The sequence below is a fragment of the Armatimonadia bacterium genome (assembly GCA_039679385.1).
In the GTDB taxonomy this organism is placed as follows: domain Bacteria; phylum Armatimonadota; class Zipacnadia; order Zipacnadales; family JABUFB01; genus JAJFTQ01.
This window is the reverse complement of the sequence record JBDKVB010000017.1, coordinates 1-115,343: the sequence shown is the minus strand read 5'-3', so window position 1 is coordinate 115,343 and position 115,343 is coordinate 1. Positions and strand designations below refer to the sequence as shown.

At 65.0% G+C, this 115,343-nt stretch carries 92 protein-coding genes and 1 other annotated feature (1 of these 93 running past the window's edge); of the genes, 43 read left to right on the top strand and 49 right to left on the bottom strand.

Annotated elements, in window-relative coordinates; translation table 11 throughout:
• Positions 1-263, bottom strand: partial view of a GH116 family glycosyl-hydrolase gene (locus ABFE16_01980; protein ID MEN6344039.1) — the beginning only. Its footprint begins 2,833 nt before the window's first position; the window shows 263 of its 3,096 coding nt (coding positions 1-263); its start codon is at positions 261-263; the stop codon falls past the left edge of the window.
• 188 nt (positions 264-451) lie between these two features.
• On the opposite strand from ABFE16_01980, the gene ABFE16_01975 reads away from it, so the two are divergent.
• A complete protein-coding gene (locus ABFE16_01975; GenBank protein MEN6344038.1) occupies positions 452-1,363 on the top strand; it encodes a hypothetical protein in 912 nt (303 codons plus the stop codon).
• An 89-nt stretch (positions 1,364-1,452) separates the two neighbouring features.
• Here the strand turns inward: ABFE16_01975 and ABFE16_01970 are convergent, their stop codons facing one another.
• The 3 genes from ABFE16_01970 to ABFE16_01960 are packed head-to-tail and all read right to left on the bottom strand — an operon-like array spanning position 1,453 to position 3,454.
• On the bottom strand, positions 1,453-1,896 hold the full coding sequence (locus ABFE16_01970) for an SRPBCC family protein (protein MEN6344037.1): 444 nt from the start codon (positions 1,894-1,896) through the stop codon (positions 1,453-1,455).
• A 47-nt stretch (positions 1,897-1,943) separates the two neighbouring features.
• Positions 1,944-2,705, bottom strand: a complete 762-nt coding sequence (locus ABFE16_01965; GenBank protein ID MEN6344036.1) for an amidohydrolase family protein — start codon at positions 2,703-2,705, stop codon at positions 1,944-1,946.
• Positions 2,702-3,454: an amidohydrolase family protein gene (locus ABFE16_01960; GenBank protein ID MEN6344035.1), complete on the bottom strand. Its 753-nt coding sequence runs from the start codon at positions 3,452-3,454 to the stop codon at positions 2,702-2,704. The genes ABFE16_01965 and ABFE16_01960 overlap by 4 nt, the downstream gene beginning before the upstream one ends.
• A gap of 263 nt (positions 3,455-3,717) precedes the next feature.
• Between ABFE16_01960 and ABFE16_01955 the strand changes: the two genes are divergently transcribed.
• From ABFE16_01955 to ABFE16_01940, 4 genes are all read left to right on the top strand, one after another.
• Positions 3,718-4,017, top strand: coding sequence for a hypothetical protein (locus ABFE16_01955; protein MEN6344034.1), 300 nt, complete (start codon positions 3,718-3,720; stop codon positions 4,015-4,017).
• Between the two features lie 217 nt (positions 4,018-4,234).
• Positions 4,235-5,266 carry a uroporphyrinogen decarboxylase family protein gene (locus ABFE16_01950; protein MEN6344033.1) on the top strand — a complete coding sequence of 344 codons (1,032 nt, stop codon included), beginning with the start codon at positions 4,235-4,237 and terminating at the stop codon, positions 5,264-5,266.
• Positions 5,267-5,353: 87 nt separating this feature from the next.
• Positions 5,354-6,496: a uroporphyrinogen decarboxylase family protein gene (locus ABFE16_01945; protein ID MEN6344032.1), complete on the top strand. Its 1,143-nt coding sequence runs from the start codon at positions 5,354-5,356 to the stop codon at positions 6,494-6,496.
• Between the two features lie 72 nt (positions 6,497-6,568).
• Entirely contained in the window at positions 6,569-8,530 is a 1,962-nt protein-coding gene (locus ABFE16_01940) for a DUF6785 family protein (GenBank protein ID MEN6344031.1), read from the top strand.
• A 94-nt stretch (positions 8,531-8,624) separates the two neighbouring features.
• Here the strand turns inward: ABFE16_01940 and pdxS are convergent, their stop codons facing one another.
• Positions 8,625-9,521, bottom strand: a complete 897-nt coding sequence (gene pdxS / locus ABFE16_01935) for a pyridoxal 5'-phosphate synthase lyase subunit PdxS (protein ID MEN6344030.1) — start codon at positions 9,519-9,521, stop codon at positions 8,625-8,627.
• Positions 9,522-9,817: 296 nt separating this feature from the next.
• Positions 9,818-10,105 (bottom strand): Lrp/AsnC ligand binding domain-containing protein, encoded by a 288-nt coding sequence (locus tag ABFE16_01930; protein ID MEN6344029.1) that lies wholly within the window; start codon positions 10,103-10,105, stop codon positions 9,818-9,820.
• Between the two features lie 196 nt (positions 10,106-10,301).
• Between ABFE16_01930 and ABFE16_01925 the strand changes: the two genes are divergently transcribed.
• Entirely contained in the window at positions 10,302-12,677 is a 2,376-nt protein-coding gene (locus tag ABFE16_01925; protein MEN6344028.1) for a hypothetical protein, read from the top strand.
• Positions 12,678-12,681: 4 nt separating this feature from the next.
• Here the strand turns inward: ABFE16_01925 and ABFE16_01920 are convergent, their stop codons facing one another.
• From ABFE16_01920 to ABFE16_01900, 5 genes are all read right to left on the bottom strand, one after another.
• Positions 12,682-13,554, bottom strand: a complete 873-nt coding sequence (locus ABFE16_01920) for a restriction endonuclease (protein MEN6344027.1) — start codon at positions 13,552-13,554, stop codon at positions 12,682-12,684.
• Between the two features lie 117 nt (positions 13,555-13,671).
• Entirely contained in the window at positions 13,672-14,682 is a 1,011-nt protein-coding gene (locus tag ABFE16_01915; protein MEN6344026.1) for an alpha-ketoacid dehydrogenase subunit beta, read from the bottom strand.
• Position 14,683: 1 nt separating this feature from the next.
• Positions 14,684-15,691, bottom strand: coding sequence for a thiamine pyrophosphate-dependent enzyme (locus tag ABFE16_01910; protein ID MEN6344025.1), 1,008 nt, complete (start codon positions 15,689-15,691; stop codon positions 14,684-14,686).
• Between the two features lie 116 nt (positions 15,692-15,807).
• Positions 15,808-17,187 (bottom strand): hypothetical protein, encoded by a 1,380-nt coding sequence (locus tag ABFE16_01905; GenBank protein MEN6344024.1) that lies wholly within the window; start codon positions 17,185-17,187, stop codon positions 15,808-15,810.
• A 200-nt stretch (positions 17,188-17,387) separates the two neighbouring features.
• On the bottom strand, positions 17,388-18,812 hold the full coding sequence (locus ABFE16_01900) for a hypothetical protein (protein MEN6344023.1): 1,425 nt from the start codon (positions 18,810-18,812) through the stop codon (positions 17,388-17,390).
• A 380-nt stretch (positions 18,813-19,192) separates the two neighbouring features.
• On the opposite strand from ABFE16_01900, the gene ABFE16_01895 reads away from it, so the two are divergent.
• From ABFE16_01895 to ABFE16_01875, 5 genes are all read left to right on the top strand, one after another.
• Complete coding sequence (locus tag ABFE16_01895) at positions 19,193-21,259, top strand: hypothetical protein (protein MEN6344022.1); 2,067 nt, start codon at positions 19,193-19,195, stop codon at positions 21,257-21,259.
• Positions 21,260-21,269: 10 nt separating this feature from the next.
• Entirely contained in the window at positions 21,270-21,554 is a 285-nt protein-coding gene (locus ABFE16_01890; GenBank protein MEN6344021.1) for a MazG nucleotide pyrophosphohydrolase domain-containing protein, read from the top strand.
• Between the two features lie 102 nt (positions 21,555-21,656).
• The gene (gene larA / locus ABFE16_01885; GenBank protein ID MEN6344020.1) at positions 21,657-22,910 is read left to right on the top strand and encodes a nickel-dependent lactate racemase; all 1,254 of its coding nucleotides are present in this window, start codon (positions 21,657-21,659) and stop codon (positions 22,908-22,910) included.
• Positions 22,911-22,982: 72 nt separating this feature from the next.
• Positions 22,983-24,272, top strand: a complete 1,290-nt coding sequence (locus ABFE16_01880; GenBank protein MEN6344019.1) for a M28 family metallopeptidase — start codon at positions 22,983-22,985, stop codon at positions 24,270-24,272.
• A 147-nt stretch (positions 24,273-24,419) separates the two neighbouring features.
• Complete coding sequence (locus ABFE16_01875) at positions 24,420-25,379, top strand: C-terminal binding protein (GenBank protein MEN6344018.1); 960 nt, start codon at positions 24,420-24,422, stop codon at positions 25,377-25,379.
• A gap of 95 nt (positions 25,380-25,474) precedes the next feature.
• On the opposite strand, the gene ABFE16_01870 is transcribed toward ABFE16_01875, so the two are convergent.
• From ABFE16_01870 to ABFE16_01840, 7 genes are all read right to left on the bottom strand, one after another.
• Positions 25,475-26,656 carry a glycosyltransferase family 4 protein gene (locus ABFE16_01870; GenBank protein MEN6344017.1) on the bottom strand — a complete coding sequence of 394 codons (1,182 nt, stop codon included), beginning with the start codon at positions 26,654-26,656 and terminating at the stop codon, positions 25,475-25,477.
• A 39-nt stretch (positions 26,657-26,695) separates the two neighbouring features.
• Positions 26,696-27,436, bottom strand: coding sequence for a glycosyltransferase family 2 protein (locus tag ABFE16_01865; GenBank protein ID MEN6344016.1), 741 nt, complete (start codon positions 27,434-27,436; stop codon positions 26,696-26,698).
• 163 nt (positions 27,437-27,599) lie between these two features.
• On the bottom strand, positions 27,600-29,000 hold the full coding sequence (locus tag ABFE16_01860; protein ID MEN6344015.1) for an MFS transporter: 1,401 nt from the start codon (positions 28,998-29,000) through the stop codon (positions 27,600-27,602).
• A gap of 25 nt (positions 29,001-29,025) precedes the next feature.
• The gene (locus ABFE16_01855) at positions 29,026-29,958 is read right to left on the bottom strand and encodes a hypothetical protein (protein MEN6344014.1); all 933 of its coding nucleotides are present in this window, start codon (positions 29,956-29,958) and stop codon (positions 29,026-29,028) included.
• A 39-nt stretch (positions 29,959-29,997) separates the two neighbouring features.
• Positions 29,998-30,777, bottom strand: a complete 780-nt coding sequence (locus ABFE16_01850; protein ID MEN6344013.1) for a DUF72 domain-containing protein — start codon at positions 30,775-30,777, stop codon at positions 29,998-30,000.
• Positions 30,778-30,796: 19 nt separating this feature from the next.
• Positions 30,797-32,071 carry a M20/M25/M40 family metallo-hydrolase gene (locus ABFE16_01845; GenBank protein MEN6344012.1) on the bottom strand — a complete coding sequence of 425 codons (1,275 nt, stop codon included), beginning with the start codon at positions 32,069-32,071 and terminating at the stop codon, positions 30,797-30,799.
• Between the two features lie 53 nt (positions 32,072-32,124).
• Positions 32,125-32,622, bottom strand: a complete 498-nt coding sequence (locus ABFE16_01840) for an N-acetyltransferase family protein (protein MEN6344011.1) — start codon at positions 32,620-32,622, stop codon at positions 32,125-32,127.
• Positions 32,623-32,822: 200 nt separating this feature from the next.
• Here ABFE16_01840 and ABFE16_01835 point away from each other — a divergent pair, with 200 nt between their 5' ends.
• From ABFE16_01835 to ABFE16_01820, 4 genes are all read left to right on the top strand, one after another.
• Positions 32,823-33,752: a diguanylate cyclase gene (locus tag ABFE16_01835; protein ID MEN6344010.1), complete on the top strand. Its 930-nt coding sequence runs from the start codon at positions 32,823-32,825 to the stop codon at positions 33,750-33,752.
• Between the two features lie 167 nt (positions 33,753-33,919).
• Positions 33,920-34,354: a response regulator gene (locus ABFE16_01830; protein ID MEN6344009.1), complete on the top strand. Its 435-nt coding sequence runs from the start codon at positions 33,920-33,922 to the stop codon at positions 34,352-34,354.
• Positions 34,354-34,770, top strand: coding sequence for a response regulator (locus tag ABFE16_01825; GenBank protein MEN6344008.1), 417 nt, complete (start codon positions 34,354-34,356; stop codon positions 34,768-34,770). The genes ABFE16_01830 and ABFE16_01825 overlap by 1 nt, the downstream gene beginning before the upstream one ends.
• A gap of 117 nt (positions 34,771-34,887) precedes the next feature.
• Positions 34,888-37,233 (top strand): hypothetical protein, encoded by a 2,346-nt coding sequence (locus tag ABFE16_01820; GenBank protein ID MEN6344007.1) that lies wholly within the window; start codon positions 34,888-34,890, stop codon positions 37,231-37,233.
• A gap of 7 nt (positions 37,234-37,240) precedes the next feature.
• On the opposite strand, the gene ABFE16_01815 is transcribed toward ABFE16_01820, so the two are convergent.
• Positions 37,241-38,143, bottom strand: coding sequence for a DUF1848 domain-containing protein (locus ABFE16_01815; protein ID MEN6344006.1), 903 nt, complete (start codon positions 38,141-38,143; stop codon positions 37,241-37,243).
• A gap of 61 nt (positions 38,144-38,204) precedes the next feature.
• Positions 38,205-39,179: a Gfo/Idh/MocA family oxidoreductase gene (locus tag ABFE16_01810; protein MEN6344005.1), complete on the bottom strand. Its 975-nt coding sequence runs from the start codon at positions 39,177-39,179 to the stop codon at positions 38,205-38,207.
• A gap of 254 nt (positions 39,180-39,433) precedes the next feature.
• On the opposite strand from ABFE16_01810, the gene ABFE16_01805 reads away from it, so the two are divergent.
• Positions 39,434-43,558, top strand: a complete 4,125-nt coding sequence (locus tag ABFE16_01805) for a SpoIVB peptidase S55 domain-containing protein (GenBank protein MEN6344004.1) — start codon at positions 39,434-39,436, stop codon at positions 43,556-43,558.
• 123 nt (positions 43,559-43,681) lie between these two features.
• On the top strand, positions 43,682-44,134 hold the full coding sequence (locus tag ABFE16_01800; GenBank protein ID MEN6344003.1) for a CBS domain-containing protein: 453 nt from the start codon (positions 43,682-43,684) through the stop codon (positions 44,132-44,134).
• 110 nt (positions 44,135-44,244) lie between these two features.
• On the opposite strand, the gene ABFE16_01795 is transcribed toward ABFE16_01800, so the two are convergent.
• Positions 44,245-45,624, bottom strand: a complete 1,380-nt coding sequence (locus ABFE16_01795; GenBank protein ID MEN6344002.1) for an aspartate aminotransferase family protein — start codon at positions 45,622-45,624, stop codon at positions 44,245-44,247.
• A gap of 229 nt (positions 45,625-45,853) precedes the next feature.
• The gene (locus ABFE16_01790) at positions 45,854-46,384 is read right to left on the bottom strand and encodes a phosphatase PAP2 family protein (protein MEN6344001.1); all 531 of its coding nucleotides are present in this window, start codon (positions 46,382-46,384) and stop codon (positions 45,854-45,856) included.
• A 171-nt stretch (positions 46,385-46,555) separates the two neighbouring features.
• On the opposite strand from ABFE16_01790, the gene ABFE16_01785 reads away from it, so the two are divergent.
• The 3 genes from ABFE16_01785 to ABFE16_01775 all read left to right on the top strand — a co-directional run bounded on the left by ABFE16_01785 (position 46,556) and on the right by ABFE16_01775 (position 49,162).
• The gene (locus ABFE16_01785; protein MEN6344000.1) at positions 46,556-47,044 is read left to right on the top strand and encodes a DUF402 domain-containing protein; all 489 of its coding nucleotides are present in this window, start codon (positions 46,556-46,558) and stop codon (positions 47,042-47,044) included.
• Between the two features lie 80 nt (positions 47,045-47,124).
• Positions 47,125-47,820 carry a LysE family transporter gene (locus ABFE16_01780; protein ID MEN6343999.1) on the top strand — a complete coding sequence of 232 codons (696 nt, stop codon included), beginning with the start codon at positions 47,125-47,127 and terminating at the stop codon, positions 47,818-47,820.
• Between the two features lie 196 nt (positions 47,821-48,016).
• A complete protein-coding gene (locus tag ABFE16_01775) occupies positions 48,017-49,162 on the top strand; it encodes a PEP-CTERM sorting domain-containing protein (protein MEN6343998.1) in 1,146 nt (381 codons plus the stop codon).
• Between the two features lie 91 nt (positions 49,163-49,253).
• Here ABFE16_01775 and ABFE16_01770 read toward each other — a convergent pair whose 3' ends face one another.
• Positions 49,254-49,664 (bottom strand): sulfite exporter TauE/SafE family protein, encoded by a 411-nt coding sequence (locus ABFE16_01770; GenBank protein ID MEN6343997.1) that lies wholly within the window; start codon positions 49,662-49,664, stop codon positions 49,254-49,256.
• A gap of 174 nt (positions 49,665-49,838) precedes the next feature.
• Here ABFE16_01770 and ABFE16_01765 point away from each other — a divergent pair, with 174 nt between their 5' ends.
• The gene (locus ABFE16_01765; GenBank protein ID MEN6343996.1) at positions 49,839-51,071 is read left to right on the top strand and encodes a mannitol-1-phosphate 5-dehydrogenase; all 1,233 of its coding nucleotides are present in this window, start codon (positions 49,839-49,841) and stop codon (positions 51,069-51,071) included.
• Between the two features lie 29 nt (positions 51,072-51,100).
• Here ABFE16_01765 and ABFE16_01760 read toward each other — a convergent pair whose 3' ends face one another.
• From ABFE16_01760 to ABFE16_01750, 3 genes are read right to left on the bottom strand one after another with little or no spacing between them, the layout of a single operon-like run.
• Positions 51,101-51,565 (bottom strand): YraN family protein, encoded by a 465-nt coding sequence (locus tag ABFE16_01760; protein MEN6343995.1) that lies wholly within the window; start codon positions 51,563-51,565, stop codon positions 51,101-51,103.
• Positions 51,565-52,587, bottom strand: coding sequence for a hypothetical protein (locus tag ABFE16_01755; GenBank protein MEN6343994.1), 1,023 nt, complete (start codon positions 52,585-52,587; stop codon positions 51,565-51,567). The genes ABFE16_01760 and ABFE16_01755 overlap by 1 nt, the downstream gene beginning before the upstream one ends.
• Positions 52,580-53,734 carry a mechanosensitive ion channel family protein gene (locus ABFE16_01750; protein ID MEN6343993.1) on the bottom strand — a complete coding sequence of 385 codons (1,155 nt, stop codon included), beginning with the start codon at positions 53,732-53,734 and terminating at the stop codon, positions 52,580-52,582. The genes ABFE16_01755 and ABFE16_01750 overlap by 8 nt, the downstream gene beginning before the upstream one ends.
• A gap of 234 nt (positions 53,735-53,968) precedes the next feature.
• Between ABFE16_01750 and ABFE16_01745 the strand changes: the two genes are divergently transcribed.
• Positions 53,969-54,673 (top strand): response regulator transcription factor, encoded by a 705-nt coding sequence (locus ABFE16_01745; GenBank protein ID MEN6343992.1) that lies wholly within the window; start codon positions 53,969-53,971, stop codon positions 54,671-54,673.
• A 12-nt stretch (positions 54,674-54,685) separates the two neighbouring features.
• On the opposite strand, the gene ABFE16_01740 is transcribed toward ABFE16_01745, so the two are convergent.
• The 4 genes from ABFE16_01740 to ABFE16_01725 form a co-directional block, all read right to left on the bottom strand.
• Positions 54,686-56,803: a glycosyltransferase family 39 protein gene (locus ABFE16_01740; GenBank protein ID MEN6343991.1), complete on the bottom strand. Its 2,118-nt coding sequence runs from the start codon at positions 56,801-56,803 to the stop codon at positions 54,686-54,688.
• A 104-nt stretch (positions 56,804-56,907) separates the two neighbouring features.
• Positions 56,908-57,795: a hypothetical protein gene (locus ABFE16_01735; protein MEN6343990.1), complete on the bottom strand. Its 888-nt coding sequence runs from the start codon at positions 57,793-57,795 to the stop codon at positions 56,908-56,910.
• Between the two features lie 48 nt (positions 57,796-57,843).
• Positions 57,844-59,169 (bottom strand): neutral/alkaline non-lysosomal ceramidase N-terminal domain-containing protein, encoded by a 1,326-nt coding sequence (locus tag ABFE16_01730; protein MEN6343989.1) that lies wholly within the window; start codon positions 59,167-59,169, stop codon positions 57,844-57,846.
• A gap of 107 nt (positions 59,170-59,276) precedes the next feature.
• Positions 59,277-60,395 carry a M20/M25/M40 family metallo-hydrolase gene (locus ABFE16_01725; protein MEN6343988.1) on the bottom strand — a complete coding sequence of 373 codons (1,119 nt, stop codon included), beginning with the start codon at positions 60,393-60,395 and terminating at the stop codon, positions 59,277-59,279.
• A 312-nt stretch (positions 60,396-60,707) separates the two neighbouring features.
• Between ABFE16_01725 and ABFE16_01720 the strand changes: the two genes are divergently transcribed.
• Complete coding sequence (locus tag ABFE16_01720; protein ID MEN6343987.1) at positions 60,708-61,085, top strand: CBS domain-containing protein; 378 nt, start codon at positions 60,708-60,710, stop codon at positions 61,083-61,085.
• Positions 61,086-61,181: 96 nt separating this feature from the next.
• Here ABFE16_01720 and ilvC read toward each other — a convergent pair whose 3' ends face one another.
• The 7 genes from ilvC to ilvD form a co-directional block, all read right to left on the bottom strand.
• Complete coding sequence (gene ilvC / locus ABFE16_01715; GenBank protein MEN6343986.1) at positions 61,182-62,180, bottom strand: ketol-acid reductoisomerase; 999 nt, start codon at positions 62,178-62,180, stop codon at positions 61,182-61,184.
• A gap of 50 nt (positions 62,181-62,230) precedes the next feature.
• Entirely contained in the window at positions 62,231-62,584 is a 354-nt protein-coding gene (locus ABFE16_01710; protein ID MEN6343985.1) for a hypothetical protein, read from the bottom strand.
• A 26-nt stretch (positions 62,585-62,610) separates the two neighbouring features.
• Positions 62,611-63,357 carry a pentapeptide repeat-containing protein gene (locus tag ABFE16_01705; GenBank protein ID MEN6343984.1) on the bottom strand — a complete coding sequence of 249 codons (747 nt, stop codon included), beginning with the start codon at positions 63,355-63,357 and terminating at the stop codon, positions 62,611-62,613.
• A 25-nt stretch (positions 63,358-63,382) separates the two neighbouring features.
• Positions 63,383-63,868, bottom strand: a complete 486-nt coding sequence (gene ilvN / locus ABFE16_01700; protein ID MEN6343983.1) for an acetolactate synthase small subunit — start codon at positions 63,866-63,868, stop codon at positions 63,383-63,385.
• Positions 63,869-63,912: 44 nt separating this feature from the next.
• The gene (gene ilvB / locus ABFE16_01695; GenBank protein MEN6343982.1) at positions 63,913-65,622 is read right to left on the bottom strand and encodes a biosynthetic-type acetolactate synthase large subunit; all 1,710 of its coding nucleotides are present in this window, start codon (positions 65,620-65,622) and stop codon (positions 63,913-63,915) included.
• Positions 65,623-65,684: 62 nt separating this feature from the next.
• Positions 65,685-67,394, bottom strand: a complete 1,710-nt coding sequence (gene ilvB, locus ABFE16_01690; GenBank protein MEN6343981.1) for a biosynthetic-type acetolactate synthase large subunit — start codon at positions 67,392-67,394, stop codon at positions 65,685-65,687.
• A 134-nt stretch (positions 67,395-67,528) separates the two neighbouring features.
• A complete protein-coding gene (gene ilvD / locus ABFE16_01685) occupies positions 67,529-69,184 on the bottom strand; it encodes a dihydroxy-acid dehydratase (GenBank protein ID MEN6343980.1) in 1,656 nt (551 codons plus the stop codon).
• Positions 69,185-69,335: 151 nt separating this feature from the next.
• Positions 69,336-69,604 (bottom strand) — a binding site (T-box leader).
• Positions 69,605-69,774: 170 nt separating this feature from the next.
• Here ilvD and galK point away from each other — a divergent pair.
• The 5 genes from galK to ABFE16_01660 all read left to right on the top strand — a co-directional run bounded on the left by galK (position 69,775) and on the right by ABFE16_01660 (position 78,633).
• Entirely contained in the window at positions 69,775-70,956 is a 1,182-nt protein-coding gene (gene galK, locus ABFE16_01680; protein ID MEN6343979.1) for a galactokinase, read from the top strand.
• 176 nt (positions 70,957-71,132) lie between these two features.
• A complete protein-coding gene (smc, locus tag ABFE16_01675) occupies positions 71,133-74,762 on the top strand; it encodes a chromosome segregation protein SMC (GenBank protein MEN6343978.1) in 3,630 nt (1,209 codons plus the stop codon).
• Positions 74,763-74,837: 75 nt separating this feature from the next.
• Positions 74,838-75,719, top strand: a complete 882-nt coding sequence (ftsY, locus tag ABFE16_01670; GenBank protein MEN6343977.1) for a signal recognition particle-docking protein FtsY — start codon at positions 74,838-74,840, stop codon at positions 75,717-75,719.
• 87 nt (positions 75,720-75,806) lie between these two features.
• Complete coding sequence (locus ABFE16_01665) at positions 75,807-77,285, top strand: TldD/PmbA family protein (protein ID MEN6343976.1); 1,479 nt, start codon at positions 75,807-75,809, stop codon at positions 77,283-77,285.
• The gene (locus ABFE16_01660) at positions 77,278-78,633 is read left to right on the top strand and encodes a TldD/PmbA family protein (GenBank protein MEN6343975.1); all 1,356 of its coding nucleotides are present in this window, start codon (positions 77,278-77,280) and stop codon (positions 78,631-78,633) included. The genes ABFE16_01665 and ABFE16_01660 overlap by 8 nt, the downstream gene beginning before the upstream one ends.
• A 49-nt stretch (positions 78,634-78,682) precedes the next feature.
• On the opposite strand, the gene ABFE16_01655 is transcribed toward ABFE16_01660, so the two are convergent.
• From ABFE16_01655 to ABFE16_01635, 5 genes are all read right to left on the bottom strand, one after another.
• Positions 78,683-79,603, bottom strand: a complete 921-nt coding sequence (locus tag ABFE16_01655; GenBank protein ID MEN6343974.1) for a DUF58 domain-containing protein — start codon at positions 79,601-79,603, stop codon at positions 78,683-78,685.
• 22 nt (positions 79,604-79,625) lie between these two features.
• On the bottom strand, positions 79,626-80,117 hold the full coding sequence (locus ABFE16_01650) for a dual specificity protein phosphatase family protein (protein ID MEN6343973.1): 492 nt from the start codon (positions 80,115-80,117) through the stop codon (positions 79,626-79,628).
• Between the two features lie 36 nt (positions 80,118-80,153).
• Complete coding sequence (locus ABFE16_01645; protein ID MEN6343972.1) at positions 80,154-80,588, bottom strand: ribonuclease HI family protein; 435 nt, start codon at positions 80,586-80,588, stop codon at positions 80,154-80,156.
• Between the two features lie 83 nt (positions 80,589-80,671).
• Positions 80,672-81,706 carry a hypothetical protein gene (locus tag ABFE16_01640; protein MEN6343971.1) on the bottom strand — a complete coding sequence of 345 codons (1,035 nt, stop codon included), beginning with the start codon at positions 81,704-81,706 and terminating at the stop codon, positions 80,672-80,674.
• Positions 81,707-81,981: 275 nt separating this feature from the next.
• Positions 81,982-83,037, bottom strand: a complete 1,056-nt coding sequence (locus ABFE16_01635) for a sugar phosphate nucleotidyltransferase (protein ID MEN6343970.1) — start codon at positions 83,035-83,037, stop codon at positions 81,982-81,984.
• Positions 83,038-83,239: 202 nt separating this feature from the next.
• Between ABFE16_01635 and ABFE16_01630 the strand changes: the two genes are divergently transcribed.
• The 9 genes from ABFE16_01630 (at position 83,240) to ABFE16_01590 (ending at position 93,252) form a co-directional block, all read left to right on the top strand.
• The gene (locus tag ABFE16_01630) at positions 83,240-84,010 is read left to right on the top strand and encodes a 2-phosphosulfolactate phosphatase (GenBank protein ID MEN6343969.1); all 771 of its coding nucleotides are present in this window, start codon (positions 83,240-83,242) and stop codon (positions 84,008-84,010) included.
• A 141-nt stretch (positions 84,011-84,151) separates the two neighbouring features.
• Positions 84,152-85,939 carry a GDSL-type esterase/lipase family protein gene (locus ABFE16_01625; GenBank protein ID MEN6343968.1) on the top strand — a complete coding sequence of 596 codons (1,788 nt, stop codon included), beginning with the start codon at positions 84,152-84,154 and terminating at the stop codon, positions 85,937-85,939.
• Between the two features lie 84 nt (positions 85,940-86,023).
• A complete protein-coding gene (locus ABFE16_01620) occupies positions 86,024-87,511 on the top strand; it encodes a hypothetical protein (protein ID MEN6343967.1) in 1,488 nt (495 codons plus the stop codon).
• Positions 87,512-87,662: 151 nt separating this feature from the next.
• Positions 87,663-88,424 carry a class II aldolase/adducin family protein gene (locus ABFE16_01615; GenBank protein MEN6343966.1) on the top strand — a complete coding sequence of 254 codons (762 nt, stop codon included), beginning with the start codon at positions 87,663-87,665 and terminating at the stop codon, positions 88,422-88,424.
• Between the two features lie 63 nt (positions 88,425-88,487).
• Entirely contained in the window at positions 88,488-90,224 is a 1,737-nt protein-coding gene (locus ABFE16_01610) for an alcohol dehydrogenase catalytic domain-containing protein (GenBank protein ID MEN6343965.1), read from the top strand.
• Positions 90,225-90,323: 99 nt separating this feature from the next.
• Positions 90,324-91,148 carry a sorbitol-6-phosphate dehydrogenase gene (gene srlD, locus ABFE16_01605; protein ID MEN6343964.1) on the top strand — a complete coding sequence of 275 codons (825 nt, stop codon included), beginning with the start codon at positions 90,324-90,326 and terminating at the stop codon, positions 91,146-91,148.
• A 64-nt stretch (positions 91,149-91,212) separates the two neighbouring features.
• Complete coding sequence (locus tag ABFE16_01600; protein MEN6343963.1) at positions 91,213-91,509, top strand: hypothetical protein; 297 nt, start codon at positions 91,213-91,215, stop codon at positions 91,507-91,509.
• A gap of 15 nt (positions 91,510-91,524) precedes the next feature.
• A complete protein-coding gene (locus tag ABFE16_01595) occupies positions 91,525-92,031 on the top strand; it encodes a nitroreductase family protein (protein MEN6343962.1) in 507 nt (168 codons plus the stop codon).
• Positions 92,032-92,253: 222 nt separating this feature from the next.
• Positions 92,254-93,252 (top strand): TIM barrel protein, encoded by a 999-nt coding sequence (locus ABFE16_01590; GenBank protein MEN6343961.1) that lies wholly within the window; start codon positions 92,254-92,256, stop codon positions 93,250-93,252.
• A gap of 83 nt (positions 93,253-93,335) precedes the next feature.
• On the opposite strand, the gene ABFE16_01585 is transcribed toward ABFE16_01590, so the two are convergent.
• The 5 genes from ABFE16_01585 to ABFE16_01565 form a co-directional block, all read right to left on the bottom strand.
• A complete protein-coding gene (locus ABFE16_01585; protein ID MEN6343960.1) occupies positions 93,336-94,484 on the bottom strand; it encodes an iron-containing alcohol dehydrogenase in 1,149 nt (382 codons plus the stop codon).
• Between the two features lie 98 nt (positions 94,485-94,582).
• The gene (locus tag ABFE16_01580; protein MEN6343959.1) at positions 94,583-95,944 is read right to left on the bottom strand and encodes a hypothetical protein; all 1,362 of its coding nucleotides are present in this window, start codon (positions 95,942-95,944) and stop codon (positions 94,583-94,585) included.
• A 288-nt stretch (positions 95,945-96,232) separates the two neighbouring features.
• On the bottom strand, positions 96,233-100,480 hold the full coding sequence (locus ABFE16_01575) for a hypothetical protein (GenBank protein MEN6343958.1): 4,248 nt from the start codon (positions 100,478-100,480) through the stop codon (positions 96,233-96,235).
• A gap of 242 nt (positions 100,481-100,722) precedes the next feature.
• A complete protein-coding gene (locus ABFE16_01570) occupies positions 100,723-101,799 on the bottom strand; it encodes a hypothetical protein (GenBank protein ID MEN6343957.1) in 1,077 nt (358 codons plus the stop codon).
• Between the two features lie 254 nt (positions 101,800-102,053).
• Positions 102,054-103,361, bottom strand: coding sequence for a Glu/Leu/Phe/Val dehydrogenase (locus tag ABFE16_01565; protein MEN6343956.1), 1,308 nt, complete (start codon positions 103,359-103,361; stop codon positions 102,054-102,056).
• 272 nt (positions 103,362-103,633) lie between these two features.
• Here ABFE16_01565 and ABFE16_01560 point away from each other — a divergent pair, with 272 nt between their 5' ends.
• The 3 genes from ABFE16_01560 (at position 103,634) to ABFE16_01550 (ending at position 106,925) form a co-directional block, all read left to right on the top strand.
• The gene (locus ABFE16_01560; GenBank protein MEN6343955.1) at positions 103,634-104,491 is read left to right on the top strand and encodes an SDR family oxidoreductase; all 858 of its coding nucleotides are present in this window, start codon (positions 103,634-103,636) and stop codon (positions 104,489-104,491) included.
• 116 nt (positions 104,492-104,607) lie between these two features.
• A complete protein-coding gene (locus ABFE16_01555; GenBank protein MEN6343954.1) occupies positions 104,608-105,303 on the top strand; it encodes a cytidylate kinase-like family protein in 696 nt (231 codons plus the stop codon).
• On the top strand, positions 105,303-106,925 hold the full coding sequence (locus ABFE16_01550) for a D-aminoacylase (protein ID MEN6343953.1): 1,623 nt from the start codon (positions 105,303-105,305) through the stop codon (positions 106,923-106,925). The genes ABFE16_01555 and ABFE16_01550 overlap by 1 nt, the downstream gene beginning before the upstream one ends.
• Before the next feature lie 114 nt (positions 106,926-107,039).
• Here ABFE16_01550 and ABFE16_01545 read toward each other — a convergent pair whose 3' ends face one another.
• Positions 107,040-107,666 (bottom strand): hypothetical protein, encoded by a 627-nt coding sequence (locus tag ABFE16_01545; GenBank protein MEN6343952.1) that lies wholly within the window; start codon positions 107,664-107,666, stop codon positions 107,040-107,042.
• 159 nt (positions 107,667-107,825) lie between these two features.
• Complete coding sequence (locus ABFE16_01540; protein MEN6343951.1) at positions 107,826-110,735, bottom strand: malectin domain-containing carbohydrate-binding protein; 2,910 nt, start codon at positions 110,733-110,735, stop codon at positions 107,826-107,828.
• A gap of 239 nt (positions 110,736-110,974) precedes the next feature.
• Between ABFE16_01540 and ABFE16_01535 the strand changes: the two genes are divergently transcribed.
• From ABFE16_01535 to ABFE16_01525, 3 genes are all read left to right on the top strand, one after another.
• Positions 110,975-111,880, top strand: a complete 906-nt coding sequence (locus ABFE16_01535; protein MEN6343950.1) for a Gfo/Idh/MocA family oxidoreductase — start codon at positions 110,975-110,977, stop codon at positions 111,878-111,880.
• A gap of 102 nt (positions 111,881-111,982) precedes the next feature.
• A complete protein-coding gene (locus ABFE16_01530) occupies positions 111,983-113,041 on the top strand; it encodes a hypothetical protein (GenBank protein ID MEN6343949.1) in 1,059 nt (352 codons plus the stop codon).
• A gap of 95 nt (positions 113,042-113,136) precedes the next feature.
• Positions 113,137-115,098 (top strand): DUF6785 family protein, encoded by a 1,962-nt coding sequence (locus ABFE16_01525; GenBank protein ID MEN6343948.1) that lies wholly within the window; start codon positions 113,137-113,139, stop codon positions 115,096-115,098.
• Positions 115,099-115,343 lie beyond the last annotated feature (245 nt).

Genomic DNA, 115,343 nt, shown 5'->3' with positions numbered 1-115,343 from the left:
GGCGACCGCAGTTCACCGGTGGCCTGGTCGCTGGCTCCCTCGTAGGTGCCCAGGAACCATTTGCCCTGCTTGTCGAAGTTGCCCTGCCAGCGGTCGTTGTCGTTGGCAGAGGGCTGCTTGCCAAGGTTGCCCGAGACTACCCGCCAGCCCTGAAGGTCGCCGGTCTCGAAGTCCCAGTGCGCGAGTGGCGTCTGTGCGAGAGTCTGGCAAGTCGCCAGTACCAGCATCAGCAGCACGGCCATCACAAAAGTGCGCCTGCCCATCTGGCTCAACTCCTCTGCAGGGAATGCCGGAGAGTGACTCTTCCCTGTGCAGCCTCTCAGTCCCTGCGTCGGGAGTAGGAGTCGCGTCGCCGACCCCGAATCTGTTCTCAGGACAGCGGAGTCCCTGCGGGGACCTGAGGGAGACAAAGGGCTGGGTCTACTTCTCTTGTGGGGTGATGAGGATGGGGATGTACCGGGCGTTGCTTGTGGCGGTACTGACGATTGGTTTGCTGAGCCTGTCGTGGGCCGGTGACCTCAAAGGCCACGTGAGTCGTGCCGGTGTCGACGTTGTCGGCGCCCAGGTGACCGTGAACCCTGGCGCTCATGTTCGTCTCTCCGGGCCTGGTGGAGTTGTGGTGTTCCCTGGACTGGCAGCAGGCAACTACCGGGTGACGGCGGAGAAGACGATCCTGGCGCAGCTCAATGGGGCGGTCCTTGATGTGGTGGCTGTCCCTGCAGCAGGCGGGGTCTCTGTTGAGCTCAAGCTTACGCCCGCTGTGCATGTGAACGAGTACATGCCGCTGCGCCTCGGGAATATGTGGCAGTACCGCGAGGTGATCGAGACCCCGCCGAGAGTGGTCACAACGAGGACGCGCCGTGAGGACGTCGTGGGAACCACGCCGATCGGCGGGACGATGACCTCGGTGGTTCTCGTCACCTATCTTCCCGGCCCGGACACCTTCAGGATGTACATGCACTCCTCGGGCCTCGGGTTCGGGGTGTACGGCGAGACCCGAGACGCTGAGACTCTGACTTACGTCCCGCCTCTGCTCATCCCGAGTCTCTGCCCACAGGGGCACACCACGATCGTGAAGGGTGTGGTCAAGCACAGTGGCGGGGCCCCGGATGATCCGATGAAGATGCTGGCGACCTTCGGTGCCTTCGAGGACGTGACGGTCCCGGCAGGCGTCTTCACCAAGTGCATTCGCCTCGACCTCACCCTCGAGAGCGCAGCCGTGGTGAGCAAGCTCACGATGTGGATGGCGAAGGGAGTGGGGCAGGTGCGGGTCATGGAGTCGAAGCCCGGGAAGACCGTCCGGCGCAGCCTGGCGGCGTACCGGCTCGCGCCGATCGTCGTCCATCCCCTGCCCGCGCCGTAGTAGGCCGGGAGGTCTGTTCCGATGAAGAACGTGAAGGGGAGCCACTCGGCGTGGCTCCCCTTGGTTGCGTGCGCGGAGGACGTCGCGGGCTAGCTCTCCTCAGCCTTGTTCTTGATGGCCGCGAGCATGGAGTCCACGTTCGCCTGCATCTTCTTCTTCAGGATGCCCTGGATCAGGGCGCCGATGAGCGGCACGTTGTACTCGTAGGTGACCTCCAGCTTCGCGAGCGTTCCCTCTGCGGAGGGCTCGAAGACCCAGGTACCGGAGTACGCCGTGAAGTCGCCCTCGGTCATCTCCCAGCGGCAGCTTTTGTCGGCCTCGTCCCAGTAGTCCACCTCGGTCCACTTAATGGTCCGGTTGAACTCCTTGACGATGCTTCCCCAGTGGCTCACCTGACGCTCGGGGGTCTGCTCGAGGATCTTCACGCTCTCCACGTCTTCCATGAAGTCGGGGTAGCGCTCGATGTCCCTGGCGATCGCATAGACCTTGTCCACGGGCGCAGCGACGTTCATCTCAGTAGTTACGGTCGGCATATAGGTTGTCCCTCACATAGCTCCGGCAGGTGCGCCGGAGGGGTCAGCTACCGCTGTAGGATCTTGATGGCGTTGCCCCTGACGATCAGTTCGCGGTCTTCCTCACTCAGGTCGGCCTCGCGCATCTTGAGCAAGGCGCTCTCCGGAACCAGCAGAGGCGCATGGGTACCGAAGAGCACATGCCCGGCACCGAGCTTGTCGCTAAGGTCGCTCACGCCGCCAACGCCCTCGACGTGAGAGATGTCGCAGTACAGGTTGTCCGGGCAGGCGTCCTTGCAGGCTCCGAGGACTTCACCGGCGGCAGCGTTGAGGACGATCACCGGCAGGGGTGCGAAGTCCCGGGCTATCTGCACGATATCGGGCACGGGAACCGGCGCCACGCGAGCCAGGTGATGGTGGTGACGCTCATCCTGGACGCGGGCCACGATCTGCAGGAACCAGCCAAGTTCGGCACAGCGCTGGGCCAGTTGCAGGAAGTGGGCGTCCTGCAGACGGTAGCCGTGGTAACTCGGATACAGACGCAGCCCCGGCGCCTCGAGCTCGCGACACTCCTCGACATCATCCTCCCAGCCGGGGTAGGCGGGGTTGATGACGGGAAGCTGGATGAGGCGGTCGCGCAGTCCCAGGAGCTCCTCGGCCAGCCACTCATTGGCCTCCTGGGTCACGCTATAGAAGATGCCCTCGAAGGGCGACACCCACGCCTGGGCGATTCCGTTGGTGTCCATGAGGTGGGCGAAGTGCGTCGGTGTGCAGTTCCGCAGACGGCGGAAGGGCCATTGCCCAAGGGTAGCATTGCAGTCAAGGATCATAGCCCGATCCTCCTTGCGATGTTGCCGGCCAGGATCAGCGAACGGTCGGCGTCTGGAATGTCTGCGGCCACCACTTTGGCAAGCTGCGAGGCGAAGCTGCGCCCGGAGGCATCGGAGCCCCACACGACGCGCTCGGCGCCCAGGAGCTTAACGGCCATCTCCACCTGTCCCTGCTCCGGGTTGCCGCCGCAGACGTCCGCGGTGATGTTGGGCACGTGGCGGACGATGCGCAGGCCACGCTGCCAATCGCCGCCGCTGTGGGCCATGATGAACTGCGTCTGCGGGTGGCGCAGAGCCAGGTTCACCATGTGTTCAGGTCGCGACTCAGTCGGCATGTTCCCGGTGGCCTTGATCCAGGTGTGCTGCAGGATTGGCACGCCCAGTTCGGCCGCTCGTCGGGCGATTGGGTCACTGCCGGGGTCGTCGCAATGGCGGCAGACCCACATCTTCACGCCGCGCAGCGGACCCTTGGCGATGGTGCGATCCATCTCCTCGACCGAGGCTTCCGGATGGGCCGGGCTGCAGTAGCAGTAGCCCACGATGCGATCGGGACGGTAAGCTACAGCCGAGAGGATGTAGTCGTTGTCCTCCCGCAGTTCCTCGGCAGTAGGGGCCACGCGGAGCGTCGCCCCCAGGCACGCCACGAGTTTGTCGATCCCGTGCTTGTCGGCGAAATGCAGGAGACGATCGGTCCGCTCCTGCACCGACGCACCGGGGCCTTGCAGATGCACATGGGCATCGATGATCACAGCGCCTACCTCCCAGGTCAACGTAGGACAGGTCGTTGTTGCACTTCCAGCCGGCGCCGCAAGGGCGCCAGGGGCCAGACACAAGGCCTCCTTCGGCGTCGCGAAAGGGCGCCGAGAGGGGCGACCTCAGACCTTGGAGGTACCTTCGCCCAGGACCCTTGCGAGACCTCCGCCCTTGACAGGGCCGGAGTTAGTGTTTATGGTTATGCGCGTAAGTGCGGCAATTTCGTTGCCGCAGAGCCTGAAGGGAGGCAAATGCTCGCATGCGCAGAGGCTACGTAGTCTTTCTATCCGTGATCGCAGCCGTAACGTTCTCGTTGCTGCTGACAGGTTGCCCCAAGCCGCCGCCGCCAGCCAACGCACCAACTGGCGTAGAGCAGCCGTCTGCTGAGCCGTCTGCTGAGCCGGGCGCACCCGCCGCTGTGGAGAACGAAGTGCCGCCGATGGAGAACACCGAAGCACTCGCACCGTCCGCTGAGAAGCCGGCAGCCGAGGGTGCCAAGGCCCCGGCCAAGGGCGCGAAGGGCGAGGCCAAGATCCCGGCCAAGCCAGACAAGCCTTAGGTTGCCCGAGATTCATGGTGAGTGTAGTGTGATCGTTGTACCTATGGGCCGCCTTCGGGCGGCCCTTCTTCTTTGCGTGCCCGGAAGGGTTTCCGGCCTCTGTGGGGGAACTCGTTGAGTGTGGCGGAGGAGCGTTGCCGTCAGCTTCACGGTAGCGCTTCCCCCCAAGGGGTCCGGCGATTCCCCGGACCCGATACCTGCTGCGCAGGGGGTTGCGATGAACGGTCGCGAGGTCATCACCCGAGTGCTCGCCTGCGATGGACCCGAGCGCATCGGTCTCACCTACTCAGCCTACGACGGAACTGCTCGCATCCACGATACCGCCGGTGTGGGGCTGTCGCCCGATCCGAGCTTCGAACCCCTGCGCTTTGATGACGACCAGGGCGGCGAGTGCTACAACGACGAGTGGGGCTGCCTTTGGCGCCGCCTCAAGGGCAGGACCGTGGGCGGCGAAGTGATCGAGCCGCCGCTGAAGACCTGGGAGGATCTGGACACCTACAAGCTTCCGACCTTCGACGACCCGGCCCGGTATGAGAAGGCAGCCGAGGTGTGCGAGAAGACCACCGACCGCTACATCCTGGGGTCGATCTCGGGCTGCTGCTTCAACGCCGCTCGCTACCTGCGGCGCCTGGAGAACTACCTCCTCGACTGCGCAGCCGAGCCCGAGAACGTGCGCCGCCTGAACACCCTTGTCAGCGACCTCATTTTGCGCCAGGTTGACCTCTATGCCGACGCAGGCGTTCAGGGCGTGATGTTCTGCGAGGACTGGGGCACGCAGGAACGACTGCTCGTCAGCCCGCGAATGTGGGACGACCTGTTCCGCCCGACCTTCGAGCGCCTCATCGACCGTGCCCACCGCAGGGGCATCACGGTCTGGATGCACTCCTGCGGCTACATCCGAGACATCATCCCCATTCTGGTGGACCTGGGCATCGACGTGCTGCAGTTTGACCAGCCGGAGCTGCACGGTCTCGACTGGCTGGAGCAGTTCGCCGGGCGGGTCACCTTCTGGTGCCCCATCGACATCCAGACCACGCTGCAGTGCGGTGACGAGGCGATCCTCAAGGCGAAGGCCCGAGAAATGGTGCGCAAGCTCGGGTCACGTGGCGGCGGCTTCATCGCCAAGGACTATCCCGACAACCACTCGATCGGTGCCGACCCGATCTGGCAGCACTGGGGCTATGAGGAGTTCGTGCGAGTGGGGCGCTACGGTCCCGACGGTACCTGCCCCCTGGCCGCAGAAGACTGAACCACGGGGCACCCCTTGCCCTGATCGCGACCGGGACTGCCTCTGACCGCAAGCATCCCGCGTCGCAGGCTTCGTACGGAGGAGTCCATGACCCCCAAGGATCGAGTCGCCTGTGCCTTCGAGTTCCGCCCCTATGACCGCGTGCCCATCTACCAGGCCGGTTTCTCCTCGGCCGTTGCCTCGCAGATTCTGGGTCGTCCTGCCTATGTCGGCGGCGGCCATGCGCAGTACCTGGAGAGCGTGGCCCTGTGGGAAGGCGAGCAGGCCCACCAGGAGTACCTCGATCGCTCCTGGCAGGATGCGGTCGAGCTGAACCGCAAGCTCGAGCTGGACGTGGTGCGGACGGTCTACTGGCGGATGACACAGAAGCCCACGGAGCGCCTCGACGAGGTAACCTTCCGCTTCGGCGACGAGACCAACTGGCGGGTCATGCGCTACGACCCGGCGACGGAGCTGTACCAGATCGTCGACCAGACCCCGCAGCGGGAGCTGACCCTCGAAGACCTCGAGCGCACCGTCAACAACCTTGAGGCCTCGGTGGAGAGCTACCAGCCGGGACCCGCGATGTACGAGACCCTGACGCGAACGATCGACGAGTTCGGCGACCAGGGAGTGCCCTATGGTGGAGGCGGAGTGGGGCTCGTGGTTCCTCGTGACCGGGTGTGGCTCGAGGCTGTAGCCCTCCGGCCCGACCTGGTGCGCCGGTACCTCGACGCACAGGCGGAGAAGTCGGCCAGGAATGCGACTCTGGCCGGATCGCTCGGGCTGCGTTACCTGTATGGCGGCGGCGACTTCGCCTCGAAGAAGGGTCCCTTCATCTCACCGAAGTCCTTCCGCGAGTTGCAGCTCCCCGGCATGCAGCGGATCTCCCAGGCATGCCATGCGGCCGGAGCTCTGCACGGCTTTGCCAGTGATGGCGATCTGTGGCCTCTGGCCGACGACCTCTTCGGCAACTCCGGCGTCAACTTCTTCTACGAGGTCGACTGCGCCTCGGGGATGGACTTCCATCGCCTGCGCCAGACCTTCCCGCAACTCACCTTGCTGGGCGGCGTGAACTCTGCGACGCTGCATACCGGCTCCGTGACCGAGGTGGTGGCAGAGACTCGCCGGGCCCTGAGCGCGGGTCGTGAGTATGGCGGCTGCATCGTCGGATGCTCGAACCAGATCGTGAAGGGCACGCCGATGGGGAACTTCTGGGCCATGATGGAGACGCTGCACTCGGAAGGATAGCCCGTCGGCGGCCACGCTCACGTTGGGGAAAAGCCCCGTCGTCCCATCTGCAACTGGAGGTCACGGCAAGGTTTGAGCACCGAACCCTCTCGGAGCCCCTCTGGCGAGACGCCGCGAGCCACTCCTGAGCGGCTCACCTGGACGCTGGGTGTGCTGCTGGTGATCGCTGTGGCCTCCGGTGGCGCCTTCTCGGCCCTGGTGCGCTACGACCTGATCGGATTTGGCCACTTGCCCCGCTGTGCCGTCTTCCTGTGCTTCCTCTTGCTGCTGGTCAATGTGGCGTGGCTCAAGAGCCGTGGCCGTCGGCTGCTTTCCAGTCAACAGCTTGTCTTCCTCTTCATCGCGATCATGGTGATGGCCGGCTTCCCGGGCCAGCAATTGGTCACCTATCTCTACATCGGTCTGATCGGTTGCCAGCACTACGCGACGCCCGAGAACAAGTGGGTCGACACCTTCTTCGACTACATCCCTCGTTGGCTGGTGCCCTCGAAGGACCCCGACGATCCTGCTGTTCGCTGGGCCTTCTATGGCCTGCCGCCGGGGAAGTCGATCCCCTGGGGTGAGTGGGTCGGCCCACTGCTGGTCTGGACCACATACCTCCTGGCGATCCTGCTCCTCGGGGCCACGACCGCTGCTCTCCTGCGCCGTCGTTGGGCCGACGAAGAGCACATGCTGTTCCCGCTGGCGCAGATCCCGGTCGAGATGCTCAGCTACGAGTCCGACCGCGATGCCCTGCCACGGGTGTTCCGCTCCTGGCTGTTCTGGTTCGCCTTCGCAATCCCCGTGGTGCTGTATTCGAAGAACGCGCTGCACTACTACTTCCCGGGCATCCCTGAGACGGACCTCACACCGGACATCGGGCCGGTCTTCACCGGTCGCCCGTGGAACATGCTGAACAACTTCCCCTATCACTACTACTTCGAGATGATCGGCATCACCTATCTCGTCAACGACGAGTTAGGTTTCAGCCTGTGGTTCTTCTGGATCGCTCGCAGGCTCACCGCCGTGTTCCGCGAGATGGCCGGGCTCGCCAATCACAATGACTGGTTCGAGCATCAGGGCATCGGCGCGTACCTGGTGGCCGGGACGATCTACGTATGGTCGGCCCGTCACGCACTGAAGACCATCTTCCTCAAGGCGGTCACCGGCCGGGGCGACTTCGACGACAGCCACGAACCGATGTCGGCGCGGTTGATGGTCTTCGGTTTCGTCGGGTCACTGGCGACCATCGTCGTCTGGGGCCACGCGATCGGCGCCGAATGGTGGGCCCCGCTGGCGCTCATGGGTCTCTACCTCTGCTCGCTGGTGGTGCTGACGCGCGTGGTCTCTGAGGCCGGTCTGTTCGCCGTCTGGTCGCCCTTCACGAACCAGGAGCGTCTGATCGTGCGCTCGCTGGGGCCCAACACGGTTGGTGTGAAGACGATCACCGCCCTCGGCTACATGGGCTACAAGATCCGTGACACCGCCTCGATGACGCCCGGTAACATCATCCAGGGCTACAAGATGGCTGAGACGGCAAGGCTCAACCCGCGGAGTGTCTGGGCGGTCATGGCCATGGCCCTGGTGGTTGGCCTCTTCGCGTCGCACCCGGCCTCACTGTACGCGATCTACAGCCACACGGTGCCGGGCCTGGGCTGGTGGCCCAAGGGCTCCGGGAACGCCCTGGGCACCTCGCTGGCGGGGATGATCCTGACCAACAACCAGTTCACGGCGGGCAACTACGGGAATATGGCGCTGGGTGGCGTGCTGGTCTGGATGCTCAACTTCCTGCGGCAGCGCTTCCTGTGGTGGCCGCTGCACCCGCTCGCCTACGCAGCCATCATGGGGCCGACGTGGATGGGCGATCGCTATGGCTTCTCGATCTTCCTGGGCTGGCTGGCGCGGCGACTGGCTCACCGGTTCGGCGGTTACCCGGCCTATCGCCTGGGGCGGTCGGCTGCAGTGGGAATGGTCGTGGGGAACGCCGTGGTGCTGCTGACCTGGACGATCGTGCACTACTTCCACCCGATCGCCGGGGTGCTCATCACCGAGTAGACCGGCGACGGCTCCGCGGCAGTCTCAGGGCAGAAGAAACAGCCGGTGCGAGGTCTCGCACCGGCTGCTGATTCCCGACAGAAGTGCTGCGCTACTACCAGCCGCGGTTGGCCATGCGCTCTTCGTCCTTGAGGGTGCGCAGGTCGATACCGGCCATGGCGGCGCCTTCGAGACCACGGCAGGCCTTGGCGACCTCAGCCGGATCCTTGAAGTAGGTGGCCGCGTGAACGATGGCGTTGGCACGGGCAGCCGGGTCCTCGCTCTTGAAGATGCCGCTGCCGACGAAGATGGCTTCGGCGCCAAGCTGCATCATGAGAGCCGCATCGGCGGGCGTGGCAATGCCGCCGGCGGAAAAGTTCGGGACCGGGAGCTTGCCGGCCTTGGACACTTCGCGCACGAGGTCGAAGGGTGCGCCAAGGTTCTTGGACTCGGTCATCAGCTCGTCGTCGCGCAGGCCCTTGAGCCGCTCGATGCCCTGCATGACGGCACGCATGTGCCGGGTTGCCTCGACGATGTTGCCGCTGCCGGCCTCGCCCTTGGTGCGCATCATGGCCGCACCCTCACCGATCCGCCGCAGTGCCTCGGACAGGTTCGTGGCGCCGCACACGAAGGGGACCTTGAAATCGTGCTTCCAGACATGGTAGGCCTCGTCCGCCGGGGTGAGGACTTCGCTCTCGTCGATGAAGTCCACGCCGACGGACTCGAGGACCTGGGCCTCGGCGAAGTGCCCGATGCGGCACTTTGCCATGACCGGGACGGTGACGACCTTCATGATGGTCTCGATGACCTTGAGGTCGGCCATTCGGGCCACGCCGCCCTCGGCACGAATGTCTGCGGGCACGCGTTCCAGTGCCATGACCGCAACGGCTCCGGCATCCTCGGCGATCTTGGCCTGCTCGGCAGTCGTTACGTCCATGATGACTCCGCCGCGAAGCATCTCGGCGAGACCCACCTTGTTTCTCCAGGTTGACTTCTCAGCGCTCTCCGACATCTTCTTCGCCTCCAACACGACTTGACACGTCGCAGATATATAGCATCCTAGTGTACCCTAATTCTAGAGCGCGTGCAAACCCCTTAGGCGTTCGACGCTCGACGCCGACACTGGCCCGTCCCCATTGCTGGAAGGCCAAGTGGCACCTCACCACGCGTGGAGGGGGGAGTCGAGCAACCGCGAGACGGGGGTGAGGTGCCGTTGCGCTGTTGAGCGGCGAAAACGGCTGAGCGCCCACCTTGCGACGGACTTTTCCCGCCCGCAGTAGCGGTGAGCTTTGCGGCGTTTGCCGACCCTCAGCGGTCCTCGCCGAGGCCGATCTCCCACATCCGGTCCATGAGCCGCTCGGAGTAGCGGCGGAAGGCCATCAGGGTCAGGGTGTGAGCGATGCCGTCGATCTTCGCCAGCCGCTCCGGCACGAGTTGGGCCATCTCCTCGTAGTCCTTGACCTTGACGATCGCGACGACGTCATAGCTCCCTGCTACGGAGTACGCCTCGGCAACGCCCTCGGTCTCCGCCAGCGCCTGAGCGACCTGCGGCGTCTTGCCCACTTCCGTGTTGATCAGAACCACTGCAGTGATCATGGCAGTCCTCCTTGCTTGACCTTCTTGCTTCGCCTCGTGTCGCCTGAATCCTGTGCGGGCGTCCCTCCGGTCGCAGGTGCCCAGACCCTCTGCCGCGAAGGCACCCCACAGACGGCAGTCCCGGCGTACGGAAGTGACACCGCGCCCCGGCAGGCTGAAGACCTGCTCGGTGCCCACCTTTCGGGGAGGTCGCAGAATGTCGCGATCCCGGTTCGTCCTCGCCGCTCTCTTGCTCCTTGCGGGTGTAGGCCAGGCCCAGAAGGAGCTCAGCACCGAAGTAGTCCTTCAGGCGGAAGAGGCCACCGTCGCGCCCGGCAAGCCGCTTTCCTTCAAGTTCACCGTGCCGCCCAATCCCCTCCGCTTTGCCGGTGTGATCTCGCTCGAGGCCCGCATCGACTCTCCCAAACTGGCAGGCGGTACCTCGCTGCTGTGGCCGATCCTCAACGGCGTCAAGCTGGAGGTTGAGCGCCACGTCTACCGCGGTCGCCAGTTCTCCTTCGCTGACGGTCGTCTCCTGAGCACCTACAGCGGCGGCGGGTACTTCCTATACTACGCGCCCGACTACACGATTGCCAACACCGCCGACAGCAACTACAAGTCAGTTGACGGGCATGCCTCCGACCTCAAGTTCGTGGTCACCGATCTGCTCCGAGAGGGCGAGAACGAGCTCGTCCTGGAGAACACCTCGACGGTCGACACGCGAGTCGTCAAGGTGCGGTCGGTGAAGTTCGCCTGGGAGAACGTGCGACCCTTCGAGGCCCCGGCACTGCAGGCCGGACCACCAGAAGGTCCGCTGCCCTTCTATGAGCCTGCACCGACGCCGAACACCGTGCCCCTGGTGCAGATGGACCGGGACGGCAAGAGCGGCCTGTCGATCGCTGCGGACGGACGGCGCTGGCTCGTGAACTCGCGGTTCTCGATCCCCGGCGGGCAGTGGGATGGGTTCGTGTCGGAGCAGGTGGCTTCCGATACCGCGCTTGGTTGGGGGATGATGGCGATGGTGACGGCCACCAACTCGCAGCGCCGGGTGGTGCGGCAAGTGCTCACCTTGCCCAGGTGCGTGCAGGTCCGCGACACCCTCATGAACCTGACCGATGCAGACCTCCCGGTGCGAATCCACCACGAGCTATCGCTGTCCGAGGCGCCGGAGGCCGTCTACCTCAACGGTCTCAAGCGCCCGCTCAAACAGGGCTCGGACCAGGAGCCCGCCAACCCGACCACCTTTGTGAAGGCCGGCGACGCTGGGATTGGCCTGATGCCGGTGGACGACGTCACGCGAGTCCACTCGCGCAACTACTTCGCCGGCACCACGGGCGGCTTCGCCGATGACTACTTCGTTCTCAAGCCGCACGAGAGCCGGATGACGCAGTGGTGGATCTTCCCGGTCCACTCGGGCGACTACTACGACTTCGTCAACGCCGTCCGCTGGTCGCAGTCCACCAACTTCCGTCTCGACGGCAGCTTCGCCTTTGTCACGGCCCGTGAGCCCTTCACGAAGTGGACCGACGAGCAGGCCGCAAACTGGGTTGACAAGCTCTCCTTGCGCTATGCCTCCTGCTCCATCTCAGCGCCCCTGTACCAGGGCAAGTACCCGCACGGGACTGCCTTCCCGCTGGTCGACCACAAGCCGCAGCGCGACCTGCTGGCCCACCTCAAGCGGGTGCGGCCACAGCTCAAGACTCTGGTCTACTACCACGTGTTCATCAGCACCGAGGAGGGAGCGTCGCAGAAGTACAAGTCGGATCGTCTGCTGAAGGCCTCGGGGGAGCAGGCGGACTACCGAAACCCGATCTACCCGCTGTTCTTCCCGACCCTTGAGAACGCCTATGGCCGAGCGATGGAGCGCAATGTGGACCTCATCCTCGGCACCGGACCTGACGACCTCGGAGCCGACGGCGTGTACTGGGATGAGCTCTCCTGGAGCTCGGAGACGTGGCACTTCGGCGAGCCCTGGGACGGCTGCAGCGGGTTCATCGACGCGAAGACCAATGAGCTGACGCGGAAGGTCTCTCACGTGACGCTGATCACCAACCCCTTCCGGGTCAAGATGATCCAGAAGATCATGGGGGCCGGGCACCCGCTGATCGGCAACGGCAACCCGGTGACGGAGACCGAGACTGGCCTCCACTTCCCGCGGTTCGTGGAGACGGGCTCGATCACCAACCTCGTGAAGTCGCACCTGTATACCCCCATCGGTCTGGGCGATCACCTCACGGAGCGCACCGAGCAGGACGTCATGGACAATATCCGCCGCTTCCTGGACTACGGCTGCCTGTACTACTACTACCACCAGCAGGCGACGGAGAACGTGACCCAGCCGGGGCTCAGCCGGTACATGTGGCCGATCACACCGATCGAGTTGCACGAGGGGTTCATCATCGGCCAGGAGCGCATCCTGACCAACCGGAGCGGGAACTTCGGCTGGGCTGACGGCTCACGCCATGAGGTCCACGTCTTCGACCGCACCGGCAAGGAATTGCCCTGGAAGGCGCCGACGGTCACGCAGGACGGCCACACCTACACGGAGTTGCGGATCCCGGGCGGCTACGTGGCAGCGATCCTGAGGCGCTAGGCAGCTACTTGCCGTAGTGCTCGGCCGGGTACACCTTGTGAACCCCGCTCCAGGACCGTGCTGCCTGGCGCCCTTTCGGGAGATCGGGGAAGATCTGCTCCATGTGCGCAAGGATCTGCTTCTGAAGCTTGGTACGCGCCGCGACGAAGTCACCTTCGGGAGGGACCCGTACGCCTCCGACCTCGAAGCTAAGGGACGGGTCGGGCAGGTACTCGGCCCGCAGGACGTAGCTGTCGCCGGGCCCCCACTCCAGAGGCCATCGGAAGAGCTGCTTGTGCTCAGTCACCTGGGAGGCCGTGACGGGGTCCACTTCCCCTTCTGCGTCTTCGGGCTGCGCCTCACCAGCATCCTCGACGGCGGCGGTTGTCAGCTCGAGGCCCGGCGGCATCTCAACTGACCGCACCAGCACGCCGTGCTCGATGAGTAGGTCCGCGAGACGATCGCCGTCGATCAGGGCCAACGGCAGGGCCGACTGCTCGACCCAGGTCACGGCGCTTGACGCAAAATGAGATGTCGTTACGAACAGGCCCAGATGAACGTTGGAATTGACCTTCAGCGCGTTCATGGCACCGTAGAACTGCTGCAGGACGGGAGCGCCGATGCTGGCCTTCTGGCGCTTCACCTGGCAGACGGTTCTGATGTCACTGATGCCGATTGAGAAGTTGGCGAGGAGATCGATGCCGCCGTCCTTGCTGCGCTGAGTGACCTCACAGTCCGTGAAACTCATCCGTTCGAGCAACTCCTTGATGAGATGCTCGAACTCGAAGGGGTCGATGGTGCTCAGGTGGCCTATGAGGTCGGACCTCACTTGCGCACGCTGGGCTTCGATGCTGTGCCGTATCTTGTCCAGGGCAGAGAGAGGAACAGGGAGAGCCATTTATCGCCATCCGCGTAAGTGATGAGGGGCAAGTCTGTGCTTGGGCTACTTCTACCCACAGTTCCCTCTCTGCCACTGCATATCCTCTTGCGCGACCGGATTTCACCCCAGAATCGTTCAGCGCGCCCCGGTCCGCGTCCCGTCCAGCAGCCCTTCGATCCCCTGCACGATGTCCGCCACCTGCGGGATGACGAAGCTCTCCATCGGCTGCGAGTAGGGCAGAGGCACGAAGGGTGCGCCGATCCGAAGCGGCGGTCGTTTCAGGCTGTCCCAGGCGTGCTCGGTGACCTGCGCGACGATCTCCGCACCGAAGCCCGCGAAGGTGACCGCCTCGTGGGCAATCGCCAGGTGCCCGGTCTTGGCGACGGAGTTGCACAGCGTGTCCACGTCCAGGGGCTGCAGCGTTCGCGGGTCGAGGAGCTCGACGCTGATGCCCTTCTCGGCAAGGACCTCGACGGCCTCAAGTGCGAAGGTCAGGGTCTTCGACCAGGCGACCAGAGTGACATCGGTGCCCTGGCGCTTGATCTCGGCCACACCGAGCGGGAGGACCTCCTCCTCGGCCGGGACGAGACCCTTGTAGGTGTAGTGGGCCTTGTGCTCCAGGAACACCACCGGGTTGTCGTCGCGGATGGCCGCCTTGAGCAGCCCGCGGGCGTCCCTGGGCACTCCGGGCATGACCACCTTGAGGCCGGGGATATGGCAAAACCACGCCTCCAGATTCTGCGAGTGCTGGGCCGCATATCCGGCGCCACCACCTGCCGGTGAGCGTACCACCAGCGGAACCTTGAACTGGCCGCCGCTCATGTACCGCCACTTGGCGGCATTGTTGACGATGGCATCCGCGGCGTGGGCGAGGAAGTCGCAGTACATGATCTCGGCGACGGGACGCCAGCCTGCCAGAGCAGCGCCGACGGCCATCCCGGCAATCGCCATTTCGGAGATGGGAGTATCGCGCACGCGGTCGGCGCCGAACTCCTTCTGCAGACCCGTCGTTGCCCCGTAGACGCCGCCGTACTGGGCCACATCCTCCCCGAAGAGAATCACCTTCTCGTCACGTTTCATCTCCTCGCGAAGTGCGGTGCGGATCGCCTGGGCCATGGTGATGTCGCGCATCCGGGGTTCGGCCATCCTAGACCACTCCCTTCGAGGCCGCGGCTGCCTCAGGGCCCGGTGCATAGACCCCTTCGAGTGCCTCCTTAGGGTCCGGCCAGGGCGCCTCAAGGGCTCGGGCAAAGGCCTCCTCGACTTCGGTGCGAGTCCGGTCGCGGTAGGCGATGGTCTCGTCGAGACTCACCGTGTGGTCGTCGATCATCGCTCGCTCGAGAAGATGGATTGGGTCGTGGGCACGGAACTCCTCCAGCACCTGCTCCTTCGTGCGATAGCTCTGTTTGTCGGCAGTGTGATGGCCTTCAAAGCGGTAGGTATCGAAGACCACAAAGACCGGCGCGGGATGAGCCCGCATCTGCTCGGCCAGGCCCCGCACGGTCTCATACACCTCCATCACGTCCATCCCACTGCGCCGGCGTCCGCTGAGACCATAGGAGCAGGCGCGGTTCTCCAGCTCCAGGATCGCGCTGGACTTCTCCACCGGCACGGAGATGGCGTAGAGGTTGTTCTCGCACACAAACAGGACCGGCAGGCTCCAGAGCGCGGCCATGTTCGCAGCCTCATTGAAGGCCCCGGTGTTGAGCGCGCCTTCGCCGAAGAAGCTGGCGACGAGACGGTCGGAGCCTTCGAGACGAGCCGCCAGCGCCAGACCGCAGGCCATGGGAGCGTTCGAGCCGACTACCGGGTTCTCGCCGATGAAGTGGCGAGAGGCGTCGGACAGGTGCATGGAGCCGCCCTTGCCCCGACAGCATCCCGTGCGTCGCCCCAGGATCTCGGCGAACATGGCCTCCATGTCCATACCCCTGGCGATCGCGTGGCCGTGACCGCGATGGGTACTGATCACGGAGTCGTCCTCACGCAGGGCGTGGACCGTTCCCACAGCCACTGCTTCCTGGCCGAGGGAGAGGTGTGAGCTGCCCCGGAAGAGCTTCTGTGGCAGCATGACATCGCGGATCTTCTCCTCGAAGAACCGGATGCGCAGCATGTCCTCATAGAAGTGCAGCAGGAGTGCGGCGTCGGTCTTTGCCATGACTACCCTCCTTTGGGGTGTGCTGGTAGTGAAACGGACCGGGCTGTCGCGCTGAGCGCCCTCCCCCGGTCCCTGTTGGTCGGTCACTCCTGGTCCTTCGTCACCCTCGCGGGCGGCTACTCGTCGTTGGTGACGGGCTCTTTCGGCGATCGAGGCAGGCCCGGGTTGCCCACAAGGCGGTACATCGCCGGCTGGACCTCGGACCTGCGCAGCGGCTTCACATGCCCATCGGCGAAGCAGAAGTTGTTGACCTGACCATGGCGCGCCGGGTCTGCAAGACTCGTGCCGGGCTGGCCCTGCTGATCCCAGGCGTTGCGACGGCTGGGCTCCGACTCGAACAGCAGGACGGTCCGTCCCGGTGACGCCACCATGCGCATCGGCTGGCGGCTGAACTTGTAGTTCAGGGCATAGCTCCAGTCTCCATCGTCGGCCGGGCAGGAGTAGTTGTCCTCGGTAAACACGTAGGGCAGCGTCGCATCGCACCATCGGTCTGCGATTGGCATGCAATCATCATAGTCCTGTCGGTACGCGGCCATCGCCAGGCTGAGCTCCTTCATGCGCCACGCGCACGCCGCGATCGGCGACAACTCACCCAGGTACTCTCCCTTCCTCGGCGTCCTGGTCGGAGCCTTGGGATCGAGCACCTCCATGTGACGCCAGACCGGCTGCCATTCGCCTTCCTTGAGCTCCACCGGCACCAGGAAGTGAACCTTCCCGCGTGCCACGAAGTCCACCCTTGCCCGGTCGCCTTCTGCCCCCATCGAGGTGATCTCGCGGCGGTAGTCCTCCACCGGCAAGGAGGTCATCGGGAGACGCGTGGACACGCGGCCGTAGTCATCAGCGGTGATCGTCAGGCCGAGGAGACGCTGGACGCGGTCGTCGCCCTCCAGCCACTTGAGGCGACTGTGCATCGAGTTCTCGACGTCGGCCTTCGTCGTCTCGGCAAGGTCAACGGCCCATTCACCGTCCCGTCTGCGGAGCACAACCGTGGATCGGTCCTCGACCTCCATCACAAGTCGAAGGTGGGCGAGGTCGTCGGCCACCATGGTCTCCGCGATCCGGTGGCTCTTACCATAGAGGAGCAGGCTCCAGCGCGAGCGATCCGAGGAGAGAAGGCCGCGGTGAAGCTCCTCCTGCTGCTTTACCCACGCCTCCTGCTTCTTGCCGCCATAGGTGTCGGGATGGAGGAGTTGCCAGGCGAGGTCGGCCCTGTCCTCAGAGAGGAGTTGGCGGTAGCGATCGACGACCTTGAGCAAGGCAACCGAGTCCGCCTCGGAGATCGTGGTCGTGGACGTCTCGGTATCTCCGTCTCGCTCTGTCCGCGCCAGTGCAGTGCTCTGCGGCAAGCAGAGCAAAGCCTTCGTCACGGCAGCCGCGGCGAGTTGCGAGTCCATGTACGCGGTCGCCTTGCCATGAACGAACATGGCCGCGGGAACAGCGATTGCCAGCAGCACTGCAAAGGTCACGTGTACTCGACCGACGCGATCGACGTCCATTCGGATTCCCCCCGGGAGGTAAGTGGTTGGCAGCATCTACTCGTGCGGGAGCGATGAGGCCCATGGCCCAGCTCGGTTGACGGCATGTCTCCTCTCGTGCCAGGTCGATAGCACGACGGGCCGGTAGGTAGCGCCCTGAAGGCGCACCTGCCGGCCCGTGGTTGTGGGTCGCGTACTGTCTCAGACTGGCTCGCGAAGGGCTACTCCCCGGGCTCGGCCGGTGCAGGTCCTGGCGCAGGCGGTGCCGGTACGGGTGTGTCCGGCCCTTGAGGCGCCGGGGCGAGGAAGCCCGGATTGCCGACCAGGCGGTACATCTCCGGCCGCACTTCGGGAGTGCGCAGCGCCTTCACATGCCCGTCGGTGAAGGCGAAGTTGTTGAAGTCACCATGCCGGGGTGGACTGGCGAGACTGGCCCCCGCCGGAGCGTCCTTGTCCCAGGCATTGCGGCGACTGGGCTCGGACTCGAAGAGAGCGATGGTCCAGGCGGGCTGCTCTATCCTCGCCATGAGCTGGCGGCTGAGCTTGTAGTTCATGGCGTAGCTCCATTGCTCCTTGTCAGCCGGGCAGGTGAAGATCGCCTCGTTCTTGCAGTAGGGGAAGACCGCATCGCACCAGCGGTCCGCGATCGGCATCTTCTCGTCGTAGTCCTGGCAGTACATCAGCAGCGCCAGACCGAGTTGCTTCATGTTGCTCTGGCAGGCAGCCTGTGTCGATTTGCTCGCCACGCGTCTGCCCAGGGCTTCGGGGCCCGTGGGTTGTGAGGGGTCGATGATCTCCATGTTCCGCCAGTCCGGACGCCAGCTACCCTCCTCAAGCTCCACGGGAACCAGCAGATGCACCCTCCCGCGGGCCACAAGGTTGACAGTGGCGTGATCGCCCTCGATCTTCATGCCCGTGGGCTCGCACCGGTAGTTCGCCACCGGCAGAGCGTTGATCGGGAACTGCGTCGGGATACCGAGCCCCTCTTGAGCGGTGATCGCGAAGCCAAACATGCGCTCAAAGGGCCTGTCCGCCTGTAGGAGTTTGAGTTGGCTCTGGAGCGAGTTCCTGGCCTCGGCGTTCGTTGTACCGGCCAGGTCGATGGCCCACTCGTCGCCGTTCTTGCGCAGCAGAAGGGTAGAGCGTTCCTCGAGGTCCATCGCCACGCGGGCGTAGCCGCTGTTGCCCTTGATGACGGTGTCCACGACCTCATGGCCCTTGCCGCAGAGGAGTACGGCCCAGGGCTCCGAGAGCGAGGAGAGGTCGCCCTTGCTAAGCTCCGCCTGCGCGTCGACCCACTCCTCCTGCTCCCAACCTCCATAGGTGTCGGGATGGATCAGCTCCCAGGCCTGCTCGAACTTCTGGTCAAGAAGCAGTTTCCGGTAGTTGTCGATAGCCTTGAGCAGGGCGACCGATTGCCCCTCGGCCGGGCGAGTCCCCGGCGTCTCAGTGGCTGCTGCACCTTCGGTCCGTGCCCGCTCTGCCTCCTGCGATACCGCCAGCAGCGCCCTGGTCACTGCGGCGGTCGCGAGCTGCGAGTCCATGTACGCGGTTGCCCTGGCATGCAGGAACATCCCTGCAGGAACCGCCAGGGCCAGAAGCACTGCAAAGGTTACGCGTGCCCTACCGACGCGATCTGTCCTCATCCGTACTCCTCCTTGGCCGACCTCTGGGCGCTGCGGAGGATCTGGCCACCCCCGTTGCTGCCCTATTCACGAAACGCGCCTCGGCATACGCTCTGTCGATTTGCTGCCCCTGCCTGACGTGAGGTAGCTTCAGGTGCGTCTGCTGGTACCCCCCAACTAGAGGACTCTCAGACCTGCCGGATTCATCTTCTCCCAAGAACCCTTAGTTTCGCCACGCCGGCAAAGGTTCCCTGCCTTGAGGTCAGGCCCACCGCACTTCGGCCCTCGGTCGCGAGCAGTGCTTGGCGCACTCAGTGCAAAGGTGCCCCTTGCAGGCAGGGAGAAGAGCACAACTAAGGTCCTGGTCGCACCAAGTGTCCGGTCGAGGGAGTGGAAGGTGCATGTTGCGATTGCTGATGTGCAGTCTTGCTCTGAGTGTGGTGGCGCCCCTGACGGCCCAGGAGAGCCCCGTGCCGCCTGTGGCGGTGCCCTTCGGCATGAGGGAGATCGACAAGCTGCCGCGGTCGCAGTACGCGCGACCCCTGTTCGGCGAGCCCTCCTGGCTGTGGTCGGCGGAGACCGAGCCCCAGGTCCCGGAGGTCACGATCCACACCAAGGCGAGCTACCGCGTGGGACTGCGCCGGCTGGAGCGTCTGTGCGTGATCGAGGCGTGCCTCCCGGACAGCGTGACCCAGACCGGGGTGCTGCGGTTCCGTGGCGGAGATCTGCGCTTGGACTTGCCGGTCCACTGGCTCGCACCGAAGGCCCAGTACCGCGCTCGCTGGCTCCCGGTGGTTGCGGGGTCGATCAGCGTCGCCCTGGAGGTTGGCGGCCGGATGGTGGCGCACGGCGAGTTCGCGACCGACGAGGAGGCTCCGCAGGGGCTGTTCTCGGTGCAGGCAGCGCAGGAGCCACCTTACGTCGATCACGGTTACGGGCTGCTGCCCGCTTCCTATCTGATGGTGACGCCGGGCACTGAACTTGCAGTGCGATTCGCAGCGGGCCCACAGGCGAAGGGCGCGGTACAGGTGGTCGCTGAGCTCGTCGACCGCGACGGCGCGACCGTGCGATCGCTCAGTCGGTCTCTCTCGCAGGCCACGCAGGCAAGCAGCCTGTCTCTGGATACGAGCGACCTTCGCGCAGCGACCTACGGTCTGCGGCTGAAGGCGGTGCTCGCTGGTGGTGCAGTCGTGGCGGACACCCGCCAGGTGATCCTGGTGGAGCGCCGCCATGAGCCCGGCTTCGGAGCCCGCTATGCCGACCTGTCCTACCCGGCGCCGGTGTATGTGTCGCGAACCGACACGCTGCCGTGGAACGACCTCTGGAAGGGTAGCAACCTGCGCGACCTGGTGGTGAGCTTCGACAACTCCGACGCTCGCTTTGTCTTCTGGCGCGGCACAAGTTACGTGCCCTGTTGGGCCTTCAACACCTCCTGGCTGTCCTACGAGTGGCTGGAGGCCGAACCCGACCTCAACGGCGCCGTGGATTGCGTGGAGCCGATCATGGACAAGGAGTGCCGGAACTCCCGTGCCGAGATCGTGTCTTCGACTCCGGCCCGGGTTGTGGTTCACTGGCGCTACGGCCTCACGGACTTCGCGCAGAAGGTCATCAACGACGAGTGGGCGGACGAGTACTACTATCTGTATCCGGATGCGGTCGGCACGCGCAAGCTGCTGGCGTGGTACAAGTCCGGCTGGCACGAGAATCAGGAGTTCCTGCTGCTGAACCGTCCGGGCAACGCTCCGCAGGAGTCGGTGAACCCGCAGGCGCTGACGCTGCTCACGACCGACGGACGCACCCAGCGACCTGAGTGGCCGCGTCCCTTCCTGAGCATCGACGGCTGGCCGCACGTGATCGCGAGCATCAACCTGCCGACGCGCCTCAAGCCCTTCATGGCCGTCGACGACGCCGACGTGCAGGTCAAGCTGTGGGCCGAGCCCTACGTCGAGAAGCCCGGCCTCTTCAACACCTATCTGCACTGGCCGATCAGCCGCGGTGTGCGCACCACGTGGCTTGACAGTCCTGCCGACTTCCAGCGCCCGACGCACAGCAACCTGGCGAACCTGGTGAATGCCGAGGCCGAGAGCACTGATGACCACCGTGTCTGGTACTGGCTCATCGGTGTGACGCAGCAGGAGACTGAGCTGCGGCAAGCAACGGCCTGCTGGCTCGAACCGGGAACCGTGAAGGTTGCCGGCGGCTCCTTCGACCGCTACGATCAGAGCCAGCGAGCGTATCTGGTCAAAGCTGCTCAGGGCGCCGCGCGAATCACCCTTACGGTGACGCCCTCCGAGGCGCCGGTCGTGAACCCGGCCTTCGTGATCAGCGGAGCGGGGCAGTGGCTCAGCGAGGCAAGTTGCAGTCACGGCGCCAAGAGAGTAGCCTTGGGCCGCGAGAACGACGGGCACGACCTCGTGGTGTATGTCGAGGGGCAGTTCGACGCGCCCTTCACCGTCGAGATCAGGTAAGGGACGCCTCATGAAGATCAGCGAGTTTCAGCAACTCATCCGCGACCTCTACTTCGCCAAAGACAACGGTCGGGGCCTGGACGCCACCTTCCTGTGGTTTGTGGAGGAAGTCGGCGAGCTCTCCCGAGCGCTGAAGCGCGGCACAGCCCAGGAGCAGGCCGAGGAGTTCGCCGACGTCCTTGCCTGGCTGACGACCATGGCCAGCATCCAGGGCATCGACCTGGAGGCCGTGGCGAAGGCCAAGTATGAACACGGCTGCCCCAAGTGCGGTCATACTCCCTGCGACTGCGGGTAGAGTCGACGCCCGGGCAGACCGTCGCACAAGGCACACACAAGGAGGGGTTACTCTCGCTGTGCGGGACCCTTGCCGCAGCAGCAGAGGTGACCACCACGACCCATGGAGCTTGTTCTTCCCTACGGGCACACCCGGCAGAGGGCTGAGGTGGAGGACGGGCGAGTGATCGCCCAGCTTCGCACCCCGGCCTGCAGAGGAATCGAGGACACGGCGCAGGCCTTCGAGCAGGCGCTGGCCAATCCTGCCGGGCCATCGCTGGAGGAAGTCGTGAAGCGGGGCGACCGCGTGCTGGTCATGACGGTCGATCACACGCGACCGAACCCTTCGGACCTGCTGTTCCGACTCCTGGAGCGGATCGAGAGCCTTGGCGGCAAGCCCGAGATCATGATCGGCCTGGGCAACCACCGGCCGATGAGCGACGAGGAACTCGACCGCTTCCTCGGCACGCACCAGGTGCACCAGAACGCTGCGCGCGACCCCCAGCAGTGGCGCCTCGGTACCACGACCAACGGCACGCCGATTGAGGTCAGCCCGGTGCTGCGCGACTTCGACAAGCGGATCGTGATGGGGTTCATCGAGCCACATTACATCGCGGGCTTCTCCGGCGGCCGCAAGATGATTCTGCCGGCCTGCAGCTCCTATGCCTCGACCACCCACAACCATTTCCTCACCTTGCCTCACGGGCCGCAACTCGGGCGCCTCAGGGGCAACCCGGTGCATGAGGATATGCTGCAGGCGGCCCGGGCTGTAGGCGTGCACTGGATCCTCGATGCTGTCGTGAACCCCGATGACTCGCTGTGCAGCCTCCATGCAGGCGAGCTCGAGACCGCACATTACGAGGGCGTGCAGGTAGCGCGTCACCTCTACTCGCACACAGTCCCACAGCGCGCAGACATCGTGATCTGCTCCTCCGGCGGCTACCCCTATGACGTTGACATGGTGCAGGCGAAAAAGACCCTGGCGCCCGCGCTGGAGTGTGTGAAGCCCGGCGGCGTGGTCATCCTGCTTGGCGAGTGCGAGCGTGGCTGGGGTGCCTCGGAGCCGGAGTGGGCGCTGCTGCGATCTGAGACGGTGCTGCAGAAGCGGGAGGAAATCACCCGCAGCATGGCGCACAATCAGCTTCAGGACGCCTGGCCGCCTTGCAGCCCGGGCGTCCTGTTCTCACGCCTTGTCCATGATGTGGGCGCGAGCCTGATCGTCGTCTCGCGGCTGAACCCACAACTGAAGGACACCTACCTGCAGCCTGCCGACGATCTTGCTTCGGCCTTGGCGCTGGCCGAGGAGCGTGTCGGCAAGCAATCTACTATCCTGGCGCTGCATGAGGGCCGGCGCACGATCTGCACGGTCCTGTCCTGACGAGACGCTCGCTGTGGGCGAGGGCGTATACGACCTCGGAACAACTACTCAGTATCCTGGAGACCGGTCATCATGTCTGCCGCACGCTTCAAGGTTCAGCCCGATCAGGTCATGAAGCACGCCGAGTACCTTGCCGATACTCTTGGCGAGCGCCTTGCCGGTGGCGAAGGCGAGCAGCGCGCCGCCGACTACATCCAGTCTGAGATGAACCGTATCGGGCTGCAGGACGTCCACCAACAGTCCTTCACCTGCAAGTGGTATGACGTGCGCCATGCCTCGATGCAGGCGCGCTTCGGCGGCCAATGGCGCTCGGTGACCATGGACGCCGTCGCGCACACTCCCAGCACCCAGGGCGAGATCGAGGCCGAGTTGGTGTATGTGGGCGAGGCCACCGAGGACATCCTGGATCACGTGGATCTGCACGACAAGGTCGCCCTGGTTCATGGCACCTACGGGCCGAACGCGAAGATGTTGCGCCGCTTTGCCCAGGTCGGCGTCGCGGCGGCTATCTGGACGGATGTGCGCTACACCAGCGACTGGAACATCCTGGTCGGCCTGCCCTGGTCTTTCCTGCCGCTGCTCACCTTCCCGGCGGCTTCGGTGCCCTTCACGGTCGAGTGCGAGTTGGTCGAGGGTAGGGCGGACCGAGTGCGACTGAACCTGGACACGGTCGTGGAGGATCGGCAGTCGCAGAACGTGATCGGCACTCTGGCCGGCCGCAGCGATGCGGGTGGCGTCCTGGTGAGTGGCCACCACGACTCAGTCCGGCTCTCCGTGGGCGCAGAGGACAACGCCGCCGGTGTGGCCGTTACTCTGGCTGTGGCTGAGGCCCTGAAGGGTGTGCCGCTGGAGAAGCCGATTCGCTTCGTTTCCTTCGGGACGGAAGAGCAGTTGTCGCAAGGCTCCTTCGCCTACGTGGAGGAGCCCAGGTACCGCGCGGAGCAACTCGACCTGGTGCTCAACACAGATGGCCAGGGCTGCTGGACGGGTGTCAGCGAGACCTACGTGACGGGCTCAGTGGAGTTCCACGAGTACATGCGCGGGCAGCTTGCAGCGCATGAGTTCCCCGGCACGATGCGGCACGACCCGGACGCCTTCTCCGACCACTTTCCCTTCATGGTGCGCGGAGTGCCCGCAGTGTGGTTCTACCGCCGCAACTGCCCCGGTGGCCGCTGGTTCCACCATAGCATCTATGATACAATTAACAGGCTGTCGCCCGACCTCCTGTCGCATTGCGCGAGTATGGTCGCCGACATCGCCGCCGATATCGCCGGTCAGCGCGACCTACCCTTCGAGCGTCGCTTCCCCGAGAAGACGCAGCAAGAGGTCCAAGCTGTCGCCGATGGTTGGCTGAAGATCTAGAGGGCCCGGTTTCTTGGCGACCGAGAGCCCTTTCCACCGAGTGCCTGCGTGGCGCACCCGGCATGCGGCAGCGACTGCTGCGTCGGGGCGAACCGCGGGTCCCGACTGCGCTTCGTCGGACAACCGCCATGAAGGAGCGTTACCCCCATGCCCAGACTCAAGATCTTCGTGAGCGACTACACCATCGCTGAGGACATGGACCTTGAGCAGCAGATCCTCAACGAGATTGACGCTGAAATCGTCCGCGCCCAGTGCACCACCGAGGAGGAGGTTGCAGCCCAGATAGGTGACCCTGATGCCATCATCACTCAGTGGGCGCCGCTTCCCCGCAGCATCCTGAGCAAGCTCACTCGCTGTAAGGCCATCTGCCGCAACGGCGTCGGCGTGGACAACATCGACCTCGAGGCCTGCAAGGATCTGGGCATTGCGGTCCTGAACGTGCCGGCCTACTCGATCCCCGAAGTCGCCGACCATGCCATCGCGCTGTCCCTGGCACTCTTGCGCTTCATCCAGCCGACCGTTGATCTCGTGCGCGGCGGCGGCTGGGGCGAGGACGCAATCCTGCCCGCACGGCGGCTCGAGGAACTCGTCTTCGGCGTCATCGGCCTGGGTCGCATCGGTCGCGCTTCGGCCAAGCGTGCGAAGCCCTTCTTCAAGAAGGTCATCGGCTTCGACGCCTTCCTGAAGGGCAAGGACGTCGAGAACGTGGACGAGGTCAAGTCGACGGCCGAAGAGGTCTTCAAAGAGGCCGACATCATCACGCTGCACGTTCCGCTGTCTGACGAGACCCGACATCTGGTCAACGCCGAGCGCCTCGCGATGATGAAGCCGAGTGCCTTCATCGTCAACACCTGCCGCGGGCCGGTTGTCGACACCGAGGCCCTGACGGCCGCCATCGCAGCCGGCAAGCTCGCCGGTGCCGGGCTCGATGTGCATGATCCCGAGCCCCTGCCCGAGGAGCACCCGCTGCGCAGCTTCCCGAACGTCATCATCACCCCGCACGTCGCCTACTACTCGACGGACTCCGTCCTGCAGGCACGGCGCGAGACCTGCGAGAATCTGGTGCTCTTTTTCCAGGGCAAGCAACCGATCTCTCGGCTCTTGTAGGCCATCTGCCTCGCTGTGGAATCACCAGGGCCGCTGTCGGCAACACCTCTGCCGCAGCGGCCCTTCTGTCTGCGCTCGTCCTCTTGTGTGTGTAGCTACCCCGTGCGACTCCCGGCGAGAGTCCTGTCGTAGAGGCTCTGCACCATCTCCACGACGCGGTTCACATCGAAGACCGTCTGGGCACGCTCAAGTCCTCGTTGCCCCATTGCAGCGGCCCTGGTTCGGTCAGAGAGCAGATCACTCAACGCGGCAGCCAGGCCCTTTTCGTCCCCCGGCGGCACCAGCACGCCCGTCTCACCGTCGAGTACCACTTCGGGGGCTCCACCGGAGCGGGTCGCGACGACCGCCTTCCCGACGGCCATGGCCTCGATGAGCACGCGACCGAAGGGCTCGTCCACCGAGGGCAGCACGAAGAGGTCGCACAGCCGTAGTATCTGCGGCACATCTTCGCGGAAGCCCAGCCAGGAAACGCGGTCGGCAATCCCGAGGTCCTCGGCGAGATGCTCGAGTTCCTCCCCGTAGGAGGCTTCCCAGAAGGCGACCTCGCCGACGACCAGCAGCCGAACCTGTGGACGCTGAGCCGATAGGATCGCCAGCGCCTCGAGCAAGGTCCGGTGGCCCTTCCAGGGAGTGAGACGGCCGACGATCGTGAGGACCTCGTCCTCGGGGCTGAGCTGCAACCCACGCCTCAGTGAGGGGTCGGGCTGCCCAGGGGTGAAGTGGTCCAGCGGAATGCCGTTGTAGATCAGCTCCACGGGCACGTTCTGGGAGGCGAACTGCGCGGCTACTGCCTGGGAGATCGCGATGACCTGTGGCCGCAGGAGCTTCGAGGCTCGCAGGAGCCAGGTACGCGCCGGTCCGGGGTCGAGGATGTCGCGCACATGCCAGAGCACGGGCAGACCGGACAGACGGCCCGCCGCTCCGCCGAGGAAATGGGCCTTGAGAGTGTTGGTGTGCACCAGGTCGGCCTTGACCGCCCGCAGCGCACGCCGGAGTCTCAGCACCGGGGTCAGACCGCCGAGAAGCTGCCCACGCGAGCGCAGGACTGACGGGTGGAGCTGGTCGCGGCGCTGCTCGAGCAGGGGAGACGCTTCAAAGACGGGGACTTGCTCGACGCCCTCAAGCTCGGGACGGTCGAGCCACTCAGCGCCCTCAGCACACAACAGGACCGGCGAAAACCTCCGCCGGTCGAGTCTTGCCACCAGCTCCAGGAGGCTCTTTTGAGCTCCTCCCAGTTGCAGGGCGTGGTCCACGTAGGCGATTCGCTTCGGACCCATCAGCGGTTTACCTGCACCTCGACGTATGCCCTTCCGTCCTCACAAAGTGGCGCTTTTCTGCTTGTCGATGCGCTTGAGCTCGGCGCGCATCTTCCACAGCTCGCCGAACATACGCAAGATCACGCTGAGCTTCGCCCCGGACTGCTGCCCGGCTGTTCGCGGGTAGTGATGCACGCCGACCTCGGCGTAGGTGAAGCCGACGTGCGTAGCCTTGATGAGCAGTTCGGCGCTGATGAGCGCGCCCAGGCTGTGCAGTTCGATGCTCTCCAGGACTCGCCGGGGAAGGAGCTTGAAGGCGCAGTCGATGTCGCGGACCTTCAGCCCGAAGAGCAGGCGGATCATCGCCTTGTAGGCCCGAGCGTTGGCAAGGCGAAGGAATTGGTCTGCCCGCTTGATGCGCCAGCCCAGGGCCATGTCCGCCTGGTCCAGCAGCGCCACGAGCTTGTCGATCTCGCCCACGTCGAACTGCCCGTCTCCATCGGTGAAGAACACGTAGTCATACTGAGCAGCCGCAAACCCCGACTGTAGTGCGCCGCCGTAGCCGCGATTCACCTCGTGGTGGACGGCCCTGACGACTGGGTTCTGGGCGGCCAGTTCGTCCGCCAGCTCCCGCGTGCCGTCCTTGCTGCCGTCATTGACGATGATGACCTCGTAGGTCTCGGCGACGGTGGGCAGCACTGCCAGCGTGCGTTCGACAAGCCCCCGGATATTGCCAACCTCGTTGTGACAGGGAAAGAACACCGACAGGGACGACAGCCTGGGGCCAGTCTGGTCCGCCATGAGCAGCTTCGCCCTGTCAGGTCACCATGCAAGGCTCCGCGAGACTTCGCGACAAAGGAAGCCTCCGTTCGACTGCATGAGGGCCTGCCAGGGTCACCTCCCGGTTGTAGTGCGATGCCTATTACATATACACGAATCGGCTTCATCCCGCAACGAAACGGCCCTAGGCCGGCGATTCCTGCTCCTCAGCAGCGGGCGTCTCCTGAGCGGCGTCGGTCTGTCCACGAGGAGAACGGCGCTCATGGACGCGAAGCAGGAAGTAGGCACCAATCAGGCAGAACAGGCTGGCGAGGCCGAAGTCCACTCGCCATCCCAGGCCCGGCACTCGCGCCGAGATTGCACTGCCGATGGCGCCGGCCAGAGGGAAGGCCAGAATCTGGGGAACCGCCGCCGAAGCGTTCCACAGGCCCAGGTACCGCGCCGCCTCACCCTTGGGCAGCAAGTTGCACGCCAGCGCCCACTCCACCGCAGTGAAGGCTCCGTAGGCGATCCCGGCTGGAACTCCACCCAGGTATACGACCGTGAGGTTGGGGGCGAAAGCAAACATGAGCGCTGCCCCGGCCAGCAGGAACTGGGCCAGGAAGATCAGCGGGCGGCGACCGATTCGGTCAGACAGTATCCCGGCGGGAACACTGGCCGCCGCAGCAACGAGGATCGCCGGGAGCATCACGTACATGGAGGTGCGCTCTGCATTGGGGTTGCCCAGGTGAGGATCCGGGTGCCCAAGGCTGTACTTGATGAAGAAGAACAGCACCTCCAGGAACATGTAGAAGCCGAGGTTGGTGACGGCCCGGGAGATAGACAGCCAGAAGAAGTCGGGATAGCCCCGCACATCCAGCGCGAAGGCGCCGATCATGGTCTGCCAGGCTGTAGCTTCCGGTCGCGACTTGAGGGGCCGCTCGCGGATGGTCCAGCAGGTGTAGGCGGCGGTGAGCACCATGAAAGCGCCCATCACCCCGCACAGCAGCGGCATTCGCTGATCGTGGAAGGCGACGAGGAGGACCTTGTTCTGGGAGATCTCCTCGTTGGCATTGAGCATCGCTCCCGCCAGGATCAGCCCGCCGATGTCGCCGAGTAGTCGCGCAACGCCCATGAAGCCGGAGGCCTTGCCGTGCTCGCGAGGATTCACGGTATCGGGTAGCAAGGCCGTGAAGGGGGCCAGGGCGATGTTGCTGCACAACTGCACCAGCACCAGCGCTCCGGCAAAGGGCCAGAAGGACTTCGCGGCGCCCAAAAACATCAGGCCACAGACGGCGAAGGTCGAGCCGACGACAACGAAAGGCCTTCGCCGTCCCCAACGGCTCAGTGAGCGGTCGCTGAAGGCGCCGGTCACGATCTGGGCCACAGTGGCGATGCTGCCGCCGACGAAGCCCATGATCCCCAGGTAGTAGCCGACCTTGTCCTGGGTGTACCAGTCGCTCAGTCGGCTCTGCAGCCCAAGGTGCAGCAGGGCTCCCCACAGCAGCGAGTTGCTCAGCCAGTACACGGTCAGGGCGAGATGATGCGACAGTGGACGCAGCGGCAGTTCCTCAGCTTGCTCTGCTATCCGAAGGGACTCACTCATGGCGCGTCCCCATCCCCTTGGTCGATCACGAAGTGTGTACCACCTCTGAGACCGCCCTCGCAACCTCGGCGGGGTCTGCCTCGCCGGGGTACAGCACATTGCGGCCCACGAGTGCGCCACGAACGTTACCGCCGGCCTTCATGCCCGCAGCGAACTGGTCGACGAGTGCCTGGGGATTGCCCGTCGCCGGGCCTCCGAGCATGAGGATCGGGCAGGTGGTGGCCCCGACAATCCGCGGGTATTCCACAGAATACGGCAGTTTCAGCCAGGTTTTCCACGAGCTTTTCCCCAATCCCGAGGCGACACCGCAGATTCGGATCATCGCCTCCGCCGAGGTATCCACCGTGTACTTGCCCTCCTCGTAGCGCACCATCATGGGCTCAAGGAAAACCGTGAGATCGCGATCGAGGCAGTCGTTGATTGCCTGGCTGCACGCCTCAATCGTGCGGCCGCTGCCATAGTCCAGTGGGTCGAGGCGGAACATCATCTTCGCCCCGTCGAGGTTCATGATCCTCATCCGCTCGGCGGTGTAGGCAGTGAAGGTATCGTCCATCTCGAAGGCGGTCCCGGCAAGTCCTCCCCGATTCATGCAGCCAACGAGGACCTTGTCGGCCAGGAAGACATCGGCGAGGTGCTGACTCTGAAGGCTCACCAGGAGCTGGGCTGCAATCACCTCTTCCAGGATGTCCGGCGTGCCCATCAGGCCGTCCACCTGGCCCTCCTGGAGCACTCTTACGATGCGGCCCAGGTAGTCGGCGCGGTCGCCCATGGCTACCGGGTCACTGCCGACCCCGGTCACCATACGTGCGGGATGATCGGCGGCGAGAATCACGAGGCGGCCGTCGTTGGTTAGCTGTTTGCGACGTTTGCGATGCTGTGCATACCACAGCACCTCTCCTCCACCCTCAACCCGAAGGCTGGTGATGTCGTCAAAAAGCTGCTTGTCGAGTCGGTACATGCTCAGTCTCCCGATTGGTGCGCGGAGGCGCGGCCGAGGTCAGCGGTCCTCCTCGGCGAGCATCTCCGTGAACAGGCTCGCGTTCTGCGCGGCCTGCGCGTTGTAGTGGTTGTTGAAGAAGACATAGGTCTCTTTGGCGCGGGCGTCGATCCGGCGGGTCTTGGTGATCCACTCGGTCAGCTCCTCGCGCGTGTACAGGTAGTTGTAGCGCTCCCAGGCCTGCTCGTGCTCGAACCACTTCGCGGCATTCCGTCCGTGGAAGCGCACGTAGCCCACGTCGGAGGTGACCTCGGCGAAGGGCGGCATCAGCGAGCGCAGTCGCGGCTCATCGACGCAGCAGAAGCCCAGGTCGAGACGACGTAGCAAGTCAAAGGTGCGTGGCCCGACCCAGGAGGCATGGCGGAACTCCACGACCACGGGCAGAGCCCCGAGCTCCTGGCGGAAGCCGGCCAGGTAGTCGCGGTTCTCGTCACTCGGTCGGAAGGAGCCCGGGAACTGCGCCAGCACCGCCCCCAGCTTACCCGACTCCACTAGGGGCGTGAGGGCTGCCTGGAACTGAGCGAAGGAGGCCTCCGGCGTAGTCCGCTCGTGGGTCAGCTCGCCCGGGGCCTTCACGACGAAGCGGAAGCCCTCCGGGGTCTTCGCCGCCATCGCCGCGAGGGTCCGTGCGTCAGGCATGCGGTAGTAGGTGTAGTTGACCTCCACGCAGCCGAAAGTCTGCGCGTAGTAGTCCAGGAAGCCGTTCTTCGTCGTGCCCTCCGGGTAGAAGGGACCGACCCAATCATCGTAGGAGTATCCCGAGGTGCCTACGTAGATCACGGCGCACTCCTCCAGGGCCTCACCAGGCCTTCAGCTCGCGACCGAGGAACAGCGCGAGAACCTGCGTCGCCGTCACGAGGCTATCGATCCGCACGTACTCCTCCGGCGTGTGCGCTGTGCCCTCTTCCGCCGGGCCAAAGAGGATCGTCGGCATGTTGCCGAGGGCCGAGTAGTAGGCCGCATCGCTCCAGCCCAGCATGTGCTCGCAGGTGGGTGCATGCCCGGTGACCTGCTCGAAGGCGTCCGCAAGACGTTGCGCAGGCTCCAGCTCCGCGGGCTCGGCGTAGGGGATCAGGTCCTTCACCCACACGATCTCCGACGGGTGCTCCCGCAGCCACTCGTCCTGTGCCTCGGCAGCCCGGATACGTCGGGTCAAGTCCTCGCGCAAGGGACCGGCTCCCCAGGTTCCGGTGGTGGCCTGGGCCTCGGCGGCCTCATCGACCTCGTACACCGTGTTCAGCGACAGGTAGGCCTTCCCGGGGACGACCGCCGGATGCACACCCGCATGGAAGATGCCCAAATTCACGCGCGCCTCAGGTCGGGCGGTCTCGCGGTCATGCTTGAAGCCGTCGATGGCGCTCTTGACGACCAGGCCCTTCTCGATGGCCGAGACGCCGGTACCGTAGGCGGCATGGCCCTCTTTGCCCGTGACCTGCACATCCGCCGTCAGGCAGCCGCTGCAGCCTAGGATCATCGCATCGCGCTTACCGTCGACGAAGATCGCCAGATCGCCCGTGTACCCGGCATCAAGGCAGGCGAGAGTTCCGGCGCCACTCCCGTTGCACTCCTCCTCCACCACGCTCTCGAAGATCACGGAGCCCTGGAGCTTCGCACCGGACTGAAGCAGCGCTCCCAGGGCACTGACCGCAACGGTGATTCCGCCCTTGCAGTCACTGGTGCCTCGACCCCAGATGCAGCCGTCCCGCACCTCCGAGGCGAAGGGGTCGATGGTCATGCCGTCGACGGCGACGGTATCCATGTGCCCGTTGAGGACGATGCGCGGACCGGGGCCGAAGTGGAACTCGCTGACCAGATTCGGCCGGGAGGTGAAGTCGCGCTCCTGCGGACCGAGTACACCCATGCGGGCGTAGATGTCGGCAGGGCAATCGAAAAGGCGAAGGCTCCCGCCGAGGCCCTCCAGGACTCCAGCGAGGAACTCCTGACCTTCTCGCTCGCCCGAGGGGTCGCGATCGCCGGAGTAGAGATTGACGGTGCTGATGCGACACAGACTGCGGCAGAGCTCGACAATCTGCTCGCGGTCCTGGGCGATGGCCTGCAGTAGGTCGCGTTCCACGTCGTCACCTCGAAAGGGCTAAGTCATAGCAATCCCAGATGCGGCCGTCAGCTTCAGAGCTTCTTGCCCAGGATCACCAGGTCTCGCGAGACGCCGTCCAGATCGGCGATGCCCGGCAGGAAGCCCCAGCGCTCAAAGCCCAGTTGCTTGCACAGGCTGAGGCTGGGCGTGTTGTGGCCGAAGATCAGCGCGACCAGGGTCTTGATGCCGACCTCGGGGCAGTACTCGATCATGGCTTGCGTGAGCCGACGGCCGATCCCCTGGTGGCGGCACTCGGGGGCCACGTAGAGGCTGATCTCGGCCGTTGCTGCATAGGCAGGGCGGTCATGGATGAAGTGGCTCAGGCTCGCCCAACCAAGGACCTGGCCACCAATCTCTGCAACCCAGAGCGGATGCCTCCGGGTGGTGTGCTCGCGGAACCACTCCCGGCGGCTCTCCACGGTAACCGGCTCCGTGTCGGCGGTCGCGATGCGCTCCGGGATCGAGGCGTTATAGATCCGCAGGATGGCCGGCAGATCCTCTTCGCGGGCCTCACGAATCCTGATATCCATGCCGGCAACTCCGATGATGGCCACGAAGCAGAGGCCGGAAGGCGACACACAGGCCTCTCTGCGGCTCTCCAAAAGGCCTTCACTGAATTCGCCCAGATCCTGCCGGTTACCTGCCCGCAGCGACGCCTGGGCAGGTCGTGGCAGGACTCTGAGACCCCCAGGCGGAACTACCCTCGACCCGAAGAGAGGAAGCGCGTGGCATGGTCCAGGTGTCGGTACACCTTGCCGACGGCGCCCTTGCAGACCAGGTGCGTGCTGCCCTGGTGCGCGAGGGACTCGAAGTCGCCGAGGATCCCGGTGAGGCTCTCGTCGTCGTGGAGCAAGCACCGGAAGGCCTCGACGAGGTGTCGGCGCGCGTCGCCCAACTGGACTCCTGTCGACGGGTGAAGCCGGCACTGGTTCTCGTCGCCCTCGGCCGGAGGGGGTACTCGCGAGAGCAGGCCCTGCGAGCCGGTGCGACGGGTCTGGTCGCCGACGATGCCCTGGAGGAGCTGCCGGCGCTGGTCGGTGCGCTGTGCCGTCTGCGAGCGGGCGATCTGGACTCGCAGCCCCTGACGGGTCTGCCTGGAAGTGCGGTTCTGCAGCGTGAGTGTGAGCGGCGGCTGGTGCGCCAGGAGCCGCTGGCCCTGGTCTCCTTTGACTTGCGGCACTTCAAGGCCTTCAATGACCACTATGGGTTTGACCGCGGAGATCATGTACTCAAGGTTCTGGCAAATCTGTTGGAGGAGGTAGTAAAGGACGGCGGAAATGTCTATCATGTAGGCGGTGACGATTTCTGTATCGTCACGGAGCCCGGGCGGGCCGATGCGATTGCACAGGCGGCCATGGCCGGGTTCGATGAAGCTCGCGACGGGTTCTACGATGACGAGGATTTGCGCCGGGGGTACGTGCCCGGTCTGAGCCGTGCAACCGGCGAGGTATTTTGCTTCCCCTTGATGACCTTGACCGTCACCTGTGCAACGAATGAGGCGGAAGACGTTAGCCACCTCGGGCAACTGGCAATAATAACCGCACAACTGAGGCAATACGCGAAAGCGGCGAGCGGCAGCACCTACGCCCGGGACCGCAGGCTGGTGCATGACGTTGCCAGGTCGCTGCAGATGCGCGAAAAGCAGAAAGGAGGAGAGTGAACCGAGACCGCGTCCACTCGCGAGGAAGAGGAGAGGTTCGGCAGGCAAAGCAGCGTCCGCTCCCTTACGCGATTATACCTATCCATGAAGGCGGCCTGCCTTCCCGTCCTGCGTGTACCTCCTTCCTCCTCCACAGAGCAACGCGGCAGTCAGAGGTTCGCCCGCAGATGAAGGGTTTCATCCTGGTTGTAGATGACGAACCTGCGCTTCGTTTTGCCGTGCGCAGCTACCTCGAGAGCGTCGGCTATGAAGTGGAGGAAGCTACCAACGGCGTCGATGCCTTGCGTTGCATCGCACACCGCAAGCCCGACTTGGTGATCCTTGATGTTCTGATGTCGCCGATGTCGGGCTGGGAAGTGCTGGAGTTGCTCAACAGCAGCCCGGAAACGCGAGACATCCGGGTCGTGATCCTCACGGCCATGGCCATGGACCGTGACGAGGCCCTGGGCTGGCACATGGGCTGTGACTGGTACGAGATCAAGCGCAAGCCCTTGCAGTTCGACGACCTGGGGCTTGTTGTGAACCGACTGCTCGCCATCGACCCCCACGAAGAGGAGAAAGCCTTGGCCGCCGTAGGCGACAAGACTGAGGGTGGGAACTGATGACCCGCGCAGAGGCCCAACCCAAGACGGTGCTGGTAGTCGATGACCAGCGTGACATGGTCCTTGCCACGCGGATCTTTCTGGAAGGCGAAGGCTACGAGGTAGCGGAAGCCTTCGACGGGATCCAGGCCCTGGAGGTCCTCAAGGCCCTGGTGCCCGACCTTGTCATTCTGGACGTAATGATGCCGCGCCTGGATGGCTGGGCGACTCTGCGCAAGATGCAGGAGGACGAACGCCTGTGTGAAGTGCCCGTGCTGATGCTGACGGCCCTGAACGAGCCCTCCCACATCAAGACGGGGATCGATCTGGGCTGCACGTGGTACTACACGAAGCCGATCACCGACTACAGCGATTTTGGTCTGGTGATCCGCCGCATCATCTCGGGCCTGGAAGCACCGCCCGAGCCCCTGGTGTAAAGCCGCACTGACAGCAACCGACAGCGCCTCGGTCCGCACTCTGGGCCGGGGCGCTTTTCTTGTCGGTGAGCAGAATCGATAGAGCTCTGGGCTGCCTGCCCACCCCGGAGGTGTGCTGTGTGGAGGGTGCTGACGATTGCGATCGTTGCCACGGCTGTTGTCGCTGGAGGGGCACAGCCGGCGAAGGAGGCAAAGACGGTGCTCAAGCGACCGGAGACTGCCGATCCGGTAGTGAGGTGTGTGCTGCCGGGACTGCCCTGGATCGGGTTCTACCGTGGCGATTCCCGTGGCCCGGAGGAGGATCCCTTCCCTGCCAGCCTGCGTGCCTTCCTGGAGTACAAGGGCGAGAACCTGGGACTGCGTCCCGAACAGGCCAACGACCCTTGGCATGTTGTGTACGTCTACCTCAAGGGCACCTGCGGCGCGTCCTTCCGGATGGGCTGGGACAGTGAGAACTGGGACTGGGGATCCCTGGATCTGCTGGGCATGCCCGGCGACCCACTCACGACCTTCCGCGACGGGCTGACCCCCGCCGGCTATGGGTGCGAGGTACTACTGCGCAAGGACTTCGCTCAGTCCCTTGGTCTGGCGCAGGAGGTCGACTACGACGAAGCGGCCTTCCGTGACCGCATCCTGGCCAGTATCCGTGCGGGCGTGCCGGTGCTGGGACTGGGTGTCGTCGGCCCACCGGAGGCCTGTCTCATCACGGGCTATGATGAGGGTGGCAAGGTCCTTGTGGGTCGCAGCTTCTTCCAGGACGAGGGCGAGTTTGCCGTCGGGCTGGAGTTCGAGGAGGCTGGTGGCGGTGTTCCCGATCCCTACTTCCGGAAGCGTGACTGGTTCGCCGACACCCGTGGGCTGATCCTGATTGGCGACAAGATCGCGCGGCCCTCCGACCACGAGATCAACCTCAAGGCACTGCGGCGTGCCCTGGATATCCTGCGCACCCCGGTGGTTCGTGGGCGCTGGACCGGACAGGCGGCCTTCACGATGTGGGCCGACACGCTGCTCAAGACCGAGCCCTTCCCGCCGGAAGACCAGGAGACCCTTCGCAAGCGCCACGACTACCACCATGCGACCGGAGGCACGCTGGCTGAGGCCCGGGCCTACGGTGCCGACTTCCTGCGCCACATGGCCGAGCAGGAACCGGCGGCGGCTGATGAACTGCGCGAGGCCGCCAAGTGCTTCGATGATGAGCACGACCTCGTGTGGGCGATCTGGGAGTTCACCGGTGGGATGATCCCCACCGACGAGGGCGTTCGCAAGTTCGGCCAGCGGTATCTGCGTGGACGTCTGGCGCCGCTGATTCGCCTGGCGCGACGACGTGACGCCGAGGCGGCAGCCCACTTGGAGAAGGCCCTCGAACTGACGGGCGGTGAAGTCGCGAAGCCACAGACTGCGGGCAACTTCGGTCGCGCGGTGCTGGAGGGTGTGCCGCGGATCGGCTACAACGTTCACCTGTGTCCCTTCCCCGGTTCGCTCTTCTCGGTCATGAAGTACCTGGGCGACCCGGTCGACTACGACTACCTGATGGGGATCACCGGTGCGGCCTTCCGTCGCCTGTGGAATCGAGACGACGGCGGGAATGTGGATCTCTCTTACCTTGCGCCGGAGCCCTACCAACGAGCATCGCTGGGCATCGGCTACGAGTTCCAGATCGTCCCGCGTGACAAGGGCAGAATGCTCGCAGCGCTCCGGGAGAGCATCGCGAAGGGCCGTCCGGCGATTGCCTTCGGCATCATCGGTCCGCCGGAGGCGGGCATCGTCACCGGCTACGACCAGGGCGGCGACGTCCTGATCGGCTGGAGCTACTTCCAGGAGGACAAGCTGCCGGGCTACTACCAGGAGGCCGATTGGTTCGAGAAGTTCGGGCGCTTCGAGCAGGCGCCGGACGCCGGTCTGGGGCCTGCAGGCACGGAGCCGGTCGGGCTAGTCGTGGTTGGCGACAAGTTCCGCTGGCCGGGGCCCTCGCAGCGAGAGTTGCTGATCTCCGCGCTGCAGTGGGCCGTCGACCTGGCGCGTACCGCAGAGCGGCCGAACCTGCCCGATCACGTGAGCGGTCTCGCCGCCTATGAAGCCTGGGCGAAGGGGCTGGAAGTCGACGCCGACTATCCCGCGGACGACCAGAAGGTGATGGAGACGCGGGCGATGGTCCACTGCGACCAGGTGGTCATGCTCTACGAGCGTCATCAGGGCGCACAGTTCCTGCGCTCCATGGCCAAGACGGCGCCGGAGGTTGCGGCGCAGCTCACGGAGGCCGCGGACCTGTATGACCAGGTCGGCGACTACTCGGGGAAGGTCTGGAGATGGGGCCACTGGCAGGACCCGACTGCGCTGAAGGCCCTCGCTGACCGGAACACACGACGCGAGTTCGCTTCGCAGATTCGCGAAGCTGCGGCGACCGAAGCGCGGGCGGTCGAGAGACTGGAAGCAGCGCTGAGGATCCTGACCGGCGGCGCTTGAGGAGGAGTTACTCGAGGTCCCGGTCCTTCCGGGGGATGGTCGCTTCGGCCAGGGCATGATGGTGGGGACTATGACGCGACCAGTTGCGCCGGGCGAGGTCGTGGTCCTGGTTGGCGTAGCAGTAGGCGCAGCCACCCGGACATAGGTCATAGGCGCCGATGTCGATGGACTTCATGCAGCCGCAACCCTTGCGTGAGGGCGCTGGGGAGACCTTGTGCGGCAGGTCGGCCCCGAGGGCACGCAGCAGGTCGGCATCCACGCAGTGAGCCTTGGTCACCATCTCGCCGAGCACGTCCTCATTGCAGCACGCTGAGAGCTCCATGCCGTGCGCACGAGCCCGAGCGCCCAGGTCGGCCGCCATCTCTCTGCGCTCAGCAGACGTCGGCTCGGTGTGCTGCAGTCCCGCCTGGGCGAAGGCCTTCTGCTGCCGCCGGTAGGGCGACATGAAGCTGATGACGCAACGCCGCGTGTAGCCCTCCAACTGCTCGGAGATACGGTCGAAGCGCCCCAGCGTCTCGGTTGGCCCGCCATATTGGGTGTAGACGATGGGGTCGAAGCGCCAGACAGCCGCCTCCGGGCCGAACTGCCGCGAGACCTGCCGCAACTGCTCGACGGCCTCTGCTGTGGGGACGATTCCCGGCTCCAGTTGCGGCGGATGCCCGGTGATGGTGAACTGCACGTAGAACACATAGCGCTGACGCAGAGCGGGCAAAGACGGCAGCAGCGGCCCCAGGTTCTTGGTCCACAGGACGATCCCTGCGACCTCTTCCGGCCGCAGGCTGACCTGGAACCACTGATGCGCGAAGGGCTGCCAGTAGTCGCAGAAACCCTCCTCCAGCCGTCGCAGGAACCACTCGCTGTAGAAAGCGGGCACGTCGGTGCGACGGCTGGCGGAGATGATGTTGCTCATGCAGATACCTGCTGCAGTTTGGTGCTTGGGGCGGCAACTGCTCAGGGCAGTTGCGCGCTCCCTAGCCCATCTCAGTCTTTTCGGGCTTGCCGCTCTGTGCGGATCGTGTCGCGGCGAGAACCACGTCGAGACTCTTGAGGCCTTCGCGGTAGGTGCAGGCGACCAGGGATGGGTCCTTCTGGCGGATGGCGGCGATGAAGGCCTCGTCGATGTTCGGCGTCGGCTCCGGTGCTGCGCAGAGCCAGGCGTCCTCTCCCGGTGACAAGGCGTTGCCCTGGAAGCCCAGCGTCATGATCTGGTCCCGGAGCAGGAAGACGACGTCACTGCGGCCGCCGCCCTTGGTCAGCATCGGGCTGGTGGTGAGTGTCCCGAGGGCGCCGGAGCGGAACTTCATCAGCACCGCCTGGCAGTCGGGGATGTCCAGACCCTCGACGTCCTGCATGGTTCGCAGTGCATAGTGAGCGTAGACCTCCTCGACGTCGCCGGCCAGCAGGCGGATGATGTCCACCTGGTGGATCGTCTGCTCGGTGAGCTGACCGCCGGACTTGCTCATCACTCGCCACCAGGGGGCGCCCGGAAGGCCTCCCCAGCGATGGCTGGAGACCATGCCGATGGTCTTGTCCGCGAGCCACTTCTTGGCGCGGCAGACCGGGTCGAGCAGGCGGAGCTGGAAACCAACGCAGGAGATCACTTTGTTACGCTCGATAGCCTCGAGCACTTCGTAGCCCTTCTCCATCGACAGGGCCACGGGCTTCTCGACAAAGACGGCACAGCCCTTGTTCGCGGCGACGACTTCCGCATCAGTGTGGGCGAAGGGCGGGATGCTGACGTAGACCGCGTCGACGTCCACGGCATCGAGCATCGCATGGTGTTCGGTGTAGGCGGCAGCGTTGTACTTGCCGGCCATCTCCTGGGCACGCGCCTCATCGAGGTCGCAGATGGCGACGATGCGTGCACCTTCCACTTCGGCGAAACGCTGCATGTGTCCCTGGGCATTCCCACCGGCGCCGATAAAGGCAGCCCTGACTTCGGTCATGGTTGGTCTTGCCTCCCTGGATGCGGCCTGACCGGTGCGGCGGCTCCTCATCGAGGTGTGCGCTATCAGCGGGCGAGCCGTCCGCCGGTCTTGTGTGTGCTGGGCAAGCTTATTCCCCGTGGCCGAGGAGTTGCCTTCCCAAAAGGGGCGATCCCGCAGGAAAGAGAACAGGCAAGGAGGAATACGCAAGCAGTCCGATTGTTGTAGGATAGCTGGCGGTCGCCCTCTTCCTCCTTCGCTGAAAGGACACACTCATGAGCCTACGAACTCGCGCACTGTGCATGCTGGCCTTCGCCCTGTCCTCGATGGCCCCGGCCGGTGCGTTGTCGCCGTACTTCGACCCGCAGACCATGATGCCGACCTCGGAGATTCAGCCCGGGATGAAGGCCGTCGGAAAGACCGTCTTCTCCGGCGTGACGATCACCGAGTTCCATCTTGAGATCGTCGGGGTGCTGGAGAAGTGGAATCTGGGCGAGGACCTGATCTTGGCCAAGATCCTCGACGGCCCCTGTGTCGAGCGCAGGACGGGGATCATCGGCGGCATGTCCGGTAGCCCGGTCTACATCAACGGTCGCCTGATCGGAGCCACGGCCTACGGCTGGGACTTCCCACGCGAGGCCATGTGCGGGATCACCGCCATCGACTCGATGCTCGATGCGCTGGGCACTCCCACTCCGGCACAGACCGTGGCGCCCGCGCCCAAGGTGGGTGCGCAGTTCTCGACTCGTGACGGCGCCCTGGCCGTCGTGGGGCACAAGATCAGGGCTGTGCGGGTCGTGTCACGGGAGCAATCACAGGCGCTCTTCGCGGACGACCACACGCTGCTCATGTATCCGGTGGCCGAGCCGCTGTACTGCGCCGGCCTGCCCGAAGCGGCGCTGCGGTTCCTCAAGGACCGCCTTCCCGGTCGCAACCTGGAGCCCATGGCGGCCCCGGGGATCACGCAGAAGCCCGTGCCGGTGGAGCTGACTGCGGGCGCTGCCTTCGGGGCGCTGCTGGCCTGGGGCGATTTCGACATCAGCACCGGCGGAACGGTCACCTACCGCAAGGGCGACAGTCTCCTCGGCTTCGGGCACCCGCTGTTTGAGATGGGGACGGTGGATGTTCCACTGACCACCGCCTGGGTGCATGACTTCATTCCCCGGTATAGCCGCACCGACAAGGTCATGAGCCCGATGAAGGAGATCGGGGCGCTGAAGACCGACCGTCCCTGGGCAGTCGGCGGGGCTCTTGGACCGACCTCGGCCCGCGTACCGGCGAGCTTCAAGATCACCGACGAGACCCGCCAGCGCACGAAGACCTATCACGTCGAGATGATCCGCAACGAGGATCTGACGCCTGCGCTGCTGGCGACCTGCGCCCTCTCCGCCGTGGAGTCCGCGTACAACGCCTCGGGCAAGGGAATGGTGCGGCTCAAGACGCAGATCAAGGGAACGAAGGGCGACGCGATCTCGCGCGAGGACCTGTACTACAACGAGGGCGATCCGATGTCCATCGCCATCGGTGGAGTGCTGGAAGGCTGCGGGATACTGACTCAGAACCGCTGGCGGTCGCAGGACATCGCCTCCTGTGAGTACGAGGCGACGCTCAGCAAGGCCCAGGATGCCGCGGCGATTGAGGAGATCTACGCCGATCAGACGGTGGCGAAGGCGGGCGAGGAAGTCACCTTGCACGTCAGGATTCGGCCGCAGGACGGGGAGCTTGTCGAGAAGACCATCACGCTTCCCATCCCGCTGGGACTGGAGAAGTCCGCGGTGCGGTTCGCGGTGTCCGGTGGCACAGACGCGATGCGCACCCGGTCGCGTGCCGGAGTCATGCCTCCCACCTTCTACAGCCTCGACGACTTCATCAAGGTCTACGAGGGCCAGGAGCGCGGTAACCAGCTCTTCGCCTGTGCCGGGATCGCTACTCGCGACCTCTCGGTCGACGGGACGAAGCTGTTCTGGCTCCCGAACTCCCTCAAGTCGCTCCTCGAGAACGCTCAGCGGACCGACCTGACCCGCGGCGGCGTGGAGGTCTCCAAGACGCTCGACGTGCCCTGGGTTCTCTTCGGCGGCGCCTCGCTGACTCTGCCCTCGGAAGACCGCTTCGGGCACCAGGTCAAGGGCAGCACACCCGGCAGTCGCCCCTTGCCGCCGGACGAGACTGACGAGGAGGACATCGCCGCACGGCTGCCCAGGGGCGTTCCCGCGAGCCTCGCCTGGGCGCACTCGGCCTTCACGCCGAGCCTTGGATCAAGGCCGGTTCAGGCCGGGCCCACGGACGGCGAGACGGGCAAGAAGAAGGATGAGAAGCCTTCCTCTGAGACCGCTACGAAGGATACCAAGACCAGCGAAGAGGAGGCTGCTGCGGAAGAGGAGGAAGCGCCTCCCGAAGAGGAGGAGACCACCACCGACAAGAAGGAGGGAGCGGTCGCTCGCGGGCCTTCCTTCTGGTCGCAGACCTCCGAGTCCGACTTCACTGCCGGTGAGTCGAAGGGCCTGGCAATCCGCAGCGACGGGGCTCTGCAACTGGCTCCCGAGTGGGCCAAGCCCACAAAGTTCAGTGAGCTCTACCTGACCGCGCTGGCCGGGTCTGCCGACCAGGTCTACGCGGGCACCTCCGACCCCGGAATCGTCTACCGGCTCGAGAACGGGACACCGAAGGTGTTCTATAACCCCGGTCAGTTTGGCATCTCGGCCCTGTGCGATGACGGTGCGTGCGGCTTGCTGGTCGGGACCATGCCTCAGGGACGTATCTTCCGCGTGGAGGCTGAGGGCAAGGGCAAAGAGCTGTGCAAGGTCGACGCCGACTACGTCTGGGACATCATCCCGGACGGCAGTGGTGGCTTCTATGTTGGGACCGGTCCTGATGCGAAGGTGTGGCGCCTCACGCTCGACGGCAAGCTGGAGAAGGTCGTCGAGCTGCGCCAGGGCCATGCCCTGCGGCTCCTGCGTGTGAAGGACGATCTGTACATCGGTACCGCGAAACGGGGCGCAGTCTACCGGCTGGATGCAGCCCACAACCTGACCTGCCTGTGGGAAGCCGCCGACAACGACATCACCGGACTCGTGAGCGGCGAAGACGGCACGGTCCTTGCCTCGACCGCACCCCAGGGCAAGGTCGTCGCGCTGAGGCCCGACGGCAGCCTCACGACCTGGTACGACAACAGCAGCACCGGCATCCTGTCGCTGGCGCAGGTTGGCGACCGCCTGTTTGCCGGGTCGGATGACAACGCGCAGGTCTTCGAGCTCATCAGCGCCAAAGCGCGTTCGGTGGTCCTCAAGAAGGACGGCTGCCAGGCAGCGCGGTTGTGGGGCAACGGCACTGCCCTCTATGTTGCACTCTCCAGTCCCGGTGTGGTCATGTCCGCCGACACCTCGGCGCCCGGCAAGGGCGAGTACCTGTCCGCAATCTTCGACAGCAAGCGCCCGTCGCAGTGGGGGAGAGTCGACTGGCAGGGCGTGACGCCTCCGGGGACGGGAACTGTGCTGCAGGTTCGCGCCGGCAACAGCGGCGACCCCAGGGATCCAAGTTGGAGCCCGTGGTCGGTCGCGCTGGCTGAGCCCGGACGCGAGAAGGTCTCGGCCTCCGCCGGCCAGTACCTACAGTACCGCGTCGAGATGACCAAGGCCGCCGGGCAGGCTGTCCCGCTACTGGACTGGCTGCGGATCTCGTACCTGCCCGCCAACCAGGAGCCGACGCTCAAGGACGTGAAGCCGGCAGAGGGCAGCGCCATCAGCGGCAAGGCGAAGATCCAGTGGAAGATGGAGGACGCCGACAAGGACAAGCTCCAGGCCCGCGTGTTGTACCGCCTGCGGGGTGAGCGCGACTTCAAGGTCCTCAAGGAGAACATCACCGAGACGGAGTACGAGTGGGACACCAAGAGCGTTGCCGACGGCATCTATGACCTGCGGGTGATTGCCGATGACAGCCTCTCGAACCCGACCGGCTCGCGCTCGGTCACGGTGGACGTAGCGAACGTCATCCTTGACAACAAGGCGCCCGAGGTGCAGATCATCACCGGTCCCTCGCAGCAGACCGACGGTGGTTGGGCCCTCACGGGCTTTGCCCTCGATGCCACCAGTCGGATTACCAACCTTAGTTGGGCGCCCAAGGGCGAGACCCTGTGGCGAGCTGTCCGCCTCGATGACGGCATCTATGACTGGCGGTACGAGAAGTTCCTGCTGGTGACGCCGCCGCTGAAGTCCAGCGTCACCGAGATCCTCATCCGGGCTCGCGACGCAGCCGGGAACGTCACCGATCAGACTGTGAAGCTCTCGGCGAAGACAGGCGAGGCCGAGAAGACCGACAAAACCGAGAAGTCGGACAAGGGCACCACAACGAACTCAAAGAGCGGCAAGCCCGCGACACCGCCTGCCAAGCCTGCCACGCCCTGAGTTGCGCGCGGCAGCACGTCCTTGTCTTAACCTGCCGCTAAGATCCCTTTGTTAGGATGGTTGCTGTAGCGATCCTTTTCCGGTAAGCGAAGCAGACCGCCATCACCAGCAAGGAGTCTCGGTATGAAGGCAAAAGACATCATGACAACCCATGTTCTTGCGATTCGTCATGACGACCGGGCCGCGCATGCCGTGCAGATCATGGCTCATCACAACATCAGCGGGATGCCCGTGGTGAACGATGCCGACGAGCTGATCGGGATCATCACCGAGCGTGACCTGCTGATGATTACGAAGATCCAGCCACCGAAGGTCAAGACCGCGCTCTACGGACTGTGGATTGAGCCCGACAGGATGGTGCAGGAGGACGCGGAGTGGCGTGGCCTCCTGGTCGAGGACGTCATGACCAAGAAGGTCGTGAGCTTCGGGCCGGAAGAGGCCGTGGCCGAGATCGCCAAGGTCATGCACGACAGGGGCATCAAGCGCGTCCCCATCGTGGAGGGCAAGACGATCGTCGGGCTCATTTCGCGCGCCGACATCATCAAAGCGATCGCCGAGGGCCGGTCGCTGGACTAAGTGAGCAGCCGCCCGAGGCAGCGCTCCTCTCGCACAAAACACAGGCCCAGGCAGACAGTCTGCCTGGGCCTGTGTGGTTCTGGTGACTGCCTTTCGGCGTTGCCCGGAGCCTACTTGCGTGCCGCCAGGGCCTCGCCGATGGCCTCGTCCAGTACGCTTACGCCCTCGAGGACTGCATCCTCGGTGATGCACAGCGGCGGGTTCATCTTGATGGCGCACCCGCCGACGCCTACCGGCGCGAAGAGCATGAGCCCCTTCTCGATGCAGGCCTTGGTCACGTCGAAGGTCAGATCGGGATTGGGGTCAGTGGTGCCCGGCATCGTGAACTGGATTGCTGCCACGAGGCCCTTGCCCTGGACGATCCCCACCTGCGGTGCGTACTTGTCCTTGAGCGGCAGCATGGCCTTGAGCAGGACCTCGCCCATGCGCGCCGAGTTCTCGACAAGCCCTTCCTCCTCGATGGCCTGGATGCTGGCCAGCGCGGCGACGCAGCACAGCGGGTTGCCGGTATGCGTGCTGGTCATGGAGCCCGGTGCGTACTGGTCCATGACGTCGGTGCGGCCGATGACGGCGCTGATGGGCAGCCCGTCGCCGAGACCCTTGGCGCAGCAGATCAGGTCGGGAACCATGCCGTAGTGCTCGAAGCCGAACCAGGTGCCACAGCGACCGAAGCCTGCCTGCACTTCGTCCATCGTGATGAGGATGTCGTTCTCATCGGCCCACTTGCGCATGGCCTGGAAGTACTCCGGCGGCGCAAAGGCGGCGTTCACGCCCTGGTAGGTCTCGCTCATGACGCCGGCGATCTGATCGGCGCTGATGCCCTTGTCGGCGAGGCACTTGAGGAAGTAGTCGAAGGAGGTGTCGGTGCAGCGGAAACCCTCCGGGTACGGCACCTGCACCATGCCCGGGTCGAGGTTGATGATCCAGGATTTCCCGGCGGGCATGCCACCGGCCATCTGGGCGCCCATGGTCCGGCCGTGGAAGGCGTTGTCGAAGGTGACGATGACGCTCTTGCGCGGGCCGCCCTTGGACACGCCATGAGTGCGCATGAGCTTGATGGCGCACTCGGTGGACTCGGCGCCGGTGGTGAGCAGGAAGGCCTTGCCCATGGACGGCGGAGTGAGCTGCACGAGCTTCTCAGCCAGCAGAGACCGCGGTTCTGCCGGGAAGCAGTAGTGGTGGAGGAGGCCGTGCTGGACCTGGTTGGTCAGCGCCTCGATGACCTTGGGGTGGCTGTGCCCGGCATTGGTGACCAGGACGCCGGAGCTGAAGTCGAGCCACATGTTGCCCCACTTGTCGAAAACCTGCACGCCCTTGGCGTGGTCCCATACAATCGGCGGCTGACCGGACATCGACCTGGGCTCGTATTCGCGCAGACGCTGCAGGGTCGGCAGCGACTCGGGGACCGGGATTTGCGTCTGGATGCGGCGGTACTTCGTATTGACCTCTGGAACGGTCTGGGGATCCAGCGGAAACGCACGATCGGCCATGATGAAGACTCCCTCTTCTCGGTGGTCTCGCCCGGCCCAACAACGCACAAGCCCGGGTGCCGGCCATCACCGGCGGCCTGCATGAAGGCACACCGCCACCTGATACCGGCAGCCCCTTAGCTTACCCCAACTGCCGGGGCGTTTCAACCTTGCGGGGGATGTGTTGCCGGGATGGGGCAGGACCGAAGTCGCCAAGGGCTCAGGCCGGGGCGCGGAAGGGCCGTGGCACCTACCACGACCTGCTCAGGAGCGCAATCCCAGCCGAGCTCACGGGGTGGTCATCCTCATTGTAGTGGAGCGCCTGGTGAGCCATGACGTTCCCTAACAGGGCGCCAGCGACGACGTCGTGGGTGTGATGTGCTCGGAGGTCCACCCGTGACCACGCAATGCCTGCGGCAAGCGCATACCAGCACCACTTCTGCTTCGGGTGGTTCTCGGCCAGGACGGTCGCACCGGCGAAGGCCAGTGAAGCGTGGCTACTGGGAAAGCTGTAGCCGGACTTGCCGTTGGGACGGTCCTCGCCCACCAAGGGCTTGAGTACCTGGACCACTGCCTCGCTGGCAAGCATTGCCTCCGCGGCGATCCTGATCGTCTCCTTGTCCTTGCCCTCGTTGGTCAGGCCCTTCGCAACCACGCCGAGCCCGAGGAGCGGCAGGCCGTAGTCGGTGAGGTTACGTGCGAAGGCGTTCTCGGCGTGGCAAGGGACAAGGGTGCCGACTGCCACCAGGAGTGCGAGTAGAAGGGAGTAAGGGCGGGTCATGCTGTTCGGCTCCTCTCTGCAGTCGCGTCCAGGGCTGCGACCGCAACGCTTCCGATTTCCCTCCCGCCGTCGCCATCACCTCCGCGACACGGGAGTCTCGAGCAGGGACCCGTGGACAGGGCAGAGAAAGGTGGCCGTAATGCCCCAACTCTCCCGCCGGAGGCCTTCCGGGTGCAGGTACTGGAGATCGCTCGCAAGCTGAACGTGCCGGACGAGTCCTACTGGTGCGAGTTGCTGCACCGCGAACCGGGCTACGTGGTCCTTCGCTATGATGTGACCCGGGACACCCACCTGGGGCCCTTTGTGATCCTGGCCGGGTCGCTGACGATCGCTCACTACCGAGAGGGCGTGGCCCACGTGCTGTGGGAGATGTACGGCCCGGAGCGCGCACTGCACGGGTACTGCTATCACCTCAGCGAGCCGCCGGTGATCCAGGACGAGACGGTGACTTACCTCGACCTTCTCCTGGACCTGTGGTTCGATGCCGCCGGGAACCTCACCGTGCTGGACCAGGAGGAAGTCGATGCGGCGCGCGCCGAGGGCCGACTGACTGATGAGCAACTGGCGAGTCTCGAGCAGGAACGTTTGCGGATCGAGCGCGATCACGAGCAGATCCTCCGCGGGCTGTGGCGACCTCCCGGAGGCGTCAGATCTCTCTGAGAGCTCTGGAGTGCGCAGGCCGCTTTGTGGTAGGGTAATCGCTACGTGGTCCTGCATGCCTCTCGTCTTGGAAGTGGGTCATGTCAGAAGCTCCTGGCCGCTCGCCTTCAGTCCTGCCCAAGCTCTTCGGGCTGGCTTTCATCACCGGCTTCTCCGGCGCCATCATGCCGGGGCCGCTGCTGGTGGCGGTTATCGGGCAGACAGTGCTGCAGGGACTCCGGGGTGTGGTCGGGCTGATCACCGGGCACGCGCTCCTGGAGCTGGTCACCGTCGCCTTGCTCGCGATGGGGCTGCAGGCGATGCTGGGAAGACCTCGCGTCCGCGGAGCGATTGGACTTCTGGGTGGAGCCGGTCTCGCCTGGATGGGCTTCGACATGGTCCGCAGTGTGCCGCACCTGACGCTGGACCTGAGTCAGGCAGGAGCCCAAGTCTACTCCTGGCCGCAACTGATCCTCTGGGGCGCTGCAGTATGCGCCGCCAATCCCTACTTCACCGCCTGGTGGGCGACGGTCGGCGCAGGTCAACTCGCGACGATGGCGCCGCGGACGGTCCCGGAGTATCTGTCCTTCTACCTGGGTCACGAAGCCTCCGACTTCTCCTGGTACCTGATCGTTGGCGCGGTCATCGTGACGGGGCGCAACTGGCTCACCGATGACATCTACCACGGGCTGATCTACGCCTGCGGGATCGTCATCGCCCTGCTGGGCATCGCCTTCATCTACACCGGGTTGCGTCTCACCTTCTGGGCGAAGCAGGGCCAGGACGCCCCGGAGTGATCGGGCCCTCAGGCTTCGTCGCATATGGCCGAAGGACTGAGGTATGTACGGCGAAGCCTTGACATGTCCGCCTCCTTAGGGTAAGAACATAGTCGGTGGTCAAGAATTGAAGCCAGGCAGGCGATGGCGGGCGGGTCAGAGGGCCGGCAGACGCTTGTCTGGGTTGGGTGTTGGCTTTCGCCGAAAGGCTTTACCGATGCGATCAGTACCGCTATGGGCAGCACTTATACTCTCTCTCCTATGCACCGTCTCCTCGGCGGCGACCTACTGGGGCGACGCCGATGTATCAGACTGCATGCTGTATAAGACCTTCGGGGTTCTCCTCGATGTCGGCTCCACGACGCTGACCGATACCAAGGGCACCACTCACAACGTCACTGACGCCTTCGTCAACGACTGGGCACCCACGACGAGTATCGGCGGCAACTGGGCCGTCGACAACTGGTATGGATCACCGTCGACGGCACCGGGGCTTCCCGGCGCTGATGACGACTGGGATAGCCAGACCGGGGCGTGGGAGGCCTTCCAGTACCAGAACCTGGACAGCACCCACTCAACCAATAACCCGACGTACCACCGCCCTGAGGGTGAAGAGCCCTACGACGTCGAGGCCATGTATCTGGGCCTTGACCCCGACTACCTGTATGTGTCGATCGTGACCTCCTTCCCGCAGCCCAGCGGATACGGCGAGAGTCGGATCGACATGTATGACTCCTTCTACATCGCGAGTGGCGACCTCGCGATCCACCTCAAGGGCAAGGACTACGCCTACGGTGTCGACATCAATCTGGCCGACACGATGGACAACATCGGCACCAGTATCAGCGACGGTGTGGGCGAGCCCAAGCAGAGCATGCTGGGCGACAAGGTCTACGAGACTGTGCTGGACACTGATCCAGGGCAGTTGGGGTATCCGTACATCGCGGGCGACTGGTACGTCTCGGCCGGGCTGAACTACGCGGCCGAGGATGGCGGTACGACCGAGCAGGGGAACCTGCTGTACACGAACTTCGAGGGCGCGTCGCTGCCCGCAGACCAGTACCTGGGCAACGCTGACGTCGAGTACTACCGTCTGACCAAGAGTGGCGACGTGCTTGTCGAGGACGGTTACGACGTCTATCAGATCGGTGTGAGGATCCCGCTGTCGCTCCTGCCGGACTTCACAGCCCTGTCCGGCACGGACGACTGGATCGGCGTGCATTGGACTTCAGGGTGCCGTAACGACGGTGCGGAGTCCAACCTGCGGGTGAGCTACGATGTTCCGGAGCCTGGCACCTTCGCCCTGATGGGGCTGGGCCTGGCCGGGCTTGGGTTCCTACGGCGGCGACGCAAGTCGGCCTGACGCGCCACTACCTTCGACAGACAGTTGTAGCCCCCTGGGTCTCAGGGGGCTACTTTGGTTCTGCCGGAAGGGCGGCGCAGGCCGGGTTGGTCTAGGAACTCGGGCTGTGCACAAAGAGGCTCTTGACCAGTTCGACAAGACCCGACCACTGCAGACCGGAAACGATCATCACAACGCCGAACATCCTCTTGAGCAGTTCGCTGGGCAGGTACTTCACCAGCGGCGCGCCGATGAAGGCTGTGCCCAGGGCGGCTCCGACGGCCAGACAGGCCGCCAGATGCAGATTGACGTTGCCGAGGCCATAGTGACGCAGGGCACCCACGAAGGACGTCGGCACCATTGCCGCAAGGGAAGTCCCGATGGCGATCTTCGGGTCATGCTTCCAGATGAGCACGATGAGCGGGACCATTATGACGCCGCCGCCGACTCCGAACAGCCCAGAGAAGGTGCCCACAAGCAAACCGACGCCGAGATAGCTTAGCCACTCAAGCAAGAGCTGCAAACTCCATCACTCCTCATCCTTGCCAGGTCAGACCGGAAGACGATGCCTACTATGCCGCAGGCACGACGGTGCGTCAAGACGCCGGCGGCCACAGGATTCGCCTCCTGCTGCGCTTTGCGGTACAATCGTCCCGTTTGTCGGGCGCACCACTTCCCAGGGAACCAGGTTGAAGCCATGCAAGCCAAGTACGTGCAGTTCGGTGCAGGCAACATCGGCCGCTCCTTCATCGGCCAGCTTTTCGCGCGAGCCGGGTTCGAGGTCGTCTTTGTCGATGTGGTGGAGGAGGTCGTCAGGGCGCTGAACGAGCAGAAGCGCTACCGTGTGGAGATCAAGGACCGTACTCCGCAGACCTTCTGGGTCGAGAACCTTAGGGCCGTCAACGGCCGGGACCTGGACGCCGTGGCCGAGGAGTTGACCACCTGCACGCTCTGCGGCACCTCGGTCGGCCCGAAGGCACTACCGACGACACAGCCCGCGATTGCTGCAGCGCTGCAGCGACGGCGCGACGCCAATTTGCCACCTCTGGACATCATCCTGTGCGAGAATCTCCGTGACGCCGCGAGCCATATGGAAAACGGCCTGCGCAAGCTGCTGCCGGAAGGCTTCCCGCTGGAGGACTGGGTCGGCCTGGTCGAAACCAGCATCGGCAAGATGGTGCCGATCATGCCCCAGGAGGTCCGGGCTACCGACCCGCTGCTGGTCTATGCCGAGGCCTACAACACCCTCATCTGCGATCGGCGCGGCTTCAAGAACCCGATTCCCGCGGTGCCCGGTCTCGACCCCAAGGACAACATGGTCGCCTACGTCGACCGCAAGAGCTTCATCCACAACTTCGGCCATGCGCTGTGTGCCTACTTCGCGCATCTCGAAGCCCCCGATTTGGTCTACACCTGGCAGGCAATCGAGCACCGCACGGTCGGGGAAGCAACGCGATCCGGCATGTGGGAATCGGCCCGCGCGCTGAGTGCACAGTACCCGGAGGAGTTCAGCGAGGCCGGCCTAGGCGAGCATATCGAGGACCTGCTCGGCCGCTTCTGCAACCAGGCTCTGGGCGATACCATCTACCGCGTCGGCCGAGACGTGACCCGCAAGCTGAGCCGCGAGGACCGGGTCATCGGGCCGCTTCTGCTGCAGATCCAGTACGGCGGGGCCGGACGCTTCACGGCTCTGTGCGCAGCGGCCGGCATGCGCTTCCATGCCCTCGACGAGCATGGTGAGCCCTTCGCTCCCGACACGGCCTTTGGTGAGGAGGTCTTCTCCCAGGGCGTGCCCTACGTGCTGGAGCACACCTGCGGGCTGGATCGCAGCGATCCTGTGGACCGTGTGGCCTGGGAGGCTATCGAGGCCGCTGACCGGCAACTTGCGGCCTGTCTGAGTGCGGGGAAGTCGATCTTCAGCGAGTCTTAGCGCACGGATCAGGTCGAGCTGTTCCGGCTTCAGGCCACGGCTTCGAAGTGTTCCAGGCTGGTGACTGTACCCTGGTGGCTCATCTCCACCGCGACGACATCCAGCCGCACCTTGCGCTTCTCAAGTCTGTGCTGGCGCAGGAACAGCTCGGCCGTCCGTCTGACCTTCGCCAGCTTCTGCGGGCCGACCGCATCATGGCTGGAGACCGCCGAGCCGACCGTCCTGGCCCGGACCTCGACGATCACCACCGTCTCTCCCTGCTCCATCACCAGGTCAAGCTCGCCGCAGACGTTGGCGCGATTCCTGCACATGAGGCGCAGACCCTTCGCCCTCAGGTGACGCAGGGCAGCCTCCTCGGCCCCTGTGCCAAGGTGTGAGCGCGGCACCTCTGGGGCTCGGCGGCGACTCTCTCCCGTTGCCAGCGGGATCTCCGGCACGGTCAGAATCCCCTGCAGCCACCGGCGCAGGTTCCCCAGAACAGACTGTGCCGACATCAGAACATCATGCCCCTCGGCCAGGGTCGGGGAGCGGACTGCCTCCAGGTGTGCTGCGCCACGTATTCGCGCAGGTTCAGGAGCGTCTCTGATCCGCCAGGGACGGTGGCGAGAAGTGTCCCGGCAAGGGCGGTGTCCAGGATCGGCCAGGCGAGTTCCGGGCGGACCTGGAGATGGCGGAACAGCCAGGCCAGTTGCCGTCCGAAGGCTCGTGGAAGGTCGTCATGGCCCTCGAAGGTGGTCTGAGGCTGCTGGTCGTAGGTGAGGCGGTTGACGGACGCCGGCACCGCGCCTTGCCGCAGAAGCTCGACGGTGCTGATGAACTGCACGCCCCAGCGCAGCACTTCCTCTGAGGGCTCTGTTGCGTCCGCCACGCGCAGGGCCTGAGCCGCCTCTTGCGCGGTCTGGCGCGTGTAGACCTTGTACCCGCTCTGGAAGTCGGCGTAGCCTTCGTACAGCCGGCAGTGCCTCAGGTCAGGCGGCGAGCCAAGGGCTGTGAGCGTCTGCACCGTCACCTCATTGAGCAACTCCTCCAGCTCTCCGCGAGCATACCCCATCGGCCGATGACGATCTGCACGACTGCCAACCACGAAGACCCCCTCCTGGCCTTCGCTGTCCCGCAGTTGCTCCAACCGGCGTGCCAGTTGCGGAAGATCGTAGAGGTCGTGGTCACCGTCTACGTCTCGCGTACAAAGATACTGGGCCTCAGTGGTGTCCAGAAGCACCTCGAGCCCGCGAGCCACCGCGCCACCTTGCCCGAGGTTCTGCTCCTGTACGTCGACTCGCGGGGAGCTCCCGCACCGCTCCTGCATCTCCTCGGCCGCCCTCAGAACCGGATCCACAGCCCCCGGACACCCGTCCACGACCAGCACCACGTTCTGCGGGTCCACGAAGAGCTCCGCATCGTCGAGGGTTTGGCGCAGGAATCCCAGGGCGGTCTCCGGCGCTGTATCCGGGGCGAACCAGACCGCAACGGTCATGCCCAGATCCCGGCGCAGCCTCTGGCTGAGGACGCTAGGCATGTTCATCCCCCGTGGCCTGGTCTTCCTCCGAGTCCGGCCCAGGCGTTTCCGTGCCCTTGCCTTCGACCCGGAGTTCCTCCATCGGCGGGACGGGCATATCAGACAGATCGGGCTGAGCGTAGGGAGTGCTGCCTTCGGGGAGCGTGATCCCGGCTCGGGTGAGTGCCGCCTTGGCCCGAGCGGGTAGCTCGGTCGTCGCCACCCACTCCTGGGTTGGGAAAACCGAGAAGGGCAGCACGACTTCGGCGAAGGTGTCTGCGCCGGGCGCGATCCGTGCTGGCCCCGCGGCAAGCAGGTACTCGGGAAGCTGCTGCCGGGCGACCTCGCCGGCGGCCTCGAGGGCCTGCATGGCTGCCTCGGCATCGGCGGCATCCGGCAGGGGCACGTGAAGCACGTAGCTGACGGAGTGCTGCTCGTAGACGGTGCAGACTGTGATGGAACCGTTGGGGATGTGGTGAATCTGGTTTCGGGTGTCCCGCAGCACCGTGGTGCGCAGTCCGACCGTCTGCACCATGCCGAACTTGCCGTTGAGCTCCACGTAGTCGCCAACGGTGTACTGGCCCTCCAGAAGCATGAAGAAGCCGCTGACGATGTCCCGCACCAGGGCTTGCGAGCCGAAAGCGATGGCGGCGCCCAGAAAGCCCACGCCGGTCAGCACGGGTACCAGGTTGATCCCGAGTGCTGCCAGGGCCCAGATGAGTGCCAGGAAGGTGATTGTCCAGCGCACGATGTTACTAAGGAGGGCGATGAGAGTCACGGCGCGCTGCTGCCGCTGCCGAGCAGCACCGGTCAGGTTCTCGGCTCGGGCCTGGGCGGCCTTCATGGCCTTGCGCAGGCTCCCGAGGATGACGCGGTAACACACATAGGAGACGAGGAGAATCAGCACGAGGGTGCCGATCCGCTCAGCCAGGGTCTGCGGGGTAACCAGCGCTCCCAGGGCCGCTTGCGTCGGTGAGGAGTCCACCGGTGCGGCGTTGGTCGGCGGCGCTTTCGGCTGTTGCGCGCAAACGACCGCCGGTGCAGAAAGCAGGATCAGGGCTGTCAGGTTACGTGCGATGCGACGAGGCAAGGCCACCAGCACCTCCCGGAAGACTGCTGCGCCACGCTGCAGCGGTACGAGGTCCTCTTCCTCCCCGAAGGGTCGCATCCCTCTCGCCGAGCGGCTCTGGTTTTCCTAACGGGCACAACAGGGACCTTCATCTTAGTCTATCGCCGTCCGCAGAACGCGACAGGAGGGATGTAAGCGACTCGCGGCTGTGGCGCATGTTTCTGGTTGCAGGCGGATGTGAAGTGTGGTATGGTGTTCACAATACCTAAACACCGCCGATTCCGGTTGTGAACGAGGCGTTGTCAGCGAGTAGTCTGGAAAGGATGATCCGAGTTGGTGGAGAAGGACAAGATCCTGGTTATTGAGGACGAGGAGCAGGATCGCGTGCTGGTCACGACCGTGCTTCGGAACGAGGGCTATCAGGTTGTTGAGGCTACGGATGGGGAGAAGGGGCTCGAACTGCTGGAGACGGCACAGCCCGACCTGGTGCTGCTCGACCTGATTATGCCCGGCATCGACGGCCTTGAGGTGTGCCGGCGAATTCGCGCGCGGCACGAGATTCCGGTCATCATGCTGACTGCTCGCCAGGAAGAGGTTGACAAGGTCGTCGGTCTCGAACTGGGTGCTGACGACTATGTGGTCAAGCCCTTTGGTCCGCGCGAGTTGGTAGCTCGTGTGCGCGCCATGCTGCGCCGCACCGTTATCACTGAGAAGGCGGCAGCCCAGAAGAAGCACATGGTCTACCCGTCTTTGGAGATCGACCTTCCGACGCGTTCCGTCCGCCTGGAGGGCGAGGAAGTTCACCTCACTCCGAAAGAGTTCGACCTGCTGTTCCACCTGTCCTCACAGCCGCGCCGCGTGTTCACCCGCGAGGAGATCGTGGAGGAAGTCTGGGGCTACAATACGCCCGGCGGGGACCTGCGCACTGTGGACACCCACGTCAAGCGACTGCGGAAGAAGCTCGAAGAGGGTCGCGATCTGCCCTGGAGTCTGGCCACTGTCTGGGGTGTTGGCTACAAGTTCGAGATCAGCGACTAACCTGTCGGTCGATTAGCTCGATCTGGGCCGAGCCCTGTCCTTGGTGACGGGGTTCGGCCTTTTTTGCTGACTCGCCGCGGGCATGGCCTGGGGTGCGGGCGCTGTACGGCGATACAGCCGCACGGTCGGATGGTCGGCCATGCGAAAGCTCAGTTCGGCGCCCGAATCCTCCAGCGTCAACCCCAGAAGCGAAGGTCCAGCCGCGAAGGCAGCAGCTTCTGTGAAGGGTGTCCTTTTCTGCCGTAGCCCCTCGTAGAAGTCATTGATGACCGGAAACTGGCGCTTGAGAGTGGCCATGCGTGAGCGGTTGGTGTCGGTCAGAACAAGCCAGTCAGCCTCTGACAGCCGCGACTGCAGGTAGGCCCTCTTGGCGCGGACATCATCCTCGTTCCAACCCTCAGGGCGGTCCTGCATGACAGCCAGGGGCTCATAGCGCTCAACCCGGTAAGGGCCCCTGTCCTTGAGGGCGGCGAGAAGATCGGGACTCCAGGCCTCATCCCGCTCTACCAGAACCAGCTCCCCGGGCCGGGCGTGACTGGCGAGCCACTCGATGGCCGCGAGTCGGTTGTCCGGCACGCGATAGATCCCCAGGTAGCCCACGGTCCAGGCCAGCGAGAGCAGCACCACCAGGCCGGCCGACAGCGATACTCCCCAGGCCTTGAGTCCCGAGGCACCCCGGTACCAGCTCGCGATCATGGCGCCCGCCAGTACGCACAGCAGAGGAGCTGCCGGCGACAGGTAGCTGACGGTCTTCACCGATAGCAGACTACCGGCGCCGGTCACCAGCAGCGCGCCAAGAGCGACAGGCCACAGGGAGCCGGCCGTGCCCCGAAGCAATGCCACAAGACCCCAGACCAACGCCCCCAGCAAGAGAAGGGCGAGTGGGACTCCGAAGGCGTAGGGCCATACGTGGAGGAGCTGGTACACAACCGGCCAGGTGTGGGCGAAGTGCAGCGTGGCAACTGGCCAGGGCCGCAAGGCCCCCAGAGCGACGAGCAGGTTCCAGGTGAAGCGGCCGGGACCCGCCGGCGCCCAGTAACCGAGGGGATGCAGAGCCGCCGCCGGTGTCAGGACCAGGAACACTCCTGCCGCGACGCCGAGGTGGAGGCCGAGGTTGCGCAGGCGGACAAAAGCCTCATAGCAAGTGCGCGGACCTCGCTCATGCGAGATCCACAGCAAGACTCCGAGGGCGCTGAGCAGGCCGACGACTGCGACCGCCATCAGCACAAGCGCGATGCCGTTGTACACGGAGTCGACCTGCGAGGCCCAGAACTCAGGACTGTGGGCGTCGATGCGCGAGGAGTCAACCGTATCAACGAGGGCGCTGCTCATCTGGGTCTTGAAGCCGCGCCTACCTACCTCCCAGACCGACACGGGAAGCAGACAGAGGACCACGAAGGCGGCGAGGCCGCCACGAATCCAGCGTGCAGCAGCGGCCATGCGGAAGGGACGCGGGTCCCCACCGTGGTGGGAGGCTTCACGGATCTGCAAAGCGAGGACAACCAGCCCCAGAACCGCGACGGGCACCATCACCAGTCTGGTCGCAGCAACCGCTCCCAGAGCCAGGCCGGTCAGCGCATAGGCTCGAGGCGAGGGGTACTCCGCGAGCCTGAGTATGGCGTACACATAGAGGACCAACACACAGGTGGCGACCGCCGCCGGTGCGGCGAAGTGCGAGGCACGCACGCCAATCAGGGCCACGGCGTACAGGGCGGCACCCCAGAGTGCGACCTGACGGCCTCCCCTTCGACCGATCAGAAATACCAGGTAGACGCAGATCAGGTCCGCCACAGCCGACAGCCCGCGGCCGGCAAGGAGCAGGTCCTCGCCCTCAGCCCAGACGTGACCGCCGAGGCTCCCCAGGACACGCACAACACCTGCGCCCAGCAAGGTCAGATAGAGAGGAAGGGTCCCGAAGGCCGAGAAGGAGCCATCCAGGCCGCCAGGACCGGCACCGAGGTGCCGGGCAGCCTCCAGCGCCAGACACTCCTCCGAAGACGCCGAGTACGGAAATCCCCAGGTCAGACCGAAGCACCGCAAGATAGCTGCGAGCACCAGGTAGGCCACCAGGACCCCAAGCGTCCAGTTGTACGAAGCCCGCCGTGGGCCTCCCGGTTCGTCGTCGTGCACACTCTGCTCCTGGTGACGCCCCGCTCCTCACGCGGGAGGTCCGGCCTTCCCGTCGACTGAAGGCCGAGGCCTGTGCAGCCGGTTACCACATGTTTCCGCGTGGATCAGTCAAACCAAAAGGGGTTCGACCAGGCCCTGCGTCCCTGCAGGTCCACACACTCGATTCGGACCGTGGTCCACTTTTCGGAGACCGGCAGGGTGACTTCGGTGATCGGTGTAGCGGTTGGTCCCGAACGGCGCGAGTTCGTCCCTGCACCCGGCTGCGGACAGATCACATGCACGGACTGACAGGGCGAGCAGCGTACCGTCACGTGCCCGTCGTGGAAGGTCACGTCTTCGATCGACGGGCCACTGCTGGCGTAGAAGGCGCCGGACATGATCGCGCTGATGATCGACTCCGCCTCGGTGTTGGCCGACTTGAGCATGATCCAGCCGCCGAGGGCGTCCGGGTAATGCATGTGGGCATCGTCGACGGCAAAGCCCAGGCAGCGCTCGCCCCGCGCGAGAAGCGCATCCCAGGTCTCATCGCTGGTTCCGCGACCGATCCCCACCTCGCAGGTGTAGTTGAACACCTCGATGCCGATGTGCCCACCCATGCCCAGCAGGTCACGATAGGTGACCGAGGTCCAGTAGGGATGGGCAATGAAGGCGAAGCGGCAGCGGGAAACGATGTGGGCCAGCCCGGTCTGCAGCGACTGCGTCTGGGGCACCTCGATGGGCGTCTCCATGCCGATGGCGACCACATGGTGAGCCTGACCGAGTTCGCCCTGTCCCGGGTGGAGCTCCATGCCCGGCAGCAAGGTGATACCTTCGGCGCGGAGGGAGCTCGGCGGAACCAGCCGCCCATGATCGGTGATGGCCAGGAAGTCGTAGCCATGTTCACGGTACAGGTCAACAGCCTGCTGTGGCGCCAGATCGCCATCAGAGACCGTCGTATGCAAGTGCAGGTTTCCCCGCAGGAAGCGTCCCGGCAGTTTGAAGGGGTTGATCACTATGCTCTCTCCTGAAGCCTTCGGTGCACTCCGCTGTGGTGGCCGTGCCTAGCTCTTGAGCTCCTGCAGCACTCCCGCAGCGGCGTCCAGGATCGTCTGCTCACAGGCGGGCGCCAACTGGGTGGTGCCGTAGAAGCGCATCGAGTCCTGGACTTCATACCCGCCAAAGGGCATCTCTGCGGCCGTGGGAAGGTAGGCGGGGCAACCGTTGGTCACGCCCAGGACGCTGGTGAAGTCGAAGGGCGAGGCCTTGGCGATGTTCAGTTGGTACTCGACGAAGACCTCCCCGGCGAGCCCGACGATCACGGCGTCATTGAGGGCGAAGGCCTGTATATCATAACGCATTCCGAGGTTCTTAGCACCATCTTCGGCAAGTTTGAGAACGCGACCGGTCCAATTCACGGTCCCCTGTTGGATGCGGATCTGTGTCGGGTCGCCCTCCTGCTCGATGGCGCGGAGGCGTGCCTCGGCCGCCTCATGCTGCGCCTGGGCCTCCTCAAGCGACGGAGGATCCTGCAGCGGCACCTGCACCGACCGCAGCACCGAACCCAGCTTCACTTCGGCCTCTGGTCTGCAGGTGGCGGCTGCCTGGACTACGGCGCCGCCGAGGATGGTACCCAATCGCCACACGTCCTCGAAGCTACCCCCGACGGGCTCGGAGTTGATGTTCCCCGCGCATCCCTGGGCGAAGAGCGCCTGCGCACCGGGGAACACGGTCTCGACCACTGCCTGCGCCTGCCCCGGGTAGTCGGCGGAGATGAAGTAGTTGTCGGCTGCACGGGTTACGGCGTGGCACGCGTGGGTGAACAGGACCGCCCGGGGAGCCCCGGACTCCGAGTCGATGCGGTAGACATCGACGTAGGGCGCCACGGGAAGGTCCGGGTTGCGTCCGATCCGGGTGCCGCCCTCTGCCGTCCGCTCTCGCCGGTTGATGCCGATCTGGACAGGCGTGCGAGCATAGCCCAGACGCGCAGGCTGGAGGTTCTGGAGCGCCAGCGTCACAGCGCTCACGATCTTGCGCACGTAGACTTCCATGTAGCAGTCGTCGGGCTTGTGACCGACCGCCGAGACCCCCTTGCGAGCAGTGGGACCGGAATGCGTGTGGCTGTGGTTGATCATCACGCACTCAGGTGGCAGGTCGCACTCCGCCTGGATCGCGGCCTTGATCTCATCCGCGGTCTCGTAGTTGATGCTGAGCATGTCGTTGGTGATCAGGCACAGCCGCTTCTCGCCATCCTCGAGGACGAGAGCGCGACTGCGCAACGGGTCATGAACTCCCTGGCTGGGTTTCTTGCGGCCGGCGAAACCGGCCAGCCAGATCCCAATGTAGGGGGTGATGTCGACGGTCGCAATACCGGCCTGGAGCGGAGACATGAGAGTCCCTCCCTGGGGAAAGTGACCTCCGGCTGCACGGTGCGCTGCGGCAAGACTGTCCAGCGCGACAAGGGTTAGCTACTGCAGCGAAGGCCGCCGAGCAGCGACTACCGGGCTGTGCTGATGATCTGCACCAGAAACCGGGCGCAGCCGACGAAGGCGTCGATGTCGAGACGTTCCTGCAAAGTGTGAGCGCCCTCTCCACCAGTCGGACAGATGAGCGCCGGGATGCCGCGTTCGTTGAACACGTTGGCGTCGCTTCCTCCGCCGCCGACCTCAGTCCTGGGCTCATAGCCGAGAGCCTCGGCAGCGCGCCAGGCGATCTGCACAATCTCCGCGTCATCGGGCAGGAAGAACCGCCGATAGGAAGCGAGGACCTCGGGTTCGAGCAGCTCTGCTCCGCTCTCGAGAGCAGCGTGCCGCAGGCACATCGCCATGTGGTCCATCTGGCGCTGGAGCTTGTTCTCGTCGTGGCTGCGGGCCTCGGCGAGAAGCGTGCAGGAATCGGGGATGATGTTGCGCGCGGTTCCGCCCTGGATGACGCCGATGTTGGCGGTCGTCTCGAAGTCGATGCGTCCGAGCTTCATCCGCGCGATGGCCTGGGCGGCCGCCTGGATGGCGCTGATGCCACGCTCGGGGTGCACACCGGCGTGCGACGCGAGGCCCTTGAGGCGGTACGTCATCTTGAAGGCCGAGGGTGCGCAGGTGGTCATGATCCCCGGCTGCCTGCCACCGTCGAAGACGAAGCAGTACTTCGGGTTCACCTTCGTGTAGTCGAGGTGGTAGGCCCCGAGCAGGCCTGTCTCCTCAGAGATGCAGAACACGACCTGCAGCTCACCGTGCGGGACACCCGCGGCGATCACTTCACGCAGGGCGTGCAGGATGACGGTGATACCAGACTTGGCGTCTGCACCCAGAATCGTGTCGCTGCCGCTGGTGACATAGGTGTCGCTGACGAGAGGCTGGATGCCCTCACCCGGGGCCACGGTATCCATGTGCGACTGCAGCATGAGAGTGGGCAGGCTCGCGTCGGTGGCGGGGAGATAGGCAATCAGGTTACCTACCTCGCCCTTGATGGCCTCGTGAGCGTTGTCGAAGTGCACCGACAGGCCAAGGTCGGTCAGCTTCCTCGCGAGGACCTCGGCCACCCGTCCCTCTTTACCGGACAAGCTGTCGATCTGGACCAGCTCACAGAACTCGTCGACCATCGCCTGGCGGCTGATCATGCGATCACTCCTCTGGGACACTGACGCAAGGGCGAAAACCGTGCAACAAGCTAGAGGCATTTCGCCGCAAGATGCTCGGAGACCTTGGCGCGAGTCAGAGGGCAGACACGTTAGCACTTTGTTGCAGGTGATTCGAATCAGGAGGCGAACACACTAGTTGAGGCAGCAGTAGAGCGCCGGCCATCCTTGTGCCTCAACTGCTATCATCCGTCGTCATCCATTGGGAAGCCGGGCGGTGCAGGTCCGTCCTGTGTCCGGCGCACGGGGCGGTTCATCCGCACTGCATAATCCGAAGGAGGAAGGTGAAGTCGGATGGCAGCAGCGAAGAAAGCCGTCAAGGACATCATGACGAAGGGGGCTAAGCTGGTCACCTGCAGCCCGAAGGAGAAGGTTGGCGACGCAATGGCGTTGATGGTTGCCAAGAAGGTAAGCGGTCTGCCGGTAGTCGACGACGCCGGGAAGGTCGTTGGCGTGATCAGCGAAGCGGACGTGCTGCAGGCTCGCAAGACGGCCTCTGTCAAGTCGGTGATGACCGCCGATCCCATCACCATCTGCCCCGAGTCGAGTATCAAGGACGCGGCTGAGCTCCTCGCCGGGAAGAAGATCAAGCGCGCCCTTATCCTCAAGGAGGACGGCAGCCTGGCTGGTGTGGTCAGCCGCACGGACGTCATCAAGGCGATGCTCGATTAGGGCAGAAGACAGCCGCCGCACCGTTCGAGAGGCAAGAACGAAAAAGGCCGAGGGCGACTGTGCCCTCGGCCTTTTGGTGCCTCGTGGTTGGACTGACTAACCCTTCTTCAGGAAGGGCATCATGGCGCGCAGGCGGGAACCGACTTCCTCGATCTGCGACTTCTCGCCCTCCTTGAGGAGGCTGTTGTAGACCGTGCGGCCGGTCATGTTCTCCAGCGTCCACTCCTTGGCGAAGGAGCCGTCCTGGATCTCGCGCAGCATCTTGGCCATCTCGGCACGGGTTGCGTCGGTGACGATCCGCTTGCCACGGCTGATGTCGCCGTAGGCGGCGGTGTCGGACACGCGCTCGCGCATGCCCTGGATGCCGTAGTTGTAGATGAGGTCCATGATGAGCTTGAGCTCGTGGCAGACCTCGAAGTACGCGATCTCCGGCTGGTAGCCCGCGGCAACGAGAGTGTCGAAGCCGGCGGTGATGAGCTCGGAGACGCCGCCGCACAGCACGGCCTGCTCGCCGAAGAGGTCAGTCTCGGTCTCTTCGGTGAAGGTGGTCTGGATGACGCCGGCCTTAGTGGCCTTGAGAGCCTTGGCGTAGGCCAGGGCATAGTCCAGAGCCTTGCCGGTGAAGTCCTGCTCCACTGCGACGAGGGAGGGGACGCCGGTGTCGTTGACGTAGCACTCGCGGACCAGTGCGCCCGGGCCCTTCGGGGCGATCATGAACACGTCGACGAAGGCCGGCGGGACGATGCCGCCGTAGCGGATGTTGAACCCGTGCGAGAAGATCAGTGCGTTGCCCTCGGACAGGTTCGGCTGGATGAAGTTCTTGAATACCATGGCCTGCAGGTGATCCTGGGTGAGAACCTGGATCATGTCGGCGGCCTTGGCAGCGCTCTCGGTGTCCTGAATGTCCCAGCCGTCGGCGACAGCCTGCTCGTAGTTCGGCGTGCCCTTGAGCTCTGCAATGATGACGTCTACGCCGCTGTCCCGCAGGCACATGGACTGCGCCCGGCCCTGGATACCGTAGCCAATGATGGCTACCTTTTTCCCATCAAGCAGTGACAGGTCAGCATCGTCGTCATAGAACATCTTTGCGGCCATTGTCTATTCCTCCCTGTATCGGTGAGTGACACCAGTTGCGTCTGAGTGTGTTACGAGTCTTCGTTCGCCGCAGGCGAACGGTGGTAGAGCCTTCCCAACACATACCCCACTCCTGCCCCGACAACCAGGAACACCAGCAGGTTGATGGCGAACACCGAGGTCCGGTGCAGGCCCACGTAGCCCGTCTCAGGAACCACGCGCACCATCCAGCCATAGTACTTCCAAAGCCCCCAGGTCAGGGGCCCGAGCAGTGCCCAGATCAGCCCCTTGCACAGACCCCGGCGCTGACCTCTCGCGGCTGCAATCGCAGCGAGGACCAGGCTCACCACGGACCAGAGCACACACAGGATGCCCAGTGTGCGGCCGAAGCCCTCGATCGTGATGAGTTCCTGCATGTCGCCCATGTGACTGACCTCGGCTGTCCGTTGGGCTACCTTCCGGCCCGACGGATCAGCTCCTCGATGTCGTAGCCGTTGATGACCAGGCCCCGGAGGTCGCACCTGTCGAACCGCGCATGACTTAGGTCGCAGCCTTCGGCCCGGACATAGGACAGGTCGCAGTCCTCGAGTCGGCTGTCCTGCAGCTCCACGTCCTCGAGGCGCGAGCGCTGCGCTTCGACTCGCGACCAGCGTGAACCGGCCATCTGTACGTTGCTGAGTTGCACGTCGGAGAGCTCGCAGTCCGAGGCGCGCAGCCCGTCGATATCCAATCCCGTGGCCACCAGGTCGCGGCAGGTCAGGTGGTCAAGGAGCAGATCGCGGCTCTCGCAACGATACAACTTCAGCCCCGTGATTTCAATGCTCTGCAGCCGTCCGCTCAAGGTCCCTGAGTCCCACTCCAGCGCCGTGAGAGAGCTGCTACTGAGCTTCGGCCTGGTCAGCGTCAGCCGCTGGGCCTGGAGACCGTCACCGGCCACCTCTGTGAGGCTGACGCCGTCGAGTTTGCAGTTCCGCAGCTTCGCCGAGCTGAGGTCGCTGCGCTCGAAGCCGGCCTCCCGCAGGTTCGTTGAGGTGAAGGTGGCACCCGTGAGCAGACAGTCCTTCACCTGCGACCGGCTGAAGTCGACCCGTACCAGCATGTCCTCGCGACGGTCCTGGTAACCGAGCTGCGCCCATGAGCTGACGGTCACCAGACAACACAACAACACAACACAGAAGCGGACGACGCCGGGAGCCATGGCCGAACACCTCCGGTCGACTACCCTAGGTTCGCTGCACTCCTCGGACCAGGAGAATCTTGCCCGTGCGGACCATCTCACGGACACCGAACTGCTCCATCGTGCGAACGAAGGCGTCAATCTTGTCCTCGTCGCCGGTGATCTGCAGGATCAGGGTCTCGTTGCCGACATCGACCACGTCCGCGCGGAAGATGTTGCACAGGTCGATGATGTCGTGGCGAGTCTGGGCGTCGCAGCAGACCTTGCACAAGCACAGTTCGCGGTCCACGTAGGCGTCGTTGGTGTGGTCAACGACCTCGATTACGTCCACTAGCTTGACCAGTTGGTTGCAGATCTGCTCCAGCGTGAACTCGTCGCCGGTGACCGTGATCGTCATGCGAGACACGCCCGGGTCCTCGGTGGTACTGACGGCCAGGCTGTCGATGTTGAAGCCACGGCGAGCGAACAGCCCGGACATCCGCGCCAACACGCCCGGCTTGTTCTCGACCCTGGCTGAGATGGTGTGTTTCATACCAGCTTGCCTCCCGTCAAAGTTGGTGAGGTCGCACCGGAGCGCTACACCCCGACCGGGGCGGTCTCCATCATGTCCTCAAAGGTCTTGCCGGCCGGGATCATCGGGAACACGTTCTCCTCGGGCGGCGTGTGAACGTCGATCAGGCAGGGCCGATCCGTGATCTGCATCGCCTTGTCCAGCGTCGGCCGCACTTGCGCCTTGTCGGTGACCAGGAAACCGGCAGCACTGTAGGCCTCGGCAAGCTTGACGAAATCCGGATTGCCGCTCAGGTCGACGCCACTATAGCGCTTGCCATAGAACAGGTCCTGCCACTGCCGCACCATTCCCAGGTAGCCGTTGTTGAGAATGACAATCTTGACCGGCAGCTTCTGGATGACGGCGGTCGCCAGTTCCTGGATGCACATCTGGATCGAACCGTCACCGGCGATGTCTACCACGGTCCTGTCCGGGCACCCGATCTGTGCGCCGATGGCTGCGGGAAACCCATAGCCCATCGTCCCCAGGCCGCCGCTGCTGATGAACTGGCGCGGGTATCGGCATCGGTAGTACTGGGCGGCCCACATCTGGTGCTGACCGACCTCGGTACAGACGACGGCTTCGCCCTTCGTGGCTTCCCAGAGTTGCTCGATGACGTACTGCGGCGAGACGCCGTCCTCCGGATCGGCGTTGTAGCTGAGCGGATGATCGGCACGCCACTCCTTGAGGTGCGCTTCCCACTCACCAGGTCGGCGCGGCTTCACGAGCGGCAAGAGCTCCTCCAGGACTTCGCGGGCGTCTCCGACGATTCCGACCCGTGCCCGACGGACCTTGTTGATCTCGGCGGGGTCGATATCGATGTGGATGACCTCGGCCTCAGGAGCGAACTTGCTCGGGTCGCCGGTGACACGGTCGTCGAAGCGTGCGCCGACCGAGATGATGAGCCCCGCGTGATGCATCGCGTGAGTGGCGTAGGCGGTCCCGTGCATCCCGGGCATGCCCATGGATAGCTCGTGGTCCTCAGGGAAGGCGCCCTTCGCCATCAGGGTGTGCACCGTGTACAGGCTGGCCTTCTCGGCGAGTTGCCGCACGAGGTCTGACGCGCCGGAGGCGATCACGCCGCCGCCGACGTACAGAACCGGGCGCTCGGCCTTCGAGATCAGCTCGGCTGCCTGGCGGAGTGCCTCGGGGTCACCCTTGCCCGGCGGGTTGTAGCCGGGAATCTGCTTGTGCCCATCCTCGTGCCACTCGCAAGGAGTGTTGGTGAGATCCACGGGGATATCGACCAGCACCGGTCCCGGCCGGCCTGTGCGAGCGATGTAGAAGGCTTCGCGCAGCACCTCCGCGAGTCTGCCGGCATCCTTCACCAGGTAGTTGTGTTTGGTAATCGGCATCGTGACGCCGAAGGTATCGGCCTCCTGGAAGGCGTCCTTACCGATGATCCCGGTGCGCACCTGGCCGGTAAGGGCGACCAGGGGAACCGAGTCCATGTAGGCCGTGGCGATGCCGGTTATCAGGTTCATCGCGCCGGGGCCGCTGGTGGCGATGCATACGCCGACCTTGCCGGTCGCCCGCGCATAGCCGTCCGCAGCATGGACGGCGCCCTGCTCATGACGAGTGAGTACGTGGTGGATCCTGCCCTCGGCCTCGGCATGGTAGAGGCGGTCGTAGATGGGGATGACCGCCGCTCCGGGGAAGCCGAAGATGACGTCCACCTGCTCGCTCTCCAGGACCTTGATGACGGCATCTGCGCCGAAGAAGGTCGCCTCAGACATCCACGGTCTCCTGGTGTTTTGGATCAGTGCTCAGGTTGTGCGACGATGTGGGCAGTGCCTGCCTAGATGCCCACGGGCGCGGTTTCCATCATGTCTGCGAAGGTCGCGCCGGCCGGAATCATCGGGAACACGTTCTCTTCCGGCGGCGTGCGAACGTCGATGACGCACGGCCGGTCGGTGATCTCCAGGGACTTCTCCAGCGTCGGCCGCACCTGCGACTTGTCTGTCACCAGGTATCCCGTTGCGCCGTAGGCCTCGGCGAGCTTGACGAAGTCCGGGTTGCCGGTCAGGTCAACGCCGCTGTAGCGCTTGCCGTAGAAGAGGTCCTGCCACTGGCGCACCATCCCCAGGTAGCCGTTGTTGAGGATGACCACCTTGACCGGCAGCTTGTTGATGACGGCGGTTGCCAGTTCCTGGATGCACATCTGAATGGAGCCGTCGCCGGCAATGTCCACGCAGACCTTGCCCGGGTTGCCGACCTGCGCACCGATGGCCGCCGGGAAGCCGAAGCCCATCGTGCCGAGGCCGCCGCTGGAGATGAACTGGCGCGGGAACTGGCAGCGGTAGTACTGCGCGGCCCACATCTGGTGCTGACCGACTTCGGTGCAGACGATCGCTTCGCCCCTCGTCGCTTCCCAGAGTTGCTCGATGACGTACTGCGGCGAGACGCCGTCCTCCGGGTCTGCGTTGTAGGAGAGCTGATGGGCGGCACGCCACTCGCGCAGGTGCGCTTCCCACTCTCCCGGCTGACGGGGCTGGATCTGCGGCAGGAGCTCCTCGAGCACGAGGCGAGCATTGCCGACGATCGCAACCTGCGCCCGCCGGACCTTGTTGATCTCGGCGGGGTCGATGTCGATGTGGATGACCTCGGCCTCAGGTGCAAACTTGGTCGGGTCGCCGGTAACGCGGTCATCGAAGCGTGCGCCGATGGCGATGATCAGGCCCGCGTGCTGGAGCGCATGGCTCCCGTAGGCCATCCCGTGCATGCCCGGCATCCCCATGGACAGGTCATGGGTCTCGGGGAAGGCGCCTTTGCCCATCATGGTGTGAACCACGAAGAGGTTGGCCTTCTCGGCGAGTTCCTTCAGCAGGGGAGCGGCGTCGGCAGCGATGATTCCGCCACCCACGTACAGGATCGGCCTCTCCGCCTTGGAGATCATCTCGGCGGCCTTGCGGATGGCCTCCGGGTCACCCTTGCCGGGCGGTGCATAGCCGGGGATCTCCTTACGCGGGGCATCAACCCAGTTGCAGGGACCGGCGCTGACATCGAAGGGCACGTCGATGACCACCGGTCCGGGACGCCCCGTGCGGGCGATGTAGAAGGCCTCTCGGGTGATCTCCGGAAGGTCGGCCACGCTCTTGACCAGGTAGTTGTGCTTGGTCACCGGCATCGTGACGCCGATCGTGTCGGCCTCCTGGAAGGCGTCCTTGCCGATGGCCGAGGTCTTGACCTGACCGGTGACGGCGACGATCGGTACCGAATCCATATAGGCGGTTGCCAGGCCCGTCACCAGGTTCATCGCGCCGGGGCCACTGGTGGCGACCATTACGCCGACCTTGCCCGTCGAGCGCGCATAGCCGTCGGCAGCATGGATGCCGCCCTGCTCATGGCGCGGCAGGATGTGGCGGATTCGGCCCTCGGCCACCGCGTGATAGATCTTGTCGTAGATGGGAATGACGGACCCACCGGGGAAGCCGAAGATCACGTCCACGCCTTCCTCTTCGAAGACCCTCAGCATCCCATCGGCGCCGGTGAAGGTGCGGTTGCTCATGTCTGTTACCTCTCCCGGGCAAGGTAGCCTTGCCCTTCGACCTCAGACGGTTGCCGGGGGAACGAGCCCAGTCCACCACTGCAAGCGTGCCTCAGTATCACTCGTTCCCGCGGCTCCTAGCCTGTGAAGCGAACTTAGGACTCCATGACTCCGCCGGTCGCAGCGCTCTTGACCAGACGTGCGTAGCGTCCGAGCCAGCCCTTCGTGACCTTGGGGGCCGGGGCGACCCAGTTGGCCTTGCGGCGGGCCAGCTCGGCGTCGTCCACGTGCAGCTCGATCTTGCGGGCATCCAGGTCGAGGCTGATCTCGTCGCCATCCTGGACCAGGGCCAGCGGACCGCCCTCAGCGGCCTCCGGGGAGATGTGGCCGATGCAGGGCCCACGGGTGCCGCCACTGAACCGTCCGTCGGTGAGCAGGGCTACCGAGCTTTCCTTGCCCATGCCGGTCAGGGCCGCGGTCGCGTTGAGCATCTCGCGCATGCCGGGACCACCCTTCGGGCCTTCGTAGCGAACGATGACCCAGGAGCCGTCGGTGATCTTCCCGGCCATGATGGCCTCCATGGCCTGCTCCTCGCCGTCAAAGCAGAGGGCCTTGCCGTGGAACTTGCGCATATCCGGGCTTACCGCCGACTGCTTCACCACGGCGCCGTCGGGGCAGACGTTGCCACGCAGGACGGCAATCCCGCCTTCCGGGCGGTAGACGTTGTCCAGCGAGCGGATAACGTCGGAGTTGATGACCCTGGCCTCGGCGACGAGCTGCCTGACGGTCTTGCCACTAACGGTCGGGGCATCGTCCAGCGAGTCCTTGAGCACGCTCAGGGCACCCTGAACGCCACCGGCCCAGTGGAAGTCCTCCATCATGTGCTCCCCGGCGGGGCGCAGGTAGGCGATCTGCGGCGTAGCCTTGCTGATCTCGTCGAAGACTTCCAGCGGGATATCCACGCCGGCCTCGTGAGCGACGGCCGGGATGTGCAGGCAGGTGTTCGTCGAGCCGCCCAGGGCCATATCAATGCGGATGGCGTTGCGGATGGCGGGCTCAGTGATGATCTGGCGGGTCGTGATGCCCTGGCGGACGAGCTCGCAGATGCGCACGCCGCTGTCGTAGCCGATCCGCATCTTCTGGGCCTGACCGGCGAGAGCAGTACCGCAACCCGGCAGGCTCATACCCAGGGCCTCGGTGACGCAGGCCATGGTGTTGGCGGTGTAAAGGCCCTGGCACGATCCGCAGCCGGGGCACGCTTCCATGGCAAGACGCTCGACGTCCTCCTCGCTGATGACGCCGGCCTGCGCCCGTCCGACAGCCTCAAAGGTGTCCTTGACGAGGTCCAGACGGCGGCCTTCGAGCCGACCGGAGTACATCGGACCGGCGGTGACGACGATGCAGGGGATGTCGAGGCGTCCCGCAGCCATCAGCATGCCCGGGGTGATCTTGTCGCAGTTGCTGACGAGAACCAGACCGTCGAGGGCGTGGGCCTCGGCCATGCTCTCCACCGAGTCGGCGATGAGCTCACGGGAGGGCAGGGAGTAGAACATGCCCCTGTGGCCCATGGCGATGCCGTCACAGATTGCCGGGATGCCGAAGCGCATCGGGGCGCCACCACCGGCGGCGATCCCGAGCATGACGTGCTGGACAAGCATCTGCATCCCCACGTGCCCGGGGACGATGTCCGACGAGCTGTCGGCGATGCCGATGTGGAGGCCCTTGACCTGGTCGGGCGTGAAGCCGCAGGCGTATAGCAAGGCCCTACTCGGCGCCTGCGTCAGACCGGATTTGGCTTGGTCGCTACGCATGATTCCGTCGCTCCTCTTCTGTTGGGCCCGGGATGGGCGCTCCGGGCATGGCCTGCCAGTTCTCACTACGCTCTGCCCTGGGGCTCGCGTGCGTGGCAGGCCGGTCAATGGGGACATACGAAAAACGCCCCTCGTCCAGGCGCAGCAAGGCGCTTGGGACGAGAGGCGTTGTGCTTCCCGCGGTACCACCCAAGTTCCGTCCCGCCATGCGGGACGGCTCTCTCACGCGATAACGGGCGTACCCGACCTGGCTTACTGGCCAACCACACCCCGGTTTGAGCTCGGGATGCGATCGCATTACCGTTCAGCCACGTGGCTCAGGGGTGACTTTCAGCGGACGCAACCGCCGGCACTCTCACCTTCTCGCCGGCTCTCTGTGGATCGCGTTGTACGCCTACTCTTCCCCGTCACAGCCTTCTACGATATTGTCCTACGCCTTCAGTATAGACGAGCCCCCTCCCTTTGGTCAAGGCCGCGACCACCTGAGGCCGCCGAAGGTCCTCGCTGGTTTGACATGCGCTTCCGGCGCGGGCTATAATTCCCCGCTAGTTGTGTGTCTGATTCTGTGAGACCGGATACGATTACCCAAGATGGCAGGCCCTGTACAAACCTGGGACGGACTGGTCGCACTGGCCCGTCATGAATGGACCCAAGCCTTCCCGGACCGGTGCGGACGTGAGTGCAAGGTCGCGCGTGCCCCGGGGCGCATCAACATACTCGGCGAGCACACCGACTATAACGAGGGCTTTGTGCTTCCCGCCGCAACCGTGCAGGCCACCTACGTGGCCGCCTTGCCCCGCGAGGATGGACAGGTTCGGGTATGGTCGGCGGCCTTCCGGGCACGCGAGCAGTTCAGCGTCAACGGCCTGGAGCCGCTGAACGGTGAGCGGCAGTGGGGTACCTATATTCGTGGCGTCGTTTGGGCGCTGCAGGAGATCGGAATCCCCATCGGCGGCCTGGATGCCGCGATCATCGGCGACCTGCCCATCGGCGCCGGACTGGCCTCCTCAGCCGCCGTCGAGATCGGCTTCGCCCAGGCTCTCCTGCAGTGCAACGAGACCACGCTCGACCCGACCGAGCTCGCCCTGCTATGTCAGCGGGCCGAGAACGAGTTCGTGGGCGTCAAGTGCGGGATCCTCGACCAGTTCTCCAGCGTCTTTGGCAGTGAGGGAGCAGCGCTCCTGATCGACTGCCGCAGCCGCGACATCACGACCATCGACTTCGGCCATCAGGAAGCTGTCTTTGTGGTGTGTGATACCCGCAAGCCCCGGGGCTTGGTGAAGTCGGAGTACAACGCCCGCCGGGCTCAGTGCGAGCGAGCTGCCGCGCAGTTGGGCGTCACCTCGCTTCGCGACGCTTCCCTGGAGGTGCTCCTGAGCCATCGCGACAGCCTCGACCCCGACACCTTCCGCCGGGCGCGCCACGTGGTGACGGAAAACGAGCGTGTCATGCAGGGCGTCGAGGCGCTCCGGAGTGGTGACTGCGCCCGTCTGGGCCGGTTGCTCCTCGACTCGCACGCCAGTCTGCGCGACGACTACGAGGTCAGTTGCGACGAGCTCAATGCGATGGTGGAGATCGCCTGCGAGGCGCCGGGGTGCCGAGGCGCCCGGCTGATGGGTGCCGGCTTCGGTGGCTGCGTCCTGGCACTGGTTGACCTGGATGAGGTGGACCGGTTCTGCTCGCAGGTCACCCAACGATATACCTCACGGTGTGAGCTTCAGGGCCGCACCTTCGTGACCCGCCCGTCACAGGGCGCCGGATGTGTGGGGTAGAGCGACCCGGTCGCTGCGGGTCCTCCGTCAGATCCTCCCGGCAGTCACGCCCCGGGCGTTGCTGTGGGGAGGCGCATCAGCCTCTGTGCCAGGGCCACCACTGTACTCCTCCGGGCCGCACAGGAACTACTTACCAAAGACCGTAATCCGATTACCGCTATACGGGATGTGCCTACGTGTATCTGAAGAAGCTTGAGATGCGCGGGTTCAAAACCTTCGCAGACCGAACCGAGCTGGACTTCGGGCCGGGCGTCACTGCCATCGTCGGTCCGAACGGCGTCGGCAAGAGTAACATCTCCGACGCCATCCAGTGGGTCCTGGGCGAGCAGAGCAACCGTGCCCTGCGCACCGAGGCCTCACACGATGTCATCTTCGCCGGCTCCGAGCAGAGACGTCCCCTCGGGATGGCCGAGGTGGCGCTGACGATCGACAACACCGACAGCGCCCTGAGTGTCGATTACAGCGATGTCATCGTGTCCCGCAGGCTCTTCCGCTCGGGCGAGAGCGAGTACTTGCTGAACCGCAGCAATGCGCGCCTGCGCGACATCCGCGACCTGTTCCTCGATACGGGTGTCGGTCCCGGCGCCTACTCGGTTGTCGGCCAGGGCGAGATCGACGCAATCCTCAGCATCCGCTCCGAGGACCGGCGCGAGCTGCTCGAAGAGGTTGCCGGGGTGCGCAAGTACCGCATCCGGCGCGATGAGACGAACCGCAAGCTCGATGCCACTGAAGCCAACATGACCCGCGTGGCCGACATCGTGGCCGAGTTGACCTCCCAGCGCGAGCCCCTGGAGAAAGAGGCCGAGACGGCCCGGAAGTACAACGAGTACGCCGACCGGCTGCGCGAGCTGGAGCTACACCTGCTGGCCGGGGATTACCAGCGGCGTCGCCAGCGGGTCGGACGCCTCGCCAACGAGTTGGAGATCACCAAGGCCGACTTGCAGGGCACCCGCAACCAGCTCTCCAAGGTGGACAGCGAGTACGAGCGCGTGCAGTTCGAGATGGCGCGACTGGCGGACGAGGTGGACCACCTGCGGGATGCTGCCACGGCCGCCGAGCGCGAGTTGGATCAGACGCGACAGGCCCAGGCTCTCGCCCAGGAGCGAGTACGAGCCGCTGCGGCTCGTCAGGAGGACCTTCAGGTTGCCCTCGAAGGCCGGAAGCGTCGCTCCGTCGAGCTGTCTGAGCAGGTGGAGAACGTTGCGGTCGAGTATGCTCAGGTCGTCGAGGCCCACGGCAAGGCCCAACAGGAGCGCGCCCGGCTCGACGCCGAACTCAAAGAGAAGCAGGCCGCCTTCCAGGAGAAGATGCAGACGGTCCGCGAGCTTGAGCGGACACAGGCAACCATCCTGGAGAAGGCCCGGGCTCTCGAGAACGAGGCCCTGGCCCTGAGTAGCCTGGAGCAGGACCTTGCGGAGCGCTCGGAGCGCCTGTCTCGTCAGGCGGAGGCGATGGCTCAGCGGCAGGTGGAACTGGGTGAACGGGTGGCTGCTGCCCAGGCTCGCAGGGAGGAGCTCAGCCAGGCCTATGCAGCCCGGCAGGAAGACCTCCAGGCCCTGCGCCAGGATCTGGCCCAGAGCAGTCGTGACCTGACCGAGCATCGCCAGAAGTGCAATGTGTTTTCCGGTGCCGTGACCGCCGCCGAGACCCGGCAGGAGTTGCTGGAAGAGTTGGAGCGCTCCCATGAGGGCTTCAGCGACGGTGCCAAGGCCGCCATCACCGCTGCGGAGGAGGGCGAACTCACCGGCGTCCTGGGGGTCGTCGCCGACGTGGTCAACGTCCCCGCCAAGTTTGAGCGCGCGATCGAGGCCGCCTTCGGTGAGTCCCTGCAGTGGGTGCTCACGCAGAGCGAGGAGCAGGCGGCCGCTGGCGCGCTGCACCTTCGGGGACGAGAAGTCGGCAAGGTCTCCTTCGTCCCGCTGACAGGGTTCACCGGGATGCCTGCGGAGACCCCCTCGGTACAGGTTCCCGGCAGTTTCGGCCCGGCGCTGAAGCTGGTGCGCTATCAGCGCGACCATGAGCCGCTGCTGGCTCACCTGATAGGGTCAACGCTCGTAGTGCGCGATCTGGAGACCGCTCTCAGCGCCCGACAGCGCATGGGCGTCCGAGTGCGCATGGTGACCCTCGCTGGCGAGGTCGTCGACGCAAACGGCGTCATCACCGCCGGTGGTGAGCAGGGCGCAGGTAGCCAGGCCTTCGCACGCCGTCGCGAGTTGGAGAGCGTTACCCGCGAACTGGATATCATGCGGGCGGCCCTCGAAGACATGTGGAAGTGCGAGGAAGACCTCGATCTGCACTGCACACGCTGCAGCGAGGACATCCGCGTGGCCGAGGCCGAGTTGTCTCGACTGCGCTCCGAGCGAGCGGCCACCGACTCCGACGCGAACCATTTGGCCGATCAGCTTCGGGCCGCCCAGAAGGCCAGCGCCGAACTGACCACCGAAGCTGACGGGATCGACGAGCGACTGGCCGAGGCAGGACAGCGCCGTCAGACCGCACAGGAGAACAGTGAGAAGCTCAGCGCCGAGGCGAAGACTGTCGGCGAGCAGATTGAGCAAGTGCGGCGCCAGGGAGTCGGGCAGGCCGAAGTCGATGCCCTGCGAGCGCAGCAGGTCAATGCCCAGGTTCGTGCGGCGGAGCTCGCGGAGAAAGAGCGGTCGGTGCAGCACCTGCGGCAGCGCTTCACCTCCGAGCTGCAGCGCGTGACCCAGGAGATCGCCCAGGCCGAGGCCGAACTCAAGGCGGCCTACGAGGCCCAGGAGGAGCTCCAGAGCGAACTCGACAGCCCCGGCGTCGACCTGCACGAACTCGAGCAGACGGCGGGTGCTGCAAGGGCTCACGTGAACGAGCGAGCCGCCGCTCTATCCGACCTGCGCGAGAAGTCGGCGGAGCTGGAGACCATGCGCGGTCGCCTCAACCAGGTGGCCCAGGAGCAGACCGACCGCCTCCATCGCTCGGAACTGGGACTGGCCCGCGAGGACACGCAACTGGAGGCCATCGCCGAGCGTCTCAAGGACACCTATGATGTGACGCCCGAAGAGGCCTTCGCCGAGCGTGACGAGGAGTTCAACGAGCAGGAGATTCGCCGCGAGGCCAACGAGCTGCGCGAGAACATCCGCAAGCTTGGTCCGGTGAGCCTCAGCGCCATTGATGAGTGCGACCGCCTGCGTGCCCGCGAGGAGTTCCTGTCGGCCCAGTTGGCCGACCTCGAAGCCGCCAAGGCCGATCTGCTGCAGGTCATCAAGGAGATCGACGACGCGGCGACCGAGGAATTCCTGCTGGCCTTCGAGCGCATGCAGACGGAGTTCCAGGGGATGTTCGAGCGCCTCTTCGGCGGCGGCACTACCGAGCTGAAGCTGACCAACCCTGAGAGCCCGCTGGATTCGGGCGTCGATGTCATCGTCCAGGTGCCCGGCAAGCGGCAGCAGAACCTGCTGCTGCTGTCCGGTGGAGAGCGCTCCCTGACGGCCTCCGCCTTGCTCTTTGCGATGCTGCGCGTGCGGCCCTCTCCCTTTGTGGTGCTCGACGAGATCGACGCCGCTCTGGACGAGGCCAATGTCGAGCGCTTCGTGAACGTCCTGGCCGATTTCGCCGAGCAGTCGCAGTTCATCATCGTGACCCACAACCCGGCCACGATCAAGTGTGCCGATACCTTGTTCGGAATCACCATGCAAGATGCCGGTGTATCGCGGCTGATCCGGCTCGAGCTGCGTGAGTGGGAGGACTTCCTGGCGGAGGCCGAGGACCGGGTGGCTGCGGTCCATAATCCCCATGCCGGAAGCCGTGTGCTACCCACCACCACCTAGGGCGCAGGACTCAGCGTCGGCCGGTCTACCACCGGCCCGCACCAACCGCGATACCTTCTGAAAGGACGAACCTCCTTGCTCAAAGGGCTCTTCAAGCGAGTCGGGGCCGCCATTCGTGGGCGGACGGTCGTAGATGACGATCTGATGGATGAGATCGAGGAAGCGCTGATCCAGGCCGACGTGAACGTGAACCTGGCGCTGGAGATCGTCCAGCACCTGCGCGAGCGGGCCGAGAAGCAGCACATCACCGATCCCGAGGGCCTCTTCGCGCTGCTGCGCGGCGAGGTCAAGGCTATCCTCAAGCCTGCCGAGAAGCAACTCAACACCGGGCCGACCGCGCCGACGACCTTCCTCATCCTGGGCGTCAACGGCGTCGGGAAGACCACCAGCATCGCCAAGATCGCGAACTGGTACCACCAGGCCGGCTACAAGGTCCTCATCGTTGCCGGGGACACCTTCCGGGCCGCCGCCGCGGAACAGTTGGAGGAGTGGGGACGCCGGGTCAACTGCGAGGTCATCCGTCAGCAGCAGGGCTCCGACCCCAGCGCCGTGGTCTACGACGCGCTGCAGGCGGCGAAGACCCGTGGGGCGAACTTGCTGGTGATCGACACGGCCGGTCGGCTCCACACCAAGCACAATCTCATGGAGGAGCTGGCCAAGATCGACCGCGTCATCGAGCGCGAGCTCGGCCGGCCTGCCGATGAGAAGCTGTTGGTGATCGACGGGACCACCGGGCAGAACGCCATCAGTCAGGTCAAGCAGTTCCATGAGATGGTCGGCGTGACGGGCCTCATGGTCACGAAGCTCGACGGCACGGCCAAGGGCGGCATCGTGCTGAGCCTGGTGAAGGAGTTCGGCATTCCCGTCAAGCTCCTGGGGATGGGGGAGAAGCTCGACGGCCTGCGGCTGTTCTCCTCCGATGAGTACGCCGACGCGATGTTCGAGAACGGCGACTAGACGAGACGGTTTCCATCTCACCGAGGGCGGCCGCCGGTATCGCTCCGGCGACTTGCCCGGTACACCCTTCAGGGCAGGTGATTGCCGATGGAAGACCTGTGCAGACTGGCGCTGGAGGCGGCAACGGCAGCGGGTGCCTCCTATGCAGATGCCCGCTATGTTAGTAGCCGCGCGGAGCAGGTCGAGACCAAGAACGGCACGGTAGAGGGACTGGCGTCCTCCCAGAGTCGGGGCATCGGCGTCCGTGTGATTGCCGACGGCGCCTGGGGCTTCGCCGCAACCTCCGTGCTGACACCAGAAGCCTTGCGCGAGACGGCGCAGTTGGCGGTGCGCATCGCAAAGTCCAGTGCGACGACCGCCCAGAAGCCGGTGGTGCTTTCCGAGCTGGAGCCCGCCACCGACCGCGTCGCCCATACCGCACGCAAGGACCCCTTCGACGTACCCCTCGACGAGCGCATCGGCCTACTGCTGGAGTGCGACAAGCTGATGGAGCAGGCTGCCGAGGTGCGCCTGCGCCAGGGCTTCATCAGGGCCCTGCGGATCGAGAAGTTCTTCGCCAGCACCGAGGGCGCCGAGATCCACCAGGACCGCATCGAGACCGGCGCAGGGATCGAGGCCACCGCGACCGACGGCCACGAGACTCAGCGTCGCACCTTCCCCAACTCTCACGGCGGCCAGATGGGAACCCGCGGCTGGGAGCTGGTCGAGGAACTTGACCTGCCCTCCGAGGCCGAGCGCATCGCCAAAGAGGCGGACGCGCTCCTCAAGGCCCCGCACTTCCCCGCGGGCAACTTCGACCTCATCCTCGAAGGCTCGCAGCTTGCCCTCCAGCTTCATGAGTCCTGCGGTCACCCGATTGAGCTCGACCGTGTACTGGGCTCCGAGGCCAGCTACGCCGGGACGAGCTTCCTCACGCCCGAGAAACTGGGCAACTTCCGCTACGGGTCGGAGGCGGTGAGCATCAACGCCGATGCGACTCTGCCCGGTGGCCTGGGGAGCTTCGCCTACGACGACGAGGGCGTTCCCGGGCAGCGCACGCAGATCGTCGAGCAGGGCATCTTCTGCGGCTATCTGACCTCTCGCGAGACGGCCCCGGTCATCGGTCGCGTCAGTCAGGGCGCGATGCGAGCCGACGGCTGGGCACGCACCCCGATCATCCGCATGACCAACGTGAACCTCGAGCCCGGCGAGTGGACCCTCGACGAGATCATCGGCGACACTCGCCACGGGTTCTTGCTGTGCACGAACACCTCCTGGAGCATCGACGACAAGCGCCTCAACTTCCAGTTCGGCACCGAGGCCGCCTACGAGATCACCGACGGCGACCTGGGGCAGATGTACCGCAACGCCACCTACCAAGGAATCACGCCGGAGTTCTGGGGCTCCTGCGACGCTGTCTCCGGTCGCGGCAAGGGCGAATGGGTCATCTGGGGCGTCCCCAACTGCGGCAAGGGCGAGCCGGGCCAGAGCGCTCACGTCGGGCATGGCGTCGCACCGGCACGGTTCCGCAAGGTTCGCTGCGGGGTCATGCAAGAGTCCGGTGAAGGAGGCGAGGGGAATGAGTAGCCAGCCTGCTGCGGCCGGACCCGGTCGCGAGGAAATGTTGCGCATGGCCCAGACGATCCTGGAGGCTTCCCGTGCCGACCAGACCGAAGTGATCGTCTTCAACGCTCGTGGCGGCCTCACGCGCTTCGCCAACAACGCCATCCATCAGAACGTGCACGAGGCTTCCGTAGACTGCTCGGTGCGAGCGGTGATCGGCAAGAAGATCGGTGTCGCCTGGGGCAACGACCCCTCACCGGAGGCGCTCAAAGACCTGGCGGCCCGAGCCTACGAACTCGCCCGACATGCACAGCCGAACGAGGAGTTCGTCTCGCTGCCCTCTCCCGCAGGAGCTGCGGGCTGTGAAGTCTCGCCCGTGCCCGCCACCGTGAACTGCGGACCAGAGCAGCGTGCCGAGTCCGTGCGCGAGATGATCGACATCGCCCGGGGCCAGTCGCTGTCTGCGGCAGGCCAAGTGGCGACGAGCGACGACGCCTTCCTGATCGCCAACTCCCTCGGTATCGAGGCCTACTGGGCCGTCAGCAACGCCCGGATGCGAGTGGTCATGCAGGGCGCCGACTCGACCGGCTTCGCCGAGGCCGTATCAGACGATGTGCAGAGTCTGTTAGCCAGGGAGGTCGGGTCGACAGCGGCCAGCAAGGCCGTGACCTCCGCCGGCCCCAAAGAGCTCGAGCCTGGTGCCTACACGGTCATCCTCGAGCCCCTCGCAGTGGAGGACATGGTCTCCACACTGACGGTATACGATATGAACGCTTTGGCTCACCAGGAGGGCCGGTCCTTCACCTCGGGCCATTTGGGCGAGAAGGTCTGCGGCGACAACATAACACTGTGGGATGACGGCTGCGATCCGCGCACCCATCGCCACCCCTATGACTTCGAGGGCGTTGTCCGAAAGCCGGTGACCCTGATTGAGAACGGGGTCCTCAAGGCTGTCACCTACGACTCCTTCACCGCTGGCCGCGAGGAAGGGGCTGTGAACACCGGCCATGCCCTGCCGGCGCCGAACACCTGGGGACCGGTTCCGATGAACGTGTTCCTGAAGCCGGGCGACTACAGCCTGGAGCAGATGATCGCGGAGACCGAACGCGGGGTGCTGGTGACTCGCTTCCACTACACGAACATGGTCCATCCGGCGCGCACCGTCCTCACCGGCATGACCCGCGACGGCACCTTCCTGATCGAGAACGGTCAGATCGTGGGCGGGCTCAAGAACATGCGGTTCACCCAGAGCATCCTCGAAGCCCTCAGCCACGTGGACATGATCGGCAGCGAGGGTGTCGCCTTCGACTACGCCTGGGTGCCGCCGCTGCGAATCGAGGGCTTCAACTTCAGCAGCGCGACGGCCTTCTGAGTCTCCTCGACCTCGCAATCTCGCACGCTCTTCGGCAGGGCTCGGTGCTTCACCGGGCCCTGCTTCGTCTCCCCAGGTACGCTGTCAGCGCCTGGTCGAAGGGGCGGCTCGTGTCGAGGAGTTCCTGATCGATTGCGAGCTTGCGGCAGCCGTCGCGAACCTGGGCGAGGAACTCGTGCAGCGCCCTCAGATAGTCGCGCCGAAGCTGCTCGGGCTGGGCCGCCAGACGTTGCCCGGTCTCCAGATCCTCGAACAGCGCCGGGCCACGGAAGCGGAACTCCAACTCCTCGGCATCCATCACCTGCAGCACCATCACGTCATGCCCGCGGTGTCGCAGATAGGCCAGGGCTCGCAGTACGCGGTCGAGATCATCCAGTAGATCGGAGATCACCACCACCAGGCCGCGGCGGGTGATGGTCGGCGTCGCAGCCTCCAGCGCCGCCGTCAGGTCAGTCTCGCGCGAGAGGTCGTCGTCGGAGGGTGGAAGCGCACCTCGACAGGCGGCATCGAGGGTGTCGAAGATCCGCTGCAGGTGGGCCGGCTTGGTGTGGGGAGGTAGCTGCAGTCGCAGTCGGTGGTCGAAGAGCAGCAGCCCGGTGGCATCGCGCTGATGGGTGGCGAGGTAGGCCAGACCGGCCGCCAGATAAGCGGCATACTCCAGCTTGCGCACCGGCGCACCGTAGTTCATCGAGCCGCTGACATCCACCATCAGGTGCACGTTGAGGTTGGTCTCCGCGTCGTACTCCTTCACGAAGAACCGGTCGCGGCGACCGTAGACCTTCCAGTCGATGTGCCGGGTCTCGTCGCCGGGGGTGTACTCGCGGTGGTCGGCAAACTCCACACTGGCGCCACGGTACGGGCTGCGATGTTGGCCGGAGAAATGGCCTTCCACGATCGCCCGGGCTCGCAGTTGCATGGTGGTGAGCTTCGCCACCGCCGCCGGTGTGAGTGCCTGCGTCACTTGCGTCATGCGCTGTCTCCGCTTGCGCTTCTCACGGGGTCGTCGGCCAGCTCCGCTCGGACTCCCGCCGCAGATGCCGGGCGTAGGCGACCACCGCAGACTCTTGCTCCTGGGTCTCGATGGCGCCTCGGCGTCGCCGCCGCACCTCGTCAATGGCGGCCCAGGGCTTCATGCCCCGGTGGACCAAGTAGGCGGCGATCATCGTCCCCGTTCGCCCACGACCGCCCATGCAGTGAACCATCACCGGCCGACCCAGGTCCAGGTAGCGCGTCACCGTAGCCACGAAGTCCTGCATCTGCTCCAGGGTCGGTGCGGAGAGGTCCTCGAAGGGGATGTGAGCGCCCTTGAGGCCCGCAGCGGCGGCCATCGCGGTCGGCCCGGGCTTCTCCGTCAGGTTCACCACCAGGCCGAAGCCCGCTCGCTGAAGCTCCTGCAGCTCCTCCCGGGAGGGCAGGGGCATGGCGGCCAGTTGCCCGTCAAGGACCCAGTCGGCGGATTCCGGAAGGCTTGGCAGACGAGACATGATCCGGCTCCCTGCAGTGATGGACCGGGGTTTGCCCTAGGAGACGCCGGCTTTCGTCTTGGCGGACACCTTGGCGGCCTCGCCGGCCAGCTCATCGGCCCGCTCGTTGTGCATCCGGCGGATGTGCTCGAAGACCACCTTCCCAAACCGCGGCATCAGCTCCCGCACCTGTAGGTGCAGGCGGCGTAGCTGAGCGTCCTTGACCCGGTACTGTCCGTTCATCTGCTTGACCAGCAACTCGCTGTCGGAGCGGATGACCAGGTGTGTGAGGCTCAGCGAGTGAGCCGCTTCCAGGGCCGCGATCACGGCACTGTACTCGGCGATGTTATTCGTTCCCTGCCCGAGGGGGATCGACCCCTCGGTAAGCGGGGTGCCCTTCTGATCGTAGATGACAAAGCCTGCTCCGGCAGGCCCGGGGTTCTTGAGACAGGCTCCGTCGGTGTAGATGACGCCGGGGCGGACGTTGGACATGCGACAACTCCGTTCTGTGGTGGAGACGAGCGCTCTTGCGGGCAGCGGTCGCCGTGGTTTGCTGATCTTGCGACGCGGTCCGCCTACTTCTTGCCTTCGTCCTGTGGCGGCGTGAACAGCGGCGGTGGTGGCGGCACCGGCGGCATCAGCGGGTTCACCGGCTCCTGCAGTGTGGTGGTGCTCGGCGTCTTGGCTGCGGGCTGCTCCGTTTGCGGCAGGCCCTGGGTCGGCCACAGGGGCTGCTCCACGGTCGGCGCAGGCACTACGGGCGACGGCCTGCCGAGGGCCTCAGCCATCCTCATCAGGTCGAAGCCCTCCTTGCGGATGCGCAGATCGTAGTACAGAAGCACCTGCCCCAGCATCATCACCGGACGCAGGATAACTGCCAGAGTAGCCGCCACCGCCTGGGTGATGACCTGGGCCATCGCGAACTTCTCGGGATGGCCGGTGACCACCATGAGCACCATCTGCAGCGGCCAGGTGATGCCCTGACTGCCGACGCTGATCATGAGCACCAGGATGGTCATGGTCCCCAGGACCGGCCAGAAGTACCCCGAGGTGAGGTCCCAACTGCGCCGCATGGCATCAAGGCCCCGGCGACCTTCGAGCACAACCACAATGGAGGGGGCGAACATGTAGCGGATATACAGCCACACGAGCACGACCAGGCCGGGGAGGATGAGCAGCACCAGTCCGATAGCGAAGCAGAGGTACACCCAAAGGCCCACGACCAGCGAGGTCCACAGGACTGCTCCCCAGTGCTTGAGGGCGGCCTGGTAGGCTCCCGAGACGGTGATGGGGTAGCCTAGGTAGCGGTCCGAGATGGCCAGCGCCAGCGCTGCCTCTCCCAACGGCAGGAGTAACAGCGCGATGAAGAAGGCGACCAGGAACCCCGCACCACCGACGGCCAATTGGTCCCAGGGGATCTCCTCGCCCGGTGCCGTCATTGCCCGGCGGAAGATGAAGAAGGAAGCGGCCACCTGCAGCACCATCAGCGGCACCTGCACGATCGCTGCGATCCCCAGCAGCGGCCCGAAGTTGTGCCGGTACAGACGAATGGTCGCGTCGATGATGTCCGCGATCGTCATCGGCCGGAGCTCAAGCGGTTCCTGCGACATGCCGATCCCCCGCGCGGGACCAGATTAGGTGCTCAAGCGACGCCGTGAGCGTGCCGATACAGAGAACATAACGCCCACGGGAGCTGGTCAGGATGATCCTTGCAGCGACTCTCGTTTTCCTGGTATGTGGCCTCCTCGGACTATCCGCCTGTGCCGCCGCAGCCCGTGCCGAGGTAGCTGCAGAGCGCCTGAGACCCTCTGGCCGGAGGCAAGCGGCCTTGGCTGCGGAGGAGGAGCTCGCTGCCTAGTCTGGGCCCTGTGTGCGACGGCCCGAGCTAACGGGGCACTTCCTGAATCGTCCCGTCTGCGCACACGATCTTGGGGAAGGCCCGTTCGCCGGCGATCTTCGCACCCTCCGGCACCGTGGCGCCCTCCTCGACCACGCAATCGTGAGCCTTGGCGCCCTTCGCCACCTGCCCTCCGGTGAACACCGCAATATCCTTGATCTCTGCCCCGGGCTCCACTCGGCAGCCGTCCATCAGCACCACATTGGGGCCCAGCTTGGCGTCTGTGACCTCGCACCCCTCACCCACATAGACCGGCGGACGGAAGATGCTGTCATCGGAGATCTTGGCGCTGGGTGCGAAGTACACGCCTCGTGCGTCTCCATAGCGGTCCTGCATGATCATCTCGTTGAGGGCTATCACCGCGCTCGGCCGGGCTACATCCGACCAGTAGCCTTCCAGCTCCACCGCACGGATACGCTTGCCCTCCTGGACCATCTGCTGCACGGCCTCCGGAAGCTCAATCTCGCCGCGCTTCGAGGGCTTGAGCGTCTTCACGCGATCCAGGATATCCGCCGTGTAGACGAAGAGCCCGGCGTTGTTGAAGTGCGTCGCGGCAGTGCCCTTCGGCGGCTTCTCCTCAATCCTCTCCACGAAGCCGTCCTGCACGTAGACTGCAGCACCCTCGTAGGGGTCCTCCACCCAGTTCAGTGATAGCACCGCGTCGGTCTTGCCCGGCTCAAAGGCGCTGATGACCTTCTTGTAGTTCCGTGGTGGAACGATGATATCGCCCCAGGACATGAAGAAGGGCTCGCCGCCGATGAATTCCTCGGCAAGTAGCGCGGCGGCACCCGTCCCCTTCATCTCCTCCTGCACGAGGTAGGTGATCCTCACACCAAGGCGGCCGCCGTCCCCGAAGTACTCGCGAATCATGTCACCCAGGTGCCCGACGATAAGGGCGAAATGGTCCACGCCGGCATCCCGGGCGCCGGTGACGATGTGCTCCAGCATGGGGCGGTCAAGCACGGGTACGAGCGGCTTGGGGCGTCGCTCGGTGAGGGGCAGCATGCGCGTCCCCTTGCCGGCAGCGAGGATTACGCCTTTCACAGATCAATCACCTCGGGCGGATGCCCTCCGGGCAGAATCACAGGCAACCGCCAGGGACCTTCCGAGCATGTCTGGAAGCCCCTGCAGCCACCTTCGCGGTTGTCTTTCGTGGTACAATGCCTTGGTCTGGCGGGACGACCAGCGACCATCTTACAACATCCTGCCGACCGCACCAAGAGCAACACGCCTGGGAGGGCTGGACGTGGAAGTCTTCGTCGAGAACGGACTCGCCGGATGTGAGTTGGCGAGGCAGCGCGGGACGGTCACCCTGGTAGTCGACGCCCTGCGTGCCAGCGCTATGGTCACCTCTCTGTTCCACTATGGTACGCAGCGCCTGCTGGTAGTGCGTGAGGTCGAGGAAGCCTTCGCCGAGCGCGAAGGACAGACTGGTGTGCTCCTCGTGGGCGAGCGTGGCGGACCGATGGTGCCCGGTTTCGACCTCGGCAACAGCCCCTTGCAACAGGCCCCCGACCGCGATATCAGCAAGCTCCTCTTCAGTTCCTCGAACTGCTCCCGCTGCTGCGTGGGTGTCGCCGGGTTGCCCGCCTTCCTGGCAAGCACAGTCAACGCTACCGCAGTCGCTCGGACGGTCCTGGCGATCTGTGAGAACGTCGGCAAGCAGGAGCTCGTGATCGTCACGGCGGGCTCCGCCGACGACGAGGCGTTGCTGACCATCGAAGACCATGTGGCGGCCGGAGCGATCCTGGCGGCCTGCGAGAACCAGGGCGCTACGGTCAGCGTCGGCAATGACCGCGCCGAGGTCTGTCGACTGGCCTTCGGCGACGGCACCCAGGAGTGGGTGACGGAGCGCTTCACGCAGTCGCAGAACGGCTTGCGCCTCGCTCGTCTCGGCCTTGGCACGGACGTGGAGTTCGCTTCGCGGTTGGATGTCTTCGACCTGGTGGTGCGCATTGACGGCGTCCTTCCCTTGCGCTCAGGGGGCCAGGGAGCGCTGCTTCTGCGGCATGGCTAACCGGGCTGCTACCCACTTCCTGGTGAGGTGCCGTTGGGCCTTCCAGCGGCCAAAGTGGGTGAGCGCCAGACCGCTAACGCCTTCCCTTGCACCCTGAGAAGTGGTAGGCTGAGGGCCGAATCTACCAGGGGATAAGGGAATATGAAAACCCTCTACGTCGCAGTGACGCTGCTGCTGGTTGCCGTCGTCGCGCAGGCCGAGGTCATGTTCACGGATTCCTTTGAAACGCCAGGCCCCGTAAGCTGGCAGACCACCTGGGGCAAGGCCGAACGCTCTCAGGAGTTGGCCCAGGACGGCAAGTGGGCGGTCAAAGAGACCGTCGAGGACAAGTACGGGCTGTCGGTGTGGTATGCGGAGTTCCCTGCCACTCCGGGGGCCACGTACCGCGCCGGCGCCTGGGTCTACGTGCCGGAAGGCCAGGCTCTGAACAAGGCTGCCCTGGCCTTCTCGCAGACGGACTGGCAGCAGGTCGCCCAGTCCATCAGCACCGAGACCGGCAAGTGGGTGCAGCTCAAGGTCGAGTACCGCAACCTCAACCTGCCTCGCTTGCGGCTGCAGCTTTTCCAGTCCGGCCAGCGCGCGGGACTCGGCGGCTGCGTGATCTACTGGGACAACGTAACCCTTGAACGGGAAATGGGGGAGTTGACCGTGCAGGACGGGATTCGCATCAACCCCTACGTGCGCGAGGGCCTGGACGTGACACCGGCCGGCGGGATGAAAGTCCGTGTGGCGCCGGGTACCATCGATGTGGATGGTGTAGCAGTGACGGTGGCTGCGGAGACCGTCCTTGAGCTCGCACCGGCCCGAACAGTCTCGGTGCGCGATGAAGCGCTCACCCTCAGCGAGGATGCGCCGAAGGGCTGGGGTAAGGGCACGTCGCTGCGTGGCTGCGTCTCCCGGGGTACGACCCTGGCCGGCTGTCTGGTACCCGACTCGCTGGTGATCAAGGCCGCTGCCGGACCGGAAGGCCGTCGACTCGCCGAGGGCACGGACTGGCGCGCCGACAAGCTCTGGGGCAAGGTCGGCCGGATGCCGGAGAGCCCAGTCACCGCCACGACCACCGTCTACGCCGACTATGACTACAGCCTCCTGCGCGTCGACACGCTCGAGGTGCGCTCCGACGGCAAGGTCGTCCTCCGCACTGGCGCTGAGCACAAGTCCATTCCCGAGCCGCCCGCTGTGGATGCCGGAGCCCGGGCGCTGTGCAACCTCTACCTCCCCTACCACTGCACGGAGCTCACCGCGGCGGAGCTATACCCCGTCGGTATCCCCTTCCCGGAGCCCGGTCAGGCCGAACTCCAGGCAAGGGCCGCCACTGTGGCCAAGACCCGCGAGAAGCTGGAAGCCGGCGGCGACTTCACCCTGGTGTTCTGGGGTGATTCGGTGACTTGCGGTGGCGACTCCAGCGTCCCGGAGAAGATGTTCACGCGAGCCTTCACCACCTGGCTCCGCGACCGCTACCCGCAGACCCGCATCAATTCGATCAACTCGGGGACGGGCGGTTGGAACACCCAGAGCAAGCTTCCGCTCTTCCAGCAGGAAGTGCTCGACAAAAGGCCCGATCTGGTCATCATCGAGTTCGTCAATGACATGGGCATGGGCCGCGACCAGATCTTCCGCAACTACACGGAGGCCGTGAGCAAGATCCGTGCGCAGGGCGGCGAGGTCATCATCCTGACCCCCCACTTCACGCGCCCCGACATGATGGGCACGACCGACCTGCGAACCGGTGAGACCCGGGCAGCCGTGGGTTTCCTCAAGGAGTTCGCCGCGGAGAACAACGTAGGGCTTGCCGATGCCTCGCGACGCTGGGCACACCTGTGGCAGGAGGGCCTGCCCTACATGACGCTGCTCACCAACGGTATCAACCACCCGGACGACCGCGGGCACTGGCTGTTCGTCCAGGAGTTGCAGGAGTTCTTCCGCTAAGAGGCCCCAGAGACCGGCATCGACGGCCCTTGCTGCGATGCCCGAGTCTGCTGGAGACCACCCGATTCCGGGAGGCCGGACACCATGAGAGGGCTGCTGGCCGCCGGGCTGTCCATGATGATGGCAGTCTGCTTCGCGGCCGATATCCCGCTGCAGATCGCGGTCTCCAGTCGCGTGCCCTGCAGTGGCGACGTGATCCGCCTGGCCGCCTGTCCGACCGCCGCAGCCTCCGCGCCCATCTCCGGGGATGTCATCTTCTCTGTGGAGCAGGAGGGTCGAGAGCGCCCCGTCGGCAAGACCCGAGTCGCCCCTGACCCCAACCGACCCTTCGAGCCGAGCGTCGAATGGCGCGCTGGTCTCCCCGGCCTCTACCGCGTGATCGTGCGCCAGACCGAGGCAGGTCAGCCGGTAGCGAGGCTCCTGCTTCCCGTGGTGGCGCAGCCCGTGTTCTTCGGCTGGTATGGCCCCACACGCCCCGAAGTGGAGTGGATGACCCATCATCTCACCGCTTCAGCCGCCGAGATCGAGGCCCTCCATGCCCGTGGCGTAGTAGCGCTCAAGAGGGCCGACGGAGTGAGCTACTTCGGCGGCACCCGCTGGGAGCACATCCCGCCGGGGCTGGACATGGGTGCCCTTGCGCCTCGTATCCTCAAAGACTACACTGACACCCGGCCCTGGGACGGCATCGCCATCGACGAGCTGGGGATGTGGGACCAGCATCCGGAGCAGACGGCCCTGGCCCTGGAGTTCGGTAAGATCCTCAAGCAGGCCCGGCTCGATCGCCCCGACCAGTTCGTGGCCGTCTGGCAGTTCGGCTCCCTCACACCGCTGGAGTGCAACCTCTTCCGCGACAGCGCCGACGTCATCCTGTGTGAGGTGTACGAGAACTACTTCCGCGCCTGGAATGACCTACACTCCTTCGAGGACTACCTGACTCAGCGCGTCCAGGTTGCCCGCTCGATGCAGGTGATCAAGAAGACCATCCTTGGCCTGTCGATCTCCAGCGACTTCGGCGACGTGACCCCGGAGGAGCTCGAGGAACAGGTCCGTCGAGTGCGTATGCAGGGCCCCGAGATGCGCGGCCTGGCGTTCTTCACTACCGGCCGCTGCAGCGACGCGGTCCTGAAGCGTGCCAACGAGTGCTGTTTCCGCTACTTCGTCCGCCCGGTGGTCGGCTTCTTCTCGGAGGGCGACCTGACGCTCTCCGACCACCAGCCGGTGGACCAGGGAACCGTGAGGCTTCAGGCGACGGTTCATAACGTTGGGGGAATGGACGCTCGGCAGGTCCGCGTGCGATTCTGGGACGGCGACCCCGCGAAGGGTGGCGAACCGATCGGCGGGCCGCAGTTCATCACGCGGCTGCCCGCAGCTCGGTGGGTCGACCCGGACGGGCTCAACACCCGCAGCAAGGAGCCGGCCGAGACCCTGCGCAGAGAGGGCTTTGGGATCGTCACCGTTTCGGTCCCCTGGAAGGCCAAACGTGGGCCGCACCAGTTGTGGGCTGAGATCGTCCCCGACTCCCAGTACACCACCTTGCGCGGCTTCCAGGAGTTGCGGGTAACGGTACGCTAGTCACGAGACCAGGCAGACCCCTCGGCAGCTTGCCCGGCTTGCCCGATCCCTGCAGGCCGATTGCGGCTGGTTGGACAAGGGAAAGCGGCAGCGTCCGGGGAACCTTCCACTATCCGTTACGTGTGCATAACAAAGGAGTTGGCGAGATTCCATGTCTGACGCTGTGCTTGCCGATCTGGTGGCCATGTCCAACCGTCTGGGCGACCCGTCCAATGACTTCGCAATCCTGGGCGAGGGCAACACTTCCGCTCGGATGGACGACGAGACCTTCTGCGTGAAGGCCTCCGGGACTGAGCTGCGCACCATCACCGCCGAAGGCTTTGTCCGCGTGCGCTTCAACAAGGTGCTCGAGCTGCTTGACGCTACCGACATCTCCGACGCCGCAGTCAAGAAGGGCTTCGCCGATGCCTCCGTCAACGCCAAGGGTCGTCGCCCCTCGGTGGAGGCCCTGCTGCATGCCATCATGCTGAGCATGGAGGGCGTGAACTTCGTCGCTCACACCCACCCGACCGCGATCAACATCATCACCTGCGCACGGGACGGGCAGAAGGCCTTCGAGGGTCGCATCTTCCCGGACGAGATCGTCTGCTGCGGTGTCGCCCCGGTCTGGATCCCCTACACCGATCCGGGTGTGCCCCTGGCCCGCAAAGTGAAGGCCGAGGTCGAGGCCTACGTGGAGCGCTACGGAATGCGCCCGAAGACCATCCTGGTCCAGAACCACGGGCTCATTACCCTGGGAGGCACGCCGGCCGAGGTCGAGAACGCGACCCACATGGCCTGCAAGACCGCTCGCATCCTCGTCGGCACCTATGCCCTGGGCGGCCCGAACTTCTTCTCGCAGGAGCAGGTCGACGCCATCTTCGCCCGGCCGGACGAGAAGTACCGCATGGCAATCCTGGAAAAGCGAGGATAGAACGCGTCGCGGGCCGCGAACCGGCCTCCCGGGTGCGTTCTCTGGTAGGAAAGGAAATGTGACATGACCTTCGACGAATACAAAGCCGGCGCCGGTGATATTGCTCCGAGGATGTTGGCATGGCAGGTCTTCGGGAAGGACCTGGAGTCCTTCGGCAAGGGCGGCAAGCCGGTCGAGATCCCGACCTACGAGGTCGGTCCCGATCAGCTTCTCGCGCGCGTCGATGCGGCGGGACTGTGCTTCTCCGACATCAAGATCCTCAACCTTGGCGGCGAGCACCCGCGACTGTACAGCCGCGATCTGGCGAACGACCCCATCGTGATCGGTCATGAGGCGGCCATCACCATCGTCAAAGTCGGCGACAACTACAAGGGCAAGTACAACGTCGGCGAACGCTTCGTGGTCCAGGCCGAGGCCTACTACAAGGGCAAGAACCTCGCCTTCGGGTACATGCTTCCGGGCGCGCTTGAGGAGTACACCATCCTCGGCCCGGAGCTGCTTGAGGGCGACGATGGCTGCTATCTGATCCCGATGGCCGATGAGGCGGGCTATGCTGAGGCCGCCCTGGCCGAGCCCTGGGCCTGTGTCGTCTGCGCCTATCGGGTGCGGCCGCGCAAGGTCCTCAAGCAGGGCGGAGTCGTCTGGGCAATCGGCGCCCCGGGCTGCGAGAAGACCGGCTACAGCATCGGCTCCTTCGAGTACGCCAGCGTCTTCCCGGCCAAGGTACTGCTGACTGATGTCCCGGCCTCCGTCGCCGGCGACCTCAAGAGCCTGTGCTACACGGCGGGCATCACGGTCGAGGAGACCAAGCCGCTGTCCGAGCTCGATCCCGAGGCCCTTCTCGGTGAGGCCGGAGCCGACGACATCTTCATCCTCGGCGACCCGTCGCCCGAGCTGGTCGAGATGGCTGCGGCACGGCTGGGCAAGCACGGCGTGCTCAACCTCATCACGCGCAACAAGCTGGCCCGCAAGCTCAGCATCGACGTGGGCCGCATCCACTACGACGGCCACTTCTACCAGGGCGCCAGCGGCTCCGACGTTTCCGCCGGCTACTACAGCACCCGTGGCCCCGAGTTCAAGCGCGGCGGCAAAGCCTGGTTCCTCGGTGGCGCAGGTCCGATGGGGCAGATGCACGTGCAGTTGGCCGTCGAGACCTCCGATGGCCCCTCCGTGGTCGTCGCCAGCGACATCGACGGCGAGCGCCTCGCAACCTTGCCGGAGCGCTTCGGCGCAGCGGCCAAGGCGAAGGGCAAGCAGCTCCTCTGCCTGAACCCCAAAGAGATGACCCCGGAGGAGTTTGACGCCAAGCTCCGGGAAATCGCCCCGGAGGGCTTCGATGACGTCGTCGTCTTGGTTCCGGCTCCGGTGCTCGTCTCTCAGGGCGCGGACTACGTTGCCGACGGCGGATGGCTCAATATCTTCGCCGGCGTGGCACGCGGGACCATGGCAAACCTCGATGTCAGCGACGTTGCGCTGCGCAAGGTCCGCTACACCGGCAGCAGCGGCTCCTCCATCGACGACCTGCGCAAGGTCCTCCACATGGCCGAGGAGGGCGAGCTCTCTCCGAACCGCTCCGTGGCTGCCGTTGGTGGCCTGCCCGCGGCGCATGAGGGCCTCGCAGGTGTCAAGGCAGCCCGCTTCACGGGCAAGGTCGTCATCTACCCGCAGATCAAGGACCTGCCTCTGACCCCGCTCGAAGACCTGAAGGACTCCCTTCCCGAGGTCGCGGCCAAGCTGAGCCCCGAGGGTGCCTGGACCAAGGAAGCCGAGCAGGCGCTCATCGAGCACTTCCTTCCGTGAGGACCGAGGTCGGGTCGACCGGCTGATCCGTCGGCCCGACCTTCGCCTGACGAACCACCCTGACGCAGAGCGTCATACCGAACCGAGAGGTCCTGACCCATGGCAACACCTGACACCTATCCACAACCCAACCCGGCGCCGCGTCTGTCGGGTAAGTACGCCATCGTCACCGGGTCCGCGCAGGGCCTGGGCGAGGCCATCGCAGCCTGCCTGGCCTCCCACGGCTGCAACCTCATGCTCACTGACGTCAACGCCGTCGGTGTCGAGGAAGTCGCACGCCTGCTGACCGACAAGTACGGAGTGCAGGCCTTCGGCCTCGGCTGCGACATCACCGACGAAGCCCAGGTGCTGGGCGCCTTCGACAAGCTCCGCGAGCGCTTCGGCCGCCTCGACCTTCTCGTGAGCAACGCCGGGATCCTCACTTCGGGCCCCATCACCGAGTTCGAGGTCGCCAAGTGGCGCAAGGTCATCGACGTCAATCTGGTCGGCTACATGGTCATGGCCAAGCACGCCGCCAAGATGATGATTGCGCAGAAGTCCGGCGCCATCATCCAGATCAACAGCAAGTCGGGCAAGACCGGCAGCAGCAAAAACAGCGCCTACGCTGCCAGCAAGTTCGGCGGCATCGGCCTGACCCAGAGCCTGGCCCTGGAGCTCGCCGAGCACGGCATCCGCGTCAACTCTATCTGCCCCGGCAACCTGCTGGATTCGCCGCTGTGGCAGGACAGTCTGTACGAGCAATACGCGAAGCGCTGGAACAAGACGGTCGAGGAAGTCCGGTCCATGTACGTCGACAAGGTCCCGATGAAGCGCGGCTGCGCCTACGCGGATGTCTGCGCAGTGCTTCTGTACCTGGCCAGCGATGAGTCCTCCTACGTGACCGGTCAGGCACTAAACGTTGACGGCGGACAGACCATGCACTAGATGCGCTTCGAGGCCCGGGCCAAAGAGCCGGGTGCATACCTCGAGAAGCAGGAGGTAAGGGCGGATGCGAACGGGCCTGTGGTTGGTGTGCCTGGGCGGACTCGTGAGCCTGACATGGATGCTGGGCGGCTGCGGCAATCCGAGTGCTGTCGACGATATTCCCTCGGCGCCCAGCGTGAGCCTCAACGAAGCCACACCGGAGGGACCGTCCGCGGAAGCTCCGGCAGCCATCCCTGAAGAGAACGCAGCCCCTGAGGTCGCCGCGCCTGAGAACGTGGCTCCGGCAGGGCCTGCTCCCGAGCCGCCCCAGGAGACGGTGCCCCAGAGTCCGGCCGACCAGCCGGTCACACCCGGCAACTAGCAGGAGGTGGGTAGGGTGGAGCTGTACGATGTGATTCAGTCGCGTCGCAGTATTCGCGCCTACAAGCCTGACGCGGTCGAGGCCGACAAACTCAACCGCGTTCTCGAAGCCGGTCGTCTGGCACCGACTGCCGCCAACCGCCAGCCGGTGCAGATCCTCGTGATCACTGGTGCAGCGCGGGAGAAGCTCAAGGCCGCCTACGGACGTGAGTGGTGCTGGAGCGCTCCCGCAGTGATCGTCGTCTGCTCGCAGTCGGATCGTGCCTGGACGCGCTCCGACGGCAAGTGCTTCGCCGATGTTGACGCCGCAATCGTGATGGACCATATCATTCTCGCAGCTACCGCGGAGGGGCTCGGAACCTGCTGGATCGGCGCCTTCGATGCAAAGGCGCTCTCGAGCGCCCTGAGCCTGCCCGAGGAGCTGGAGCCTGTTGTACTAACCCCGCTGGGCTATCCGGCAGAGAGCCCGGCGGCACGCGATCGCAGACCCTTGGAAGCTATGGTGCAGCACGTCACCTCTTGACGCCGGCCCCGGCAACCGACCAGTGAGTTGGTCCGGCCGGGTCGGCGTTCGTTAGCTCTGCCCCAGAGCCCGCAGTTGAACGGCAGGTGGCTCCGGCCCCGGTACTGCCCGCGAGTCAGCGGTCACGTGGACCGCACGTCCGGGCGGTTGAGGGAGCTCTCGTCCGCCTCCTGCCGATCCTAGGCTCTGCCTCGATGGTCTGCGACCTTATGGGAGAGTCGAATGCCCCGCACGTTGCAGTTGCACCTTGGCCTCAGCGGCGCCTTCTGTGTCGGCCGCTGGGAGCAGCCGCAGAACTGGATCCGCCTGACTTCCGAGCTTGGTTACTCCTGTCACGAACTGAATACGGATGTCCTTGACCCCTTCTTCTCAGGGGATCGCCACTTTCAACTCTCACAGGCCCGGGAGGCACGCGAAGCAACCGAAGAGTACAATGTCGTTGTCTCCGATGTCTACGCGGGTCTCGCGCCGCGACTGTTTCACGGGATCTCACATGCCGACCCGATCCCTCGACAGAAGATGATTGAGTGGATCGTCACCTGTATGGACCTGGCGCGTGAGGTCGGTACCAACCGCATCGCCGGCCACTGGGACACGATCTCCGCCGAGGTCCTTGAGAGCGGGGAGTACGGCTGCAAGCAGGCCGTCAAGCGGCTCATCGAGCTGTTGCGCGACCTGGCGCAGATCGGGCGCGACAAGGGCTTGGCCTCGATCTCGCAGGATCAGGGCTGCGTTCCCTCCTGCGTGCCCTGGACCCTCAAGCAGGCCGAGGAGTTCCTGATCGAGGCTAACCGCAAGAACTCTGGCTGCCCGATCCGACTGTCCCTGAACCTCGGACAGATGGCGGGAATGCACCACGGGCTGCATGGCAAGGACCTGGACTACCGCGAGTGGCTCCGTGCCCTGGGACCCTTCGCCGAGGTCATCCGCCTGCAGCAGACAACACCCGAGGCCTGCCGGTTCTGGCCCTTCACCGAGGAGTACAACCAGCAGGGATACCTGCGCCTCGACGCGATCATTGAGTCTCTCGTGCAGGCTCACGAGCACTTCGCCGATAGCTGGGTATCTGAGGTCCTGGAGCCGACGGACGTACACTGGCTGATCGTCGATGTGCGACCCGATCCGCTGACCCCCACAGAGGTCCTGCTCGACCAACTGCGGGAGAGCGCCGAGTACTGCAAGCAATGGCTGCCTGACGGCCGACTTGAGCTTGGGTTCTGACCGGCCTCGTCTCCTGACCAGACACAAAAGCGGGCGTCCCAGTGGGACGCCCGCTTTCCTTTGGGACAGAGTTAGACGTGGGGTTAGGCGGCACGATTGAGGATACGGGTCACATCGGCCTCGGTGACGGGGCGGGGATTGGCCTTGGTGGAACCCGAGGCCATTGTGGCCGCCGTGATGGCGCCGAAGTCCTCTCGCCGAAGACCCAGGTCCGCCAGTGGCTGCAGGCAGCCCAGTTCGGCGCACAACTCGCGCACCCATACAACCAGCATGTAGGCGGCTGCAGTGTCGACCGGGTTGGAGGAGATGCCGCAGGCACGGGCAAGACACGCGAGCTTGGCCTCGGCCACCGGGGCGTTGAACTCCAGCACGTGCGGAAGCAGCAGCGCACAGGCCTGCCCGTGGGCGAGGTGGTACAGCACCCCCAGGGGATGAGCCAGGCCGTGCACCAGGCCCAGTCTGGCACTCGCCAGGGCCAGACCCGCAAGCATGCTCCCGGCAGCCATGTTCTCGCGGACGGCACGGTCGCTGCCCTCTCGCACAGCCTTCCGTACCGACCCCGTGAGAAGGGTCGCAGCCTGCAGGGCAAGCGGGTCACTGAAGGGATTCGCGCCGACGGAGATATAGGACTCAAGGGCCTGCGTGAGGGCATCAAGCCCGGTGAAGGCAGTCGTCTCCGGAGACATCGACACCGTTAGCTCCGGGTCCACGATCGCGACCGCAGGCATCATCCCCTCGGTGCGGATGCTGGCCTTGACCTGACGCGAAGAGTCCGTCAGCACCGCCACATGGGTCACCTCGGAGCCGGTGCCCGAGGTCGTGGTGCAGGCCACCATCGGCAGGCAGCGACCGGTGATGGCCCTGCCCGCGACGAAGTCGGCCGTGGGCGCAGACTCCCCGGCAAGCCCCGCGATAGCCTTCCCAGCATCCATCACGCTTCCGCCACCGATCGCGACCACGCAGTCGCATCCCTCTGCAGCCAGCACACCGCGCCCACGGTCGATTGTTTCCACTGAGGGGTCGTGCTCAACGCCCCGGAAACGGACGGGTGTGAGACCGGCGTCGGTCAGCGAGGTGAGGATGGTTGCCAGCCGGCCACCAGCCTCGATCGAGGCCCCGCCGGTCACCACCAGCGGACGCGCACCCAAACGGGCCACAGCCTGCGGGAGGCCACCAATCGCCCCCCAACCGAAACGCACTTCCTGTGGACTGCGGATCGCGAAGTCCTTCATGGGTCTCACCTGCCGACAGGTCGATGGGTACGAAAAGGGCTCGCACGCGGCGAGCCCTTTGTTCTGCCTATGGATGTGCAGCGAGTTGTTGTCCGGCCTTAGGGAGCCACAGCGGGCGCCGGTTCGGAAGGCGAACCACTGGGTGCTTCGGCACTGCCGCCGGGTGCGCCCGGCTCTCCCGGCATACCGGACGGGGCGCCAGGGGCACCAGGGGCGCCGGCAGCACCCGCAGCGCCACCGGCTGCGCCTGCTGCACCGGCCAGGAACTTCATGCGCTGCGGCGGTGTCGGAGCGCCGTTCACCATGCACACGAGGCGAGCCTCCGCGTTGGTGACGGAGCGCAACTGGTCGCGGGTGAGGGTGAAGGAGAACTCAAAGTACCAGCCTTCCTGACCCTCGAGCGCCAAACGGCCACCCTTGAACCGGTCGTCCTCATGAGGCAGGAGGAGCCGGTAGCGGGGCTGGTAGTTGATGACTGGCGGATGCACCATCTGAGTGAAGATCGCCGGGCTGAGGCCCGAGCCTTGGGCTGCCCTGACAACCTCAGTGTTCGTCGGATCGAACAGACGGAGCTGGACCCGCAGGTCACTCCAGAGACCCGCCCACACCTGGATGGCCTCATCGGCCAGGTAGAAGGTGTTGGGGCGGTAGTAGCCGCCGGAGTAGGTCATGAACTTGAAGGGCGAGCGGCCATCGCCCATGTTATCGAAGGGCTTCATGCGGTTGTAGAACCGCGTACCGAAGGTCTGCTGGCAGCGGTCCTTCACATGCATGACCACCGGCACCACGATGGTGAAGCGGTCGGGCAGCGTGGCCTCCCAGCGTCCCCAGCGGATGGTCCCGTCCGGGTTGCGGATGGCCTTGCGCGTCCAGTCATACTGCAGCAGTTGCGGGCCGATGCGCGGGTACCCAACCTCGAACCAGAAGTTGGTGGTCGCATCCTGCCAGCACGACCACATGGCATTGACCTCATTGTGCTTGACCGCAGCCTCCAGGTAGACCTGGTTCCACAGGCTGTTGCCGGGGGTGCCGACGAGCTTCACGTCGGGCTTGACCGGCTGGTCGGCATAGATCCGGCTGAGGCCGTACCACTGGTTGCGCGTGTACTTCTTGGGCGTCCCGTTGTCCTCTAGCAGGTAGAACTCCGGAAGCGGCACCGGAGCCTGGGCCTCCTGGGTCAGGAACTCCCCATAGGTCATGAGGAGCTCTTCCGGCATGGTCGCCTCGCTCCAGGAATAACCTGCACCGCCACCACCGGCAGCGCCCTGAGCGGGCCCTGCGCCGGGTTCGCCGGAGGGCGAGCCGCTGGCTGCCTCAGGCGGCGCGCCGCTTGCGGCATCGGTGGGAGGCGCGGCACTGGGCTCTCCCTGGGCGAAGGGCTTGGTCACGGTGACGACGGAGCACGCAAAGCCCACAACGACGATGGCGATTGCGTAGGGCAGCAGCCGTTTAAAGCGCATGAAGAAACCACCTCGAAAGGCTTGCGGCGACTCGAGGGCTATATGGAAGTGGCTCGCCAAATGAGTATAGCCGCATTCCACGCAACCCGTCAAGCAACGCGAAGGCCAGGGATGGTCGCCTTGCGGCACAGATCGGCCCGCAGGGCGTGCACATGCCTCCCGCGCTTGCTCAGCGCGCGCTACAAAAGGACAGGCCGCGACTGTATCAGCCGCGGCCTGCTAGTTCGTCCTGGAGACAGAGGAGACCTTCTTCACTCTGAGAGAAGAAGGTCCCTCGTCGTGAGTACCTTAGTTGGCCTGGAAGCGGTCCCAGCGGCCATAGCCGAAACGCCACCAGTGCGGCGGAGTGTCCATCGGCTTGAGCTTGCCGTACTGCTCAGAGGCTGCGTTGGTGAGCGGCCGCATGTCGTTTGCCGTCGGCCCGGTCTCGAGCATGACGCCCATCAGGTAACGGGCCTGGTCCGCAGCGCGATCGTGCGGCCGGGCCTTGAGGTAGTCGCGCAGACTGGCGACTTCGCTCAGCGGGCTGCCCGCCCAGTCCGGGTTCTCCTCCGTGGCGGCGCTCATCGTCCGGTTCGCCATGTCCGCACCGGAGCCCGGCGCTGCCTGCATGCGCATGCCCGCATCGTTGAGGGCCCGGAGGACGTTGATCTCGCCGTCGACTGCCCTGTCCAGCGCCTCGAGTATCTTGTCGGAGTAGCCGGTGCTGGTCTGCTGGCGGCTCGTCCACAGGGACATGATCTCGCGCCAGGAGCTATCGATGTCGGTGGCACCGCGGCGAGCGCGCAGTTCGGTCTCAACCAGCAGGAGCCGCGACCACAGCGCCTTCGGGTCCACGCCGATCGCGCCGGCCGACAGCGCGTTCATCGCAGAGGTGCGAACCTCCCTGAGTTGGGTGTCGGTCAGCTTCTCCGGCGGGAGCTGGAAGTACGCCGGGATCGGGCGGCCCATCAGCGAGGAGGAGGCGATGGCGCCCTGCCCGTCACCGGCGGCTGAAGCGTACTGCAGGGACACATACTGCGGCAGGTAGACGGTCGGAAGCATCCCCATGCGGCGGAGCGCGACGGTTGCCGCCAACCATGCCTTCGGGGCCGGAGAGGCCATCCAGGCCGACCGGTCCTCGGGTGTCTGCTGCAGGAAGTTGCGGATCTCTACCAGGTAGTCGCCGCCGGTGAAGTCTCGTCCCTTGGCCTGCTCGGCGAGGGCCGCGTCTGCAGCCTTCGTGACGCGAGAGGTCACCGGTTCCCACTTCTGCTGCACCAGGTACTCGGCGCGCGACAGCATGTACTCAGCCATGTAGGCTCCGGGGAGGCCAACGTACTCGGAGGCCAGGTCAAGCACCGTCGTGGCGGCAGGAGTGGCTGCGGGCGTCATCCCCGAGGCCAGTCGCTCCTCCTCGTAGGCCTGGTGCGCAAGGCGATCGACCTCGTAGGTGCGCTCCAGGAGCCGGCGGAAGTAGTCGAAGTCTTCCGGCTTCTGGCTGGCGCTGTGCGCCTGCTGGTTCCACTCCCGCGGGAGCTGGCTGCGGCCCATGTAGGACCAGTGCACCATCACATAGCCCTGGCGCAGACCCAGTTGGTTCTCGTGACCATAGTCTGCCCACTGGGCGAACATGCCGTCCATCGGCGAGGTGCCGGTGAGGATGCCGATCGGCTGCGGAGGCCCACCGGCGGCAGGAGCTGCCGCGGTTGCCATGGGCATGGCGCCCCCGGCCTCAGCACTCATCGAGCCCTCAGCGCCAGCCTGAGCGGTGGTTGCTGCTCCACCACCTGCAGGCGGGAGCCACTCAGCCGGGTCGCCTGTTGAGGACACACCGGCAGCGGCGCCACCTGCGGCACCCTCCATACCGGGGCCCATCGAGCCGGCGCCCATCTCCATGCCGGGTGCCACGCCGCCGGCCATCGCGCCTGTCTCAGCGCTTCCTGCTGCGGCCGCTCCGGCAGCCGTCTTACCACCGGCTACCCGCGGGCCGACAGTATGGAAGAGGTCGGCGCCCATGATGAGCACTGCCGGGAGCCGGGTCATCCAGTCTGGCTTGGGCGTGATACCGGGCCGCGGATCCTTGTCACTGGACTTGACCCGGATGTACTTCACCCAGTACTTGTCTTCGATGTACTTGGCGATGTGCGGCTGGCTCAGCAGGGAGCGAACCGCGCCCGACTGGCGGCTGACGACCGGCGTCTTGGCATCCGGTTCTTCGGCCGCTGCTGACGGGTCATAGCTGGAGTCGCCCTCGTAGAAGACGATGATGCCGGGGAAGTCGGTGAGGAGAACCGGTATCTGGTTCGTCGGCTGCTCGTTGCCGAAGCTCGTGAGCAGGGCGATGCGGAGCTGGCGAATGCGATCGCGGTAGACGACGAACTCATCGCGCTGCCGGGCGTAGCGGTCCTTCCAGGTGTTGCGCTCGGAGTCCGAGACGAACTCGTCGTCGGCGAGGCGCTTCTCGGTCTCGGCGATCTTCTTGTCCAGATCCTTGGCGCACTTCTCTGCGCGAGCCAGGAAGTAGTCCGCCATGTAGTGCTGCTTGAGGTCGACGAAGCCCTGACCGACGGTCAGGAGAAGATCGATGTCGTCATGCTCTTTGTCGTTCTTGAGTGCACGAGCGGCGTTGTCGATGGTGACGGCCGTCTGCATCTTGGCGGCCAGGTCTGCGCTGCTCGGAATGGCCTTGGCGCTTCGAGCGCCCTGGAACAGGACGTACTGCATCAGGTACGCCATGCGGTTGGGCTGGCGATAGTCCCAGTCGCTCCAGGTCATCTCGCCGACGGCCGACGCAGCGGTCTGCATCGTGCCTTCAGCCATCGCCTCGCCACCAGAGGGCATGCCCTCCGGTGCGCTGCCGCTGGCACCACCGGGCATGGCCGCCGTGGTCGTGCCGGCTGCAGCGGCTCCGGCGCCACCGAGGATCCAGCCGGTCAGCTTGCCGTCATCAGTGGAGGTCGAGCCCTGGGGTGTCGCGGCCGCTCCGCCGGTCTCCATGCCGGAACCGGAAGGCGCGCCCGCCATCCCCTCCATGCCCATCCCTGCTCCGCCGGCGCTTGCACCGGCTGCTGCTGCCTGGGCAGGAGTGACCGGGTCGCCCTCTTTGAAGATGTCCTGGCCGCAAAGGACCAGGGCCGGGTAGTTCTCAATCTCGGCGTCCAGCTTCTCGTCCTGAACCATGCCGATGACGCTGGTGTCCTTGGCGGTGTCCTTCGAGACGAGGTTAACCAGCTTGCACCAGTAGTGGCCGTTGTTCATCTGCTGCTGGACGGCGGGCGTGTCGAGCAAGGCCTCTAGCTGCAGACGCTGGCCCTGATTCTGGTAGTAGCCCACGATGCCCGGGAAGTACTGGCTCAGCATAGGAGTGAGGCTTGTCGGCGGGCAGTAGCGGAAGGAGCCCGCGAGCTTGGCCTGCTCGTCGCGGATATCACGCACGAGGCTTCGGCCGCCGCCAAGGGTCTCCGCGCGGGCCAGGAGGTAGTCCGCCATGTACTGATTCTGCTGGACGACCCGGGCACGAGCCGGGTCGGCGCTAAGTCCGAGCCCCGGCAGGAAGGACTTGCCGCGCTCCAGAGCGCGGACGTAAGCGCGAGCCAGTTCCAGCGTCACACTCGCGTTCTTGTTGTCCTGCTTGAGCTGCCGCGCGAAGCGGTCGATGCCGGCCTGACGGTCGCCCACGGCGTCGAGGACGAAGCGCAGGATTTCCGGGGTCGGGACTTCCTTGTTGCCGACGAAGGACCAGTAGACCATGAAGCTGCGGTCCATCAGGGACCACTTGCTGCCGCCGGCCGCCGGAGCTGCAGTGCCGCCCATGGCGCCACCCATCATCCCGCTGGCGTCCATGCTGCCGCCTTCCATGGGCATCGCGGCGGTTGCTGCTGCAGCGGGTGTCGCAGCGCCTGCGCCCTGGCTGAACATGTCCTTGCCGAAGATGACGATGCAGGGAGCCGCACGCCGGGCCTCGACCTTGAGTTCCTTATCGGAGACGCTGCCGGCAGCCGCCGCTCCAGCCATGCCGGAGCCCTCCATCCCCATGCCCATTCCCATTGCACCGGCCTCGGCGCTGCCGCCTTCCATACCGGCGGCCGCTCCAGCCGCACCGCCGCCGCCCTTGGGGAGGCGGTACTTGGCGGCGAGCACCTCACGGATGAAGCTGGGGGGATCGGTATCAACGGTGACGTCGGCGAACTTGACCCAGTAGCGCCCTTCGATGCTCGGGGCGACCTGACGAATCAGGGCCTCAAGCTGGGCTTTCTGCTGCTTGGTCGCGTACAGGCAGGCGATGCCGGGGTATTGCGACCGGCCCACTGCCCAGCACAGGGGAACCAGCGGGGAGATGTACTTGCTGGGGGCGGGCGCCGCCGCCATGCCCATCCCTGCGCCTTCCATGCCGCCACCCATCATGCCACCCAACTGCCCCAGTAACTGGCTCAGGTCCCCGGGCATTGCGCCTCCGCCCGGCATTCCGGGCATTCCGGGGAATTGTGCCAGGGCGCCGCTAGTCACCAGGAGGGTGAGTGCCAGGCAGGCGGTCCACTGCATGCGTGATCTCATCGGTCAGCTCTCCCTGCGTTCTGCATCGGAGGTCGCGGCGACAGAGGCCGCGGGAGCAACGTCGGTACACCTCTTTCAGACGGCCACGACCGGGAGCTTCGTGCCGTCCGTGCAACATCACACTAGGCTACAACCGCAGGCACCAGCCCGTTGCCAGGCTGGCGGTCCCTGCGACTCTTCTTGTGGCAGCGGGCTACTTCGAGCCCCACGGTGGGCACACCTCAACGGCGACCCGCCTTTAGCTATTCTTCCGGCCCCGCACCTGGGCGACGCGGACGCTTTCCGCCTGTTTCCGGGATCTCGCCAGGCATAGACGGCGCACCGGGCGCCATCTCCGGACCACCAGGCGCTCCGGGCATCCCCGGCATGCCGCCGCCCATACCAGGCATTCCAGGCATCCCGGGCATTCCGCTGGGCATCCCCATCATGTCCATGCTGCCGCCCATGCCCGACATCCCAGGCATGCCACCCATTCCGGCTGCCGGCTGCTCGCCCACAAGGTTCACGCTGGCCTCAACCGGGCTCTTCGGAGCGGCCTTCAGAGCACCCGGCGTCCCCACGCGCAGGGGCGTGTTGTCATCCACATTGCCCATGCCCGGGAAGATCCGGGGCTTGCCACCCGGAGGCGCGCTGAGCGACGAAACGCTCGTCCACTCCAGGTCGAGGTCCTGCAGAAGATCCGGTGCCTCACGCGGCTCGGCAGCCTTGACCTTCAGGGACGCGGGCGCAACGTACTGGATGCGGCGTGGCGGCTCCTGCGGCGCCGGGGCTGCCGCCATCATGCCGCCCATGTCCATCCCAGAGCCCATGGAAGCGCCCAGCATCCCGCCGGTCGACGCGGTCTCCTTGGGCAGCTCGTAGAACACCACACCGTCCACCGTCGCGCCATCCGCAAGGGTCTTGCCCTTGGCGAAGATAGACTTCGCACCGGCCCACTCCGTCACCGGACTCGCCTTGTCGAAGGTGGGATTGGTGAAGTCAGCGTCCACCTCTTGCCAGGTTCCCGAGGCAAGATTGACGGTGTCGTAGCTCAGCGGAATCGGGCTACCGGTCTGGTTGGTGATCCGTACCGCGTAGCAGACCGCTTTCACCGGCTTCTCGCGGGTCTGGGCCAGGACCTGGTCCATTACCGCCGCATTGTCCGACACATTCGCGATGACAATGCCCAGATCGAGCATCTCGCTCTTGAGGTCTGGAGCATTCAGGTCAATCGCTTTTGCCGGGTCCGCCGCGAAATACTCGACCTTGACCTCCTGCGCGTAACCTACGCTCAGAATTACGCACAGAAGTAGCACAGTACCGGTAAGTGGGCACCGCAAGAGGCTCGCCTCCCAAGTGGGGTACGCAAGCGATGCGTCCGCCATTTGTTCTATGTGCTAGAATAGCAGTATTCGGCACAACTGTCCAGCATGCCTCCGCCCTGCAAACGGCTTCCACAAGCCGGTAACATACGCCCCGGCCAGGCGTCCCGGCGGCTCTGCACCAGACCTATTCCGCGCCCTGCCGCCACTGACCTTGCTGCAAGGCCGGGGAACTCGCTCCGAGCCAGGCCCTCTCAGGCCAAAACGCCCGGCTAGAGCATTCGCCGTCCCTTCATTACCTTGTATACCCGTTCTACGGCGATTTCCACCGCAGCCTGTGTCAGACTCACCTGTTCGCTCCGGCACCGTTCCGACGCCAGGTCGAAGTTCTCGCCGATCTTCTCCCGCACCACCTGATATACGCCCTCCCGGCTCGGCTTGATCGCCGACAGCGAGCTCGAGTACTCGAGCATCGACGCGATCACGCCGCCGGCGTTGGCCAGGATATCCGGCACGACCGGAATCTTGCGCTCCTCGAGCACCTGCATGCCCTGCACAGTCGTGGGCATGTTGGCGGCTTCCACCACGCACCGCGCCGCCAGCTCAGAGGCAACCTCCTGGTTGATGACGCCGCCTGCTGCCGCCGGAATCACCGCATCCGCCTCGACACGGAACAGACTCTTGCCCTCCATCGGCTGACCTCCGGCAAAGCCCCCGACCGTGGCCTCCTTACCGAAATGCTCCAGCAGCCCATCGATGTCGAGACCGTCAGAGTTATAGACGCCGCCATACAGGTCCGTGATCGCCACGATGCGGCACCCGTGGGCTGCCAGGTCGACGGCCAGTGGGCGGCCAACGTTGCCGAAGCCCTGGATCGCCACCGACGCCCCGGCAGGATCGATGCCGAGCCCCTCCTGCAGCATCCGCAAAGTCACATAGGAGCAGCCGATCCCCGTGCTCTCCTTACGACCCGGCAGCCAACCCTGTACTCCGTCACCCTTGCCCGTGACCGACGCCGGGTCCTGGGTCTCGTTGTAGATGAAGGCCATCTCATCCGGCCCGGTGCCCATGTCGGGGGCAGGGATGTAGGTGTGCCTGCTGAAGACATCGCGGAAGTGCTGCGCGTAGTACTCCACGGCGTCCAGCGAGATGATCTTCTCAAAGGCCAGGTCGCGCGGCTTGCGGCCGAAGAGCTCGTACATCTGGGCCATGTCGACCCGGATGCCCGTCTTGCCGCCGCCGAACTCCACGTCACACACGGCGCACTTGAGTGTCATCAGCCGAGAGAGCTCAATCGTCTCCCAGATGGTCACGTCCGAGGCGAGACGAATCCCGCCCTTGAAGGGACCACGCGCCGAGTTGTGTAGCGACAGGCAGCCCCAGAAGTTCACGACCTTCCCGAGTATCTTGCACGGGATCCGGAAGGCCGTCACCTGCTGCGGGGCGACCAACTCGTGGATCTCGTGGGTGGGAAGACCTAACCTCTCACCTGCCCGTTCCATGAGCCACACAGACCGCGTCTGGGGCTCAACGTTCTGAAGCAGGTTCTCCATCTCACTGGGATAGACGTCCGTCGACACGAGATCAACCTCCTGGTACGGGTCCCTGTGCCACACAGCGATTTGCAGAGGACGTTTCGGCGTCCAGGCGCCTGGGTCCTTCCTGTATCCGGGCAATCTTCCGCATCCAGCCAGAACAGTACCTGTCCCGGCCTTGAGGCAGGATGGCTGCCACCTGATGACGAAAGGTGCCCTCGGCACTGAGGATACCGATGGACAGACCCTCAGTGCGTAGGGCGGACTGCAGAAACCCGCAGCCCGAGCACTGCCGGGCAGTCAAAGGAGCCGCCGCAATGGACAGTCGACACAGTTTCGGGGCGCCCCGCAAAGTGGGCGAGCTTTACTCTCTGGAGGGCCGAGTCGCCGTCGTCACCGGCGGCGCCGGAATGTACGGATCGGGCATCAGCACCGCCCTCGCTGAGGCCGGGGCGAAGGTCGTCATCGCCTCCCGCAGCCTCGACACCTGCGAACAGAAGGCGGCCGAGCTTCGGGCCCAGAACCTTGATGGGGTCGCAGCGCAGGTGGACATCGCCGACGAGGAATCAGTCAAAGCCCTCGCCGACCATCTGATGGCCGACTACGGCCGTCTCGACGTTCTGGTCAACAACGCGGTCGCACGCTCCACCGGCGGCGACTTCTCGACCGTCAGTGCCGCGCAGTGGGAGGAGACCCTCAAAGTCAACTCCACCGGGATCTTGCTAGCCACTCGCCTCCTGGGCGAGGTCATCGCTGTCTCGCGTCCTGAGGGCACCGTCGGCGCCGGCGGTCAGATTGGCCCCCGGGGAACCGGAAGCATCATCAACATCGCTTCTATCTACGGAATGGTCGGCCCACAGTTCGACGTCTACGGCAGCACGGGCATGAAGAATCCAGCCGAGTACGCCTTTGCCAAGGGAGGCCTGATCAACCTCACTCGCTACCTGGCCGCCTTCTATGCTCCCCGCGGAGTTCGCGTGAACGCAATCAGCCCCGGCGGATACTTCAGCAACCAGCCCCAGGAGTTCGTGGACAACTACTGCCGGCGCACGCCCCTGGGGCGCATGGCCGGGGAAGAGGACATCAAGGGCGTCGCACTGTTCCTGGCGTCGGAGGCCTCGGCGTACGTCACCGGGGCGAACCTCCCGCTCGAAGGAGGCTGGACTGCCTGGTAGGTACCGCCGCAGATTCCGGGTAAACTCGACTCGCAACTGGTTGCACTTACAGAGCCCCAGACCCTTGAAGTGAGGCTTCGTCCAGCGGTCAGCCCAGGGAAAGAAGGTGACCGACGGTGGAAGTCCATGAGCACTTGGTCGGCAGACAGATGCGGCGCTGGGAGATTGACCAAAGGCTGCACCAGCGGTTCGAAAGAGATACTGTCATCCATGGCGCCGGGCGCGATGTGATCACCATCTCGCGCCAGTGGGGAAGTGGCGGCACCAACGTGGCCAGTCTGGTGGCCCGGGAACTCGACTTCAGGTTCTACGACAAGGAGCTCATCGACCACGTGGCCGAGACGGCCGGAATCGACGTGGCCCACGTTCGGCAGCATGATGAGCACAGCCCCGACGTCGTCAGCAATCTCTTGCTGCAACTGCTTGAGGGCCACAGACCTACGGAGACCACCTATCTGCGCACACTGGTCAAGGTGATGAAGCAGATCTCCAAGCAGGGGAAGGCTGTGATCGTGGGCCGAGCTGCTACCTGCATCCTGCAGGACTCCTTCCGCGTGCGCATCCTTGCCCCGGAGGCCCTGCGGGTAGCCCGTATCGCCGAGTTGCACGATATGGACCTGAAGACCGCCCGGCGGAAGGTGCTCGAGAGCGACCACGAACGCTACCAGTTCGTCCGGGGGCGCTTCGGCTGCGATCCCTCCAACCCGATGGGCTATGACCTTGTCATCAACACCGAGCACTTCACCATTGAGCAGGCGGCCGATATCGTCATTCGAGCCTTCAGGAGCCGCGAGGAATCAGGGGATAAGTAATGCCACAGTTCGACGTTCTGGTCCGCGGGGCGCAGATTCTCGACGGCACCGGCGCTCCGCCGCGGACCGGCGATGTGGGGATCGTCGGCGACACCATCAAAGCCGTGGGCACGCTCCCGCAGGCCTCGGCCACTCAGACTCTCGAGGCTCCGGGGCTCGCAGTCAGTCCCGGCTTCATCGACCTACACAGCCACTCGGACTTCACGATTCTTGTGAACCCGGCGGCGGAGAGCAAGGTCCGGCAGGGAGTGACGCTGGAGGTCAATGGCCAGTGCGGGTTCACCCCCTTCCCGGTGCGCGCGGGCCGGCAGGACGAACTCGATGCCCTGTGCCCCTTCATCACTGAGAAGCCGGCCTGGACCTGGCTGCGCACCTCCGAGTACCTGTCCCGAGTGGCTACCGCCCGTCCGAGCATCAGCGTCGGCCAGCTAGTCGGTCACAGCGCTCTACGCGCCTGGGTGATGGGTTTCGACAACCGGCCTGCCACGCCGAAGGAGATCGCCGGGATTGCCGCAGTAGGTGCAGAGGCCCTCGATGAAGGCGCCCTTGGCATCTCCGTCGGGCTTGCCTATCCACTGGGCAGCTTCGCCGCCGACGATGAGGTCGAAGCCCTCGCCGAGGTCGCCGCACGGAAGGGCAAGCTCTTCACCGTACACCTGCGCAGCGAGGGCTCCAAGCTGGTCGAGAGTGTCGAGGCGATGATCGGTATCGCTCGGCGTGTCAGCTCCCTAGCCCCGCTGCGCCTGCAGATCGACCACTTCAAGGCTTCCGGCAAGCGCTGGTGGGGCAACCTGCCTCCGGCGATGGAAGTCGTCGAGGCCGCCCATCAGGAGGGGATCGATGTCGGCTTCGATGTCTACCCCTACACCGCGGGCAGCCGACACCTCTCCGGGTCCTTGCCCGCCTGGGTGCATGACGGCGGCAACGAGGCTGTCATGGCCCGACTGCAGGACCCTGACTGCCGTCAGCGACTCCGCGACGAGCTGGAGGAGTGGAAGGCCGGCAGCGACGACCCCGGGATCTTCCAGATGGACTTCGACGGTCTGGTCATCACCGAGGTCGCGACACCCGAGAACCAGTGGACGGTCGGCAAGTCACTCACCCAGATCGCTCAGGAGAAGGACGCCGATCCGCTCGACGTCTCCTTCGACCTGCTGGTTGCCGAGAACGGCCATGTGAGCATCGTGCAGTTCTCGCAAAGCGAAGAGGTCATGCGCACCTGTCTGAAGCATCCCCTGGGCTGCGTCGGCACCGATAGCCTGGTCTTCGCACCCTACGGCCCGCTGTCACGCGGCAAGCCACATCCCCGCGCCTATGGCACCTTCCCGCGAGTGATCGGCCGATACGCTCGGGACGAAGGCCTCATGACGATCTCGGAGGCCGTGCGCAAGTGTACGAGTCTCCCCGCCTCTCGTCTCGGACTCACCGACCGCGGGCTGATCCGCGAGGGGATGAAGGCCGACCTCGTGGTCTTCGATCCCCAGTCGCTGCTGGACACCGCGACCTACCAGGACCCGCATCGGTACCCGCTGGGGATTCGTTACGTGCTGGTGAACGGCGTCGTCACCATCGACGGCAGCGCCAATCGCCATCCCGGAGTCGGAACCGTTCTCGGAGCCTGACCTGACCCTTCTTGGGCTAACCAGAGGGCCGAAGGAGTCACCACCCTGGGGTGGCCCCTTCGGCCCTCGCAGTTCCTCTGCCCGGTCTTCGGGAGCCGGACACTTCTCCGGCTCCTACTGGCGCAGCCGCCAGTAGGTCTTCCCCTGGTCGAGACGGTGGTCGCCGTTGGGCATGAGCTCGATCTCCTGGCACTGCTTCCCCGAGTACAGGAAGGCGCGGAATCCCGGCCAGTGTGCCGCCTTTACTCCCGTGAGCAGCCGGTAGACCCCGGTGATCCGCGGCCGCAACTCCTCGAAGGGTGTCAGCTTCGTCCCAGCGCGGCGAGGGTTCCCGCGAGTGCCGCTGCTGGTGTTCTCAGCGATCATGTCCTTGCCCTGGATCTTGCCCACGTACAGCGCCACGTGACCATAGGCGCCGCAGTTGCGGTTGATGCCGACGATGTCCCCCGGCGTCAGCGAGCCGTCGGCCACCTCGTGCTTGTCGTCGGCGAGTTTCTTGCACATCTCCAGCGCAGTCCCGGCGGCATAGCGCCAGCGTCCCTCGCCGAACTCGCAGCCGGTCTCATACACCTGCCGCACAAACCGGGCGCAGTAGCCTCCCTCGCGCAGACTCAGACGCTGAGATGTCATCCCATCTCCGAGCACGAGGTGCGTCTTCCCGTCCTGGCTGGCCTTCACGGCAGCAAGGGCGTGGGCGACGACACGGTCGATCATGTCCTGACGGTAGGTCTCACTAGGCATGCAGGCTCTCCTCCACAGGTGGGGTGTTGACGCCTGCAAGCCTCTCTTATTGATGCTTTGCGAGTCCTTGGCGCCGCCATGTATCTTTCTTGGCGTCCCAAAGCAAAGCGCCCCTCCGTCAAGAAGGGGCGCTCAAGGGTCTCCTTGCCGACCGGCCTGCTACCAGGGCTTGCCGGCTTCACGAAGCTTCACCGGCACCGGAACCTGGCCGTCGACGCTCACCTGCGTCTGACCGTCCTTCGGCACGAGGGTCAGCCAGGGCACCTTCTCCGCCGCCCAGTCGGCGTAGGTCAGAAGGGGCACTCGCAGCGGCGTGCGCACCGGCGCCACGGACACCAGGCCGGATACCTTGTCCACCTGCAGCCCCGCCAGGGCAGGCAGCAACCCGAAGGCCGCCACTCCCCGGGGGTAGTAGTCGAGCGAGATGCTGTCATTGCCATACACATACACATCCGTGAAGCAGCCCCGCTTCGCCCGGTTGATGTACTTCTCCAGGTCCCAGTAGCCCTGGACGGTATCCGACAGGTCCATGCCGAGATAGGCAGCCGCCATGTCCCGCCACAGGTTCTGCGACACCCACATGTTGTTCTCGCGGTCAGTGTGCGGGCTCCCGTAGCGCTTCAGGGTCTCCAGGGTTGCACGGGTGAGATCGGTCCGCAGGCGATTCAGATCGAGCCCCGGCACCTGCAGCCCGACCCGCATCGGGTACAGCATCCCGTTGCTGGTGTAGATCGAGTAGCCGTCCCAGCCCTGCACCGGCTTCGGCGCATAGGACTGTGAGTAGCCGCCGTTGTACTGTCCGTTGTTCCCCCGGTAGCCGCCACCGTTGCCGTTGTACTCGCCCTCCATCAGCCCGCCGTAGTCCGGGTCGCCATTGCCCCCCGGCGCGGTAGCGGCAGCGATCTCCTGAGTCTGTGGCTGCTTGTTGAGGGTCACTACAAAGTGGTCGTCCTGCCAGGCCTGTTCATTCAGAGTCTTGGCCGTGACCTGGGCCTTCTGTGCCCACTCTTGCGCCTTGGCGGTCTGGCCGAGCTTCTCCGCCATCTGCGCTCCGCACACATAGGCACACAGCGCCCGCATCGCCAGATAGGTCTGATTCTGCGCATACTGGACGGCTGCCGAGCCCTGGTCGATGGTGTTGTAGGTCCCCAGTTCGTGGAAACCGTCGCCGTCGGTATCGCAGGCCGTCACGTGATCCAGCAGCGTCTGCGCCGCCGGGAACAACTCCTCGAGCGCCGCTGTATCACCGGTCTGCCGCCAGTACTGGTGCAGCAGCAGCACGAAGTTGGTGTTCTCCTCCACCTCCATGTCATGCCCGTACTTCATGCCGTTGGCCTGGAGCCCCATCCCCATGTCATGCGACAGGATGCCCTCGTGGATGTAGCCCGTCCACTCCTGCAAGGTCAGCTTCATCAACTGCGGCCAGTAGTCGAAGTACAGCGGCGCGACGTTGTACTCCACGTCCACCGTCGAGTGGAACTTGCAGCAGCCTTCCCAGACACTGAACCAGTCCTTGCCTTCCGGGTCGGCGCAGTAGAACGTGTTCTGCACCCAGCTCTGGAAGCTGAAGGCCAGAAACTCGCGCAGGGCCTTCGGGGCTGAGGAGTCCGCAACGGTGCTCTCGAAGAGCGCGACCTTCCGGTCGATCTCCGCTCTCTGGTCGAAGCCATAGCGGGCGACGTCGAACAGGTCCGTGAACAGGTCGGCGTACTTGAAGTGGTACGGCACGCCCTTGACCTCAAGAATCTGCCCGCCCATCCAGCCCACATAGGCGAAAGTGCGCGTCGACGAGGCCTGGGGAGCCACCGTGAAGTCCCAGGTTAGGCCGCTGGCGGAGTCGGCCCAGGTCGAGGCGAGCTGTGTGCGACCATCGGCGTCGGTCGTCGTTGCAGCGCTCTGCACTTTGCCGCCGGCCGGGATCCCCAGGGTCCCCACGTGAGCGGTCACCCCGTCGGAAGCCTTCTGGTCAACCAGCCAGGCCTGCTGCGTGAGCTTCTGGAAGATCGGCAGGTTGTACTGCACGCCGAAGCAGCCCTTGCCCCGGGCCGCCTGGGCCGTGTCGGTGCCGCGCAGGGACTGGCCGACCACAACGGTCCCTTTGCGCTCGGCCGAGGTGAGGTTGCGCACGGTCACATCCAGCAGCAGGTACGGGGCGACGCACAGCTTCAGGTCCTGCGGGTAGAAGGGCGCATGGAAGGAATAGGTGACCTCCACCGGCAGATCGGGACCCCGGCACGTGTAGGTCAGCGAGGTCAGCGTCTGGCTCTGCTTGAGGGAGGTGAAGGGCTGCAGCCGTCCATTGAAGGGCAGCGAGTACCATATATCGCGTCCGCCGTCGCCCTCACACCGCACTGCATAGTACACGGGCGTCGCCGGGTCGTTGTACAGCGCCGCGTTGGTCTCGAAGTAGGCGACATTGTAGTCCGCGTGGCCCAGGGGGTTCTGGCGGCAGATCCCCTGCTGCGGTCGTGGGTTGATGTTGATGCGCGAGCCGAACTTGCCGATGCAGGTCTCGAAAGCCTCGGAGAGATAGGAGGCGTCCTTCGAGCTGGGGCCGAGGGAGACCTGGGGATCGTCGGAAGCCTTGACCTCGAAAGCCCAGTCGCGGGTGTAGACCTTCAGGTAGTTGAACTTGGCGTTCTCGACCTTCGCCGCGAACTCCAGGGCCAGGGGCTTGCCGGCGGGGATGTCCACCGGGCTGGTCACGATCACGGCTTCTCCGGGGCCGCCGACGCTGAGGATGTCGAAATCCTTGAAGAGCGGCTTGCCGTTGGCGAGGATGTCGAAGACCCGCTCACCTCGGTCGGTGTACTTGAACTCGCAGAACCCGAGCTTGATCCGAGCCGGACCGGCCGGCAGTCCGGTCAGAACATAGCTGAAGTGAGGGCCATACCGCTCCGTCTGGTAGAGCGCATCATCGGTGGTCTCCAGCACCGGTCCCTGCTCGGTCCACCTCTGGGTCTGGCCTCGAAGCTCCACCTGTACCGGTCCATACTCCGCGGCTCCTGCGATAGTTACCAGGGCAACTGCCAGGGAGGCAAATCCGATCCATAGCGACCGACGGTTCATCGCGCTGTCCTTTCGGCACCTTGCGTCCTCTGCGTCCCAGGCCCTGCGCACCCTCTTATATAACCACCTTTCCTGACCTTGGTTCCCCCGACCTTCCGCTCGCAAGGGCCACGGTGGCAGCCTTTCCCTTGATGGAACGCCCCGCGAAGGCCCGCAGGCAGCAGGGAAGGTATGTACTCGCTCAGAGGGGAAATATATGGTTCGGTCGCTCGACTCACTTCGCCAGGAGGCGTTGACACATGCTCAAACTCGGCATCGTAGACTGCGACACTTCCCATGTTGTCCAGTTCAGCATGAGGCTCAACCACAAGGAAATCGACCAGGAGCAGTGGGTAGACGGCGCCAACATCGTGGCCGCCGTGCCGCTGCCGTCCGCAGTCCTCCCCCAGGAGAGGATCGACGAGTACGTGACCAAGCTCAAGGGCTGGGGCATTGAGATCGTCGATAAGCCCGAGAAGCTGCTTGACATGGGCCTTGACGGTGTTCTCATCGAGGCCGTCGATGGCAGCATGCACCTGGAGCGGGCGCGGCCCTTCCTCGAAGCCGGCATGCCGCTGTACATCGACAAGCCCTTTGCTTGCTGCGCTGCGGACGCCAAGGAGATACTGCGTCTCGCCCGCGAGAACAAGGTGCCCGTCTTCTCCACTTCCTCCCTGCGCTACGGCCTCGAGGTCGTCGAAGTCCTTGAGGACAAGGAAGGCAAGTATGGCAAGGTCCTCGGTGCCAACTGCTGGACCCCGGCCAGCCTGAACGAGCGCAACCCGGGCCTGTTCAACTACGGCATTCATGGCGTGGAGCCGCTCTTCACCCTCATGGGCTCGGGCTGCAAGACCGTCTGGACCGTCTTCCAGGAGGGCGCCGAAGTCACGGTCGGCCTCTGGGACGACGGCCGCATCGGCTCCGTCCGCGGCACTCGCCAGGGCGCACACTCCTACGGCTTCACCGCCTGGTGCGAGAAGCAGGTCATCACCACGCCGATCAATGCCGCCTACATCTACCGCGAGCTGCTCAAGCAGATGGTCCAGATGTTCGAGACCCGCAAGCCGCCGGTAGACCTGCAGGAGACGCTCGAACTCGTGGCCTTCATCGAGGCCGCCATGGAGTCCGGCGCCAACAACGGCAAGCCGGTCGACCTGGCCCGCTAACCACTGCAAGACACCGTACCCTTCCCTGCCCTGGCTCCAGGGCAGGGAAGGGTATGCGTACCATGCCACGGTTCCTATCCTGCGGGAGGGAGTCCCTTACCCTTGCTCTCCTTCAAGCCGGACTTCGAAGAGGCCAAACAGCGCTGGCTTGCCTTCTGGCACCAGGAGCTGATTGACCGCCCGGTCTGCGTCATCACTGCCGCGAGGGACGACTGCGAGCGGCAACCCGGTCCCCCCTACATGGCCGGTGCGCGTGAGGACTTCGGTCCGGTGGTCGAGCAGGTCCTCGCCATGGGCGAGAGCACCTGGTGGGGCGGCGACGCCATCCCCTGCTATGTCCCCAGCTTTGGTCCCGACCAGATGGCTTCCTGGCTCGGTGCCGAGTTGAACTTCGGCGAGGGCGAGCGCACCAGTTGGGCCGTCCCCTGCGTCGAGCGCTGGGCGGAGGCAGCTCCCCTCACTCTCGACCCCGACAACTACTGGTGGCGGCGAACCCTCGACTTCCTGCGTGCCCTTGCTGAGGCCCTGCGCGGCAAGATGCTCATCAGTCACCTGGACCTGCACAGCAACATGGACACGCTCCTGGCCATGCAGAGCGGCGCGAAGCTGTGCATGGAGATGCTCGACGATCCCGAGGCTGTCGACCGGGCCATGGTGCAGGTGCGAGCCGTCTACGAGCCGATCTACCAGGCGCTCTACGAGGCAGCCAACATGGGCGAACACGGGACCCTCGGCTGGGTCCCGGCCTATCACCCCGAGCGCACCAACACCATCCAGTGTGACTTCGCCGCCCTGATCGGTCCCAGCCACTTCAAGCGCTGGGCACTGCCTGCTCTGGCTGAGGAGGCGGCCTTCCTGGGCCACTGCGTCTACCACCTCGACGGCCCGGAGTGCATCGTCCATCTCGACGACCTCTGCTCCATCAAGGGCCTCGACTGCATCCAGTGGGTGCACGGTGCGCGGAACAAGCCCTTCATCGAGTGGATGGACCTGCTCAAGCAGATCCAGGCGAAGGGCAAGAGCGTCTGGATCCCGTGCAACGCCGAGGACATCAAGGTCTACCATCGGGAGCTCAAGCCCAACCAACTGTTCTACGTGTGTGGTGTCAAGAGCCGGGAGGAGGGCGAACAGGTCCTGTCCTGGCTCAAGGACAACACCTAGGCCGCCATACCCGTCTTCATACCCGCAGTTCCACGCCGCCGCTCTTCCGTCGGGCGGCGCGGACCTCGATGCAGGGAGAGTCGGCTCGGTACGCTATGAGTGAACGCCATCCAGCCAGCGCTCGCGCCATCATCATAGGTCTCATCGGTGCCGCCGCAGCCTGCTTTGTGGTCTGCTGGGCGGAGTTGGTGGTCCAGAGCATCCAGATCGCCATCTGCCAGTTTGCGCCGGCGGCAATCGGCCTGCTCTTGGTGGTCGTCATCCTCAATGGCGTAGCCCGGCGCTTCTTCAACCGCTACTCCCTGCAGGCTCACGAGGTCATCCTCATCTACATGATGATCCTCGTGGCCGCCCTGACCACCTCGCGCGGGCTCCTGGAACGCTGGATCGGCGCCCTCGTCGCGGTCAACTACTACGCCACCCCGGCGAACCACTGGGACCAGACCTTCTTCCCGCACATCCCGCAGTGGGCTGTTCCCTGGGACGTGAAGGGCGAGGCACAGGCCTCGATCGTCAAAACCTTCTACGAGGGGCTGCAGCCTGGCACACCGATCCCGTGGAAGCCCTGGCTGGGACCGCTCAGCGCCTGGCTGGTCGTCGTGGTCTCCATGCTGCTGTCCTACGCCTTCCTTGCCACCATCCTCCGACGCCAGTGGGTCGACCACGAGAAGCTCAGCTTCCCCTTGGTCAACCTTCCGGTCGAGATGGCGCGCGGGGAGTCCGAGGGCAAGGGCTTCTTCAGCAACCACCTGATGTGGATCGGCTTCGCGCTGCCCACTGTCGTCTTCACCATCGACGGCCTGCGCGGCATCTATCCCTCCTTGCCCCTGATCCCAATGCAGTACCCGCTGAACCCTTGGTTCACTCCCATGGGTCGCCCGTGGTGTGACCTGGGTAGCACGACCGCCTACTGCTCCATGGCTGCCGTGGGCTTCAGCTACTTCCTGCCGGCCGAGATACTGGTCTCGCTGTGGGCCTTCTACTTCCTGTTGCGGCTCGAAAACACCCTCTTCTCCGCCTTCGGGGCGTCGCCGGAGGCCATGCCGCTCTATCCGACCACCATCTGGAATGGCTATCAGGTCGCCGGCGCCTACCTGGTTGTCGCGGGCTACTTCATCAAGTCCATGCTGCCGCATCTGCGCCATGTGTGGGCCTGCACCGTCGGGGCCGCCCGCGAAGACAGCCATGAACGCGAGTTCGTCCCCTACCGTGTCGCAGTGATCGGGCTCGGGGTCGCCACGCTCACTTCGGTTTACTGGTTCACGAAGCTGGGGATGAGCCCGATGATGGCCGTGGTCGAGGTCGTCATCTACGTCTTCGTCGTGGTCGTCGTCATGGCCCGCAGCGTCAGTGAGGCCGGGATGCTCATGACCGAGACGAGCTTCCGCCCCGTCGATCTGGTCAAGCTCTTCACCAAGGCCAGCTCCCTTGGACCCTCCACACTCACTGCGCTGTCGCTGGCCGATGCAGTCTTCACCCGAGACCTGCGCGGGAACCTTCTCTCGACCTTCCTCGACGGGCTGAAGATGTCCGACTTGGTGAAGCTCGATCGGCGCCACCTCTTCGGCGCCATCGCGGCCGCCCTGGTGGTTGCGCTACTCGTTGGCGGGGCGCTCCACCTAATCATCCCCTACCAGCGCGGCGCGATCGGCCTCTACAGCTATGTGTACCGCAGCAATCCGATCTGGGGCTTCCAGTCCTTCCAGCCGGTGATGGAGTCACCCGACAAGTACGATATCCGGCTGCCCTTCTACTTCTCCTCCGGCGTGCTGGTGGCGTTGTTCCTCAGCGTCATGCGGGCCCGCTACACCTGGTGGCCACTGGCTCCCCTCGGCTTCGCCTTGTCGGGCTCGTGGAGCATGATCGTCTTCTGGTTCCCGATCCTCGTCGCCTGGATGCTCAAGTCAGCGGTGCTCCGCTACGGCGGGATGAAGGTCTACATGCGCCTCAAGCCCTTGTTCCTCGGGCTGATTCTGGGCGAGTTCTCGCAGGCGGTTATCTGGGCCGCCGTAGCCAGTATCTGGCGCATCCCGGCGCCCTTCTTCCCCTGGCCCTAGAACCTGCGGGCCTTACTCCGTGTTCTTACGGCGCGGGGGAAGCGCAAGTGGTTCTGGAGGGCCACCAGTGCCTGGCAAGGGCGAGGCGCCGTACTGTTGCCTTTCCCCCTCGCCACTCCGTGGAGAGTAACTGTGATGTTTGTCAAGCCGTTTCGGGCGTGGGGTGGTGGTAAGGTACACCTTGCGCCAGGATCGCGTTGAGCATGGTCAGCAGCTTGCGCATGCAAGCCACGATGATTACTTTG

Coding starts and splice junctions, on each gene's coding strand:
- ABFE16_01975 (MEN6344038.1), top strand. CDS start 452: ATGTACCGGGCGTTGCTTGTGGCGGTACTGACGATTGGTTTGCTGAGC.
- ABFE16_01970 (MEN6344037.1), bottom strand. CDS start 1,896: ATGCCGACCGTAACTACTGAGATGAACGTCGCTGCGCCCGTGGACAAG.
- ABFE16_01965 (MEN6344036.1), bottom strand. CDS start 2,705: ATGATCCTTGACTGCAATGCTACCCTTGGGCAATGGCCCTTCCGCCGT.
- ABFE16_01955 (MEN6344034.1), top strand. CDS start 3,718: ATGCGCAGAGGCTACGTAGTCTTTCTATCCGTGATCGCAGCCGTAACG.
- ABFE16_01950 (MEN6344033.1), top strand. CDS start 4,235: ATGAACGGTCGCGAGGTCATCACCCGAGTGCTCGCCTGCGATGGACCC.
- ABFE16_01945 (MEN6344032.1), top strand. CDS start 5,354: ATGACCCCCAAGGATCGAGTCGCCTGTGCCTTCGAGTTCCGCCCCTAT.
- pdxS (MEN6344030.1), bottom strand. CDS start 9,521: ATGTCGGAGAGCGCTGAGAAGTCAACCTGGAGAAACAAGGTGGGTCTC.
- ABFE16_01930 (MEN6344029.1), bottom strand. CDS start 10,105: ATGATCACTGCAGTGGTTCTGATCAACACGGAAGTGGGCAAGACGCCG.
- ABFE16_01925 (MEN6344028.1), top strand. CDS start 10,302: ATGTCGCGATCCCGGTTCGTCCTCGCCGCTCTCTTGCTCCTTGCGGGT.
- ABFE16_01920 (MEN6344027.1), bottom strand. CDS start 13,554: ATGGCTCTCCCTGTTCCTCTCTCTGCCCTGGACAAGATACGGCACAGC.
- ABFE16_01915 (MEN6344026.1), bottom strand. CDS start 14,682: ATGGCCGAACCCCGGATGCGCGACATCACCATGGCCCAGGCGATCCGC.
- ABFE16_01910 (MEN6344025.1), bottom strand. CDS start 15,691: ATGGCAAAGACCGACGCCGCACTCCTGCTGCACTTCTATGAGGACATG.
- ABFE16_01905 (MEN6344024.1), bottom strand. CDS start 17,187: ATGGACGTCGATCGCGTCGGTCGAGTACACGTGACCTTTGCAGTGCTG.
- ABFE16_01900 (MEN6344023.1), bottom strand. CDS start 18,812: ATGAGGACAGATCGCGTCGGTAGGGCACGCGTAACCTTTGCAGTGCTT.
- ABFE16_01895 (MEN6344022.1), top strand. CDS start 19,193: ATGTTGCGATTGCTGATGTGCAGTCTTGCTCTGAGTGTGGTGGCGCCC.
- ABFE16_01890 (MEN6344021.1), top strand. CDS start 21,270: ATGAAGATCAGCGAGTTTCAGCAACTCATCCGCGACCTCTACTTCGCC.
- larA (MEN6344020.1), top strand. CDS start 21,657: ATGGAGCTTGTTCTTCCCTACGGGCACACCCGGCAGAGGGCTGAGGTG.
- ABFE16_01880 (MEN6344019.1), top strand. CDS start 22,983: ATGTCTGCCGCACGCTTCAAGGTTCAGCCCGATCAGGTCATGAAGCAC.
- ABFE16_01875 (MEN6344018.1), top strand. CDS start 24,420: ATGCCCAGACTCAAGATCTTCGTGAGCGACTACACCATCGCTGAGGAC.
- ABFE16_01870 (MEN6344017.1), bottom strand. CDS start 26,656: ATGGGTCCGAAGCGAATCGCCTACGTGGACCACGCCCTGCAACTGGGA.
- ABFE16_01865 (MEN6344016.1), bottom strand. CDS start 27,436: ATGGCGGACCAGACTGGCCCCAGGCTGTCGTCCCTGTCGGTGTTCTTT.
- ABFE16_01860 (MEN6344015.1), bottom strand. CDS start 29,000: ATGAGTGAGTCCCTTCGGATAGCAGAGCAAGCTGAGGAACTGCCGCTG.
- ABFE16_01855 (MEN6344014.1), bottom strand. CDS start 29,958: ATGTACCGACTCGACAAGCAGCTTTTTGACGACATCACCAGCCTTCGG.
- ABFE16_01840 (MEN6344011.1), bottom strand. CDS start 32,622: ATGGATATCAGGATTCGTGAGGCCCGCGAAGAGGATCTGCCGGCCATC.
- ABFE16_01835 (MEN6344010.1), top strand. CDS start 32,823: ATGGTCCAGGTGTCGGTACACCTTGCCGACGGCGCCCTTGCAGACCAG.
- ABFE16_01830 (MEN6344009.1), top strand. CDS start 33,920: ATGAAGGGTTTCATCCTGGTTGTAGATGACGAACCTGCGCTTCGTTTT.
- ABFE16_01825 (MEN6344008.1), top strand. CDS start 34,354: ATGACCCGCGCAGAGGCCCAACCCAAGACGGTGCTGGTAGTCGATGAC.
- ABFE16_01815 (MEN6344006.1), bottom strand. CDS start 38,143: ATGAGCAACATCATCTCCGCCAGCCGTCGCACCGACGTGCCCGCTTTC.
- ABFE16_01810 (MEN6344005.1), bottom strand. CDS start 39,179: ATGACCGAAGTCAGGGCTGCCTTTATCGGCGCCGGTGGGAATGCCCAG.
- ABFE16_01805 (MEN6344004.1), top strand. CDS start 39,434: ATGAGCCTACGAACTCGCGCACTGTGCATGCTGGCCTTCGCCCTGTCC.
- ABFE16_01800 (MEN6344003.1), top strand. CDS start 43,682: ATGAAGGCAAAAGACATCATGACAACCCATGTTCTTGCGATTCGTCAT.
- ABFE16_01795 (MEN6344002.1), bottom strand. CDS start 45,624: ATGGCCGATCGTGCGTTTCCGCTGGATCCCCAGACCGTTCCAGAGGTC.
- ABFE16_01790 (MEN6344001.1), bottom strand. CDS start 46,384: ATGACCCGCCCTTACTCCCTTCTACTCGCACTCCTGGTGGCAGTCGGC.
- ABFE16_01780 (MEN6343999.1), top strand. CDS start 47,125: ATGTCAGAAGCTCCTGGCCGCTCGCCTTCAGTCCTGCCCAAGCTCTTC.
- ABFE16_01775 (MEN6343998.1), top strand. CDS start 48,017: ATGCGATCAGTACCGCTATGGGCAGCACTTATACTCTCTCTCCTATGC.
- ABFE16_01765 (MEN6343996.1), top strand. CDS start 49,839: ATGCAAGCCAAGTACGTGCAGTTCGGTGCAGGCAACATCGGCCGCTCC.
- ABFE16_01760 (MEN6343995.1), bottom strand. CDS start 51,565: ATGTCGGCACAGTCTGTTCTGGGGAACCTGCGCCGGTGGCTGCAGGGG.
- ABFE16_01755 (MEN6343994.1), bottom strand. CDS start 52,587: ATGCCTAGCGTCCTCAGCCAGAGGCTGCGCCGGGATCTGGGCATGACC.
- ABFE16_01750 (MEN6343993.1), bottom strand. CDS start 53,734: ATGCGACCCTTCGGGGAGGAAGAGGACCTCGTACCGCTGCAGCGTGGC.
- ABFE16_01730 (MEN6343989.1), bottom strand. CDS start 59,169: ATGTCTCCGCTCCAGGCCGGTATTGCGACCGTCGACATCACCCCCTAC.
- ABFE16_01725 (MEN6343988.1), bottom strand. CDS start 60,395: ATGATCAGCCGCCAGGCGATGGTCGACGAGTTCTGTGAGCTGGTCCAG.
- ABFE16_01720 (MEN6343987.1), top strand. CDS start 60,708: ATGGCAGCAGCGAAGAAAGCCGTCAAGGACATCATGACGAAGGGGGCT.
- ilvC (MEN6343986.1), bottom strand. CDS start 62,180: ATGGCCGCAAAGATGTTCTATGACGACGATGCTGACCTGTCACTGCTT.
- ABFE16_01710 (MEN6343985.1), bottom strand. CDS start 62,584: ATGGGCGACATGCAGGAACTCATCACGATCGAGGGCTTCGGCCGCACA.
- ABFE16_01705 (MEN6343984.1), bottom strand. CDS start 63,357: ATGGCTCCCGGCGTCGTCCGCTTCTGTGTTGTGTTGTTGTGTTGTCTG.
- ilvN (MEN6343983.1), bottom strand. CDS start 63,868: ATGAAACACACCATCTCAGCCAGGGTCGAGAACAAGCCGGGCGTGTTG.
- ilvB (MEN6343982.1), bottom strand. CDS start 65,622: ATGTCTGAGGCGACCTTCTTCGGCGCAGATGCCGTCATCAAGGTCCTG.
- ilvB (MEN6343981.1), bottom strand. CDS start 67,394: ATGAGCAACCGCACCTTCACCGGCGCCGATGGGATGCTGAGGGTCTTC.
- ilvD (MEN6343980.1), bottom strand. CDS start 69,184: ATGCGTAGCGACCAAGCCAAATCCGGTCTGACGCAGGCGCCGAGTAGG.
- galK (MEN6343979.1), top strand. CDS start 69,775: ATGGCAGGCCCTGTACAAACCTGGGACGGACTGGTCGCACTGGCCCGT.
- ABFE16_01665 (MEN6343976.1), top strand. CDS start 75,807: ATGGAAGACCTGTGCAGACTGGCGCTGGAGGCGGCAACGGCAGCGGGT.
- ABFE16_01660 (MEN6343975.1), top strand. CDS start 77,278: ATGAGTAGCCAGCCTGCTGCGGCCGGACCCGGTCGCGAGGAAATGTTG.
- ABFE16_01655 (MEN6343974.1), bottom strand. CDS start 79,603: ATGACGCAAGTGACGCAGGCACTCACACCGGCGGCGGTGGCGAAGCTC.
- ABFE16_01650 (MEN6343973.1), bottom strand. CDS start 80,117: ATGTCTCGTCTGCCAAGCCTTCCGGAATCCGCCGACTGGGTCCTTGAC.
- ABFE16_01645 (MEN6343972.1), bottom strand. CDS start 80,588: ATGTCCAACGTCCGCCCCGGCGTCATCTACACCGACGGAGCCTGTCTC.
- ABFE16_01640 (MEN6343971.1), bottom strand. CDS start 81,706: ATGTCGCAGGAACCGCTTGAGCTCCGGCCGATGACGATCGCGGACATC.
- ABFE16_01625 (MEN6343968.1), top strand. CDS start 84,152: ATGAAAACCCTCTACGTCGCAGTGACGCTGCTGCTGGTTGCCGTCGTC.
- ABFE16_01620 (MEN6343967.1), top strand. CDS start 86,024: ATGAGAGGGCTGCTGGCCGCCGGGCTGTCCATGATGATGGCAGTCTGC.
- ABFE16_01615 (MEN6343966.1), top strand. CDS start 87,663: ATGTCTGACGCTGTGCTTGCCGATCTGGTGGCCATGTCCAACCGTCTG.
- ABFE16_01610 (MEN6343965.1), top strand. CDS start 88,488: ATGACCTTCGACGAATACAAAGCCGGCGCCGGTGATATTGCTCCGAGG.
- srlD (MEN6343964.1), top strand. CDS start 90,324: ATGGCAACACCTGACACCTATCCACAACCCAACCCGGCGCCGCGTCTG.
- ABFE16_01600 (MEN6343963.1), top strand. CDS start 91,213: ATGCGAACGGGCCTGTGGTTGGTGTGCCTGGGCGGACTCGTGAGCCTG.
- ABFE16_01590 (MEN6343961.1), top strand. CDS start 92,254: ATGCCCCGCACGTTGCAGTTGCACCTTGGCCTCAGCGGCGCCTTCTGT.
- ABFE16_01585 (MEN6343960.1), bottom strand. CDS start 94,484: ATGAAGGACTTCGCGATCCGCAGTCCACAGGAAGTGCGTTTCGGTTGG.
- ABFE16_01580 (MEN6343959.1), bottom strand. CDS start 95,944: ATGCGCTTTAAACGGCTGCTGCCCTACGCAATCGCCATCGTCGTTGTG.
- ABFE16_01575 (MEN6343958.1), bottom strand. CDS start 100,480: ATGAGATCACGCATGCAGTGGACCGCCTGCCTGGCACTCACCCTCCTG.
- ABFE16_01560 (MEN6343955.1), top strand. CDS start 103,634: ATGGACAGTCGACACAGTTTCGGGGCGCCCCGCAAAGTGGGCGAGCTT.
- ABFE16_01550 (MEN6343953.1), top strand. CDS start 105,303: ATGCCACAGTTCGACGTTCTGGTCCGCGGGGCGCAGATTCTCGACGGC.
- ABFE16_01545 (MEN6343952.1), bottom strand. CDS start 107,666: ATGCCTAGTGAGACCTACCGTCAGGACATGATCGACCGTGTCGTCGCC.
- ABFE16_01540 (MEN6343951.1), bottom strand. CDS start 110,735: ATGAACCGTCGGTCGCTATGGATCGGATTTGCCTCCCTGGCAGTTGCC.
- ABFE16_01535 (MEN6343950.1), top strand. CDS start 110,975: ATGCTCAAACTCGGCATCGTAGACTGCGACACTTCCCATGTTGTCCAG.
- ABFE16_01525 (MEN6343948.1), top strand. CDS start 113,137: ATGAGTGAACGCCATCCAGCCAGCGCTCGCGCCATCATCATAGGTCTC.